Source organism: Parasedimentitalea denitrificans (genome assembly GCF_011813015.1).
Classification (GTDB): Bacteria; Pseudomonadota; Alphaproteobacteria; order Rhodobacterales; family Rhodobacteraceae; genus Parasedimentitalea; species Parasedimentitalea denitrificans.
In genome coordinates this window covers 1-111,811 of the sequence record NZ_QHLQ01000001.1, presented here as the reverse complement: position 1 = coordinate 111,811, position 111,811 = coordinate 1, and the positions used below count along the sequence as shown (strand labels likewise).

At 55.7% G+C, this 111,811-nt stretch carries 116 protein-coding genes and 1 tRNA gene (1 of these 117 cut by a window edge); 69 read left to right on the top strand and 48 right to left on the bottom strand.

Translation table 11 applies throughout. The features are described from left to right. From nuoF to DL239_RS00500, 17 genes are all read left to right on the top strand, one after another. A protein-coding gene (nuoF, locus tag DL239_RS00580; protein ID WP_167681182.1) for an NADH-quinone oxidoreductase subunit NuoF crosses the window boundary here: on the top strand, positions 1–770 show its 3' portion. 529 nt of this gene lie to the left of the window's left edge; the window shows 770 of its 1,299 coding nt (coding positions 530–1,299); its start codon lies off the left edge, out of view; it ends in the stop codon at positions 768–770. Continuing rightward, positions 767–1,144, top strand: a complete 378-nt coding sequence (locus DL239_RS00575) for a hypothetical protein (protein ID WP_369410517.1) — start codon at positions 767–769, stop codon at positions 1,142–1,144. Before nuoF ends, DL239_RS00575 begins: the two co-directional genes overlap by 4 nt. A gap of 98 nt (positions 1,145–1,242) precedes the next feature. Next, the gene (locus DL239_RS00570; RefSeq protein ID WP_167681180.1) at positions 1,243–1,650 is read left to right on the top strand and encodes a DUF5333 domain-containing protein; all 408 of its coding nucleotides are present in this window, start codon (positions 1,243–1,245) and stop codon (positions 1,648–1,650) included. A gap of 3 nt (positions 1,651–1,653) precedes the next feature. After that, positions 1,654–3,672, top strand: a complete 2,019-nt coding sequence (nuoG, locus tag DL239_RS00565) for an NADH-quinone oxidoreductase subunit NuoG (RefSeq protein WP_167681178.1) — start codon at positions 1,654–1,656, stop codon at positions 3,670–3,672. Further along, positions 3,669–4,055: a YNQ4 family lipoprotein gene (locus DL239_RS00560; protein WP_167681176.1), complete on the top strand. Its 387-nt coding sequence runs from the start codon at positions 3,669–3,671 to the stop codon at positions 4,053–4,055. The genes nuoG and DL239_RS00560 overlap by 4 nt, the downstream gene beginning before the upstream one ends. 6 nt (positions 4,056–4,061) lie before the next feature. Continuing rightward, positions 4,062–5,099 carry an NADH-quinone oxidoreductase subunit NuoH gene (nuoH, locus tag DL239_RS00555; RefSeq protein WP_167681174.1) on the top strand — a complete coding sequence of 346 codons (1,038 nt, stop codon included), beginning with the start codon at positions 4,062–4,064 and terminating at the stop codon, positions 5,097–5,099. 5 nt (positions 5,100–5,104) lie between these two features. Next, positions 5,105–5,629 carry a hypothetical protein gene (locus tag DL239_RS00550; protein ID WP_167681172.1) on the top strand — a complete coding sequence of 175 codons (525 nt, stop codon included), beginning with the start codon at positions 5,105–5,107 and terminating at the stop codon, positions 5,627–5,629. 1 nt (position 5,630) lies between these two features. Next, complete coding sequence (gene nuoI / locus DL239_RS00545; RefSeq protein WP_167681170.1) at positions 5,631–6,125, top strand: NADH-quinone oxidoreductase subunit NuoI; 495 nt, start codon at positions 5,631–5,633, stop codon at positions 6,123–6,125. Beyond that, on the top strand, positions 6,122–6,529 hold the full coding sequence (locus DL239_RS00540; RefSeq protein ID WP_167681168.1) for a carboxymuconolactone decarboxylase family protein: 408 nt from the start codon (positions 6,122–6,124) through the stop codon (positions 6,527–6,529). The genes nuoI and DL239_RS00540 overlap by 4 nt, the downstream gene beginning before the upstream one ends. Then, the gene (locus DL239_RS00535; RefSeq protein ID WP_167681166.1) at positions 6,526–7,128 is read left to right on the top strand and encodes an NADH-quinone oxidoreductase subunit J; all 603 of its coding nucleotides are present in this window, start codon (positions 6,526–6,528) and stop codon (positions 7,126–7,128) included. Before DL239_RS00540 ends, DL239_RS00535 begins: the two co-directional genes overlap by 4 nt. A gap of 2 nt (positions 7,129–7,130) precedes the next feature. Next, on the top strand, positions 7,131–7,436 hold the full coding sequence (gene nuoK, locus DL239_RS00530; protein WP_167681164.1) for an NADH-quinone oxidoreductase subunit NuoK: 306 nt from the start codon (positions 7,131–7,133) through the stop codon (positions 7,434–7,436). Between the two features lie 6 nt (positions 7,437–7,442). Next, positions 7,443–9,533 carry an NADH-quinone oxidoreductase subunit L gene (gene nuoL, locus DL239_RS00525; RefSeq protein WP_167681162.1) on the top strand — a complete coding sequence of 697 codons (2,091 nt, stop codon included), beginning with the start codon at positions 7,443–7,445 and terminating at the stop codon, positions 9,531–9,533. Next, positions 9,533–11,080, top strand: a complete 1,548-nt coding sequence (locus DL239_RS00520) for an NADH-quinone oxidoreductase subunit M (protein ID WP_167681160.1) — start codon at positions 9,533–9,535, stop codon at positions 11,078–11,080. Before nuoL ends, DL239_RS00520 begins: the two co-directional genes overlap by 1 nt. Before the next feature lie 14 nt (positions 11,081–11,094). Beyond that, on the top strand, positions 11,095–12,534 hold the full coding sequence (gene nuoN / locus DL239_RS00515; RefSeq protein WP_167681158.1) for an NADH-quinone oxidoreductase subunit NuoN: 1,440 nt from the start codon (positions 11,095–11,097) through the stop codon (positions 12,532–12,534). A 112-nt stretch (positions 12,535–12,646) separates the two neighbouring features. After that, positions 12,647–13,396, top strand: a complete 750-nt coding sequence (locus tag DL239_RS00510; protein WP_167681156.1) for a biotin--[acetyl-CoA-carboxylase] ligase — start codon at positions 12,647–12,649, stop codon at positions 13,394–13,396. Between the two features lie 15 nt (positions 13,397–13,411). Continuing rightward, positions 13,412–14,188: a type III pantothenate kinase gene (locus tag DL239_RS00505; protein WP_167681155.1), complete on the top strand. Its 777-nt coding sequence runs from the start codon at positions 13,412–13,414 to the stop codon at positions 14,186–14,188. A 1-nt stretch (position 14,189) separates the two neighbouring features. Next, on the top strand, positions 14,190–15,857 hold the full coding sequence (locus DL239_RS00500; protein ID WP_167681153.1) for a ribonuclease J: 1,668 nt from the start codon (positions 14,190–14,192) through the stop codon (positions 15,855–15,857). 94 nt (positions 15,858–15,951) lie between these two features. Here the strand turns inward: DL239_RS00500 and DL239_RS00495 are convergent, their stop codons facing one another. Continuing rightward, a complete protein-coding gene (locus DL239_RS00495; protein ID WP_167681151.1) occupies positions 15,952–16,125 on the bottom strand; it encodes an RSP_7527 family protein in 174 nt (57 codons plus the stop codon). A gap of 230 nt (positions 16,126–16,355) precedes the next feature. Here DL239_RS00495 and DL239_RS00490 point away from each other — a divergent pair, with 230 nt between their 5' ends. Beyond that, entirely contained in the window at positions 16,356–16,943 is a 588-nt protein-coding gene (locus tag DL239_RS00490; RefSeq protein ID WP_167681149.1) for a histidine phosphatase family protein, read from the top strand. Between the two features lie 250 nt (positions 16,944–17,193). On the opposite strand, the gene DL239_RS00485 is transcribed toward DL239_RS00490, so the two are convergent. From DL239_RS00485 to DL239_RS00475, 3 genes are all read right to left on the bottom strand, one after another. Beyond that, a complete protein-coding gene (locus tag DL239_RS00485; RefSeq protein WP_167681147.1) occupies positions 17,194–18,711 on the bottom strand; it encodes a DEAD/DEAH box helicase in 1,518 nt (505 codons plus the stop codon). Positions 18,712–18,895: 184 nt separating this feature from the next. Then, positions 18,896–19,831 carry a glycosyltransferase family 2 protein gene (locus tag DL239_RS00480; protein WP_167681921.1) on the bottom strand — a complete coding sequence of 312 codons (936 nt, stop codon included), beginning with the start codon at positions 19,829–19,831 and terminating at the stop codon, positions 18,896–18,898. 85 nt (positions 19,832–19,916) lie between these two features. Further along, entirely contained in the window at positions 19,917–21,524 is a 1,608-nt protein-coding gene (locus DL239_RS00475; RefSeq protein ID WP_167681145.1) for a peptide chain release factor 3, read from the bottom strand. Positions 21,525–21,604: 80 nt separating this feature from the next. On the opposite strand from DL239_RS00475, the gene DL239_RS00470 reads away from it, so the two are divergent. Further along, positions 21,605–22,045 carry a BrnA antitoxin family protein gene (locus DL239_RS00470; protein ID WP_206188293.1) on the top strand — a complete coding sequence of 147 codons (441 nt, stop codon included), beginning with the start codon at positions 21,605–21,607 and terminating at the stop codon, positions 22,043–22,045. A 360-nt stretch (positions 22,046–22,405) separates the two neighbouring features. Continuing rightward, a complete protein-coding gene (locus DL239_RS00465; RefSeq protein ID WP_167681141.1) occupies positions 22,406–22,873 on the top strand; it encodes a hypothetical protein in 468 nt (155 codons plus the stop codon). A 17-nt stretch (positions 22,874–22,890) separates the two neighbouring features. Here DL239_RS00465 and DL239_RS00460 read toward each other — a convergent pair whose 3' ends face one another. Further along, complete coding sequence (locus tag DL239_RS00460; RefSeq protein WP_369410516.1) at positions 22,891–23,931, bottom strand: Hint domain-containing protein; 1,041 nt, start codon at positions 23,929–23,931, stop codon at positions 22,891–22,893. Between the two features lie 165 nt (positions 23,932–24,096). Between DL239_RS00460 and DL239_RS00455 the strand changes: the two genes are divergently transcribed. The 5 genes from DL239_RS00455 (at position 24,097) to DL239_RS00435 (ending at position 29,334) form a co-directional block, all read left to right on the top strand. Further along, entirely contained in the window at positions 24,097–24,876 is a 780-nt protein-coding gene (locus tag DL239_RS00455) for an SDR family oxidoreductase (RefSeq protein ID WP_167681139.1), read from the top strand. Position 24,877: 1 nt separating this feature from the next. Next, positions 24,878–25,996: a YhaZ family DNA alkylation repair protein gene (locus DL239_RS00450; protein ID WP_167681137.1), complete on the top strand. Its 1,119-nt coding sequence runs from the start codon at positions 24,878–24,880 to the stop codon at positions 25,994–25,996. Positions 25,997–26,194: 198 nt separating this feature from the next. Then, positions 26,195–27,244 (top strand): methyltransferase domain-containing protein, encoded by a 1,050-nt coding sequence (locus DL239_RS00445; RefSeq protein ID WP_167681135.1) that lies wholly within the window; start codon positions 26,195–26,197, stop codon positions 27,242–27,244. A gap of 89 nt (positions 27,245–27,333) precedes the next feature. After that, positions 27,334–28,437: an ABC transporter ATP-binding protein gene (locus DL239_RS00440; protein ID WP_167681133.1), complete on the top strand. Its 1,104-nt coding sequence runs from the start codon at positions 27,334–27,336 to the stop codon at positions 28,435–28,437. Between the two features lie 42 nt (positions 28,438–28,479). Next, positions 28,480–29,334: a GNAT family N-acetyltransferase gene (locus DL239_RS00435; RefSeq protein WP_167681131.1), complete on the top strand. Its 855-nt coding sequence runs from the start codon at positions 28,480–28,482 to the stop codon at positions 29,332–29,334. Here DL239_RS00435 and DL239_RS00430 read toward each other — a convergent pair. Continuing rightward, positions 29,331–30,008 (bottom strand): helix-turn-helix transcriptional regulator, encoded by a 678-nt coding sequence (locus tag DL239_RS00430; protein WP_167681129.1) that lies wholly within the window; start codon positions 30,006–30,008, stop codon positions 29,331–29,333. The two genes, DL239_RS00435 and DL239_RS00430, sit on opposite strands and share 4 nt — an antisense overlap. Positions 30,009–30,041: 33 nt before the next feature. Beyond that, the gene (locus tag DL239_RS00425) at positions 30,042–30,350 is read right to left on the bottom strand and encodes a hypothetical protein (protein ID WP_167681127.1); all 309 of its coding nucleotides are present in this window, start codon (positions 30,348–30,350) and stop codon (positions 30,042–30,044) included. Between the two features lie 220 nt (positions 30,351–30,570). On the opposite strand from DL239_RS00425, the gene tatA reads away from it, so the two are divergent. The 4 genes from tatA to DL239_RS00405 all read left to right on the top strand — a co-directional run bounded on the left by tatA (position 30,571) and on the right by DL239_RS00405 (position 33,371). Next, on the top strand, positions 30,571–30,786 hold the full coding sequence (tatA, locus tag DL239_RS00420) for a twin-arginine translocase TatA/TatE family subunit (RefSeq protein WP_167681125.1): 216 nt from the start codon (positions 30,571–30,573) through the stop codon (positions 30,784–30,786). A 6-nt stretch (positions 30,787–30,792) separates the two neighbouring features. Further along, complete coding sequence (gene tatB, locus DL239_RS00415) at positions 30,793–31,278, top strand: Sec-independent protein translocase protein TatB (RefSeq protein ID WP_167681123.1); 486 nt, start codon at positions 30,793–30,795, stop codon at positions 31,276–31,278. After that, positions 31,275–32,171, top strand: coding sequence for a twin-arginine translocase subunit TatC (tatC, locus tag DL239_RS00410; protein ID WP_167681121.1), 897 nt, complete (start codon positions 31,275–31,277; stop codon positions 32,169–32,171). The genes tatB and tatC overlap by 4 nt, the downstream gene beginning before the upstream one ends. A gap of 228 nt (positions 32,172–32,399) precedes the next feature. Continuing rightward, the gene (locus tag DL239_RS00405) at positions 32,400–33,371 is read left to right on the top strand and encodes an adenylate/guanylate cyclase domain-containing protein (RefSeq protein WP_167681119.1); all 972 of its coding nucleotides are present in this window, start codon (positions 32,400–32,402) and stop codon (positions 33,369–33,371) included. On the opposite strand, the gene DL239_RS00400 is transcribed toward DL239_RS00405, so the two are convergent. Further along, complete coding sequence (locus DL239_RS00400; RefSeq protein ID WP_167681117.1) at positions 33,368–33,565, bottom strand: hypothetical protein; 198 nt, start codon at positions 33,563–33,565, stop codon at positions 33,368–33,370. The genes DL239_RS00405 and DL239_RS00400 overlap by 4 nt on opposite strands. A 155-nt stretch (positions 33,566–33,720) precedes the next feature. On the opposite strand from DL239_RS00400, the gene DL239_RS00395 reads away from it, so the two are divergent. Then, positions 33,721–34,563 carry an ATP-binding protein gene (locus DL239_RS00395; RefSeq protein ID WP_167681115.1) on the top strand — a complete coding sequence of 281 codons (843 nt, stop codon included), beginning with the start codon at positions 33,721–33,723 and terminating at the stop codon, positions 34,561–34,563. A gap of 74 nt (positions 34,564–34,637) precedes the next feature. On the opposite strand, the gene DL239_RS00390 is transcribed toward DL239_RS00395, so the two are convergent. The 3 genes from DL239_RS00390 to surE form a co-directional block, all read right to left on the bottom strand. After that, entirely contained in the window at positions 34,638–35,876 is a 1,239-nt protein-coding gene (locus DL239_RS00390) for a peptidoglycan DD-metalloendopeptidase family protein (RefSeq protein WP_167681113.1), read from the bottom strand. A gap of 116 nt (positions 35,877–35,992) precedes the next feature. After that, complete coding sequence (locus tag DL239_RS00385; RefSeq protein WP_167681111.1) at positions 35,993–36,640, bottom strand: protein-L-isoaspartate(D-aspartate) O-methyltransferase; 648 nt, start codon at positions 36,638–36,640, stop codon at positions 35,993–35,995. Further along, positions 36,637–37,419 carry a 5'/3'-nucleotidase SurE gene (surE, locus tag DL239_RS00380; RefSeq protein ID WP_167681109.1) on the bottom strand — a complete coding sequence of 261 codons (783 nt, stop codon included), beginning with the start codon at positions 37,417–37,419 and terminating at the stop codon, positions 36,637–36,639. Before surE ends, DL239_RS00385 begins: the two co-directional genes overlap by 4 nt. On the opposite strand from surE, the gene DL239_RS21775 reads away from it, so the two are divergent. Next, positions 37,418–37,543 (top strand): hypothetical protein, encoded by a 126-nt coding sequence (locus DL239_RS21775; RefSeq protein ID WP_255456207.1) that lies wholly within the window; start codon positions 37,418–37,420, stop codon positions 37,541–37,543. The genes surE and DL239_RS21775 overlap by 2 nt on opposite strands. A 124-nt stretch (positions 37,544–37,667) precedes the next feature. Here the strand turns inward: DL239_RS21775 and DL239_RS00375 are convergent, their stop codons facing one another. From DL239_RS00375 to radA, 7 genes are all read right to left on the bottom strand, one after another. Further along, complete coding sequence (locus DL239_RS00375; RefSeq protein ID WP_167681107.1) at positions 37,668–38,315, bottom strand: SDR family NAD(P)-dependent oxidoreductase; 648 nt, start codon at positions 38,313–38,315, stop codon at positions 37,668–37,670. A 54-nt stretch (positions 38,316–38,369) separates the two neighbouring features. Next, on the bottom strand, positions 38,370–38,618 hold the full coding sequence (locus DL239_RS00370; RefSeq protein ID WP_167681105.1) for a pilus assembly protein PilP: 249 nt from the start codon (positions 38,616–38,618) through the stop codon (positions 38,370–38,372). Positions 38,619–38,826: 208 nt separating this feature from the next. Continuing rightward, positions 38,827–39,369, bottom strand: a complete 543-nt coding sequence (locus DL239_RS00365; RefSeq protein WP_167681103.1) for a DUF2199 domain-containing protein — start codon at positions 39,367–39,369, stop codon at positions 38,827–38,829. 195 nt (positions 39,370–39,564) lie between these two features. Next, positions 39,565–41,091: an amidophosphoribosyltransferase gene (gene purF / locus DL239_RS00360; protein ID WP_167681101.1), complete on the bottom strand. Its 1,527-nt coding sequence runs from the start codon at positions 41,089–41,091 to the stop codon at positions 39,565–39,567. 405 nt (positions 41,092–41,496) lie between these two features. Beyond that, positions 41,497–42,171, bottom strand: coding sequence for a Hint domain-containing protein (locus DL239_RS00355; protein ID WP_167681099.1), 675 nt, complete (start codon positions 42,169–42,171; stop codon positions 41,497–41,499). 374 nt (positions 42,172–42,545) lie between these two features. Further along, complete coding sequence (locus DL239_RS00350) at positions 42,546–43,100, bottom strand: CvpA family protein (protein WP_167681097.1); 555 nt, start codon at positions 43,098–43,100, stop codon at positions 42,546–42,548. Between the two features lie 41 nt (positions 43,101–43,141). Then, the gene (gene radA, locus DL239_RS00345; protein WP_167681095.1) at positions 43,142–44,506 is read right to left on the bottom strand and encodes a DNA repair protein RadA; all 1,365 of its coding nucleotides are present in this window, start codon (positions 44,504–44,506) and stop codon (positions 43,142–43,144) included. Here radA and DL239_RS00340 point away from each other — a divergent pair, their 5' ends adjacent. Further along, the gene (locus DL239_RS00340; RefSeq protein WP_167681093.1) at positions 44,507–44,665 is read left to right on the top strand and encodes a hypothetical protein; all 159 of its coding nucleotides are present in this window, start codon (positions 44,507–44,509) and stop codon (positions 44,663–44,665) included. A gap of 48 nt (positions 44,666–44,713) precedes the next feature. Here DL239_RS00340 and DL239_RS00335 read toward each other — a convergent pair whose 3' ends face one another. The 12 genes from DL239_RS00335 to DL239_RS00280 all read right to left on the bottom strand — a co-directional run bounded on the left by DL239_RS00335 (position 44,714) and on the right by DL239_RS00280 (position 55,959). Then, positions 44,714–45,163 (bottom strand): paraquat-inducible protein A, encoded by a 450-nt coding sequence (locus DL239_RS00335; RefSeq protein WP_167681091.1) that lies wholly within the window; start codon positions 45,161–45,163, stop codon positions 44,714–44,716. Positions 45,164–45,252: 89 nt separating this feature from the next. Beyond that, a complete protein-coding gene (locus tag DL239_RS00330) occupies positions 45,253–45,636 on the bottom strand; it encodes a hypothetical protein (protein WP_167681089.1) in 384 nt (127 codons plus the stop codon). A gap of 262 nt (positions 45,637–45,898) precedes the next feature. Next, positions 45,899–46,267, bottom strand: a complete 369-nt coding sequence (locus tag DL239_RS00325) for a hypothetical protein (RefSeq protein ID WP_167681087.1) — start codon at positions 46,265–46,267, stop codon at positions 45,899–45,901. 2 nt (positions 46,268–46,269) lie between these two features. Next, complete coding sequence (locus DL239_RS00320) at positions 46,270–47,016, bottom strand: ABC transporter ATP-binding protein (RefSeq protein WP_167681085.1); 747 nt, start codon at positions 47,014–47,016, stop codon at positions 46,270–46,272. Beyond that, positions 47,013–47,795, bottom strand: a complete 783-nt coding sequence (locus DL239_RS00315) for an MlaE family ABC transporter permease (protein WP_167681083.1) — start codon at positions 47,793–47,795, stop codon at positions 47,013–47,015. The genes DL239_RS00320 and DL239_RS00315 overlap by 4 nt, the downstream gene beginning before the upstream one ends. Next, positions 47,792–48,826: an alanine racemase gene (alr, locus tag DL239_RS00310; RefSeq protein ID WP_167681081.1), complete on the bottom strand. Its 1,035-nt coding sequence runs from the start codon at positions 48,824–48,826 to the stop codon at positions 47,792–47,794. Before alr ends, DL239_RS00315 begins: the two co-directional genes overlap by 4 nt. A 170-nt stretch (positions 48,827–48,996) precedes the next feature. Beyond that, the gene (locus tag DL239_RS00305; protein WP_206188292.1) at positions 48,997–50,523 is read right to left on the bottom strand and encodes a replicative DNA helicase; all 1,527 of its coding nucleotides are present in this window, start codon (positions 50,521–50,523) and stop codon (positions 48,997–48,999) included. A gap of 255 nt (positions 50,524–50,778) precedes the next feature. Then, the gene (locus DL239_RS00300; RefSeq protein ID WP_167681079.1) at positions 50,779–51,459 is read right to left on the bottom strand and encodes an orotate phosphoribosyltransferase; all 681 of its coding nucleotides are present in this window, start codon (positions 51,457–51,459) and stop codon (positions 50,779–50,781) included. Positions 51,460–51,687: 228 nt separating this feature from the next. Beyond that, positions 51,688–52,728 (bottom strand): threonine aldolase family protein, encoded by a 1,041-nt coding sequence (locus DL239_RS00295; RefSeq protein WP_167681077.1) that lies wholly within the window; start codon positions 52,726–52,728, stop codon positions 51,688–51,690. Positions 52,729–52,735: 7 nt separating this feature from the next. Continuing rightward, positions 52,736–53,776 (bottom strand): dihydroorotase, encoded by a 1,041-nt coding sequence (pyrC, locus tag DL239_RS00290; protein WP_167681075.1) that lies wholly within the window; start codon positions 53,774–53,776, stop codon positions 52,736–52,738. Between the two features lie 66 nt (positions 53,777–53,842). Further along, positions 53,843–54,793 (bottom strand): phosphoadenosine phosphosulfate reductase, encoded by a 951-nt coding sequence (locus tag DL239_RS00285; protein WP_167681073.1) that lies wholly within the window; start codon positions 54,791–54,793, stop codon positions 53,843–53,845. Positions 54,794–54,915: 122 nt separating this feature from the next. Continuing rightward, positions 54,916–55,959 (bottom strand): glycosyltransferase family 2 protein, encoded by a 1,044-nt coding sequence (locus DL239_RS00280; protein WP_167681071.1) that lies wholly within the window; start codon positions 55,957–55,959, stop codon positions 54,916–54,918. Between the two features lie 134 nt (positions 55,960–56,093). On the opposite strand from DL239_RS00280, the gene DL239_RS00275 reads away from it, so the two are divergent. From DL239_RS00275 to DL239_RS00240, 8 genes are all read left to right on the top strand, one after another. After that, positions 56,094–57,002, top strand: a complete 909-nt coding sequence (locus tag DL239_RS00275) for an AAA family ATPase (RefSeq protein ID WP_167681069.1) — start codon at positions 56,094–56,096, stop codon at positions 57,000–57,002. A gap of 58 nt (positions 57,003–57,060) precedes the next feature. Further along, complete coding sequence (locus tag DL239_RS00270; protein WP_167681067.1) at positions 57,061–58,308, top strand: vWA domain-containing protein; 1,248 nt, start codon at positions 57,061–57,063, stop codon at positions 58,306–58,308. A 114-nt stretch (positions 58,309–58,422) separates the two neighbouring features. Next, on the top strand, positions 58,423–59,406 hold the full coding sequence (locus tag DL239_RS00265) for an XdhC family protein (protein WP_167681065.1): 984 nt from the start codon (positions 58,423–58,425) through the stop codon (positions 59,404–59,406). After that, the gene (locus tag DL239_RS00260) at positions 59,403–60,428 is read left to right on the top strand and encodes a molybdopterin-binding protein (protein ID WP_167681062.1); all 1,026 of its coding nucleotides are present in this window, start codon (positions 59,403–59,405) and stop codon (positions 60,426–60,428) included. The genes DL239_RS00265 and DL239_RS00260 overlap by 4 nt, the downstream gene beginning before the upstream one ends. Before the next feature lie 115 nt (positions 60,429–60,543). Continuing rightward, positions 60,544–61,029 carry a (2Fe-2S)-binding protein gene (locus tag DL239_RS00255; protein WP_167681060.1) on the top strand — a complete coding sequence of 162 codons (486 nt, stop codon included), beginning with the start codon at positions 60,544–60,546 and terminating at the stop codon, positions 61,027–61,029. Between the two features lie 4 nt (positions 61,030–61,033). Continuing rightward, the gene (locus DL239_RS00250; protein ID WP_167681058.1) at positions 61,034–61,234 is read left to right on the top strand and encodes a hypothetical protein; all 201 of its coding nucleotides are present in this window, start codon (positions 61,034–61,036) and stop codon (positions 61,232–61,234) included. Between the two features lie 50 nt (positions 61,235–61,284). Further along, complete coding sequence (locus DL239_RS00245; RefSeq protein WP_167681056.1) at positions 61,285–63,654, top strand: xanthine dehydrogenase family protein molybdopterin-binding subunit; 2,370 nt, start codon at positions 61,285–61,287, stop codon at positions 63,652–63,654. A 105-nt stretch (positions 63,655–63,759) separates the two neighbouring features. Continuing rightward, a complete protein-coding gene (locus tag DL239_RS00240; protein ID WP_167681055.1) occupies positions 63,760–64,545 on the top strand; it encodes an FAD binding domain-containing protein in 786 nt (261 codons plus the stop codon). 100 nt (positions 64,546–64,645) lie between these two features. Here the strand turns inward: DL239_RS00240 and DL239_RS00235 are convergent, their stop codons facing one another. The 9 genes from DL239_RS00235 to cobA form a co-directional block, all read right to left on the bottom strand. Then, positions 64,646–65,008: a hypothetical protein gene (locus DL239_RS00235; protein ID WP_167681053.1), complete on the bottom strand. Its 363-nt coding sequence runs from the start codon at positions 65,006–65,008 to the stop codon at positions 64,646–64,648. A 303-nt stretch (positions 65,009–65,311) separates the two neighbouring features. After that, positions 65,312–65,845 carry a hypothetical protein gene (locus DL239_RS00230; protein ID WP_167681051.1) on the bottom strand — a complete coding sequence of 178 codons (534 nt, stop codon included), beginning with the start codon at positions 65,843–65,845 and terminating at the stop codon, positions 65,312–65,314. A gap of 177 nt (positions 65,846–66,022) precedes the next feature. Then, positions 66,023–66,673 (bottom strand): translation initiation factor IF-3, encoded by a 651-nt coding sequence (gene infC / locus DL239_RS00225; RefSeq protein ID WP_240931638.1) that lies wholly within the window; start codon positions 66,671–66,673, stop codon positions 66,023–66,025. A 361-nt stretch (positions 66,674–67,034) separates the two neighbouring features. Beyond that, positions 67,035–67,898: a ferredoxin--NADP reductase gene (locus DL239_RS00220; RefSeq protein ID WP_167681049.1), complete on the bottom strand. Its 864-nt coding sequence runs from the start codon at positions 67,896–67,898 to the stop codon at positions 67,035–67,037. 139 nt (positions 67,899–68,037) lie between these two features. Next, on the bottom strand, positions 68,038–68,445 hold the full coding sequence (locus DL239_RS00215; protein WP_167681046.1) for a DUF934 domain-containing protein: 408 nt from the start codon (positions 68,443–68,445) through the stop codon (positions 68,038–68,040). Continuing rightward, positions 68,442–69,221 (bottom strand): phosphoadenylyl-sulfate reductase, encoded by a 780-nt coding sequence (locus DL239_RS00210; RefSeq protein ID WP_167681044.1) that lies wholly within the window; start codon positions 69,219–69,221, stop codon positions 68,442–68,444. Before DL239_RS00210 ends, DL239_RS00215 begins: the two co-directional genes overlap by 4 nt. A gap of 4 nt (positions 69,222–69,225) precedes the next feature. After that, positions 69,226–70,893, bottom strand: coding sequence for a nitrite/sulfite reductase (locus tag DL239_RS00205; RefSeq protein ID WP_167681042.1), 1,668 nt, complete (start codon positions 70,891–70,893; stop codon positions 69,226–69,228). Beyond that, entirely contained in the window at positions 70,886–71,194 is a 309-nt protein-coding gene (locus DL239_RS00200) for a DUF2849 domain-containing protein (RefSeq protein ID WP_167681040.1), read from the bottom strand. The genes DL239_RS00205 and DL239_RS00200 overlap by 8 nt, the downstream gene beginning before the upstream one ends. Then, positions 71,194–71,988 (bottom strand): uroporphyrinogen-III C-methyltransferase, encoded by a 795-nt coding sequence (gene cobA, locus DL239_RS00195; protein ID WP_240931636.1) that lies wholly within the window; start codon positions 71,986–71,988, stop codon positions 71,194–71,196. The genes DL239_RS00200 and cobA overlap by 1 nt, the downstream gene beginning before the upstream one ends. A 157-nt stretch (positions 71,989–72,145) precedes the next feature. Here cobA and DL239_RS00190 point away from each other — a divergent pair, with 157 nt between their 5' ends. Beyond that, positions 72,146–72,613, top strand: coding sequence for an Lrp/AsnC family transcriptional regulator (locus DL239_RS00190; protein ID WP_167681038.1), 468 nt, complete (start codon positions 72,146–72,148; stop codon positions 72,611–72,613). Positions 72,614–72,856: 243 nt separating this feature from the next. On the opposite strand, the gene DL239_RS00185 is transcribed toward DL239_RS00190, so the two are convergent. After that, on the bottom strand, positions 72,857–74,038 hold the full coding sequence (locus DL239_RS00185; protein WP_167681036.1) for a cytochrome P450: 1,182 nt from the start codon (positions 74,036–74,038) through the stop codon (positions 72,857–72,859). A 59-nt stretch (positions 74,039–74,097) separates the two neighbouring features. Between DL239_RS00185 and DL239_RS00180 the strand changes: the two genes are divergently transcribed. From DL239_RS00180 to DL239_RS00155, 6 genes are all read left to right on the top strand, one after another. Then, the gene (locus DL239_RS00180; RefSeq protein WP_167681034.1) at positions 74,098–75,852 is read left to right on the top strand and encodes a sensor histidine kinase; all 1,755 of its coding nucleotides are present in this window, start codon (positions 74,098–74,100) and stop codon (positions 75,850–75,852) included. Further along, positions 75,849–77,087, top strand: coding sequence for a sigma-54-dependent transcriptional regulator (locus DL239_RS00175; protein ID WP_167681032.1), 1,239 nt, complete (start codon positions 75,849–75,851; stop codon positions 77,085–77,087). Before DL239_RS00180 ends, DL239_RS00175 begins: the two co-directional genes overlap by 4 nt. A gap of 24 nt (positions 77,088–77,111) precedes the next feature. Further along, on the top strand, positions 77,112–77,648 hold the full coding sequence (locus DL239_RS00170) for a GNAT family N-acetyltransferase (RefSeq protein WP_167681030.1): 537 nt from the start codon (positions 77,112–77,114) through the stop codon (positions 77,646–77,648). Between the two features lie 280 nt (positions 77,649–77,928). Continuing rightward, entirely contained in the window at positions 77,929–78,930 is a 1,002-nt protein-coding gene (locus DL239_RS00165) for a DctP family TRAP transporter solute-binding subunit (RefSeq protein ID WP_167681028.1), read from the top strand. A gap of 99 nt (positions 78,931–79,029) precedes the next feature. Then, the gene (locus DL239_RS00160) at positions 79,030–79,710 is read left to right on the top strand and encodes a TRAP transporter small permease (RefSeq protein ID WP_167681026.1); all 681 of its coding nucleotides are present in this window, start codon (positions 79,030–79,032) and stop codon (positions 79,708–79,710) included. Next, positions 79,710–81,086 carry a TRAP transporter large permease gene (locus tag DL239_RS00155; protein WP_167681024.1) on the top strand — a complete coding sequence of 459 codons (1,377 nt, stop codon included), beginning with the start codon at positions 79,710–79,712 and terminating at the stop codon, positions 81,084–81,086. The genes DL239_RS00160 and DL239_RS00155 overlap by 1 nt, the downstream gene beginning before the upstream one ends. Before the next feature lie 65 nt (positions 81,087–81,151). Here DL239_RS00155 and DL239_RS00150 read toward each other — a convergent pair whose 3' ends face one another. Beyond that, positions 81,152–81,889, bottom strand: coding sequence for an outer membrane protein (locus tag DL239_RS00150; protein ID WP_167681022.1), 738 nt, complete (start codon positions 81,887–81,889; stop codon positions 81,152–81,154). Between the two features lie 408 nt (positions 81,890–82,297). On the opposite strand from DL239_RS00150, the gene DL239_RS00145 reads away from it, so the two are divergent. The 3 genes from DL239_RS00145 to tpiA all read left to right on the top strand — a co-directional run bounded on the left by DL239_RS00145 (position 82,298) and on the right by tpiA (position 84,053). After that, complete coding sequence (locus DL239_RS00145) at positions 82,298–82,660, top strand: SUF system Fe-S cluster assembly protein (protein WP_167681020.1); 363 nt, start codon at positions 82,298–82,300, stop codon at positions 82,658–82,660. A gap of 134 nt (positions 82,661–82,794) precedes the next feature. Next, the gene (locus tag DL239_RS00140) at positions 82,795–83,154 is read left to right on the top strand and encodes a HesB/IscA family protein (protein ID WP_167681018.1); all 360 of its coding nucleotides are present in this window, start codon (positions 82,795–82,797) and stop codon (positions 83,152–83,154) included. Positions 83,155–83,303: 149 nt separating this feature from the next. Further along, positions 83,304–84,053, top strand: coding sequence for a triose-phosphate isomerase (tpiA, locus tag DL239_RS00135; RefSeq protein WP_167681016.1), 750 nt, complete (start codon positions 83,304–83,306; stop codon positions 84,051–84,053). 80 nt (positions 84,054–84,133) lie between these two features. Here the strand turns inward: tpiA and DL239_RS00130 are convergent, their stop codons facing one another. Next, a complete protein-coding gene (locus DL239_RS00130) occupies positions 84,134–84,412 on the bottom strand; it encodes an NfeD family protein (protein WP_167681014.1) in 279 nt (92 codons plus the stop codon). Then, positions 84,412–85,302, bottom strand: coding sequence for an SPFH domain-containing protein (locus DL239_RS00125; RefSeq protein WP_167681012.1), 891 nt, complete (start codon positions 85,300–85,302; stop codon positions 84,412–84,414). The genes DL239_RS00130 and DL239_RS00125 overlap by 1 nt, the downstream gene beginning before the upstream one ends. Before the next feature lie 179 nt (positions 85,303–85,481). Between DL239_RS00125 and tgt the strand changes: the two genes are divergently transcribed. Both tgt and lon read left to right on the top strand, forming a co-directional pair. Further along, a complete protein-coding gene (tgt, locus tag DL239_RS00120; protein WP_167681010.1) occupies positions 85,482–86,612 on the top strand; it encodes a tRNA guanosine(34) transglycosylase Tgt in 1,131 nt (376 codons plus the stop codon). A gap of 297 nt (positions 86,613–86,909) precedes the next feature. Further along, positions 86,910–89,324 carry an endopeptidase La gene (gene lon / locus DL239_RS00115; protein ID WP_167681008.1) on the top strand — a complete coding sequence of 805 codons (2,415 nt, stop codon included), beginning with the start codon at positions 86,910–86,912 and terminating at the stop codon, positions 89,322–89,324. 54 nt (positions 89,325–89,378) lie between these two features. Here the strand turns inward: lon and DL239_RS00110 are convergent, their stop codons facing one another. Continuing rightward, positions 89,379–90,428, bottom strand: coding sequence for a Glu/Leu/Phe/Val family dehydrogenase (locus DL239_RS00110; protein WP_206188291.1), 1,050 nt, complete (start codon positions 90,426–90,428; stop codon positions 89,379–89,381). Between the two features lie 125 nt (positions 90,429–90,553). Between DL239_RS00110 and DL239_RS00105 the strand changes: the two genes are divergently transcribed. The 5 genes from DL239_RS00105 to preA all read left to right on the top strand — a co-directional run bounded on the left by DL239_RS00105 (position 90,554) and on the right by preA (position 94,987). Then, the gene (locus DL239_RS00105; RefSeq protein ID WP_167681006.1) at positions 90,554–91,009 is read left to right on the top strand and encodes an Lrp/AsnC family transcriptional regulator; all 456 of its coding nucleotides are present in this window, start codon (positions 90,554–90,556) and stop codon (positions 91,007–91,009) included. Between the two features lie 203 nt (positions 91,010–91,212). Continuing rightward, positions 91,213–91,707 carry an HU family DNA-binding protein gene (locus DL239_RS21580; protein ID WP_240931633.1) on the top strand — a complete coding sequence of 165 codons (495 nt, stop codon included), beginning with the start codon at positions 91,213–91,215 and terminating at the stop codon, positions 91,705–91,707. A gap of 19 nt (positions 91,708–91,726) precedes the next feature. Next, positions 91,727–91,802: transfer RNA gene (locus DL239_RS00095), tRNA-Val, on the top strand. Positions 91,803–92,292: 490 nt separating this feature from the next. After that, a complete protein-coding gene (locus tag DL239_RS00090; RefSeq protein WP_167681004.1) occupies positions 92,293–93,627 on the top strand; it encodes an NAD(P)-dependent oxidoreductase in 1,335 nt (444 codons plus the stop codon). A gap of 55 nt (positions 93,628–93,682) precedes the next feature. Beyond that, a complete protein-coding gene (preA, locus tag DL239_RS00085) occupies positions 93,683–94,987 on the top strand; it encodes an NAD-dependent dihydropyrimidine dehydrogenase subunit PreA (RefSeq protein ID WP_167681002.1) in 1,305 nt (434 codons plus the stop codon). A gap of 83 nt (positions 94,988–95,070) precedes the next feature. Here the strand turns inward: preA and DL239_RS00080 are convergent, their stop codons facing one another. Next, complete coding sequence (locus DL239_RS00080) at positions 95,071–95,685, bottom strand: TetR family transcriptional regulator C-terminal domain-containing protein (RefSeq protein WP_167681000.1); 615 nt, start codon at positions 95,683–95,685, stop codon at positions 95,071–95,073. Between the two features lie 228 nt (positions 95,686–95,913). On the opposite strand from DL239_RS00080, the gene DL239_RS00075 reads away from it, so the two are divergent. The 9 genes from DL239_RS00075 to DL239_RS21875 all read left to right on the top strand — a co-directional run bounded on the left by DL239_RS00075 (position 95,914) and on the right by DL239_RS21875 (position 104,599). Next, entirely contained in the window at positions 95,914–97,164 is a 1,251-nt protein-coding gene (locus DL239_RS00075; RefSeq protein ID WP_167680998.1) for a Zn-dependent hydrolase, read from the top strand. An 8-nt stretch (positions 97,165–97,172) separates the two neighbouring features. Then, a complete protein-coding gene (locus DL239_RS00070; RefSeq protein ID WP_167680996.1) occupies positions 97,173–97,574 on the top strand; it encodes a hypothetical protein in 402 nt (133 codons plus the stop codon). A gap of 19 nt (positions 97,575–97,593) precedes the next feature. Then, complete coding sequence (gene hydA / locus DL239_RS00065) at positions 97,594–99,048, top strand: dihydropyrimidinase (protein ID WP_167680994.1); 1,455 nt, start codon at positions 97,594–97,596, stop codon at positions 99,046–99,048. A 57-nt stretch (positions 99,049–99,105) separates the two neighbouring features. After that, positions 99,106–99,915 (top strand): ABC transporter ATP-binding protein, encoded by an 810-nt coding sequence (locus DL239_RS00060; protein ID WP_167680992.1) that lies wholly within the window; start codon positions 99,106–99,108, stop codon positions 99,913–99,915. Then, complete coding sequence (locus tag DL239_RS00055; protein ID WP_206188290.1) at positions 99,908–100,366, top strand: GNAT family N-acetyltransferase; 459 nt, start codon at positions 99,908–99,910, stop codon at positions 100,364–100,366. The genes DL239_RS00060 and DL239_RS00055 overlap by 8 nt, the downstream gene beginning before the upstream one ends. Beyond that, on the top strand, positions 100,363–101,292 hold the full coding sequence (locus tag DL239_RS00050; RefSeq protein ID WP_167680990.1) for an ABC transporter permease: 930 nt from the start codon (positions 100,363–100,365) through the stop codon (positions 101,290–101,292). Before DL239_RS00055 ends, DL239_RS00050 begins: the two co-directional genes overlap by 4 nt. Further along, positions 101,289–102,134 carry an ABC transporter permease gene (locus tag DL239_RS00045; protein WP_167680988.1) on the top strand — a complete coding sequence of 282 codons (846 nt, stop codon included), beginning with the start codon at positions 101,289–101,291 and terminating at the stop codon, positions 102,132–102,134. Before DL239_RS00050 ends, DL239_RS00045 begins: the two co-directional genes overlap by 4 nt. A gap of 192 nt (positions 102,135–102,326) precedes the next feature. After that, a complete protein-coding gene (locus tag DL239_RS00040) occupies positions 102,327–103,310 on the top strand; it encodes an ABC transporter substrate-binding protein (RefSeq protein WP_167680986.1) in 984 nt (327 codons plus the stop codon). A 188-nt stretch (positions 103,311–103,498) separates the two neighbouring features. Further along, the gene (locus tag DL239_RS21875) at positions 103,499–104,599 is read left to right on the top strand and encodes a 4Fe-4S binding protein (protein ID WP_369410513.1); all 1,101 of its coding nucleotides are present in this window, start codon (positions 103,499–103,501) and stop codon (positions 104,597–104,599) included. Positions 104,600–104,614: 15 nt separating this feature from the next. On the opposite strand, the gene DL239_RS00030 is transcribed toward DL239_RS21875, so the two are convergent. From DL239_RS00030 to acs, 3 genes are all read right to left on the bottom strand, one after another. Continuing rightward, complete coding sequence (locus tag DL239_RS00030; RefSeq protein ID WP_167680982.1) at positions 104,615–105,115, bottom strand: flavin reductase family protein; 501 nt, start codon at positions 105,113–105,115, stop codon at positions 104,615–104,617. A 112-nt stretch (positions 105,116–105,227) separates the two neighbouring features. Beyond that, positions 105,228–105,911: an adenylate kinase gene (locus DL239_RS00025; RefSeq protein WP_167680980.1), complete on the bottom strand. Its 684-nt coding sequence runs from the start codon at positions 105,909–105,911 to the stop codon at positions 105,228–105,230. Positions 105,912–105,921: 10 nt separating this feature from the next. After that, positions 105,922–107,880, bottom strand: coding sequence for an acetate--CoA ligase (gene acs / locus DL239_RS00020; RefSeq protein WP_167680978.1), 1,959 nt, complete (start codon positions 107,878–107,880; stop codon positions 105,922–105,924). A 497-nt stretch (positions 107,881–108,377) separates the two neighbouring features. On the opposite strand from acs, the gene DL239_RS00015 reads away from it, so the two are divergent. The 3 genes from DL239_RS00015 (at position 108,378) to DL239_RS00005 (ending at position 111,528) form a co-directional block, all read left to right on the top strand. Continuing rightward, entirely contained in the window at positions 108,378–109,388 is a 1,011-nt protein-coding gene (locus tag DL239_RS00015; protein ID WP_167680976.1) for a C4-dicarboxylate TRAP transporter substrate-binding protein, read from the top strand. A 77-nt stretch (positions 109,389–109,465) separates the two neighbouring features. Beyond that, positions 109,466–110,113, top strand: coding sequence for a TRAP transporter small permease subunit (locus DL239_RS00010; protein WP_167680974.1), 648 nt, complete (start codon positions 109,466–109,468; stop codon positions 110,111–110,113). 11 nt (positions 110,114–110,124) lie between these two features. Beyond that, entirely contained in the window at positions 110,125–111,528 is a 1,404-nt protein-coding gene (locus DL239_RS00005; protein ID WP_167680971.1) for a TRAP transporter large permease, read from the top strand. Positions 111,529–111,811: the final 283 nt, after the last annotated feature.

The following is a 111,811-nucleotide window of genomic DNA, read 5'->3' as shown; positions in this document are numbered from 1 at the left end:
CCGCACTGATCGAAAGCCTTGAAGGCAAAAAGGGCATGCCTCGGATGAAGCCGCCATTCCCGGCTGGCGCGGGTCTGTATGGCTGCCCATCGACGGTGAACAACGTTGAATCTATCGCTGTTGTGCCGACGATCCTGCGTCGCGGACCCGAATGGTTCAGCTCGTTTGGTCGCCCAAACAACGTCGGCACCAAGCTGTTTGGCATTTCCGGTCACGTCAACAATCCCTGTGTGGTTGAAGAGGCGATGAGCATCTCGTTCGAAGAGCTGATCGACAAACACTGTGGCGGCATCAAAGGCGGCTGGGATAACCTACTGGCTGTGATCCCCGGTGGTTCGTCGGTGCCTTGTGTGCGCGGTGAAAACATGCGCGACGCGATCATGGACTTTGACTACCTGCGCAACGATCTGGGCTCGGGTCTGGGAACGGCTGCGGTGATCGTCATGGACAAGCAGACCGACATTATCAAAGCGATTTGGCGTCTGGCGAAGTTCTACAAGCACGAAAGCTGTGGCCAGTGTACGCCGTGTCGCGAAGGCACTGGCTGGATGATGCGCGTGATGGATCGCCTGGTCAAAGGCGAGGCCGAGATCGAAGAGATCGATATGCTTTGGGATGTGACCAAGCAGGTTGAGGGCCACACCATCTGTGCACTGGGTGATGCGGCCGCTTGGCCTATCCAGGGCCTGATCCGCAACTTCCGCGAAGAAATCGAAGATCGTATCAAGGCCAATAAAACAGGCCGAATGGGCGCGATGGCGGCGGAGTGAGCAAGATCATGGGCGTGATGACATCTGGTAAAACACTGCTGTCGCTTGTCATGGTACTTGGTGCCGTGACTTTGACCGCGTGCGACAGTGCCAAAAAAAAGCGGCCGACCTATGATGGCGTCCCGTTTAAGATCAAAACCAAAGCTGTGGACAAGAAGAATTCGCGGGCGGACTTTATCGTTGAGATCAAGGATGCTGGCCAGTCGCTGGAAGGGGCACGCCTAGCTGCCGCGCATGCGGGTGTCACCTATTGCTTGAGCGAAGCCGGGTATGGCACTTCGGATATCATCTGGAACATCAACCCACGCGATCCCGAGGCACAGCTTCGTTTGGTCGATGGTGCAGCAGTTTTCCAAGGAACTTGTGAATCGTGATCGGATTTGCGCCATATCAACGTCTGCGCGCAGCACTGCTATTGAATAGCGGTGTTGACGTTGCGTGTGATGGGGGCTCCAATGTTCAGGAGACTACCATGACCCGTACTTTGATTGCCGCCGTTGCGTTGTGTGCCGTTGCTATGCCTGTTGCGGCTTTTGCGAAACCCAGTCTGCGGGATGTGCCGCAGATTGAAAACATTATTTTAGCCGCCGCAATTGCCCATGAGGTCAGCGAATATTGCCAATCCATCAAACCGCGCCGGATGAAGGCGCTGGGGATGGCCTGGCAGTTGCGGTCTCAGGCCAATGACCTGGGATATTCGGACTCCGAAATCCGCGCCTATGTGGAATCGGACAGTGAAAAGGCGCGGGTGCGCGCCAAGGGTGAGCGGTATCTCAAGGCCAATGGCGTTGATTACGGCACCCCTGAAACCTTCTGCGTGTTTGGGCATGCAGAAATTAAGAAATCCAGCGCGATTGGCGCGCTACTGAGGGCGAAATAGACCATGTCTGACCTGCGCAAGATCAACATTGACGGTACAGAGATCGAAGTGGATGGGGCAATGACCCTGATCCAGGCCTGTGAAGAGGCCGGGGTCGAGATCCCACGTTTCTGTTACCACGAACGTCTGACCATTGCTGGCAACTGCCGCATGTGTCTGGTTGAAGTTGTCGGTGGCCCGCCAAAGCCGGCCGCCTCTTGCGCGATGCAGGTGCGCGATCTGCGCCCCGGTCCAGAAGGCCAGGCGCCTGTTGTGAAAACCAACTCGCCTATGGTCAAAAAGGCCCGCGAAGGTGTGATGGAATTCATGCTGATCAACCACCCGCTGGATTGCCCGATTTGCGATCAGGGTGGCGAGTGCGATCTGCAGGATCAGGCGATGGCCTATGGTATTTCGGACAGCCGGTTCAAAGAGCCTAAGCGCATTGTCGACGATCTGGATCTTGGTCCGCTGGTGTCGACAACAATGACCCGCTGCATCAGCTGCACCCGTTGTGTTCGCTTCACATCCGAAGTCGCTGGTATCACCCAGATGGGGCAAACTGGCCGTGGTGAAGATGCTGAGATCGTCAGCTATCTGAACCAGACGCTGGACAGCAACATGCAGGGCAACATCATTGACCTGTGCCCAGTCGGCGCTCTGACATCCAAGCCTTACGCATTTACCGCCCGTCCATGGGAACTGACCAAGACAGAAACCATCGACGTGATGGACGCATTGGGCAGCAACATCCGTGTTGATACCAAGGGCCGCGAAGTCATGCGAATTATGCCGCGTAACAACGACGGCGTGAACGAAGAGTGGATTTCTGACAAGTCGCGCTTCATCTGGGATGGTCTGCGTCGTCAGCGTCTAGATCGCCCATATGTTCGTGAAAACGGCAAACTACGTCCTTCCACGTGGGGCGAAGCGCTAGGCAAAGCTGCCGAAGCAATGAAGGGCAAGAAAGTTGCAGGCCTGATCGGTGATCTGGTTCCTGTCGAAGCGGCTTTTGCGCTGAAACAGTTGGTAACTGGTCTGGGTGGCAAAGTTGAATGCCGTACCGACAACGTGCGTTTGCCGCTGGAGAACCGGGCTGCCTATGTTGGTACTGCAACAGTCGAAGATATCGACGATGCCAAGGCGATCATGCTGATCGGTACGGATCCTCGCAATGAGTCGCCTGTACTGAACGCCCGTATTCGCAAGGCTTGGACCAAGGGTGCTAACGTTGGTGTCATTGGCCAGCCGGTCGACCTGACATACGATTATGCTCATCTTGGAACTGACCGTGCCGCATTGGACGCCTTGCTGAAAGGCGAAACCGAAGGGGCATTGGGCAAGGACACACTGGTAATCGTAGGGCAGGGCGCTCTGCGCGAGGCAGATGGTCTGGCGGTTCTGGCACATGCTCAGAAGTTTGCTGAACTAACTGAATCCAAGCTGTTGGTTCTGCACACTGCCGCGTCGCGTGTTGGGGCAATGGACATCGGAGCAACCACTTTGGGTGGCATGGAAGCTGCGCTTGACGGTGCCGAAGTCATCTACAACTTGGGTGCAGACGAAGTCACAATCGACGACGGTGCCTTTGTAATCTACCAAGGTTCACATGGAGACCGTGGTGCGCACCGTGCTGACGTTGTTCTGCCGGGTGCTGCTTATACCGAAGAAAACGGTCTGTTCGTCAACACCGAAGGACGGCCTCAGTTGGCGATGCGCGCTGGGTTTGCACCCGGTGAAGCAAAGGAAAACTGGGCTATCTTGCGTGCACTGAGCGCCGAGCTGGATGCCACACTGGCGTTTGACTCGCTGGCGCAACTGCGCACGGCGCTGGTTGTCGAAGTTCCACATCTGGCCAAGATCGACCAGGTTCCTGTGAACGATGGTGAGGCGCTTGAACTAGGTAAGCTGGGCAAGGCTGATTTCCTGAACATGATCAGTGATTTCTATCTGACCAACCCAATTGCCCGCGCGTCCGAAGTGATGGCTGAACTATCAGCCAACGCCAAGGCACGCGGTAATGAAAAGATCGCGGCCGAGTGATCCGCGCTGCGCTCATATCTCCCTTTCTGCTGGCAGGCTGTACGCCGTCGTCAGCAGATCAGGCTGCTGGGGTTTCCCCAGACTATCAGGGTGTCAAAACCAGCCTGCTAGAGGGTGATCTGGTGCAGTTTCACGTCTCAATGACCGGTGCCCAACAGGGTGAGGACGTTGATAACTATGCTGAATGCGCAGCCGCGCAATACGCGCTTATCCGAGGATACGGGTTTGCACGGCATTTGCGCACAAATTTGAAACAAGAGGGTGGTGTTTGGGAAGCTGATGCTGTCTACACCATCTCGCCCTCCCTACCGCGCGGTTTGCGGACTATCGACGCTGAAGTCGTGGTCGCGAATTGTGAGGCAAACGGAATACCCACGGTGTGAGGACCAATGGCTGAATTCTTGACCACTCCATTCGGAACCTTTGTTCTGATATTGGCGCAGGTGCTGGCAGTTGTCGCATTTGTAATGATCTCTTTGTTGTTCCTTGTGTACGGCGACCGGAAAATCTGGGCTGCCGTTCAGATGCGGCGCGGTCCCAACGTTGTGGGTGTCTTTGGCATCCTGCAATCGGTGGCTGACGCGCTAAAGTATCTGGTAAAGGAAATCGTGATCCCGGCGGGTGCTGACCGCGCCGTGTTCATTCTGGCACCATTGACCAGCTTTGTTCTGTCGATGATCGCCTGGGCGGTGATCCCGTTCAACGACGGCTGGGTCCTTAGCGACCTGAACGTCGCTGTGCTCTATGTCTTCGCGGTGTCCTCGCTTGAGGTTTACGGCGTGATCATGGGCGGTTGGGCGTCGAACTCCAAATACCCATTCCTGGGCTCGCTGCGTTCTGCCGCGCAGATGATCTCTTACGAAGTTTCCATCGGTCTGATCATCATCGGTGTGATCATCTCGACCGGATCGCTGAACTTTGGTGACATCGTTCGTGCGCAAGACGGCGACTTTGGCTTCTTTAACTGGTACTGGCTGCCGCACTTCCCGATGGTGTTCCTGTTCTTTATCTCGGCGCTGGCTGAAACAAACCGTCCTCCATTCGATCTGCCCGAAGCGGAATCTGAACTGGTTGCCGGTTATCAGGTCGAATACTCGGCGACCATGTTCCTTCTGTTCATGGCTGGTGAATACATCGCGATCTTCCTGATGTGTGCGCTGATGTCGCTGCTGTTCTTTGGTGGCTGGCTGTCGCCAATCCCAGGTCTGCCAGACGGCGTGCTGTGGATGGTTGGCAAGATGGCGTTCTTCTTCTTCCTGATCGCCATGGTCAAGGCCATCACCCCGCGCTACCGCTATGACCAGCTGATGCGTCTGGGTTGGAAAGTGTTCCTGCCATTCTCGCTGGCATGGGTTGTCTTCGTGGCCTTTGCTACAAAATTCGCTTGGTTCGGTGGGCTGTTCGTCCGCTACACCGTAGGAGGCTGATGCGAATGCTCAAAATAGTTTTGACAACTTTGGCAATTGGCGTTCCCACCATAGCTTCTGCTGACAAGGCAGAACTATGGGAGAAGGCCGATGGCTGCTTCAAAGTTGGGGACTATGGCTGCGCCTACAATACTGGCATTGAGCTTTTCAAAGCAGGGCACATTGCAGTAGGTTTTGATCATCGAACCACTGACAGCATGACCTACCTTCAAATGGCTTTTGTCGAAAGGGCTGCAAGGTCGTCTGCTGGGGACGTCGCTAATATGACAGGTGAGACAGTACGAACACTAGGCAAAAACCCTAACCGCCTCCCGTTTCTTTTTGGCTTTGCATTGCTCTCGAACATGGATGTTTGTAATGCCTCAAATTGCGGGAGCGACGAAAAAATTGTGTCGCTGTATTGCCAAATACAGGGCGAGATTCCACCGCCTTCCTGGCGGAAGCTACATGACTTGCCACCACTAACAGATGTGGGGCGAAACTATTTCGAGCGAGTGATGAAGCACACGCCAGAATGCACGGGAGCCTAGAATGACTCAGATCGATTACACCCGCGCCGCCAAATACTTCCTGCTGCAGGATTTCTGGGTCGGCTTCAAACTGGGGTTCAAATATTTCTTTGCCCCCAAGGCGACGCTGAACTACCCGCACGAAAAGGGGCCACTTTCGCCTCGCTTCCGCGGTGAGCACGCGCTGCGTCGCTATCCCAACGGCGAAGAACGTTGCATTGCCTGTAAACTCTGCGAAGCGACTTGCCCGGCGCAGGCGATCACCATTGACGCGGAACCCCGCGAAGATGGCACTCGCCGCACCACGCGTTATGACATCGACATGACCAAGTGCATCTACTGCGGCTTCTGCCAAGAGGCCTGCCCGGTGGACGCAATTGTCGAAGGTCCGAACTTTGAATTCGCAACCGAAACCCGCGAAGAGCTGTTTTACGACAAAGCCAAACTGCTGGCGAACGGTGAACGTTGGGAAGCTGAGATTGCCCGCAATATCGAATTGGATGCGCCGTACCGATGAGCGATGCCAAGAACCCATTTGAGGCCATGCTGGCCCAAGCCCAAGAGATGGCCAAGTCGCTGAACCCAGCGCTTGGCGATGTTTCGGGCAAAGGGTTTGAAGCGCTCTGGCCCACCATGCCGAAAGAGGCGATGGAAATGATGTTCGGCAAATCCGCTAACCCGGATGGACTGGACGCCAAGACACGGCTGCTGCTGACGCTGGCCGGTCTGACATGTCAAGGGGCGCAGGCAGACACTGCTTTGCGTCAAACCGTGCGCCACGCCATCGAGGCAGGCGCCAAGAAACAAGAGATCGTGGAAACGATCGGACAGATGTCAGTATTCGCTGGCATCCCGGCCACGACCAAGGCGCTGGAAACCGCGCAAGAGGTCCTGGACGTACAAGGGGACGATGAGTCATGAGCGTGTTTGCCTTTTACCTCTTCGCCATAAGCGCCATCACCGGCGGGCTGTTCACTGTGATCAGCCGCCAACCGGTGCATTCGGTGCTGTGGTTGATCTTGGCATTTTTGTCATCGGCGGGGTTGTTTGTTCTGCTGGGCGCCGAGTTTGTCGCCATGTTGCTGGTGATCGTCTACGTGGGCGCAGTCATGGTGCTGTTCCTGTTTGTGGTGATGATGCTGGACGTTGATTTCGCCGAGCTAAAGGCCGAGATGGCCAAGTTCATGCCACTAGCATTGCTGATTGGTCTGGTCATTCTGATGCAGCTGGTTATGGCCTACGGTGCCTGGGACAGCGCGCACGCCGCTTCTGAACTGCTGGCCAATCCGATTACTGCGGAACACCACAACACCGAGGCCTTGGGCCTTATCCTTTATGATCAATACTTCCTTCTGTTCCAACTGGCGGGTTTGATCCTGCTGGTCGCTATGATCGGTGCAATCGTGCTGACCCTGCGCCATCGCAAGGACGTCAAGCGTCAGGATATCCTGTCCCAGATGTTCCGCGATCCGGCCGAGGCAATGGAGCTGAAAGACGTGAAACCGGGGCAGGGGCTGTAAGAATGATTGGTCTTGAACATTATCTAACCGTCGCGGCGACCATGTTCGTCATCGGCATCTTCGGGCTCTTCTTGAACCGTAAGAACGTGATCACTCTGTTGATGAGCATCGAATTGATGCTGCTGGCAGTGAACATCAACCTCGTGGCGTTCTCTAGCTTCCTGGGCGATCTGGTGGGGCAGGTGTTTACCCTGTTCGTGCTGACCGTTGCCGCCGCCGAGGCGTCTATTGGTCTGGCGATCCTGGTTTGCTTCTTCCGCAACCGTGGAACAATCGATGTCGAAGACATCAGCGTGATGAAGGGCTAAGGCATCATGGAAACCATTCTCCTCTTTGCCCCACTCGTTGGGTCTATCCTCTGCGGGTTCGGGTACAAATACATCGGCGAGAAAGCCGCTCTGTGGACAGCAACTGGCTTGCTGTTTCTGTCGGCATTCCTGTCGTGGATTTCATTCCTGACCTTTGATGGTGATACTCAGCACATCGAAGTGTTGCGCTGGATCGAAAGCGGCTCGCTGTCGACATCCTGGGGCATCCGTCTGGACCGTCTGACCACTATCATGCTGATCGTGATCACCACTGTGTCCTCGCTGGTTCACCTGTACTCGTTTGGCTACATGGACAAAGACCCTCAGTGGAAAGAAGGCGAAAGCTACAAGCCGCGCTTCTTTGCTTACCTGTCGTTCTTTACCTTCGCCATGCTGATGCTGGTAACATCCGACAACCTCGTTCAGATGTTCTTTGGCTGGGAAGGCGTGGGCGTTGCCTCGTACCTGTTGATCGGTTTCTACTACCGCAAGCCAACAGCCAACGCCGCCGCGATCAAGGCGTTTGTCGTCAACCGGGTTGGTGACTTTGGCTTCGCGCTGGGTATCTTTGGTCTGTTCTTCCTGACTGACAGCATCAACTTCAACGATGTGTTTGCCGCTGCGCCAAAACTGGCTGAAATGCAGCTGACCTTCCTGTGGACTGAATGGAACGCGGCAAACCTGCTGGCCTTCCTGCTGTTCGTAGGTGCGATGGGCAAATCTGCTCAACTGTTCCTGCACACCTGGCTGCCTGATGCGATGGAAGGTCCGACACCTGTGTCTGCTCTGATCCACGCGGCGACCATGGTTACTGCCGGTGTATTCCTGGTCTGCCGTATGTCGCCACTGATGGAGTTCGCTCCGGAAGCAATGGCCTTTGTAACTGTAGTTGGTGCTTCGACAGCCTTTTTCGCGGCGACTGTGGGGCTGGTTCAGACCGACATCAAACGCGTCATTGCGTATTCAACCTGTTCGCAGCTGGGCTATATGTTCGTTGCTGCCGGTGTTGGCATGTACTCTGCTGCGATGTTCCACCTGCTGACACACGCGTTCTTTAAGGCGTTGTTGTTCCTTGGTGCTGGTTCCGTCATCAACGCGATGCACCACGAGCAGGAAATGACCGAATACGGTGGCCTGCGCAAAAAGATCCCATTCACCTATTGGTCGATGATGATCGGTACTCTGGCGATCACTGGCGTTGGTATCCCGCTGACACACATCGGTTTCGCTGGCTTCTTGTCTAAGGATGCGATTATCGAGAGCGCCTATGCAGGTGGTTCCGGGTATGGTTTCTGGCTGCTGGTAATTGCGGCTGCGATGACCTCGTTCTACTCATGGCGCCTGATGTTCCTGACCTTCTTTGGTAAGGCACGTGGCGACAAGCACACCCATGATCATGCACATGAAAGCCCGATCACCATGCTGATCCCACTCGGCGTTCTGTCCGTTGGTGCGGTTCTGGCAGGCATGCTGTGGTACGGATCGTTCTTTGGACACGCTGATCAGGTCGGCAAGTTCTATGGTATCCCTGTTGCCGAAGCTTCGGCCCACGGCGAAACAGACGGACATGGCGAAGACACTGGTCACGGTGAAGTTGCTGCAGACGCCTCTGGCGAGCACCACTATGTGTTTGCTGGCAAGCCGGGCGAGGGCGGCATCTACTTTGGTAAAGACAACACCGTTCTGGATGACGCACATGCGGCTCCGAAATGGGTGAAGGTCTCTCCATTCATCGCGATGCTGGGCGGTCTGCTGATGGCGATTTGGTTCTACATCATCAACCCGTCGCTGCCAGGTCGCTTGGCCACAGCACAAAAGCCTCTGTATCTGTTCTTCAAGAACAAGTGGTACTTTGACGAACTGTACAACGCGATCTTTGTTAAGCCTGCGTTGGCACTTGGCCGGTTCCTGTGGAAACGTGGCGATGGTGATACCATCGACGGCTTCCTGAACGGCGTTGCCATGGGCATCGTTCCCTTCTTCACCCGTCTGGCCGGACGCGCACAAACGGGTTTCATCTTTACTTATGCCTTCTGGATGGTGCTGGGAATTGTCGCCCTAGTCACCTGGATGTCGATCGGCGGAGGAGCCCACTGATGGACAACATACTGTCTATTGTCACCTTTATCCCTGCATTGGCAGCGGCCATCATGGCGCTGTTCCTGCGGGGCGAGGATGAGGCGGCACAGCGCAACTCCAAATATGTTGCTTTGTTTGCCACCTCGATCACCTTCTTGGTTAGCTTGGGGATCTACTTTGAGTTTGATCCAGCCAACACAGGCTTTCAGTTCGTCGAAGAGACAGACTGGCTGCTGGGCTTGAAATACAAAATGGGCGTCGACGGAATTTCGGTTCTGTTTGTGATGCTGACCACATTTGTGATGCCGCTGACCATTCTGGCCAGCTGGGGTATCGACAAACGGGTCAAGGAATACATGATTGCATTCCTGCTGTTGGAAACCCTGATGCTGGGCGTCTTCATGGCGCTGGATCTGGTGCTGTTCTACCTGTTCTTCGAAGCAGGCCTGATCCCGATGTTCCTGATCATTGGTATCTGGGGCGGCAAGGAACGGATCTACGCATCCTTCAAGTTCTTCCTTTATACGCTGCTTGGCTCTGTGCTGATGCTGGTTGCGATGGTTGCGATGTTCTCTGATGCCGGAACCACCGATATCGAAGCATTGATGACCCACACATTTGCGTCGAACAGCTTTGATGTTCTGGGCATTCACGTCGTCGGCGGTATGCAGACCCTGATGTTCCTGGCCTTCTTTGCCTCGTTTGCAGTGAAGATGCCAATGTGGCCAGTACACACCTGGTTGCCTGACGCACACGTTCAGGCGCCAACTGCTGGTTCAGTTGTTCTGGCGGCAATCCTGTTGAAAATGGGCGGCTACGGCTTCCTGCGGTTCAGCTTGCCAATGTTCCCTGTCGGATCACACGTGATGGCTGATATGGTTCTGTGGATGTCGGCAATCGCCATCGTTTACACCTCGCTGGTGGCGCTGGTGCAGGACGACATGAAAAAGCTGATCGCCTATTCATCTGTCGCGCACATGGGTTTTGTGACCATGGGTATCTTTGCTGCAAACCAGCAGGGTATCGACGGTGCGATCTTTCAGATGCTTAGCCACGGCTTTATCTCGGCCGCGTTGTTCCTGATTGTCGGCGTGATCTACGACCGTATGCACACTCGCGAAATCAGCGCTTATGGCGGCTTGGTCGTACGGATGCCTGCCTACGCTCTGGTGTTCATGTTCTTCACCATGGGTAACGTTGGTCTGCCAGGTACATCTGGCTTTGTCGGAGAATTCCTGACGCTGATGGGTGCCTTCCAAGTGAACACTTGGGTTGCTGCAGTTGCGACATCCGGTGTCATCTTCTCGGCCTGTTATGCCCTGTGGCTGTACCGCCGCGTGGTGTTTGGCGACATGATCAAAGCAGGTCTGAAGACCATGTCTGACATGTCCATGCGCGAGCGTGTGATCTTTGCTCCGCTGGTGGTGATGACCATTCTGTTGGGGGTTTACCCAGCCGTTGTGACAGACATCATCGGGCCTTCAACTGCCGCACTGGTAGACAATTTCAATCATTCTCTGGCCGCTGCGGATCTGTCCGCAACGTCCCAGACTGCGTCGCACTAAGGGGGCCCAGGTAGATGATCCAAGCTGATCTCAACGTAATCCTGCCAGAAATGATCCTGGCTGTTTACGCCATGCTGGCACTGCTCCTTGCTGTGTACTCCACCAAGGACAAACTGGGGCCGCTGTTAATCTGGACCACCAGTGGCCTGATGGCTGTACTGGCGCTGTGGATTGCCGGTAGCGGTAGCGGCACCAATGTTGCCTTTGGCGGCATGTTCGTCGATGACGGTTTTGCCCGTTTTGCCAAAGTCACCATCCTGCTGTCAGCCGCAGCAGTGTTGGTGATGGGGCAGGACTACATGGCGCAACGCGGCATGCTGAAGTTTGAATACCCACTGCTGGTTTCGCTGAGCGTTGTTGGCATGATGATGATGGTCTCTGCTGGTGACCTGATGTCGCTGTACATGGGGCTAGAGCTGCAGTCGCTGGCGCTGTACGTCGTTGCATCCATGCGTCGCGACAGTGTGAAGTCTACCGAAGCTGGCCTGAAGTACTTTGTGCTGGGGGCGCTGTCGTCGGGCCTGCTGCTGTACGGCGCGTCGCTGGTCTACGGCTTTGCTGGCACCACCAAGTTCGAAGGCATCATTCAGGTTGCGCAACACGGCGAAGTGTCGATTGGTCTGTTGTTTGGTATCGTGTTCCTGATCTCGGGCATGGCGTTCAAGGTTTCTGCTGTACCGTTCCACATGTGGACACCAGATGTATATGAAGGCGCACCTACACCGGTGACCGCGTTCTTTGCTTCGGCCCCCAAGATGGCTGCGATGGGTCTGTTTGCCCGTGTCATGCACGACGCATTCGGCAACGCGGTTTCGGACTGGAGCCAGGTTGTCGCGATGTTGTCTGTTGCGTCGATGTTCCTGGGCGCGGTGGCGGCGATTGGCCAGACCAACATTAAACGTCTGATGGCTTACTCATCGATTGCGCACATGGGCTTTGCTCTGATGGGGCTGGCTTCGGGTACCGTGTTTGGCGTGCAGGCGATGCTGATTTACATGGCGATCTATGTCACCATGAACATCGGTACCTTTGCCTTTATCCTGATGATGGAAAAAGACGGTAAGCCGGTAACTGACATCAACGCCCTGAACCTGTACTCGCGCCGTGAGCCGGGCAAGGCGCTGGCGATGCTGGTGCTGCTGTTCTCGCTGGCAGGTGTGCCGCCGATGCTCGGCTTCTTTGGTAAGTTCTATGTTCTGCGTGCCGCCTATGACGCGGGACTGGCCTGGCTGGCGATTGCCGGTGTTGTAGCCTCGGTTATTGGTGCCTTCTATTATCTTCGTATCGTGTACTACATGTACTTTGGCGAGGAGGGTGAAGAGATGGATCGGAATTCATCGCCTGTTCTGTGGGGCTTCCTGATGGCATCTGCTGCGGTGATGGTTCTGGGGATCGTCAATATGTTTGGCGTCGAAGGTGCTGCGGCTGCTGCAGCGGCCATGCTGGTCAACTAGGCGACAGTTCGATACAGAGTATGACAAATGAGACGCGCCCCTTGGGGCGCGTCGCTGTTTTTGAGGATGCCTTCGGCGAAGGTATTTAAAACAAGAAGAAGATGAGGGTGACATGCGGCAGTGGCCAGATGGATATGGGCGACGGATCCTGACCGAGGTGGATAGCACCTTGAATGAGGCTGCGAGGATTGCACCCTCACTTGCCGGTCCTGAATGGATCCTTGCCCACCACCAGACCGCCGCACGCGGCCGCAGAGGGCGGTCCTGGGCCAATCCCAAAGGGAACTTGGCCTGCACCTTGGTACTGCGTCCTGAAGGACCTCCAGCGCAGGCGGCTTTGCGAAGCTTTGTTGCTTCGCTGGCTCTGTTTGATGCCTGTGTTGCAGTAACGGGGCGTGCTGCTGGCTTTTCCCTTAAGTGGCCCAACGATGTTTTGCTCAATGGTGGTAAATTGGCCGGAATTCTGCTCGAAAGTGCAGGCTCTGGTGGAGGTGTCACGCATCTGTTCATTGGTATCGGGGTGAACCTGAGCGAAGTGCCGCCGGTGGAGCAATTGGAAGAGCGCGCTGTTCGACCTGTATCATTGTTGTCTGAAGCTGGGGCTGCGGTAACGCCCGAAGAGTTTCTGGGAGAGCTGGCGGCGGCCTATGCCCATTATGAACAACAGTTTGTGACATATGGGTTTGAAGTGATCAGAACCGCTTGGCTAGACAAGGCTGCCAAGTTAGGAGAGGTCATCACCGCTCGCACTGGTTCCTCGGAAACCACAGGGACGTTTGAAACGGTGGACGGCGAGGGCAACCTTGTTCTAAACACCGCCAAAGGCCGCGTCAGCATCCCTGCAGCGGATATCTATTTCTAGGAAGGGCAAGGCACGATGCTTTTGGCAGTCGATTGCGGCAATACCAATACCGTGTTTTCCATCTGGGATGGTGAGCGCTTTATCGGCACGTGGCGCACCGCCACTGAATGGCAGCGAACTGCCGATCAGTATTACGTCTGGCTAAGCACACTGATGCGGTTGCAGGGGATCGAGGCGGACATCACTGATGTGATCATCTCGTCTACAGTGCCGCGTGTGGTGTTTAATCTGCGGGTTCTGTCTGACCGATACTTCAATACACGCCCGCTGGTGGTGGGTAAGCCGGACTGTTTGCTGCCCGTCGATGTGCGGGTGGATGAGGGCACAGCGGTTGGGCCGGATAGGCTGGTCAACACCGTTGCAGGGTTTGATCACTATGGCGGCAACCTGATCATGGTGGATTTTGGCACCGCGACGACTTTTGATGTCGTGGCTGATGATGGCGCCTATATCGGTGGAGTGATCGCTCCGGGTGTGAACCTGAGCCTTGAGGCCCTGCACCAAGCGGCGGCAGCATTGCCCCATGTGGACATTTCAAAGCCGCAAGCCGTTATCGGCACCAACACCGTAGCCTGCATGCAATCCGGCGTGTTCTGGGGCTATGTGGGACTGGTGCGCGAGATCTGCACGCGGATCAAAGCGGAACACGGCGTTCCGATGAAAATCATCTCGACAGGCGGGCTGGCGCCTTTGTTCCAGCAATCAGCACAACTTTTTGACGCTTTTGAGGATGATCTGACCATGCATGGTCTGCAGATCATTCACAAATACAACAAGGAAAACGGTCTCTAAAATGAGCACTGAACGATTGATCTATCTGCCCCTCGGTGGGGCAGGCGAAATTGGTATGAACGCCTATGTCTATGGCTATGGCAAACCTGGCAAAGAGCGCCTGATCCTGGTGGATCTGGGCGTGGCTTTCCCGGATATGGACAGTACCCCTGGTGTTGACCTGATCATGCCTGACATGACCTGGCTGCAAGAGCGCGCCGGTCAGCTCGAAGGCATCTTTATCACCCACGCCCACGAAGACCACATTGGCGGTGTAGCGCATATGTATGGCAAGCTGAACGTGCCAATCTATGCACGTGCCTTCACCGCCAATATTGCGCGCCGCAAGATGAAAGAGCACGGCCATCCGGAAGAGGCTGTGCGCACGGTTTCTGCATGGCCGGAAGTGACCAAATTGGGCCCTTTCAGCATTGGTGTCGTGCCTATCTCGCACTCGGTTCCCGAAAGCGGCGGTCTTGTCATCGATACGCCTGCGGGCCGTGTTCTGCACTCGGGTGACTTCAAAACCGATCCAACGCCGATTGTAGGCGAGCCTTTTGACCCAGCGGTCTGGACTGAGCTGAGCAAAGGCGGCGTACAGGCGTTGATGTGTGACAGTACCAACGTGTTCTCTCCGAACCCTGGCCGATCAGAGCTGGAACTGGGCCCCGAGATCACCAAGTTGGTTCAGGATGCCAAGGGCATGGTTGTTGCCACCACCTTTGCGTCGAACGTAGCACGTGTGAAGACACTGGCCGAAGCAGGCGAGCGGGCAGGTCGATCTGTTGTTCTGCTGGGCCGCGCGATGCAGCGGATGATCGAGGCTTCTGTTGAAACCGGTGTGCTGACGGATTTCCCATCGGTTGTCAGCCCCGAGGAAGCCACCCAGATGCCGCGTGAGAACGTGATGCTGCTGGTTACAGGCAGTCAGGGCGAACGCCGCGCTGCCTCGGCCCAGTTGGCGCGTGGCAAGTACCGTGGACTACAGTTGAAAGAGGGCGATCTGTTCCTGTTCTCCTCCAAGACCATTCCGGGCAATGAGAAGGGCGTGATTAGCATCATGAACCAGCTCTCGGAAAAGGGCGTGGATATCGTCGATGACAGCTCGGGCCTGTATCACGTATCGGGCCACGCCAACCGTCCGGACCTGGAAACTCTTCACGATCTAGTGAAGCCCAAGATGCTGATCCCGATGCATGGCGAACACCGCCACCTGCGGGAACACTCGCGCCTTGGTATCAGCAAAGGCATGGCTAGCGCAGTTGTCGTCAACGGCATGATGATGGACCTGACTGGCGACACGCCAGAAGTCGCTGAATACGTCGACACTGGCCGCACCTATCTGGATGGCTCGGTCAAGGTCGGCGCGATGGACGGTATCGTTCGGGACCGTATCCGTATGGCGTTGAACGGCCATGTGGTGGTCACTGTTATCCTGGACGAGGAAGACGAACCGCTGGGTGAACCTTGGTGTGATATCAAAGGTCTGGCAGAGACCGGTCGCTCCAAGGATGGTTTGGTCGAGACTTTGGAGAAGGACCTGAACCAGTTCCTGACACGGTCTAACAAAAAGACCCTGCGCGATGACGACAAACTGGAAGAAGGTCTGCGTCGGGTTGCCAGACAGTCTGCCAATAACGAGATCGGCAAAAAACCCGAAGTAACCGTGGTTGTCAGCCGGATGCGGTGACCCTTTGGGTCACCCTAAGCTAACAAAATGCAAAACGCCCCGGTTGTTCCGACCGGGGCGTTTTCTGTTCAAGTGAGTGGTAACTGGTTGTCTATTATGCAGGGTGCGAGCGGTGGAATAGGCTCACAACCTTGTGCGGAACCGCTGCGATGCCGCGGCCAAGGGCACGCATCATGTCGCGCATCGCTTCGCTGCGAAGCTGGTGGGCGCGGGCCTCGATGGCCCGGATATCAGCGGTAGTCAGGTTCGGTGTGTCAAACTGGGACATGTGTTCTTCTCGCGTCGGTGTATCTAGTGTCGTTGCTTGGAATAGCAGATAGGCGAGACTGGTTTGGATAACATCGGCCAAGTTAGCATTGCCGCCATGCAGCAATTGCAATCGTGCTTTAACAAAGTCCTAAGGCCTGGTCGTAGTCAGGTCTGTCTGACCTGTACCGATACTAACTACAGGCCGGCAGCCAACTTGCACAGACCTGAGCGCAGTGCAATACAAGGCAAATGAAACAAGATGCGAAAAATAAAAGAGAATTCCTGTTTGTCCGCCACGGGCAAACGGACTGGAATATACAAGGCCGCCTGCAAGGGCGATCTGACCAGCCGCTCAATTCAACCGGCATTGCCCAGGCGAAGGTCTCGGCTGAAAGCCTAGTGGGTCAATCTGTCGGGGCCATTGTCAGTAGTCCACTTCTTAGGGCGCATCGAACTGCAACAATAATTTCCGACCGTCTCGGCGTTCCGGTCATGACAGATGATGACTTGATAGAACGCAATTTTGGTGCCTTCGAGGGACAGCTGCTCAGCGAAATAGTTCCTGCCGGTATCTCCGTGCTAGATTTTGTAACGATGGAAAGCCTTTCGGCGGATAGTGAACCCTGGGGCGATGTTTGCCAGCGGGTCTCTACGAGCGTGGACAATTGGCAAAACGACTTTCCAGATAAACCTGTGCTGTTTGTTAGCCACTATGGCGTTATCAGCGCGCTGTGCCAGAACCTATTCGGGGAAAAGAAGCCTGCGAAGAATGCAGTGCCGTTTCACTTTTCACGTTGTGGGGAGTGGAGTATGGCCGAGGTGATGGCCAAGGATTGAAGGCCGATCAGTTAGGCCACATGCAAAATTGCGAAGACCTCTGAAAATTCGTACTGTGGGCCAAGATTGAACTGACCATAGTGCGTCCAATCGGGACAATTCCAATTCTCCCAGCAATTTGGGTCAAACAATGGTGAATGGAGCCGTTAGACCGCCAACCGCGCTTCAATATGCACATGAGCAGAACTCTAAAGTAAAAAGGCCGCACCCACTGGGTACGGCCTGAATTGCTCATGATCAGGTTGTCCAATCAGCCTGCGCGGCGCTCTTCAAAGCTGAGCGCGATAAAGCTGGGCAGGTGATCACCTAGGCCAACAACTGTCTTGCCGTTGTCGCGTCCCCCGCGTGAACGGTTGGATGACCGTGACGAAGACCGGTTGTCGCCTGACTTGCCGCGATTGTCGTTTGAGCCAGCGTTTGACCGGCGGTTATCCGACTTGCTCTGACGTTCAGCTGGCGCATCCTTAGCTGGTGCTTCGGTCTGTGCGTCAGCCTGTGCCGCTGGCGCTGCATCGGTGGCTTCGCTTGGCTTGCTGTCCGACTTGGACGAACGGCGAGTACGGCCAGTGAATTTCTTCTCTGTGTCGCCGTCCTTGGTCTTTTCAGACTTGGCGGATTTCAGTGGGTTTTCCAGACGCGGAATCTCGGTCTGGACCAGACGTTCGATGCCGGCAAGGTTCTTTTCGTCCTTGGGGACGCAGATCATCATAGCAGTGCCATCACGACCAGCGCGACCGGTACGGCCAATGCGGTGCACATAGTCTTCGGCATGACTTGGCACATCAAAGTTGAACACGTGGCTGACGTTTGGAACATCCAAACCACGGGCCGCAACATCGGAAGCAACCAGAAAACGCAGCGATCCATCGCGGAACGAATCCAGGGTTTTCATCCGGTGGCTCTGCTCTAGATCACCGTGGATCGGAGACGCGTTGTAGCCGTATTTTTTCAGTGACTTGGCAACGATATCCACGTCCATCTTGCGGTTGCAAAAGATAATCGCGTTGGTGCACTTATCGCATTCAAGGTCGATCAAAGTCCGCAGGAGCTTACGCTTTTCACTGCCTTCGCGGTCACGACGCGAGGCTTTGAACATAACGACGCCTTGCGTGATGTTCTCGGAGGTGGTTGCCTGACGGGCCACCTCGATACGGGCAGGGGCCGACAGGAAGGTGTTGGTGATACGCTCAATTTCAGGTGCCATTGTGGCCGAGAAGAACAGCGTCTGACGGGTCAGGGGATTGGTCAGGCCAAAAATACGTTCGATATCTGGGATGAATCCCATGTCGAGCATCCGGTCGGCTTCGTCCACAACCATGACTTTAACGTCAGAGAGAATCAGTTTACCGCGCTCAAAATGGTCCAGCAGACGACCAGGCGTTGCGATTAGAACGTCCACACCGCGGTCGATTGCAGCATCCTGTTCTTTGAACGAAACACCGCCGATCAGCAGTGCTTTGGTCAGTTTCAGGTGCTTGGTGTAGGTGTCAAAGTTTTCGGCAACCTGGGCAGCAAGTTCACGTGTCGGACACAGAACCAAGCTGCGCGGCATGCGCGCGCGGGCACGGCCACGGGCCAGCAAAGTGATCATAGGCAGGGTAAAAGAGGCTGTTTTGCCAGTCCCTGTCTGTGCAATGCCCAAAACATCGCGACCTTCCAGAGCAGGCGGAATGGCTTCGGCCTGGATCGGAGTAGGGGTTTCATAGCCCGCTTCGTTGATCGCTTTTAGAACTTTGGGGTTTAGATTCAGATCAGAAAATTTCGTCATGTGTTTCCGCGTTTCGCGGACGCTGACTTGGACCGCACGTACATTTAGATGGCCGGACCCGGTTGGTCGTTGTGCGTTCTGCACGATCGGCTCGCGGCGGGGAATACCAAAAACAGGGCCACGGGTCAAATGAAGTCGGCCATATGTCGCGCCAAAGTTTGGATTGGCGCAACTGGGAGACAAATCACTGGTATTCTGGGAAATGTGTCCGTCGTTTTTCAGCTAAATTCAGGTCGCGGAGCTTAAGAAGATTATGATTTTTCAATTGGGCGCGTCGTTCCGCCGTATCTGCACAGATTTCATCGTAGAAAGATCGCAAACCTGCTACACCGTCTTCTGCTTCCAGCATGCTAAGGACCTCATGAAGGGTCGCGCCGCCGTTCTCGCGAGAGCGATTTGGCTTTAGCTCGGATCGGTACGAACCCTTCTGAAGACGGTAGCGATATTGTGCGATCCAATCGTCCCAGTTCTTGCTGTGAAGATGGCACAGATCCACTGTCGGGAGCTCAACTTGATCAGGGTTTGATGCATCGTCCACAAAGACATTGTGGATGCGGAACTTAACGTCGTCGGAACCAGTGCGGGCGAACACCTTTCCCTGTTCATGACTAAGGAAGCCGCCCTTCAGGTAGTCTCCAAACTTGGGGTACAGGCTTTGAACAATAGCGTTACGCCGAGGGGTTCTGGGCATATGCGCCTTGAACGCGGTACCATTGCTGCCGAGTGACTCTATCGGTCTGGCCCGGGCGCAGAATACATCCTGCGGCAGGTTACCTAGAGTTTGGTCGATCGGGTCTTCGCTCCACAGAAACTCGTCCACATCCATATGAACTAGCCAGTCCAGTTCTCTGGCTTGCTGACGATAGGCACGGGTGGCGTTCAGGGTTTGGCGGACTTGGTGTTTGTTGGGGCGGGATTTGCGGCGCTTTAGCCAATAGGCCTCGTCACAGTGAATAACCCGAACCTTCGGATGCGCCTGCAGAAAGGGCATTGCTTTGGGGCAGGGGGCATCAAGATAGATGAACAGACGGTGGGCGCCTGCCTCGATATGATAGGCGGCAAAATTCAGAACATCGTCGGCCTCGGCCTTGATGGTGGAGACAAGGCCCCAGCGGGTCATCGGATCAGTATCCCAGCCCGACAGTTTTGCCGGGCTGGGCACCTATTTTGCGGGGTGAAAAGAACTGAGCAGTGTTCTTCTGTCCTCAAACCATCATCTCTTTCGTCGCTGTCAGTTTCAGGTCTGGATAGTCACGTACAACCCGATCGATATCCCACGCCATTCTGGTCAGGTAGACGATGTCGCCGTCATGGTCGTGAGCGATATGCTGGCCATTGGCGTTGATGAACTTGTCCATCGCCTGTTTGTCCCCGGCAACCCAACGCGCAGAGGTGAACTGACTTTGTTCAAACCGTACTGGCAGCCCGTATTCCATCTCAATCCGGCTGGCGAGAACTTCGAATTGAAGCTGGCCTACAACACCGACGATAAAGCCAGAACCGATCGAGGGCTTGAACACCTTGGCAGCACCTTCTTCGGCGAACTGCATCAGTGCCTTCTCCAAGTGCTTGGATTTCAAGGGGTCTCCGGCACGAACGGATTGCAGCAGTTCAGGCGCAAAGGATGGAATGCCGCTGACACGAAGGGCTTCACCCTCGGTCAGGGTGTCGCCAATGCGAAGTTGGCCGTGGTTCGGGATGCCGATGATATCACCGGCCCAAGCCTCTTCTGCCAGTTCCCGATCCGAGGCCAGGAACAGTACAGGGTTTGAAATCGCCATCGGCTTTTTGGTGCGCACGTGGGTCAGCTTCATGCCACGTTTGAAATGACCCGAGGCCATGCGGACAAAGGCGACGCGGTCGCGGTGTTTGGGGTCCATGTTGGCCTGAACCTTGAACACAAAACCGGCGACCTTTTTCTCTTCCGGGGCGATGTTGCGGGGCTGGGCGGTTTGCACCTGAGGCTCTGGGCCGTATTTGGCAATTCCGTCCATCAACTCTTTAACACCAAAGGAATTAATCGCCGAGCCAAACCAGATCGGTGTCATGGTTCCGTCGAGCAGCGCCTGAGGGTCCAGTGCTGGTAGCAGCTCGCGCGCCATCTCCAGCTCTTCCAGGAACTTTTCCAGCAGGTGCTCAGGCACATATTCAGCCAGCTTGGGGTCGTCCAAGCCATTGATTTCAACACTTTCCGCGACCTTGTTCCGGTTAGCGCGGTCCATCAGTTCCAACCGGTCGTGCAGGATGTCGTAGGTGCCGATGAAATCACGGCCAACCCCGATAGGCCAGCTGGCCGGGGTCACGTCGATGGCCAGATTTTCCTGAATTTCATCAATGATGTCAAAGATTTCCCGGCTCTCGCGGTCCATCTTGTTACAGAAGGTCAGGATCGGCAGATCGCGTAGGCGGCAGACCTCGAACAGTTTCTGGGTCTGGCTTTCCACACCCTTGGCACCATCGATCACCATAACAGCCGCATCCACTGCGGTCAGGGTGCGATAAGTATCTTCGGAGAAGTCCGAGTGGCCGGGGGTGTCAACAAGGTTAAACCGGAAGTTCCCGAAATCAAACGACATTGCCGAGGCGCTGACCGATATACCGCGGTCTTTTTCCATCTGCATAAAGTCGGAGCGGGTGCGGCGCGCCTCACCCTTGGCGCGGACCTGTCCAGCCATCTGGATCGCGCCACCATAGAGTAGAAACTTTTCCGTCAGAGTCGTCTTACCGGCATCCGGATGCGAGATGATCGCAAAGGTGCGGCGGCGGGCGATTTCGCTCGGCAATTCGGGGCGGTTTGAGGCAGTGTCCAACATGAGCGCGCGTATAGGTAAGAAACGCCCCAGAAGCAAGGAAAACGCGGGGGTGTTACGCGTGCACCATACGTGCACCACGCATGCACCGTTCGCTGTGCTTGGGACGGGTTAACGAATTGGGCGCAGGATGCCCGTTCCCGCAACAGGCAGAAAGCTGTGGTACTGTGACATACAATCGAAAATCAGCCAGCACGGAAATGCAACTGGAACTGGAGACCCATCAAGACGCGATGCGCCGCGAGTGGCTGGACAAGAGCCTGCCCGAGGATTGGAGTGGCATGGACAGTTGGGAGCGGTTGGACCGGGACAAGACCCGCGTGACCATCCGGCTGGACGCCGACATGGTGCGCTGGTTTCGTAAACTTGGGCTAGGATACGGGCGCCGAATAAATGCGGTGCTGCGGATTTACTGGATGGCGCTGCTAAGTGGACACATAGAGGCCTATGTCGGGGATAACGTGACGCCACGGTTGTTCCTGAATGCTCATGCCAAGGTGCGGGAAATGGAGAAGGGACGCTAGATTGGGCAAGAAAGCTTTTTTCGACGGGCATGAGCCGCATCTGTTTTAGGCGCAACCGGGCGGATCCTATCACACTAACAGAGCAATCCATAATACAGGGCTTGCAGGATTTCACATGGGACGTGAGGCGTAGCCGATCGGCCCGCGCCTGACCTTCCCCCCGGGAAGGCGCTTTGCACCTCCCCAAGGTCAGGCGCGGGCCTTTTGGGACTGCAACTTGCTACCCAAGCTGCAGTCTGATGCCAGAAACTGTCAGGAGAAACGCAGCTGGCTGTTGACCGTGAATTGCTGGATGTTCTATTTATGTTCTCTCGCTGGGCGCTGTGGTCTATTTGCGGTTTAGAAGAATTGGGTATCGATATGGAAAAGAGTGTTTTTGCTGATTGTGTTAACACGCAGGTGGCGTTGCTGCGCGCTGGAAAACCGTTGGAGGCTTTTGACCAGTTTTTTGCTGGTGATGGGCTCATGTTTGCAAATGACGTCCTATTTGCAACTGGCGCTGCCGAAGGACGGCGAAAGCAGGTGCCGTTTATTGCCTCTGCAGCATCCATTGACGGGGCGATTACCGATGTGAAGATCATTGATGATTTGCAGGTTTGTGTGTTCAGAAACAAAACCAGTTTTTGCACAGCCGAAGGCGTGCCGCATCGGATAGACGGGATGTGCTGGCAGCAGTGGAGCGACGGGAAAATCGTCGAGGAACGGTATTACGATGGCAACCGTATGAGGTTGTTGATCACTCAGGGGATCCTGGGGAACCCGGACATGATGATAAAGGACTACAAGCGAGATGAGCTAGACGAGCAAGGGGCACTTGCCCATGCCTAGACCATCGCAGTTGGGTGTTATCGAAGCGATGAACGTTTCAGGGCTGCGATTGCGTCAGGGCGATCCAGCAGCGCCTTTTGCACATCAAGCCCGTGGTCGTCTCGGCGGCCATGGGCGTTCATCTGCGACGACAGTTGTTCCTGCAGTTCAGGCGGCAATGTGTGCTTAGTGACCGAGTCGATCAACAGCGACTCGGCTGCGATGCCTTCGGCGTAGATGATGTGGTGTCGGTCGAACAGGATTTGAAAATAGTCGACAAAGCCGCCGTCCTGAACCACGACGGTTGTGCCGTTCACCAAGTGGCGTGCCTTGACCAGCAGTTCGGGTACGCCAGCGCCGATTTCGTCGCTGCGTTGATAGACAAACAGACGGTGGTCGGGGCTGACTACCAGGTTATTTTCGTTGTTCAGCGCACCGGCCCGAATAAGGATCGGGGCCATATTGCCAATGGCGCGGTGGGTGGTTTGGCCAACCCAGCGGACCATTTGGGGGCCGTCGTCGCGGGTAAGAACCCGGTCGCCGGCCTTGAGGTGCTCAATGGGTACCTGGGCGCCGGACGCCATGGTGATGTGGGTGCCACGACTAAAGGAAACGCTGGCAATCTGGGCCAGTCTCTTGCGCGCATCGTCGCGTTCACCGCGGACCAGCACATAGTCGGTCTGTGCCAGCATCGGGGACAGGGGCAAAATGAATATGGCTGCAATCATGCCATCGGCATCGACTTCGACCAGCAATAGGGCCTCGGTTATGCTGCCGTCCGGCGACATCAGGCTAAGGACGCAATCTAGGTGCAGATCGGCATTGGGCGTGCCCAATTCGGTCTGGTTGCCGATTTGCAGGTCACCGCCCGGATTTGCCAATATCGCCAGTCGCTGTGGCTTGGCACCTTGGTCCAGCTGGTAGGTGTCATCCAGCATCAGGTCATCCAGAACGCTGAGAGTATCGCCCATATTGGCACCGACGTGCACGCGAAAGCCCGAGGCGGGGTAGGCGAGGACAGACTGGATGTGACCGTATTCGATGTGCACTTGGAGACCTTGGGTTTGGGTGAGCCACACTTTGATATGGTGGCATTTCTGGGGCGCGTCCACCTGTTATTGCGCGCAAATGTGTCTGTAGCTGGACCGGATCACGCAGATTTGCGGGCAAGCGGGGGTGGTCAATTCAATGATGCCGGTGCAAGGGTGTCGTCAAAATGTTCGTATGTCTTAGGGGAGAATACTATGGAACTGGGAATTTCCGGTAAACGCGCGCTGGTCTGTGCCAGCAGCAAGGGTTTGGGTCTGGGCTGCGCCGAGGCCTTGGCTGAGGCTGGTGTCAATCTGGTGATGAATGCGCGTGGGGCGCAGGCGCTAGAGGACGCGGCGCAAGCGATCCGCGACCAGTATGGTGTGGATGTTGTTACGGTTGCCGCTGACATTGCCACTGCCGAGGGGCAGGCCAAGGTGCTGAAGGCCGCTGAAGGCGTTGATATCTTGGTAAATAACGCGGGTGGTCCGCCTCCGGGGATGTGGAGCGACTGGGACCGTGACGATTTCATCGCAGCACTTGATGCCAATATGCTGGCGCCGATTGCGCTGATGAAGGCACTGTTGCCGGGTATGATGGAGCGTGGCTGGGGCCGGGTGGTCAACATCACCAGTGTGTCGGTCAAAGCGCCAATTGCGGTGCTGGGTCTGTCGAACTCTGCGCGGGCTGGTTTGACTGGTTACGTGGCCGGAACGGCTCGGCAGGTGGCGGGGCACGGCGTGACCATCAACAACCTGCAGCCGGGTATTCATGCAACTGATCGGGCGGTGGCGCTGGATACAGGTGTGTCAGCGCAGCAGGGAATTTCCATGGAAGAGGCCAAGGCGCAGCGCAGTGCCACCATTCCGGCAGGGCGCTATGGCACGCGTGGTGAGTTTGGTGCGACCTGTGCGTTCCTGTGTTCGCAGCATGCCGGGTTTATTGTAGGCCAGAACATCCTGCTGGATGGCGGCGCAACGAATACGGTGATGTAAGATGGCTGAGGTGTTCTCTTTGAAGGACCAGTTGTTCAACCGTGAAAAGGTTCGCTATCTAGCGAGCCTTTTTGCCGGAGCTGATCCGCAGTTCAATGCGGATAGGTTCGAGGCGCAAGTGATGGAGCAACTGCTGGAGTTGGAGCTGAAGCAGCGGATATCCTGGATTGCTGAGGTTCTGGGGGACATGTTGCCGGGGGAATTGCCTGCGGTGGCGGATACCCTGCGGGCTGCGCTGCCCGCGCCGTTGGATCCGCGCAAGACGGATGACGACTTTGGTGATTTCATCTTTGCGCCGCTGGGCGAATTTGTGATTGCCAAGGGGCTAGAGGATCACCGTGATCTGGCTTTGGACATGATCGAGGAGATCACCAAGCGGTTTTCGATGGAATGGGCCATTCGTCCGTTTCTGAACCGTTGGCCGGATGAGGTGATGGAGCGGTTGCAGGGCTGGGCTGTGCACGAGAACTATCATGTTCGCCGACTGGCAACTGAAGGCACGCGGCCGCGTTTGCCTTGGGGAGAGGCGGTCGGGCTTGAGCTGCATGACCCGCTGCCGCTGCTGGATGTGCTGCATGGGGATAAGACTCGATATGTGACTCGATCGGTGGCCAATCATTTGAATGACATCACCAAAAAAGATCCGGATCTAGTGTTGGACCGGCTGGAGGCCTGGCAACAGATGGCACGCCAGGACCGCAAGGAACTGGACTGGATGACGTCACATGCGCTGCGAGGCCTGATCAAGGCTGGGCATCCAAGGGCGATGACGATGTTGGGGTATGATCCCGACGTTGAGCTGGATGTCGAAGTGGAGTTGAAAGCCGAAACGGTGCGCATTGGCGAGGCGTTGGAGTTCTCATGCCACCTGAAGGCAGCCAAGGAGTTACCGGTGTTGGTTGACTACCGGCTGCATTTTCAGCGCCCTAGCGGCAAGATCTCGGTCAAGGTGTTCAAGTTGAAGCAGGCGAAACTGGGGGGCAAGGGGCTGTCGCTGAGTAAACGCCACCCGATGAAGGGCAATGCAAGGACATTCACCTTGATGCCCGGCCCGCATAAGCTGGAGCTGATGGTGAACGGCCGCGTCCGCGATGAGGTTAGCTTTGAGATGGTGGCCTGAATGAAGGCTCGGCCCGCAAGTTTATAAAGTGGGGTTCTGCCACCGGAACCTTGTGGGCTCCTCCCTCGGGATAGTTGTGGCCAGATGAACAAGGGAGCGGTTTTTGGCTGTCACTCTTTTGTCAAAGGCTGTGGATTGGGTTGCAGTACCTGTCTGGCGGCGGTAGCCGGACGGGGATGGGGATTTGAAGGCGCGACTATGGAACATCAATCTGTACAGAAATATTATGGCGAAGTGCTGCAGGGGAGTGAGGATTTGCAGACCAATGCCTGTTGCACGCCTGACGCCATGCCGGATCATGTAAAAGCGGTGTTATCGCAGATCCATGATGAGGTGCTGACGCGGTATTATGGCTGTGGCCTGATCGCGCCGTTGGCGCTGGAGGGGATGCGAATTCTTGATCTGGGCTGTGGCGCGGGGCGGGATGTCTATGCACTGTCGGCCATGGTTGGTGAACGTGGCCGGGTTGTTGGCGTTGACATGACACCGGCGCAGTTGGATGTGGCGCGGGCGCATCAGGCCTATCATGCCGAGAAATTTGGTTATGCCGCGTCTAATGTCGAATTCCACCATGGTTTTATTGAAAAGCTGGATGAGTTGGAATTGGAGCCAGGATCGTTTGATATCATCGTCTCTAACTGTGTGATCAACCTAGCCACTGACAAGGCTGCAGTGCTGAGCGGTGTACATCACCTGCTGAAAGAGGGCGGCGAGATGTATTTCTCGGATGTTTATGCGGATCGGCGGGTGCCGGAGGCGATGGCCAAAGATGAGGTGTTGTATGGCGAGTGCCTGTCCGGTGCCTTGTATTGGAATGATTTTCTGACACTGGCGCGGGCGGCAGGTTTTGGCGACCCGCGCCGGGTAGAGGCGCGGCCGCTGACTATTGAAAACCCTAAGCTGGAAGAGCGGATTGCGCCGCTGAAGTTTCTGTCGGCAACCTATCGGCTGTTCAAGTTGGCCGGGCTGGAACCGGCCTGTGAGGATTTTGGCCAAGCGGTTATCTACAAGGGCAATATCCCACATGCGCCGCATGAGTTTGTTTTGGATGATCATCATGTGATTGAGACGGGCAAGGTCTTCCCGGTTTGCGGCAATACCTGGATGATGCTGAAAGAGACCCGGTTTACGGAGCATTTTGAGTTTATCGGCAATTTTGATACCCATTACGGTATTTTCGAAGGATGCGGTGGCGAGAGCCCGTTTGTGGAAGGGCAAGCGGAAGGCAGTGTCGCATCTTGTTGTTGAATGCTTGCGCCAAGGGGGGCGGGTTGATATCCGATCTTGGAAATCCGAGGGTTTCCCTTGTTCAACGTCAGTGAGGCTGCACTTCGATCATGAATACCGCTCCTGAGGTCAGCGCGATGCAGACCACTCCTCGTCTGGAAATTCGTAACCTCGTGCGCCATTTTAATGGCCGCGCCGTGGTGGACGATGTGTCGCTTCGTATTCAGGCCGGGCAGGTGACATGCCTGTTGGGGCCGTCGGGCTGCGGTAAGTCGACCACCTTGCGGATCATCGCTGGGGTTGAGATGCAGGACAGCGGCGAGATCTATGTTGATGGCAAGCTGATCTGTGACACCGATTACCGGGTGCCGCCTGAGCGCCGTGAAATCGGGCTGATGTTCCAAGATTTTGCGCTGTTTCCACATCTGAGTGTGGGTGACAACGTGGCCTTTGGCCTGAAAGGGACCAAGGAGGCGAAGCGCGCACGGGCAGAGGAACTGTTGGCGCGTGTGGATTTGCTGCGGTTCATTGACGGGTTTCCACATCAGCTGTCAGGGGGCGAGCAACAGCGGGTTGCGCTGGCGCGGTCACTGGCGCCACGGCCGCGGATCATGCTGATGGATGAGCCGTTTTCTGGGCTGGACAACCGGCTGCGCGACGGCATTCGCGATGAAACGCTAAGCCTGCTGAAAGAGGAAGACACGGCGGTTCTTCTGGTTACGCACGAGCCGGAAGAAGCCATGCGGATGGCAGATGAGATTGCGCTGATGCGCGGTGGTAAAATCGTGCAGCAGGGCGCGCCGTATAATGTCTATAACCGACCGGTCGACCATGCGGCGGTTGCGTTTTTTAGCGATACCAATGTGCTAAAGGCACATGTGCAGGGCGCACTGGCGGAAACTCCGTTTGGTGGGTTTCTGGCACCAGGTCTGCCTGATGGCACCGATGTGGACATTGTTTTCCGGCCTCAACACCTGAAAATTGACTTTGACCGTGCTGGTACGGGCCCGTTACCTACGCCAAGTGACGGTGTGGCGGCCCGTGGGACCGTTCAGAGAGCGCGTTTTTTGGGGCATGAGAGCCTGGTGGAATTCAAGATGGACCACGATGGTTCGATCCTGAAAGCGACAGTGCCCAATGTATTCCTGCCCGAGGCAGGCCGGGTGATGTGGCTGACGGTGAAACGCAACCGGTGTTTTGTGTTTCCACGCTGAGTGTGCCAGCCTGCCGCTGTGATTGGCGCGTTGGGGGCACAGATGAACTCTTCTTACACTATGCAGGTGATGTCGGCGGCAGATCGGGATCTGATGGTGGAATGGGCTGCGGCGGAAGGCTGGAACCCCGGCGCTCAGGATGCGGCGTGCTTTGTTCGGGTAGATCCACAAGGGTTCTGGGGCGGCTGGGTTGATGGCGAGATGATCGCGTCAATTTCAGTGGTCAATTACGATCCGGGGTTTGCCTTTCTTGGTTTTTACATTGTGGCACAGGGCTGGCGAGGGCGTGGTTTTGGGTTGCAGCTGTGGCAGCGCGCGTTAGAGCACGCAGGCGACCGCGTGGTTGGGTTGGATGGCGTGGTCGATCAGCAAGATAACTATCGCGCCTCAGGGTTTGAGCTGGCCTATCGCAATATTCGGTATGGCGGTGTGCCCGAGATATTGCCGGGGAAGACGGTTGCCGGGCTAGAGTTGCGTGAGGTCACAGTGCCGGACGCGCAGCTGGAGGCACTGGATCGCGGGGTGTTTCCTGCTGCGCGTCATGATTTCTGGCAGGGATGGGTACAAGCTGCAGGGCATTCGACGGTGCAGGCGGTTTTGGATGGGGATCTGGTCGGGTTTGGAACCATTCGACCCTGCCGCGAAGGGTACAAGGTTGGGCCGTTAGTGGCAGGCTCGTCGCAGGTGGCTGAGGCTGTTTTGGCACGGCTGCTGAAAGGCATCGAACCGGGAGCTGAGGTTTTTCTGGACGTGCCAGAGCCAAACGGCGCGGCGGTTGGCGTTGCGCAGTCGCTGGGATTGGCTCCGGTGTTTGAGACTGCGCGAATGTACCGTGGGCCTGCTTCGGATATTGACGTGGACAAGGTATTTGGTGTCACAACGTTTGAGCTTGGTTAGGCTGTCTTTTCCGGGTCGTAGTCAGACAGCCGCTTGCCGGGTTCATCCACGAACAGTTCTGGCAAAGCGGTGGCGGCCTCGACTAGGTCCACACGGAACACCCGGAAATCATCGCGGGTTTCGCACCAAGCAGTAAGGGTCCAGACGCGGCCCCAGTATTCCATGTTCAAGGGCCGGATGGTGCGAGAGGTTGAGACGCCGTCGATTCGGCGGTAGTCGAGATGCAGTTTCTGTCGCGACTTTATCGCTGCGCGCAGGGTGGGCATGTGAGTGAAACCACGGGTGGCATCGGCAAATGGGTAGACCGCGAATTTCCAGGCGTCGGCCTCGGCCACTGTGCTGGTCGGTAGTACGGCGTCGATCTTGTCGGCCAGCGATAGGGCTGCTCTTTTCAGATCATCATCGGCGGCCTCGGCAACAATGGCCATGCCAAGGTTCAGGGCCTCAAGTTCTTCGGTGGTTAGGGTAACGGGGGGCAGGGTGATTGCCTCGCGCACCATGTAACCGACGCCGCGCTCGCCCTCGACCGGGACACCTGAGGCAACCAGCGTGTCCATGTCGCGGTAAATGGTGCGGACCGACACCTCTAGCCGGTCCGCGATGTCTTGGGCGCGATGGAGTTTGCCATCGCGTAGGATCTGGATGATATCAAAGAGGCGGTCGGAGCGGCGCATGGTGTAACCCTTGTCCCGCTCTGACCTGTCTCGTCAAGCCGCCATCTGCCACAGGACGTTTTCGTGACGCATGGACGCGCTGTCAGGAGCAATGGCTGCCATTAGCTCGGCAGTGCAGCCTGCCTTCATGAACTCTGCGGCTGCGGACTTGGCGGCCTCCATGCTTTCCCAAATGACATAGTCGGTCCATTTTCCGTCTTCCCCTTCGCTGAGCTGGCGGTGCACAAAGCCGGGCAGGCCGCGCACAAAGGATTCGGTGCCTTTGCTGATTTCAACAAAATCAGCTGATTTTACGTTATCGGCCAGGGCGAAGGTCACGATTTCAGCGACTGCATTCTTCATTTGTCATCTCCTATGTGTGTTGACGCTCTGGACCTAGCAGGGGGCAACTGACATAAACCTGTCAGTTGGGTTCGGCCGGTGGCAGAAAAGTTGGGAAAAGGTCTTGGAACCCACTGTCAGGATAGTGTTGTTGCTTTCGATCAATTCGTGTCGGGCGTAGAACCACTAGTGAAACGAATATACGGCGTGGATGGACGCCGGGAATAAAGGAGACATTCTTATGTTGAACAATATTGGCCTTCCAGGTCTGCTGCTGATCGCTGTTGTGGTTCTGGTTCTGTTTGGACGCGGTAAAATCAGTTCCCTGATGGGTGAAGTCGGCAAAGGCATCACATCATTCAAAAAGGGCATCAACGAAGGCCAGAAAGAGCTGGAAGAAGAAGCTTCGGAAACCGCCAAAGACGTGACTCCGGAAACCGACACCGACAAGGTATAATCCACTATGTTTGATCTGGGTTGGACCGAAATGCTGGTGGTTGGCGTTGTCGCGCTGATCGTGGTGGGCCCCAAGGACCTGCCCGTGATGTTCCGCACCGTCGGACGCGCCGTCGGCAAGGCCAAGGGCATGGCGCGCGAATTTAGCAGCGCCATGAATGATGCCGCTGACCAGTCCGGCATCAAGGACGTCACCAAAGGCCTGAAGGCTGCGACCAACCCTGTTGGTACGGCGATGGATGGCGTGCGGGATGCGGCACAGGATATGGCCAAGAGCATGGACTTTACCGGCAAGGGGCCAGATCTGGGCAAGATCGACCCGAACAGTGAAACCGGGAAGCTGGCGGCTGAACGGGCTGAGGATGCCAAGAAGATTCAGGCATCCACTGCCCGCGTGGCGGCCGAGCGGAAAGCCCGTGAAGCGGCCGAGGCACTGGCCAAGGCAGAAGAAGCCGAGGCGGCGCTGAAGACTGATGATGAGAGTAAAACATGAGCCAGACTGAAGAGATCGAAGACAGCACTGCGCCGCTGATCGAGCATCTGGCCGAGTTGCGCAATCGGTTGATCCACATGGTGGTGGCGTTTTTGATCGGTATGATCATCTGCTTTACCGTGGCGACGCCGATTTTCAACTTTCTGACCAATCCATTGTGTCAGGTGCTGGCGGATCGGGGGCAGGACTGTGACCTGATCTTTATCTCACCCCAAGAAGGCTTTTTCGTTGCGATCAAAGTGTCGCTGCTGGGCGGTTTGATCCTGTCATTCCCCTATCTGGCGATGCAGGTTTGGCGGTTTGTGGCACCGGGGCTGTACAAAAACGAGAAGGGCGCGTTTTTGCCGTTCCTGTTGGCGTCACCTTTCATGTTCGCGCTGGGTGCCAGCTTTGCGTTCTACGTTGTGACGCCGCTGGCCTATGAGTTCTTTCTTGGATTCCAGCAGTTTGGATCGGGTGGAGAAGCCGTTCCGGACGCAACCGCAGCACCGCTGAGCGTGGTGTTTCAGGGGTCGGCGCAGGAATACCTGAACCTGACCATCAAGTTCATCGTGGCCTTTGGCATGTGTTTCCAGCTGCCTGTGTTGCTGACGCTGATGGGCAAGGTAGGTCTGGTCAGTGCCGAGGGACTGAAGTCGGTGCGCAAGTATGCGGTGGTTGCCATTCTGCTGCTTGCCGCGCTGGTGACACCGCCGGATGTGATCACGCAGGTGATCCTGTTTGTGGTGGTCTATGGGTTGTACGAAGTGTCGATCTTCCTGGTTGGCCGGGTTGAGGTGAAACGCGAAGCCAAGCTGCGGGCTGAAGGGTTCTATGACGACGACGAAGATGAGGATGACGACGTGGATTTTGAACCTCACTTTGACGAAGTGGATGACAGCAAGGACAAGTAAGTCTGAGGCTTAGAGAATTAGAGAGGCGCGCCAGAGATGGTGCGCCTTTTTTGTTGGACGTGCTAAGTTGGTTGTTTAAGCGACTGTCGTCGAAGAACGAGTTTGGAGTGGGAAGGCTCATTCAATTCAAATGCCGTGACTGAATTGTAGTTTAAAGCTGCGGTCTTCGGGTGTTTTCAGAGGAGGTACTGGAGAACAATCTCCTGAGCCGAAAGTGAGGCGAAAAAGATGATCCGGACATCACCAGAACTTCTTGCGGTTTCAAGGCGCTGGCATCAGGCGATTTTAACCGGGAATACTGAAATCCTGAGAGACTTCATGTCCGCTGCGGAAGAGTTGCGTTTTATCGGAACCGCGGACAACGAATACTGGAACGGGTCAGTGGTCGGTGATGGGGTGGCTGGTTTTTTTGCGGAGATTCCTGCATTGATCTCTGTTGAGGAAGAGGAGGCGGAAGCCTTTGAAAACGGTGAAACCGGCTGGTCCTCTTTTGTGCATCGCATCCATTTTGAAGGTTTGCCCGAGGCAAGCATCCAACGCACTACACTTGTTTTTGTACTGGAAGGCGCAGGGTGGAAAATCATGCAGCGCCATGGATCGGCTCCAGTCCCAAATATTGTCCATATGGGCAGGGAGCAAACAGAAATCCAACGTCTGGCGGACACTGCGCGTGATGAAGGCCCCGCATTGAACCAGACCGAAGGCCTAGCTTCGGTACTATTCACCGATCTAGAAGGTAGCACTAAGCTAGCAGCAACGTTAGGTGACCAGCGCTGGTCGACCCTGATCAATGATCATTTTCGCGTTGTCGAGGACATAGTGAAGGCGCATCATGGCCAGTTCGTTAAGTCGCTGGGGGATGGTACATTGTCCAGCTTCTCTTCCACGCATGAGGCCCTTGATGCTGCCATTAAAATGCAAAGGCGGGTTTTCGAAGCAAAAGAGGAACCACGCTTGGGGTTGCGGATTGGTATACACACTGGTGATGTTGTTCAAACTCGAGGTGATTTCTTTGGAACCGTCGTAAATATGGCCGCTCGGATAACAACTCACGCCAAAGCGGGTGAAATACTTATCTCAAACGTCACTAGGGAGATGGTCGGAGGGGTGGCGGGTTTGCGTCTTGCCACGCCAATCACAGTTTCCTTTAAGGGACTGGAGGGGCAGCACCTTGTACATCCGCTTGAATGGAGGGCCTAATTCGGCCGTACCGCAACCAATACGATCCCCAGTTCCTCTTCCAGCTCTTGCAACTTTTGCAACTGGTCTTCGGGCAGCTCGGCTGTCTTGGCCTCAACCCCGGCCAGCGCCACCACTGGGCCGCCAATAACTTTTTCAAGGTTCTGGATCGCGTTGAGCTTGTCAGATTCGAGCGAGGCGAGAGGGTAGAGCATGGTGGTCTCCTTTTATCTGGCTTGGGGGTAGTATAGCCAATTCTTGTGATTTTTGTGGGTTTGGTTTTCTATTGGCAGGGTCTCGCTGAATAGGACCACTTGCCGCCCCCGGTGGAACGTGGTTTGAAACCCTCCAAGGATGGACGGAGGCCCCCATGGACCAGATCACACTAACCCGCATTGCCGAAGCTTTGGAGCGGATGGCACCGGCACCGCTGGCGACACCGGATTTCGACGCGGCCTCGGCCTTTGTCTGGCATGTGGAGCCTGAACGGCTGGAGCCGGTGGCCGATATTAGTCGGGTGGATCTGGAACTGCTGGTTGGCATCAACCGCTCCCGCGACACGCTGATGGAAAACTCCCGTCGCTTTGCCCGTGGTCACGGCGCCAACAATGCCTTGCTGTGGGGCGCGCGGGGCATGGGTAAGTCGAGCCTGGTCAAGGCGGTGCATGGGGCGCTGCTGAAGGATCATTCGGATTTGAAACTGGTCGAGCTGCAACGCGAAGATCTGCCCTCGGTGGCGCGATTGCTGCATCACCTGCGCAATGCGAAACAGCGGTTTATCCTGTTCTGTGATGACCTGTCGTTCAGCCATGATGACCAGCACTACAAGAGCCTGAAGGCGGTGCTGGATGGTGGAATCGAAGGTCGGCCGGAAAATGTGGTGTTCTATGCCACCTCAAATCGGCGCCACCTGATGCCACGCGACATGATCGAAAACGAACGCTCCAGTGCCATAAACCCGTCCGAAGCAGTTGAGGAAAAGGTCTCGCTGTCGGATCGTTTTGGGCTGTGGCTGGGCTTTCATCCTTGTGATCAGGATGAGTATCTGGCGATGATAGATGGCTATTGCAGCGCCTATGGCGTGGAAACCGACGCTGCGCAGCTCCGGGCTGATGCGATTGAATGGCAGGCCACACGTGGTGCGCGTTCAGGGCGTGTCGCATGGCAGTTCTTTGTGGATCTGGCGGGGCGTCAAGGGATCGCGCTGCGCTAACGAACGCGCCCTTGTTTCTTTTTGCCAAAATACTCGCGCCGCAGGCATGGCGCCGTGGCGCCATTCCCGCTGTTCTATTGTAGATAGGGCAGTGGATCGACGGAATCGAACCCGTCGCGGACCTCAAAATGGACATAGGCGTCGTCACCACTGCGCAGGCTGGCGATAGTCTGGCCGCGCTTGACCCGGTCGCCCTTTTTGATCGAGATGTTGTCCACGTTGGCATAGACGGTCAGCAGTTTGCTATCATGGCGGATGACGATGATTGGTACTTTGTTGGAATCTTCGGTGATGGCAGCCACAGTGCCGCTACGGGCGGCCTTGACTGCTGTTCCTGCTGCTGCAGCAATGTCGATACCGTCGTTTTTACCCTTGGAGTAAGCCCGGATGATCTTGCCCTGCACTGGAAAGCTCATGGCAGCCTGACTGCTGCGGGTTGGCTGTGGCACTTCAACTTCTGGCACATCTTGCGCCGCGGCGGCGGGGGCTACAGTTTCCTGTGGCAAGGGTTTGGTCGAACTCGGTGGCGTCGGTGTGGTTGTGCCTTCACCCGGTACTGTCACGGATGTGACAGCGGCAGGCGCAGCCACGGCTGGTGCGGACTGATCCTTTAGCGGGATCAGAAGGTACTGACCTTCGCGAATGGCAAAATCGCTGCCTAGCCCATTCCACTCGGCGAGTGCTTTGACCGGGACCTGGTACAGGCGTGATACAGTATAGGCGGTTTCGCCTCGTGCCACCCGGTGACGTACTGGTTCGGGGCCAGGTTGTACTTCGGGTTTTTCTACCCTCGACGGCGCTGGCTGCAATTGCGTTGTTGTTACAGATCCGGGATTGGGCGAGGTCGTGGCGGCGCCATCGATAGCTGATCCGGCTAGCTGCTCAATATCAACCGATCCTGGGTTGGCCTGGCCACTGGATATCACCTGATCCGGCGCGCGGCGTGGCAAGGCCAGAACTTCACCGGGGCGCAATCCGTCTGTGGAGTTTACACCATTAAAACGTGCTACTTCGTCCACCGGCAGACCAACTCGTGTTGCAATGTCAGCAACAGTATCACCACGGCGGGCGACGGCGACTTGGTAGTTGGGGTAGGTGATCAAACCGCGGTCATCGGCGTCAGGTCGGCCGGTTGTGGCCGTCTGAGCAGCATTTGAGGTGTTGAAGGCGCCGATTTGTCCGCGCAGGTCGTAATCTAGCGGTCCTTCGCAGGCTGCAGTCAGAGCGACCAGTGACACGATGGCCGTGCCGCGTATCAGGCTGCGTGTCGGTTTACCTGTCAGGCGGCGGGTTCGCGTGGAAGTCACCGGCATTCTGCTCTCCTCGAAATGCGATCCCCCTTCTGCGCCGGGGGTATGCACTCAGTCAATCATGTGTTCAGCACTTCTGGCTGCTGATGAGGCCCCGATTGAGCCTCGGTTAGGGGTATTTATGTCTCTTTGCCCAGACCCTCAAGCAGGGGAACAAAGCGAACAGGGCGTAATTCATCGTATTCCAGCCCGTCTTCGGTCTTTACCACCCGGATCAGGGTTTGAACCGTATCGGACTGGCCCACAGGGACCACCATTATACCGCCGACCTTGAGCTGGGCCAAGAGCGGGCCCGGAGGGTCTTCGGCGGCGGCGGTGACAAGGATGCGGTCAAACGGCGCCTGATCGGGCAAGCCATGGCTGCCATCACCGACAAGCGAGGTGATATTGCTGAGCTGCAGGCTCTCAAAAAGTTGCCGCGCTTCGCGTACCAAACGGGCGTGACGGTCGATGGTATAGACGCGGCGTGCAAGTTTCGACAGGATTGCCGCCTGATAGCCAGAACCGGTGCCGACCTCGAGCACGGTATCGCGCGCGGACACCTGCAGGGCCTGTGTCATCAAGCCGACGACTGACGGCTGCGAAATGGTTTGGCCACAGGCAATTGGCAGGGGCATGTCCTCGTAGGCCCTTTGGGCAAACAACCCGCGAATGAATGGGCCGCGATCGATCTCTTCCATCGCGTTGAGTACCCGCGCCTCGGTAACCCCCTTAGAGCGGAGGGCAAACAGGAACTGCATCTTGGTTTCGGGATCGAGGCTGCTCATTGGATGACCTTCAGGGCCTCCATTGCGTCATGGGCCGTCAGGTCGGCGCGCATTGGCGTGACCGAGATGTAGCCGTCCAGATTGACCGCAGCATCCGTGCCGGGGGCTGTGGGGATATGCTGATCGCCGCCCTTGATCCACAGGTAGGGCCGCCCGGTTGGCGACAGCTGCGGTTCTGCGGTGAACGAGGTACCGGGGCGCAAGCCTTGGGCTGCCACCCGTGTTCCTTTGACCTCGGCTGCTGGAACCGGCGGAAAGTTGACGTTATAGAACAGTCCGTAGTCCTGATTTGACTGAACGCCGGCCTCTATTATGCGAGAGATAAGGGCAGTTCCATGTACTGAAGCGGCTTCAAACGGGTTGGGCAGCTCATAGTTTTTTGGGCCGAAGTACTGCGACAGGCCAATGGCGGGGACCCCCTGCAGGGCGGCCTCAATCGCGGCGCCCAAGGTGCCCGAGTAAAGTGTATTTTCAGCCGAATTGTTACCTCGGTTGACGCCGGACAGTACCAGATCGGGGGGGGCATCCTTCATCACAACATGCAGGCCAGCCAATATGCAGTCAGCTGGTGAGCCTTCGGCGGCGAAGCGGCGTTCAGCCAGTTTGGTTAGCATAGTTGGGTGGGTGTAGCTGATGCAGTGGCCAACGCCGGATTGTTCAAATGCGGGGGCTACGGTCCAGACTTCGCCCTGCGGACCGGCAAGGGCCTTAGCAATGTTTTCCAGCACCACAAGCCCCGGAGCACTGATGCCGTCGTCATTGGTGATGAGAATTCGCATGTCTCGCCCTTTGGTGGTGGTTTATATCTGCATAGGCGGTGGCAGCAAACGGGGCAAGTCCCTGCCGTCATTGAAGGACATCCGGTTGTCACTGTTGGCTAAGGTGTCACAGAAATGTCTGTAGCAGCGGCACGGCAAGGGTTTGAACGTCTGTGGATAAGACTAGCGTGATCTTCACAATAACAAACTTGCTGGCGTAAAGCGCGCACCGGTGGTCCGGTGCGCACTAGCTAAAGGTGTCGGCTGGATCAGCCCTGCGGCAGCTCTGCCAGCAGGCGTTTGGCTTCGTCTGCTGAATTGGCCAGACCGCTGCGTTCCTCGCCTGGGAAGAACCTTGACCGTAGGGCAGTAGGCATGGGCTGAGGTGTCAGAATTGATACCTTGGGGCCGGTTTTTTCAGTTTCGACCTGCCAAGAGCGGGCCAAGGCAATCTGTGCGGCCTTGGTCGCGCCATAGGTGCCAAAGAACTTTTCGCCGGCGCGGGTGTCGTCAAAGAAGACAGCCTGACCCTTTTGCCCCAAGAGCGGGGAAACATAGGATATCAGCAGGGCAGCGGCGGTGGTGTTGACGGCAAGGGACTTGTCCCAGTCCTTGCCCGCTACAAAGTTCGCCGGGCTCATCGGAACCGGGTGGATGGCGCAGTGCAGCCAAAGGTCCAGCTGGCCCCAGCGGTCATGGATGCCCCGGCACAGGGTCGCCATGGCGCCTGTGTCGGTGATGTCCATTGGCGCCAGAGTGGCACTGCCACCTGCCGCTTGGATGCGATCATCCAATTCTTCCAGACCGCCAGTGGTACGGGCCACCGCCATGATGTGATGGGTTGGCGCAAGCGCTTCGGCTAGGGCAGCGCCCAGACCGCGAGAGGCGCCGGTGATAAGAGCAAGTTTCTGTGTCATGGCAGTCTTTTGGTCCGAGTGTTGCAGCGGGTCAAGGGGGCTTACTGCGGCGGATTAGCTACCGGGCATGGCCAGACGGTGAGTGGTGCCGTTTTTTTCAAACAAAACGCCCTTGTCATCGATGCCGACAACCCGACCAGCCAGAAGGCGGGCACCACGGTTGACCCGGCGGACACGACCACCCGGCAGGCGCATCAGCGCGGTCAGGTCGTTGGTTGGGCCAAAAAGCCCCATCAGGGCGAGGGATTTCTGGTTCAGCACTTTATTCTGGGTGGCCAAGCGGGCCACGGTCTTGTTGGTCATCTTAGTCTCCTCGCGACCACAAACATGAGGCCGCATATGTCGTTTGCCCGCGGCGCTTAGCAGCCGGGGGGCAGGGGGAACAGTGCGAGGAAAAGGGCGGTGCGCGGGATGTTGCGGAGCGGAAAACAAACTGGCATTTTCCTGCGCAACCCTATGCAAATTGGGGGTGGATGGTGAAACCACCCTTGAATTCTAATTTTGGCCGAACCTAGGAATCATAGACTAGAGACGCCAAATCGTGGCCGTAGCTGTGAAGAAGTTCGAACATCTCTTCGAGTTCGGCACCGTTTCGCTGTAACGTATAGAGCGGGTGGCTGGCGTCTGAGATTTGCAATTCAGGATATTGACCGGGGGTTCGGATATCCAACATGCCTGCAACCGGTTCGCCAATGCCGGGTGGAATAGTGTTGGAGAGCCAAGCCGGGCGTTTCCCCAATCCCTCTGTCCCTGCCATGTCCAGCATATCTTGATAGTCGACAAAGTCCTCGGGGCTGACGCTGGCCCATGTGCCTAGGATGAATTCGTCGTCTGCGCTGCCAATCAACGGAACTGTCAGGATGCAACGGAGGAAATGCAGAGAGCCGATACGGCAGAAGTCATCAGTGAGAACATCACCTTCTTCGGCGTTGATGACTGAATTGTCCTGTTGCGGAGTGTCCTCGGGGCACAGGTCAGGGCGATCGCATGCCAGGCTAAGAAGCTGAGCAAAGGTTGCACCACAGCAGCGGCACTGGCGTGGTGAAGTCAACATGCGGGCGAGATGCGCGTCCAAGAGATGGGCCTTTCTGGGGGCAAAGGAAAAGCGCCGACCTATTGGTCAGCGCCTCCAATCGAGTTGATTCGAGCTATTACTCTGCTCTGAGCAAGATTTCAAACGTTCGCTAGGCGGCGAGTTTTGGTGGCAAGAATTGGCCTGCAGCCCTATGGAGCGCTCGAATGATCGGGGTCATCCAGACGTTGCAAGCTTTGACCCGTTCCAGGAATCCCCAGCAGTCGGCATATCCTTGATCTTGTTGCTGACGCGGCCCGTCGTTTCGAGCGTAGCCAGGTATTCGTCACTAACGCTGCCGGTCAGGTAGTCGCCGTCAAAGCAAGAACAATCAAATTGTTCGATGTCTTTGTTTCCTTCTTTGGCGGCCCAGATCAGATCTTCCAAACGTTGATAGATGAGTGCGTCCGCACCCAATTCAATCCGGATCTCTTCCAGCGAACGGCGGTCGGCGACCAGTTCGTGTTTGGTGGGCATGTCGATTCCATAGACGTTGGGGAATTTGACCGGCGGCGAGGCGCTGGCCACATAGACCTTGTTCGCACCAGCGGCGCGGCACATTTCGACGATCTTTTTGATGGTATTGCCGCGCACGATCGAATCGTCGATCAACAGAATGTTCAGCCCCTTCATCTCGAGCGGAATGGCATTCAGCTTGCGTCGTACCGATTTCTGCCGTTCTGCCTGACCGGGCATAATGAAGGTACGGCCTACATAGCGGTTCTTTACCAGGCCTTCGCGGTAGCGGATGCCTGTGGCGTTGGCCACTTCTAGTGCGACGGGGCGGGCAGAATCGGGAACAGGGATGATGCTGTCGATTTCTAGATCAGCGTCCTGAATTTGTTTGGCAAGTGTCTGTCCCATCCGCAGCTGGGTTTTATAGACTGAGATCCCGTCGAGCATGGAATCTGGTCGTGCAAGATAGACGTATTCGAAGATGCAGGGCGTGAGCTTGCCTTCGACAGCCTGGAACGTGTGCAGGTTGCCCTCCAGATCCACAAGTACCGCCTCGCCCGGGTTCACATCGCGCAGTTTTTCGAAACCGTTGATGCCAAAGGCCACATCTTCGGAGGCAAAGGCGTATTCGTTGCTGCCATCATCGTTGGTGCGTTGAGCGATGGACAGGGGGCGAATGCCGTGGGGGTCACGGAAGGCCATCATGCCGACGCCGGCGATCAGGGTGATAACCGAATAGGCACCCTGAATACGTTCCATTGTCATTTTGACGCCAGCAAACAGGTTGCGTTTGGGGTCGCCAGTGCCGTTGACCTTGATGCTGTCCGAGATTTTATCGGCCAGTACGTTCAACAGGATTTCAGAATCCGAAGTGGTGCGCAGGTGGCGGCTGTATTTACCGGTGATTTTTTCACGCTGTTCGGTGGTGTTGGTGATGTTGCCGTTGTGAACAAGGTAGATGCCATAGGGCGCGTTCACGAAAAATGGCTGAGCCTCGGCAGCGCTGAGCGAGCCTGCTGTTGGATAGCGGACATGTCCGATGCCAATTTTGCCAGTCAGGTTCTTTGCGACCTGAGCGTTGAACACATCCTTGACCAGACCATTGGCCTTGTGCTCGCGGAAGTTTTCACCGGTATAGGTGACAATGCCAGACGCGTCCTGACCTCGGTGCTGTAGCATCAGCAAACCATCATAGATCTCCGCAAAGACATCTTCGTTCCGGTTTGCGATCCCCAAAATCCCACACATTCAGTGGCTCCACTTTCACATTGAGTTTTGCGTCAGCCGAGTCTTCTCAGCCGAGTCTATACCTATGGCCAATGCCATATTCATCCTACCGGAGTTTCGTAGCCTTGGCCCTGTCTCTGGTTCGTGCCCAACACTAATGCTGATCCGGTGCGTGCAAAAGGTAGCGCAATTGCTGCGCAACATTTCCTTTTTTACGGTGGGAGCAAGTGTCATCTTCGGCATCGGCAAGGCAGTTGGCTTCGAATCCGTTAGGGACGTTCGCCTCGACATAGAGCCTTAGGTCGCAGTTGTCACCAATGTATCCATTTTAATGCCTGTCTGAATTGCCGCAGCACTGGATCAGAAGAGCGCGCAAAAAAATAGGCCCGCGCAAGGCGGGCCTGACAGTCAGGGAGCAATGGGTAATTAGGCGGCCATTGGGGCCAGAATTTGGTCAAGGTGGCTGGGTTCCTCGGTGGAAACCGGGTCCATGCCAGTCAGTGCTAGTGCGCGGCCATCTTCGCTTGCCAGGATTTGACGTGTTTCAGCCAGTGACAGTTTGCGGAATGCCGAGTCGATGCTGTCGCCGGCAACATGCAACAGCATGCCGCTTTCGGCCCAGACGATCTCTTCTTCCTGGAATTTCAGGTGGATGCGAGCCATGCGCTCGGGCAGGGCAGGGTTGATGCCTTTGTAGCCAGCCAGCGAAATCAGACGGGTCATGACCAGCGGCACATCGAACAGACGCTCGGCAGTTGCCAGTTCCAGTGCAACCATCTGGTCAGACGGCAGCATCAGGTCAACATCGTTGCCAAGAGCACCGGCTGGGACGTGAACAAGTGTTGTGAGGCGTGGAACGCTGTGGCTGATCGACTTCACTTCCTGGCAACCGCCATCGAAAGTGTAAACTTTGTCGCCGGCCTTTACGTCACGGACCTGAACAAAACCGCGGTCGGTTTCAACCAGTGTGTCTGGCAGGAAGCCACCTGCCTGGGGACGAGCCCGGCGAGCAGGACGAGCGGCAGGCTTGGCAACCGGGGTATTCATCAGCAGGTTCACCGACTGGAAGTCCGTGAAAGAGTTGAAGTGATCCAGTAGCATATTGTCGTTCCTTCTGGCCGAGAGTGCCTGACGTTCTGTCTTGGGACTACATGGCCAGCGAAATTGGCCCTAAATGAGGCACGGATCGGGCCAAATGCGGTTTTGGTTTCTTTTTTGGGGTAAAAAGGGCTTTTTTATCGCGGATTGTTAACGAATTGACCTACTCAAGGTAGAATTTGTTAACCAATAACTCGTGTCACCCATTTTCGGGGTGGAGCACGGAATCAGTTGATTCTCGTTGGTTAATAGAGGGTTAACGTGGTAAATTTATGCTAACCTTTGGTGGGAGGCGGCATGAGATTGAGGTATAAATAAGGAGTACCCAAAAAAAAAGGGCGCCCAGTGGGCGCCCCGTTGCGATCATACTCGAACGCTTATTTCTGGCAGTTGCCGATCAGGTTCTCATACTGCTGAGTAACCCAGCCCAGAGCTTGCTCTGGATCACGGTCTTCGATTTTACCAATCATGCTCTCAAACACGACGGCAGAGCGGCTTTCGTCAACCATTGTGAACGACTGGCCTGTCATCACCACATCGTAGAGGAAGAAAGCGATTGCGACCAAAAGAATGCCGCGCAACACGCCGAAGAAAAAGCCCGCGCCCTGATCTAGCCCGCCAATTGCCGAACGCTGCACCAGCGACGAGAACAATGGGGTGAAGAAAGAGACGATGATAAGCGCCAGCGCGAACACAGCTGCAAAGGCCGTGATGATCGACAATTCGCAACTGTCAGAGATGAACTCTCCCAGAACTGGGATCTCAGCCATTAGAGGCTCGACCTGAGGCGCGAACATGAAGGCCAGCACTGCTGCGGCAATCCAACCAGCGATGGCCATGGCTTCGCGGGCAAAGCCGCGCGCGTAAGCCAGCAATGCCGATACTACGATGATCAGGGCGACAACCCCGTCAATTATTGTGAAACCTTCCATGTCCCTCGCCCGTTAATTCTGCGATCGAAATTTGTGCGACCTTAGCCGGCCCCAAAGAAATCGCCAACAAAACCTGTCAAATCGGTTACTCGGCGTAAACCGATCCCTTTTATCGAGACAGACTTGCCGCCGCTTGGAGCTATAGCGGCGGTAAAACCAAGTTTCTGTGCCTCTTTCAACCGGTTTTCTGTCTGGGGGGCGGGTCTGAGGGCTCCTGAGAGGGATATTTCTCCGAAAATGACAGTATCAGCCGGTAAGGAAGTGTCTTCGCGGGCACTGAGCAAGGCGGCTGCGACCGCCAGATCGGCTGCGGGTTCTGAGATCTTCATGCCGCCTGCTACGTTCAAATAAACGTCAAGTCCGGCAAAGGGGATGCCGCAGCGGGCCTCGAGCACGGCGAGAATCATCGCAAGCCGAGACGAATCCCATCCCACCACGGCGCGGCGTGGCTGCGAATGGGGGGAGGGGGCAACCAGCGCCTGCATCTCAACCAGCACCGGACGTGTGCCTTCGATGCCGGCAAAAACCACCGAGCCGGGGCTGGGTTCGCCGCGTTCAGACAGGAACAGGGCAGAGGGGTTGAGGACCTCGGACAGGCCTCGGCCGGTCATTTCAAAGACACCGATCTCGTCCGCGGGGCCAAAGCGGTTTTTCACGGCGCGTAGAATACGGAACTGGTGGCCGCGCTCGCCTTCGAAATACAAAACGGTATCGACCATGTGTTCGACGACGCGCGGGCCGGCGATCTGGCCGTCTTTGGTGACATGGCCCACCATGATGATGGAAATGCCGTTGCGCTTGGCGAAATTTGTCAGCTCATGCGCGGCAGAGCGGACCTGACTGACAGAGCCGGGGGCAGAATCAACAGTGTCGACCCACATGGTTTGGATGGAATCGATGATCACCAGCTGCGGTCTTTCGGCCTCTAGCGTGGTGAGGATGTCGCGCAGGTTGGTTTCGGCTGCCAGTTTCACCGGTGCCTGAGCCAAGCCGAGCCGCTGGGCGCGCATTCGGACTTGGGCGGTGGCTTCCTCGCCACTGACGTAGATAGTTTTCACCCCTGTCCGGGCGAATTGTGCGGCAGCCTGAAGCAACAGGGTGGATTTGCCGATGCCGGGATCACCGCCGACCAATATGGCTGACCCCGCGACCAAGCCGCCACCAAGCACCCGGTCCAGCTCACCAACGCCACACAAGGTACGCGGTGGCGGGGTTTCCTTGGTCGCGAGATCGCTGAGTTCAATCGCGGTGCCACGGGTGTTGCCAAGTGACTTTTTACCCGGACCCGTCGACAGCGCAGCGGTTTGCGAGATGGAGTTCCATTCGCCACAGCCTTCGCAACGGCCTGACCATTTGGAAAAGCTGGCGTTGCAGGCGGAACATGAGAAAGATTTTGATTTAACCATATGAGCCTTGTGCCCGATGTTCAGGGTTTGTTCAAGGTGTTCTCCCGCGCCTTTGCAGGCTTGGGGGGCGCCGCTGCGCGGCGCAAGGGGTTTGCTGGGGAAGCGGTTCAGGAGCAGGTTTGCCCTGAACGCGCCATATCAAGTTTTAGGCAGGTCTGATCCGCGTCAATGATCTGCGACCTTGCTGCGCAAGGCGACCTGCGGTCGTCATTGACCCTGAGCAGACCTGCGGCGTTTTTCGGTGATCAAGCCAAGAGCGATCGAGGTGAGGATGCAGGCCGTGAACATGTAAAGGCCCCAGGCGACCTCGATTGTGACGTAGCCGATGCCTTTGGCCAGAGTGATGTAGAGCGCGATCAGGAAGACGTCGGCCATGGCGAGTTTGCCCAAAATGTGCAGTACCGGCTGGGCGCGGGGGTCCAGCAGGTTCCATTGGACCAGTGCCAGGCCGATGGTCTTGAGGTAGGGGGCGAAGATGGCGAAGGCGGTGACCACAAGGGCGAGGATGACGTCGCTGCCCCAGAGGCTTTGTAATCCGGTGATGACGCTGATCTCACTGAGGCCGAAGAGCGGCAGCAGGCCAGCGCGCATCAGTGGGGCGAACCAGGCCACTGGGTAAAGGACTAGCAGGGACAGGGTCAGGAGGCGGATGAGCATTCGGGCTGAATTCCTAAGTTTTTCGTTCTGACAGACTTGGGGGTTCTGTCTGGGAATGAAAGAGGGGAATGTTTTGGTGGGTTTCCCGGTTAATGGGCAAAGGCGCCGGGGCTGATCATGTAATGCGGCAGCGGGGCGAGGATCCAGAACAGGATGGCGAGGATCAGAAGGACGCCGCGGCCGTGGTCTCGGTTCCAGCGCAGGCGGGCTAGGGCGACCAGTGCGAATGTCGCGATGTAGAGCGCCATGAAGTAGCGCTGATAGTCGGCGCTGAGTTGGTCGTAGGTGAACATGTGCGAGATGATGGTGATGTCAAATCGCAGTTCCCACAGGATTGATGTGGCGGAGAGCAGGCTGGTTATCAGGATGGTGACGCCGAGAATGGTGTTTTGTTTCAGGACCGGGAAACTGGCGAGGAAAGAGAAGAATATTGCGAAGGGTAGACAGAGGAAGAGTAGGAGAATGAGGATCATTTGGAATGAAGTCCTTGTTTGATGTTTTTATCTAGAGGGGCGTGCCACGTAGTGGCCTGGCCCGCGCCTGACTTGGCTCCGCCTGTTCAAACCTGAAATGATCCCCCGGATCATTTGCAAGACGATTTAACTCCCTCCGGGAAGGCACTTTGCACCTCCCCAAGGTCAGGTGCGGGCCTGTGATGGGGGGTATCTAACTGGGGATTAGGGGAAGGGAAGAAGAGGGGAGCGGTCTGTGTGTTCATGTCGTTGCTAAAGAAATTTATTCCAGATCCTCGGGAAGGATGGAGAGCAAATAGAATTCAGCGCTAGAAAAAACAAGGAACAGCATCGACAGGCTTGCTCCGAGGCGGGCTGGTCCTTTTGCGATAAGGTAAACCAAACACATTGTGACAAGCGGAAGGGTTATGAAGAGAACCCCACGTAAAATCATCCGGCTAAGTGAAACTCCAAAGTATTCCGATGAAACCGGCAAAGTGAAGAATACTAAAGCAAACAGGACTGGTAATGAGATCAGAACTGTAGACACGGATTTCGGCGCTTTTAGGTCGGCTGAGCGGATGCCATTCAAAAAACAGCTGATTGGAAAAATAATGGGAGAGCCTAGTAGAAATATTAGGATCGTTTCCATGCTCACCTCACGGCTTCAATCGGCCCCTCAGCTCTACCATGAATAAACTGATCTAGATAGGGATCGCCCGAGGCATCCATATCCGCCACCGGGCCGGTCCATTGGATCACGCCGTCGTGCAGCATCGCGACGTTGTCGGCGATGGCGCGCACGGACGACATGTCGTGGGTGATGGTCATGGCAGTGGCGCCCATTTCGACCACGATCTCGCGAATGAGGTCATTGATGACGCCGGACATGATTGGGTCCAATCCGGTGGTGGGTTCATCAAAGAAGATGATCTCGGGCTCGGCGGCGATGGCGCGGGCGAGGCCGACGCGTTTTTGCATGCCACCGGACAGTTCAGCTGGGAAACGATCTGCGACCTCAGATTTCAGGCCGACGCGGCGGAGTTTTTCGATGGCAATCTCTCGGGCCTCTTCCACCGGGCGTTTCAGAGTGCCGCGTAGCAGGCGGAAGGCGACGTTTTGCCAGACGGGGAGCGAGTCAAACAGGGCGCCGCCTTGGAACAGCATGCCGAATTTGGCGAGAAAGGCATCACGGTCGCCTTTATCTGCGGGTTTGCCATCCACAAGGATAGTACCTGAATCCGGGGTGATCAGGCCCAGCACGGTTTTCAGCGCCACGGATTTTCCAGTGCCGGAGCCGCCGATGATGACCATCGAGGTGGCCTTGGGGATGTGCAGATCAAGCCCGCGCAATACGCGGTTGTCGCCAAAGGCCTTTTGGACGTTTTGCATGCGGATCATAGCGAGAAGAATATCCCTGTGAGCACGAAGTTGGCGGCGAGGATCAGGATCGCGGCTGCCTCGACCGAGGACTTGGTGGCGGCGCCAACACCCTGTGCTCCGCGGCCCGATTGTATACCGTAATAGCAGCCCATGGTCGCCGCAATGCCGCCAAAGGCGCAGCCTTTGACAAGGCTGGACACGACGTCTTTGAGTTCAAGGAAATCGACGGTGTTCTTGATATAAGCGGCGGCGTTGAAGCCGAGGTTTTGGGTGGCGACGGTATAGCCGCCTGCTATGCCGATGATGTCACCGACGGCCACTAGCAGGGGCACGGTGATCAGAGCTGCTGCAACACGGGGGGCGACGAGGTATTTCATCGGGTGGGTCGAAAGCGTAACAAGGGCGTCGATCTGTTCGGTCACTTTCATTGTCGCGATTTCGGCGGCGATGGAAGAGGTGACGCGGGCTGCGATCATCAGGCCGACCAGCACGGGGCCTAGTTCACGCACGATGCCAATCGCGACGATTTGGGGCACCACGGCCTCGGCATTGAACCGTGCGCCGCCGGAGTAGATTTGCAGCGCCAATGCGCCACCGGTGAAGATGGCGGTGAGGCCTACAACTGGCAGCGACAGCCAGCCGATATTTAGCAGCGATGCAAAGAATTCACGCGGGTAGAACGGCGGGCGCAGCATATGGCTGAGTGTGTCGGCGGCAAATAAAGACAAGCGGCCAAGGGCCGCGAGCGCAGTCAGGACTGCGCGGCCCAGTTGGGCCAGAAGGGCAATTGGGCTCATCCGGAATAGCTCCGGGCGTAGCGGTGGCCCAGGGATGTCAGGATTTCGTAGCCAATGGTTCCGGCTGCGTCTGCCACTTGATCAATAGTCTGATGATGGTTGATCAGGCTTAGGCTTTCGGGGTCTTCGCCCAGATCAGTGACGTCAACTGTGATCAGATCCATCGAGACACGGCCAACCACTGGGTAGATTTTATCACCGACATAGGTGTTGATGCCTGCACCCATGGCGCGGATCAGCCCGTCGGCATAGCCGGCAGCAACGGTGGCAATACGGCTGCGGCGTCGCGCGATCCAGGAATTGCCGTAGCCAACGCTTTCACCGGGTAGAACATCGCGGATCTGGATCACTGGCAGGTCCAGAGAGATCACTGGTACTGCGTCGCTGTAGGGAAGCCCGCCGTATAGGCCAATCCCTGGACGGCACAGATCAAAGTGATAATCCGGCCCAAGCAGGATGCCGCCGGTTGCTGAGAGCGAACGGGGCACCTCAACACCTTCGGTCATGTCACGAAAGACCTTGAGCTGCAGGGCGTTCATTGGGTGGTTCGGTTCATCCGCGCAGGCCAAGTGGGACATTACCAATACCGGGTTCTGACCCAAGGCGATTTCGCGCAGCGCGGCCCATTCGGCGGGCTCCATGCCGAGACGGTTCATGCCGCTGTCAAGTTGTACACCAAAGCTGTGGCCGGGGAGGTTTTCAAAGTGGCGCAACATCTGATCGACCGAGTTGAGCATCGGTGTCAGATTGAATTCCTTTAGTAGATGGGTGTCACCGTCCATGTGGCCGGAGAACACCGAGATCCCGATGTTTGGACCCAAGGCGCGGCGCAGGGCGACGCCTTCTTCGGCTGCGGCGACAAAAAAGTTGCGGGCACCGGCGGTTGCCAGGGCCTGACCGACACGGCCTGTATCCAGGCCATAGCCATTGGCTTTGACCACGGCTGCGGTTTCGCCCGCACTGAGGGCATCAAGGTTGCGCCAGTTGGTCGCCAGGGCTTCCAGATCGATTGATAGTTTTGCTGTGCTCATCCGCTGTTCATGACATGCGCGGGGCAGGGGTCAAGGGGGAATGAGGGAGAGTGTGCTATCCAAAGACCGGGCGTGGGGTTGTGGCCATAGTTCTGAGTAAGGTTAGTCACTACCCGGCATGCGGCGGGTAGGACATTCTAGTTAAAATGGCTGAGGCCTTAGGCGGTCTATCAGTACTCGTCTTCACGAGGGCCGTTCTGCCAGGCCTTGGCGAGGTTGCCAAAGCGGGTGAACTGAGCTTCGAACCCAAGCTCGACTGTGCCGATGGGACCGTGACGCTGTTTGCCGACGATGACTTCAGCTTTGGCGTGCAGGCGTTCCATCGCCTCTTTCCACTCTTCCATCTTGTCCAGCTCGTGATCGCCTGGTTTTTCACGCTCTTTATAGTATTCCTCGCGGTACACGAACATCACCACGTCGGCATCCTGCTCGATCGACCCCGATTCACGAAGGTCCGACAGCTGTGGGCGCTTATCGTCACGTTGTTCCACCTGACGTGACAGCTGGGACAGGGCGATCACTGGGATTTGCAATTCCTTGGCAATCGCCTTCATGCCCATCGAAATCTCGCCGATTTCGTTCACGCGGTTGTCGGCAGTACCACGACACAGCTGCAGGTAGTCGATCACCAAGAGATCCAACCCGTGGGTTCGTTTCAGGCGACGGGCACGAGCGGCGAGCTGGGAGATCGGCAGGGCGGGTGTGTCGTCGATGAACAGCGGGCAGCTTTCCAGCGTTTTGGCGGCCTCGACGAATTTGCGGAATTCAGCCTCGGTCATGTCACCTTGGCGGATTTTGTGAGATGAGATCTCTGACGCTTCGGCCAAAATACGGCCAGCCAGCTGTTCGGCGCTCATCTCGAGCGAGTAAAAGCCGACTACGCCGCCATCAATGGCGCCTTCGGTGCCGTCGTTTCTGGTGCCACGCTTATAGGCCTTGGCAACGTTATAGGCGATGTTGGTCGCCAGCGATGTTTTCCCCATCGACGGGCGACCCGCAAGGATCAGCAAATCCGACGGGTGCAAGCCACCAAGCTGTTTGTCGAGGTCGACTAGCCCAGTGGAAATCCCGGCCATGCCGCCGCCGCGCTGGTAGGCTTCGTTGGTGACGTTGACCGCTTCGGTCACCGCCTTGAGGAAGGATTTGAAACCGCTTTCGGTCTGGCCCTGCTCGGCCAGTTTATACAGCGACTGTTCTGCCTCGACGATCTGTTCTTTGGGTTCCGAGGCGACATCAACCCGGCGTGCCTTGTCTGCGATGTCTTGGCCCAGGCCGATTAGCTCGCGCCGGATCGCCAGATCATAGATCATCTGGGCATAGTCGCGCACAGCAAAGGCCGAGATCGAGGCGCCAGCCAGTTTGGCCAAATAGGCGGGACCGCCGAGTTCCTTCAGGCCCTCGTCGTCCTCCATGAATGCCTTGAGTGTGACCGGTGAAGCCAGAGCGTTCTTGGAAATTCGCGCGGCGGCGATTTCGTAGATGCGAGTGTGGACCGGATCATAGAAATGTTCGGCGCTAATGACCGAAGCAATACGGTCATAGACGTCATTGTTGGTTAGAATCGCCCCAAGCAACTGCTGCTCGGCCTCGACCGAGTGCGGCATCACGGGTTCAGGCGCAGCTTCGACGTTGGCTGGCATTTGTTCTGGCATCGGTGCTGGCGGCTGAGGGCCGTCAAAAGGGGTCAGTTCGTTCATTTCTGCTCTCATCGTCTGAGCGGCTATCATAGCGCTCAAGGCCCGCTTGAGGCCAGATGTATGTTTCTGTGGGCGGTTTGTGGAAAACTGCCCGGAACCACTGCAAAACCATCGGTCAGCGACCAATGGAGTCGGAGTGAAATTCTACATGAAGTAGGGAAAAACTCAACAACCGCGATATATTCGGCTGTCTTTGTGCTCATCTTACGAATCGGAGGGGGTTATCCACAGACACACCCTCCGACCAATAAGGGCTTAGGCGGATTTATGCGCGTCCTGCCAGGCGCGAGGGTCTTTGAGAAACTTTTCGACTTCGTCCAGAGTTTCGGCTGAGAAAGCTTCCTGTGCGCGGGCCTCGGCCAGAACGTCCCACCAAGTGCACAGGTAGTGCAGTTCGACACCGTGGTCGCCGAGTTTCTGGATGGTTTCAGGGAAGATGTCGTAATAGAAAATCAGGGCGGTGTGGCCGCAGGTAGCGCCGGTTTCGCGGATGGCATCGACAAAGCTGAGCTTGGAACCGCCATCGGTGGTCATGTCTTCGACCAACAGTACACGTTCGCCTTCTTTCATCACACCTTCGATGCGGGCGTTGCGACCGTAGCCCTTGGGCTTTTTGCGAACGTAAGTCATTGGCAGCGCCATGCGTTCTGCGACCAGTGCGCCAAAGGGAATGCCCGCTGTTTCGCCGCCAGCGATGTTGTCAAAAGCCTCAAAACCCGCGTTGCGCATGATGGTGATGGTCAGAAAGTCCATCAGGGTAGAACGGATGCGCGGGAAAGAGATCAGCTTGCGGCAGTCGACGTAAGACGGTGAAGGCAGACCTGATGCCAGAGTGAAGGGCTCTTTTGAGTTGAAATCTACCGCACCGATTTCCAGCAACATGCGTGCGGACAGGCGGGCGATTTCTTCTTTGCTTGGAAATGATGTGGGGATCATGGGGCAACCTCGGGCTCTGGCGTGACAAACGGTGCCCTGTTACTCCTGCTGGGGGGCAAAAGTCGAGAGTGAAAAGCGGTAAAGTGGGGCTGCAATTGACAGAGGGGCGAGCGTGAGGTCTGCTTCCGAGAGACACAACAAGGGGCAAGCGCTAGGCCGGGTGGGTGCAGCATGCGCCCGCCGTGGGGCGGGCTAGCGCATGCCCGGGCCGCAAGCGACCCGGAAGAGTCAAGGCGTCAGGGCTGCAATAATGGCTTTTGCTGCTTGTTGGATCTGAGCTTCGCTTAGATCAAGATGCGTCACAGCACGGAACAGGGTTTTGCCTTCGGCGTTCAAGCGAACTCCGTGAGTGGCGAGAGCCTCTGCCATCTGAGCGGTGTCTTGACCGCTGTCTGTGATATCCAGAAACAGGATGTTCGTTTCTGGGACTTCTGGGTAGACACGTACCCCCGGCGCCTCCACGAGTAGTCTTGCAAGCAAGTGGGCGTATTTATGATCTTGCGATAGACGGTCAATGTTGTGGTCCAGAGCATAAAGCCCGGCAGCTGCGATCACGCCAGACTGGCGCATAGCTCCGCCAAGGCGGTGCTTCCAGACCCAGGCGCGGGCGATGAAATCCTTAGATCCAGCCAGAACTGCTCCAACGGGGCAGCCCAGGCCCTTGGACAGGTCGACCCAAACACTGTCGAAGCCTTGACACATGTCTGTTGGCGCGATGCCGCTGGCTGTAGTGGCGTTGAACAGGCGGGCGCCGTCCATGTGCAGGATCAGGTCACGTTCTTTTTTCAGCGTCACCAATTTTTGCAGGGTTTTCAGTGGCCAGATGGCCCCGCCGCCGGAATTACTGGTTTGCTCAACCGAGATCAGCCGCGACACCGGGGCACGGTCGCGTTTGCGGTTCAGGTGGGCGGCTGCATCATCTGCAGTGAAGATACCCGAGGGCGTTGGAATGCCGCGGATCTGCGCGCCTGCGAGGGCTGAGGCTCCGGCCCCTTCGGAACGCACGATATGTGCGTTTTCGGCCGCCAAGATCTCGTCACCGGGGCGGCAGTGCACCAGAAAGGAGATCTGGTTGCACATGGTGCCCGAGGGTAGAAAGATTGCGGCCTCCATCCCCAGCATGTCAGCCATGCGTTCGCACAGAGCCAGCGTTGTGGGATCTTCGCCGCGTTGCTCGTCGCCGGTTTCCGCAGATGCCATGGCCTGCAGCATCCCGGCGCTGGGCCGGGTGCTGGTGTCGGAAATCAAGTCGATAGGAAAGCGGGGCATATTGGCGTCAGTCGACGGCCCAGTGCACTGGGAAGCCGGGATCGAACACGGTGACTGGGCCGTCTTCGGTGGCGATGCTTGCCGGGAAGTTGACCGGGCTGTCCTGTTTGGACAGGGTCAGAGTTTCCGCGTTCACCGGCAGGCCATAGAAGGCTGGACCATTTTTCGAAGCAAACCCTTCGAGCTTGTCCAATGCGCCGTCTTCCTCGAACACATGGGCGAGCAGCGACATTGTGTTGGTGGCGGTAAAGCAACCGGCGCAGCCACAGGCGCTTTCTTTGTTGTCGTCGGTATGCGGAGCCGAGTCGGTGCCCAGGAAGAAACGTGCATCACCCGAGGTGGCAGCCGCGCGCAGGGCCAGACGGTGCTCTTCGCGTTTGGCGACGGGCAGGCAGTAGTAGTGCGGTTTGATGCCGCCAACCAGGATGTGGTTGCGGTTGATGATCAGGTGATGGGTGGTGATGGTCGCGCCCAGATCCTTGTCGTTGGACTTCACATAGTCCACGCCGTTGGCTGTGGTGATGTGCTCCATCACAACACGAAGGCCCGGCGTGGCCTTGCGGATCGGGTCCAGCACACGGTCGATGAACACCGCTTCGCGGTCAAAGATGTCGATGTCAGCGTCGGTTACTTCGCCATGAACGCAGAGTGGCAGGCCGATCTCGGCCATTTTGTCGAGCACCGCGCGCACGTTCTCAAAGTTCGCGACTCCGCTTGCTGAATTGGTGGTGGCCCCGGCTGGATAGAGTTTGACTGCTTTTATCAAACCGCTGGCGTGGGCGGCTGCAACATCTGCTGGGTCTGAATCCTCGGTCAGGTACAGTGTCATCAGTGGATCAAAGGACATGCTATCGGGCAGGGCGGCCAGAATGCGATCGCGATAGGCCGCGGCATGGGCCGATGTCACAACCGGCGGCACCAGATTGGGCATGATGATGGCACGGGCAAAATGACGGGCTGTTTCAGGCAGGACGGCATTTAACATGGCACCGTCACGCAGGTGCAGGTGCCAGTCGTCGGGGCGGGCGATTGTAAGGCTCTGGGTCATGCTGAGGCCCTAGCATAGGCGCATGCTAAGGGGAAGTGGCCAAGGGTTCTGAGCTACAACACAGGCCTAGGTGGGCATGGTGAATTCACCAGCCTCGGCACGTTCCTTCAGTCTTTTATACATGCGCCTAAACTTTGGCGCACGCATGCGCTGTGACACATTGTGACTTAGAAGGGCAGCAAGGTATGGCCGATCAGGCTCGCTTACCAAAGCAGCCACCCGTCGCAGGTATGCCAGATTGTTACGCCGTGCCCGATATTGTTTCCAGAACCGCAGTGGGGTCAGTTTCCCTGCGCCAGCCAAAGAGATAATCTGATACAGGATTTCCATTTGGATAAGCCGATCTTGTATCGCTGTACCCATATTGGGCAACCGCAAGCGCGCCACATTCGGACGGCGGAACAGAGCCGCATGCATTGCATCCAACTGTTCGCGTGGATCGTAAAGGACATAGGCCTGATCGGCAGCGTCGAGCATGTCCGGCGCATAGCCGTATCTGTCGGTGAAAGAGGTGCGCCGCATTTCAATAAATCGGTCGTCCCACTCGGTCATTTGTGGATCCAGCGTGGCCTGAGGCTGGATGGCAATTACCGTGGCCCCGGGTGCTGCAACAGAAAAGGCGGCCGCAGCATAGCCGCAGGGGCCGGCGCCATAGAAAACAACCTTGTCGAATTCCTCAAAGAACCCATCATCAATCAACTGATCAAAGAACCCAAAGACCTTACTCTCGCGGAACCAAGTGTCGCCGTCAGAGATAAGGCACAGGTGTGACCAGCCTTGGTTTTTAACCAGATCAAATCCAAGGGGCTGAGCTTGCTCGGACAGGTTCTGGATACCCTGAATGGTCTCAAAGGTGACCAATAAGGTATTGTCTTGATCGATGAAGGTCGCAAAGTGCTGATCGCCAAGGGACTGGTACATGCCGTGTTGTTCGGCCAACTCAGTCATGCGTTTGCGCCACTGCAGTGGGTTCAACCCGGCCAGGCTTTCGTCCAGATTTTCCAGTCCGTCCTGCATCGTTCTAGTCCTCAGAGCCCGGCTACGTGATGAGCCAGTTACAAGTTTTTATCACTAGGCATAGAATGCGGCCAAATTGGGATGAACTCGTGCCAGTTTTTCGACTATTCGTGCTTTTAATCCTAGGTGATGCTGCGGTTATTCAAGGCAAAACCAGTCAGTGTTCGGGCGGTTGTGGCATTGATTAGCCGCGAAGGAGGCGTCATCAACAGGCGGCTAAACAGGCTTCTGTAGGCATCGTCATTCATCAGCAACAAAAAACGTTCCTGCCGCCATTTTACGGCGTCGTTGTGGCGCTTTGCCAGTTCACAGTCTGATTTCATTTCGTCCAGAATTTCTGAAGTTCGTTCTAGGTACTGTGCAACTGAGCTGTCCGTATCCGTATTGAAATTGCGTTCAACCCAATAGTCCATCCCAAGTGGAAGATCCGATCGGTTTACACGCCCGCGGTCTGCCTTGATCACATAACTCTCCATTGAGCCAAGCGGGTAATGGTTCAGTTGCGCAAGCTTGAAATTGGTGCGGCCAAAGGTCGAAAATAGCTTCTTAGTTTTGAACTCAGGTCCCAGTTCGCGGCCCTCAGAGTCAAACCAGCGATAGTTTTCCAATTGGTCGGGCTTAGGGCTTCGCGGCCTGTGGACACCGGTTTTCCGGTAGGTTCCGTTGTTACGGTAAAGTGTTTTGAACATCGCGGCCCGCCAAGGCCAGTGGATCACCACGGGTGCGCAGCGGGTGAACTGTGTGGTTACCGGCTGGTCCTGATAACGGACCTGACCCGCATTGCCGAACAACCGCCAAGTCAGGGTCACAGCGTCTGCTTGCGGCAAAGCCTCTAACAGGCAGGACAGGGTGCCGTCCCCTGTGTGAATGTTGACAAACTCATCAATGTCCAGGGTCAGGATCCAGTCGGCCTGTTGAACAAGAGGATGCTTGTCGGCCGTTTTCATCGCGGTGAATTGAATGCCGCGTTGGTCATAGGGACCATCGTTGCGGACATGTGTCAGATGCCCGAGATCCTGTAGATGATCCAGCATCGCATCGGTGCCATCTTGGCAGTCGTTTGAAAACACCAAGAAATCGGTAAACCCCACAGCTCGATGATGGGCCAGCCATTCCAACAAGAATGCGCCTTCGTTGCGCAGGGTGGTAATGGCAAGATAACGCATTGAATTCTCTTTTGGCGGCTAACCGAGGACGTGGGCCTCTGTGTCATCGCACCTTGTGGAGGCGGGCGTCAACACTCGGCACTTGACGCTTTCGCTGCGCCGTGGCCTGTTTGGCATGCAACCGGAGGGCACAGATGCAGCAGACCGAGACAATCGACCATGTGCAGGACTTGCTTGGCAATCAGGGCTACGTCTGTGGGCGGGCGCTGGCCACGGTGGTGTTTCTGGCGCTACGGCTAGGACGGCCACTGTTTCTGGAAGGCGAAGCTGGGGTCGGCAAGACCGAGATCGCCAAAGCGCTGGCTGCAGGGCTGAACCGACGACTGATCCGGCTACAGTGCTACGAAGGGCTTGATGCTTCGTCGGCTGTGTATGAGTGGAACTTTCCAGCTCAGATGATTGCAATCCGTACCGCCGAGGCGGCAGGTGGCGCAGATCGAGGTAAGCTGCAATCCGAACTGTTTTCGGATGAGTTTTTGATTGAACGGCCTTTGCTGCAGGCCATGCGCCCGGATGAACATGGCGCACCGGTGTTGTTGATCGACGAGCTGGACCGCACGGATGAACCGTTTGAGGCCTTCCTGCTTGAGGCATTGTCGGACTTTCAGGTCACAATCCCGGAACTTGGCACCATCAAGGCGCCGGAACCGCCCATTGTTATTCTTACCTCAAACCGCACACGTGAGGTGCATGATGCGCTAAAGCGACGGTGCTTGTACCACTGGGTGGACTATCCGAACTTCCAGCGCGAGATTGAAATCCTGCAGGCCCGCGCGCCAGAAGTCAGCGCCCAGCTTAGCCGCGAGGTGGTCGCTTTTGTGCAAGCCCTGCGCACCGAAGACCTGTTTAAAAAACCGGGGGTTGCTGAAACCATCGACTGGGCCAACTGCCTGCTGGCGCTGGATGTAATTGATCTCTCGCCTGAGGTGATTGCTGATACATTGGGTGCAGTTCTGAAGTATCAGGATGATATATCAAAACTACAAGGCTCCGAGGCGAAACGCATACTCGAAGACGCCAAAGCGAGCCTGGTCCCGGCATGATCCTTCATCTGGCCACAAATATCCCGGGGGTGCGGGGGCAGAGCCCCCGCGAGACCTGATGTCTGAAACCCTGCCGCCAGATCTACCTGACCAGCCCAAGCTGGCGCAAAACATCACCCATTTTGCCCGTGCTCTGCGCAAGGCTGGGTTGCTGATTGGGCCAGGGCGGGTGGTGGATGCGGTCGAAGCTGTGGCGGCAGCAGGGTTCACCAGCCGACAGGATTTCTATTGGGCGCTGCATGCCTGTTTCGTTAGCAAGCCGGAACATCGGGTGATCTTTGCGCAGGTTTTTCGCCTGTACTGGCGCGATCCGCGGTTTCTGGAGCACATGATGGCGATGCTGATGCCTTCGGTGCGCGGTGTGCAAGAGGAACAACCTGCCAAACCCGGTGAGAAGCGCGCGGCCGAGGCATTGCTGGATGGTACTCAGCCTGACCCGGAAGACATCAAAAGTGAGGACGGCACCGAGATCGAGTTTGACGCCAGCCTGACTATGTCTGGCGAAGAGCGGCTTCGCACACTCGACTTTGAACAGATGAGCACCACGGAGGTGGCTGCGGCCAAGCGGGTATTGTCGCAGATGTCTTTGCCGGTTCAGCCTTTGAAGTCGCGTCGCCTGATTGCTGCGCCACGAGGGCAGCGCCCGGATTGGCGGCGCACCTTGCGGGATGCGGCGCGGTATGGTGGTGAAATCCAGACAATAGCACGAGCCAAACGGCGTGTTCGTTGGCCTAATCTGGTGGTCATCTGCGATATCTCTGGTTCGATGAGCCAATACAGTCGGATCATTCTGCATTTTCTGCATGCGGTCTCTAATGCAAAAGGGGCGGGCTGGGCCAAGGTGCATGGGTTCACTTTTGGCACCCGTCTGACCAATATCACCCGGCATCTGGCACAGCGGGATGTGGACGCCGCACTGGCAGCGGCTGGGGCCGAGGCGCAGGATTGGGAAGGTGGAACGCGGATTGGCGAATGCCTGCATGAATTCAACCGCGACTGGTCTCGGCGGGTAATGGGGCATGGGGCTGTTGTGTTGTTGATTACCGATGGCTTGGACCGGGATGATCCTGTTGCATTGGCAAAGGAAATGCAGCGACTGCAGCTGTCGGCGCGTCGCTTGATCTGGATAAACCCTTTGCTGCGCTGGCAGGGATTTGCCCCCAAGGCGCAGGGGATCCGCGCCATGCTGCCCCATGTGGACAGCTTTCGCGCTGGGCATTCTATCAATTCGCTGGAAGATCTGGCGCGGGTGATCACCAGCCCTGATGATCATGGTGAAAAGCAACGATTGATGGCTCTGCTTTGATGCCTTCGATACTGGGGCAAAGACGATTGGGTTTGCACCGCATGTCGAATTGTGATTGCGTTTTGGACAAGTGTCATAAGGTGAAGACGCCCGAACGCCGGGGTGGAGGACATAATGAGCCAGCAAAACAAGCGATTTGAAAGCGCACCGGAAACTGCCCTTGATTGGTATCGTGCGGGCCGGGGGGTAGCCCTTGCAACCGTAGTTCAAACTTGGGGGTCCGCTCCGCGACGTACTGGATCAATGTTGGTGATTGATGATCAGGGGCGTTTTGAAGGCTCGGTCTCAGGGGGCTGTGTCGAGGGGGCGGTTGTGGTCGAGGCGTTAGATGCCATGAACGATGGCGAACACCGCCTATTAGAGTTTGGCGTCTCGGATGAGGATGCCTTTGCCGTTGGGCTGGCCTGTGGTGGGACGATCAAGGTTCTGGTGGAGCCGGTGGGATCTGCACTACCGATTGATCTGCTGGAACAGCTGGTTGCAGCACGCGCTGGGCGGCAGGCGCTGGCCTATGAAGTGAACCTAGAACTCGGCGTGAGACGGTTACTGCATGACGGTCATGCGGATCGGATGCGAATGGACCGCTCGGGGATGGAAGATGACGATGAGACCTTTGTGGCGGTGCATAATCCTCCGCTGCGATTAATCTGTGTGGGGGCGGTGCATATTGCGCAGGCGCTGGTGCCGATGGCCCGGATTGCGGGATATGACCCGGTGTTGATCGACCCGCGCGAGGCCTTTGCCAGTGCGGACCGCTTTCCCGGCGAGGTGATCGTGGATGACTGGCCTGACGAGGCCGTGGCCAAATTGGGGTTGGATGCGCGTACCGCATTGGTGCTGCTGACGCATGATCCGAAACTGGATGATCCGGCATTGCAGGCTGCACTGACTGCCGAGTGTTTCTATATCGGGGCGCTGGGCTCAAAACGGACCCATGCCAAGCGGCTGGACCGGATGACGGCTGCCGGGTTCGACGATGATCAGATTGGCCGTATCCATGGGCCCATTGGGCTGGATATTGGCGCGGCTAGTCCGGCGGAGATTGCGGTTTCAATACTTGCGGAAATGACAGCGGTTCTGCGTGGTAAAGCTGCGTGAAGTTTGGGTTGGTGGCATTGCCGAAGGCCGAAGGGGCAATCCTGGCTCATTCGATGGAGGCCGGACAACGGCCTTATAAGAGTGAACTGACCTATCGTATCGCAAAGGGTACGGCACTGTCCTCGAACCATCTAGAGGACCTTGCGGCGCTGCGCGTGTCTGAGGTCACAGTGGCCCAGCTTGAGCCGGGCGATGTCCATGAGGATGAAGCGGCGACACTGCTGGCGCAGTCTATCGTTGTGGATAGTGCAGGGCAGCACCTGCGGATTTCTGGAGCTGGCGCAGGACGGGTGAACCTATATGCCGCCGGGTGCGGTGTGCTGCGACTGGACAGGGCGCAGATCGAGGTGATCAACGCGGTGGACCCGATGGTTTCGATTGCCACGGTGCCGGATTACCATCGGGTGGATGACGGGGGGATGGTGGCGACGATCAAGATCATCTCTTATGCGGTGCCTCGGCGGGCATTAGATTTGGTCTGTGAGGGGGCTGCGCATGCGATGAATGTCGCGCCGCCTGTTTATTCAACAGCGACTCTGATCGAGACTCGCGTCACCGAGGAGACCCCGTCGGACAAAGGCAGGGCATCTATGGCTGGGCGTCTGGAGCGGATGGGTTTGGTTCTGACGGATCGTGTGGTTGTTCCCCATTGTGAGGCGGACATTGCCAAGGCGCTGTCGGCAGCGGAAGGAGATATCGTTCTGGTTCTGACAGGTTCGGCCACATCCGATCCAATGGATGTCGCACCCGAGGCGCTGCGACAGGCTGGGGGGCAGGTGACACGGTTTGGGATGCCAGTGGATCCGGGTAATCTTCTGTTTTTGGGTGATTTGAACGGCAAGCCGGTGATTGGCTTGCCGGGCTGCGCACGCTCGCCAGCTCTGAATGGCGCAGACTGGGTGCTGGAGCGGGTGATATGTGGGATCGAGGTCAGCAGCAGTGATATTGCGGCGATGGGCGTAGGTGGTTTGCTCAAGGAAATTCCAACCCGTCCAATGCCACGGCGCTCCACAAATGGATAATTCCATGATCGAATGTGCACATATTATTTTTCGATAACACGCGTAAAGTGTTTCGCAGATTGGCAAACCCGTGCTTAACTCCCCTTAGCCAACAAAATAGCTAAGGGAGGAGTTCATGACTAAGGTCTCGATGACCGTGAATGGGACGGCCGCCAGCGGAGAGGTTGAGGGGCGCACGTTGCTGTCCTCATTCCTGCGCGAGCAATTAGGCCTGACCGGAACACATGTGGGATGCGACACCAGCCAATGCGGTGCCTGTGTAGTGCATGTAGATGGCAAAGCGGTGAAAAGCTGCACGATGCTGGCCGCCGAAGCAGATGGTGCCGAGGTTGCCACGATTGAGGGGCAAGCCGCAGCAGATGGGTCGCTGAATGCAATTCAAGCCGCGTTTCAGGAACATCATGGGTTACAGTGCGGATTTTGCACTCCGGGCATGGTGATGTCGGCGGCAGCGCTGTTGAAGGATAACCCAAAGCCTTCGGAGCAAGATGTCCGGGAGTATCTGGAAGGCAACCTGTGCCGCTGTACCGGATACCACAACATCGTAAAATCCATCATGGCAGCCAGTGGGCAAGACGTTTCTGCCCTCGCGGTGGAGTAGTTACTTGGCGAAGACGATTATCAGCCTTCTACTGTGTTTCGTGCTTGGCCTGGGGATACTGGTTGGTGGAAATGTTTTGATCGACCAGATTGGCTATGCACCTGAAAACGAACAGATCTTGCGCCTGATACCCAAAGGATTGGCGTTTGTTGTCGTGATCGGGCTGAGTTGGTTTCTAAGTCGTCGTCGCAAGCGTGGAGAGTAAATAGTTTGGACCGGTAAATTAAGGCCGGCTCAGGGGAGGAGTATTTGAATATGCCTAAGGATAGTGGCATTGGCGCCAGCCCGAAGCGGCGCGAAGATGTAAGGTTCCTGACTGGGAACGGAAATTATACCGACGATATCAATCTACATGGACAGGCCTACGCGGCATTTGCACGTTCGAATGTTGCCAATGGTAAGATCAACAGCGTCGACACGTCCGCTGCTGAGGCCATGCCTGGTGTCTTGGCGGTGTTTACCGGCGAAGATTTTGTCGAGGTCGGCGGAAACCCTGCTGGCTGGTACATTGAAAGCCGTGATGGCACACCTATGAAAGAGCCAAAGCGCCCGGTGTTGGCGCATGGCAAGGTACGTCACGTCGGGGATGCCTATGCAGCCGTCATAGCGGAAACATATGAACAAGCGCGCGACGCCGTTGAAGCATTAGAGGTGGACATTGATGAGTTGCCCGCTGTTGCTAGCTCTGTCGCCGCGCTGGCCGAAGGTGCACCACTGGTGCATGATGAAATTGAAACCAACCTGTGTTTTGACTGGGGTTGGATAGAAGACAATCGTGCGGCAACAGATGAAGCGATTAAGAACGCGCCGCATGTGACAACCTTGGAGTTGGTGAACAACCGGCTTGTCCCCAATGCCATGGAGCCACGCGCGTCGACGGCGAATTACAATCCGGGCACTGGTGACTACACCCTGTACACCACATCGCAGAACCCGCACCTGACGCGGTTGCTGATTTGTGCGTTTGTTATGGGAATTCCTGAGAACAAATTGACGGTTATTGCGCCTGACGTTGGTGGTGGTTTTGGGTCGAAAATCTACCACTATGGTGAGGAAGCGCTGGTTCTGGCCGCTGCTAAGAAACTAGGTCGACCTGTTAAGTGGACCGCAGATCGTAGTGAAAGTTTCCTGACCGATGCGCATGGTCGTGATCACGTCACCACTATTGAGCTGGCGACGGAAACAGATGGAACATTTATCGCGATCCGTACGTCGACACTTGCCAATGTTGGCGCCTATCTGTCGAACTTCTCGACCTGTGTTCCAACTTTCTTGCATGGGACGCTGATGGCGGGGAACTACGCCGTTCCAAATGTTTATGTGAACCTGAAGGCTGTCATCACAAATACAGCCCCAGTTGACGCATATCGCGGTGCCGGTCGACCAGAGGCGACATATTCGATTGAACGTGTAATCGACAAATGTGCTCGAGAGCTGGGAATTGACCCGATAGCTATACGCCGCAAGAATTTTATCAAACCGGATCAGTTCCCATACACCACCCCGGTTGGTTTGCAATACGACACTGGCGACTACGATGCGGTCATGGATAAGCTGGAAGAAATCGGCGATTTGGCAGGTTTCCCTGCACGCCGTGCGGAAAGTGAAGCCAATGGGAAAATTCGTGGCCTTGGCATCAATAGCTATATTGAGGCCTGCGGAATTGCGCCGTCTAACCTAGTTGGTGTGCTTGGTGCGCGTGTGGGGCTGTATGATGCAGCCACAGTTCGTGTGAACGCGACGGGGACACTTGCTGTCATGGTTGGCGCCCATAGCCACGGGCAGGGCCATGAGACCGCGTTTCCACAGGTGGTTGCTGAGATGCTCGGCATCGACGAAGGCTTGATTGAAATTGTGCATGGTGACACCTCCAAAATTCCTTTTGGTATGGGAACTTATGGATCAAGATCATTGGCAGTTTGTGGGTCGGCTGTTGTGCGTGCGACCGAGAAGATCATCAAAAAGGCTACCAAGATTGCAGCTCATATGATGGAAGCTTCGGAGGCTGATATCGAGTTCAAGGACGGGCAGTTCAGCGTTACAGGCACTGACAAGTCGGTTGCCTTTGGCGAGGTTGCGTTCAAAGCTTATGTTCCGCATGACTTCCCGGCTGAAGAGCTTGAACCGGGGCTTGAGGAGACCGCGTTTTATGATCCGGCCAACTTTACTTATCCGGCAGGGGCCTATGCCTGCGAGGTTGAGGTAGATCCGGACACTGGCAAGGTCAGCATCGAACGGTTCTCGGCTGCGGATGACTTTGGCAATATCATCAATCCTATGATTGTGGATGGGCAGGTGCATGGTGGTATTGGCCAGGGCATTGGTCAGGCGCTGCTAGAGGGCTGTGTCTATGATGAGGACGGTCAGTTGCTGAGTGCGTCCTACATGGATTATGCGATGCCCCGGGCCGATGATCTGCCATTCTATGCGGTGGATCATTCCTGTCAGACTCCCTGCACCCATAACCCGCTTGGGGTTAAGGGGTGTGGTGAGGCCGGGGCCATTGGTTCCCCGCCTGCGGTGGTAAATGCGGTGGTGGATGCACTGCAATCTGCAGGTAAGGATGTGACCCATATTGATATGCCACTAAGCCCCGGTCGGGTTTGGGCCGCGATGAATGGGTGATTGGATGGGGAGCGCAGGGGGGGCAGCCCCCGGACCCCCGGGATATTTTTAGCCAGATGAAGCTGGGATCCGCTGGGGTCCGGGCTGTCTGAGGAAGGAAGCGAAATGTATAATTTCGAGTATGAGAAGCCTTCGTCTGTTGTGGATGCGGTCGCGGCATTGGCAAGTGACGAAGCGCAGGCGCTGGGTGGGGGGCAGACCCTGATCCCAACCATGAAACAGCGGTTGGCCAGCCCGGCCAAGTTGGTGAGTCTGAGTGGTGTCGCCGAGATGCAGGGCGTGTCGGCTGACGGTGGTTTGTTGACTGTTGGAGGGGCCGTTACCCATGCCGAAGTTGCGGCGCAGGCTAGTGCCTATCCGGCGCTGGCGAGGATGGCTGGGCGTATTGGTGATCCGGCAGTGCGCAATCGCGGCACCATTGGCGGGTCATTGGCCAATAATGATCCGTCAGCGGACTATCCGGCGGCGGCGCTGGCTTCGGCTGCGACGGTTGTTACCAACGCGCGAGAGATTGCGGCAGATGACTTTTTTCAGGGCATGTTCGATACTGCGCTAGACGAGGGTGAGATCATCACTAGTGTCAAGTTTGCGGTACCACAGGCAGCGAGCTATCAGAAGTTTGTGCAGCCAGCGTCGCGTTTTGCGCTGGTGGGGGTGTTTGTGGCCAAACATGCCGACGGGGTGAGGGTTGCAGTGACCGGTGCTTCTGAGGAGGGGGTATTCCGCTGGGGTGAGGCTGAGGCGGCGCTGAGCGCTGATTTCGCAGCTGATGCGATTGCGGGCCTGTCTTTGGATCCGTCAGGTATGATTGGTGACCTGCATGGGACCAAGGAATACCGTGCGCATCTGGTTGGCGTTATGACCAAGCGGGCGGTGGCTGCGGCCACCTGAGGCTTGCATAATAAGAGGGTGAGGCTCCGCCGATTGGCGGGGCTTTATAAGTTAAAGGGCCTGCCGACTATTGATTGTCAGAGTTTGCGGTTGTTAGCGGTTACGTGCAATCACGCCAGTCGCCGACGGATCCGTCTTGAATAAGATAAATCCCCTCGTCGTGTTGCATGATCATTACACGGGATGACGGGTAGGATTCGCCTTCTGCTGTGCATATTGAATCGTACAAGATAGCGTCCATACCGCGAACATTTGTTGGGTTTGTCAGCTCACATTCGCTTTCTAGGCCGTACAGAAAGTCGCCATCAATGCCAAGTGATCCGCCATCCATGCCAATGTCCAAGGGGTCGCAGGTCCATGAGCCGTGTTCGGATTTATACAAGCCATCAAATGGTGTTGCAGTGACGGTTGAAGCGAACACGACCGCGGTGACAACAGTAGGTACACTGTAAAATACGTTCATGAAATAACCTTTCTCAATCCTTAGAAACCATGACGAGCGATAGGGTGAGGCTAGGTTGTGTTCTAGATTGCAGCAACTTTTTCTTACGCGCAGGGAGACGCTGGGCTGAGTTTTGCGCAGATAAGGGGGCATGAACCCGTCAGGTATGATCTGTGACTTGCATGGCACCTAGGACCACTGCGCATCTGATTGGCATGATGGCCAAGCGGCCAGAATTTGCTGAGGAACAAAGGTCTATTGAATGAATAATCGATATTGGCCTCAGGTTGAACTGTAGCCAATATCCTTGGGACAAGTAGGTGCCTAGGACGTGGGTAGATTGTGCGGGTCAAAGGCGCACCATTCGCTGGCACGTTGCAGGCTTTCTGCAAACCCTGCAGTGGAGAATTTGCCGTACAGCCAGACTTCCCCCTTGGCGCTGCGATCCAGCATGACCTCGACCGAGGATGTGGAGTTCTGGATCGAGTTTATCATATCTGGAACCATGCCGTCGGTCATATAGGCGCCGTAGCCGCCATTACCCTGATGGGTAAACATCTCATCCCCCAGCCAGCTTTCCTCACCGTCAAAAGCCAGAATGACAAAATCCTCTTCGTCCCAGGGGGCGCCGGTTTCGCCGGGCCAGGGGTGATAGTCATAGCCAAAACTGGAGTTGTACCCCCCATTGTGGAAGGTGAACACAAGGGCGCCGGAGGTGTCGCGAGCAGCCCGCTGGGTAAAGACATGGCAGGCGTGGCCGACTTTGGCAGCCGCCCAATTCCCACTTTCGAATGTAAAGGCAGAAGCGGTGGAAGCCGCTAGAAGGATTGCAATGCAAGAGAAGGCAGTGAACTTCATCAATAAGATCCTGTAATAGTTGGATTTTGCGCGGACGAGAAATCGAGTTCGAATTACAGAGTACTAAAATGAAGTTGTTAATTTGGGGTTCTGAGGAGCATTATTAGTGCTGCAAATGAAAACGCCCTCGAGCTAAAATGGCTGCGAGGGCGTTTGAATGTCAGATAAAAGCAGTCGTTACTTTGGCAGGGGACCAATCAGCATAATCATCTGACGGCCTTCCATTTTTGGCATGTTTTCGACCTTGCCGTGTTCCTTGATGTCAGCGGCAACACGTTCCAGCAGCTCGCGGCCAAGGTTCTGGTGGGCCATTTCGCGGCCACGGAACCGAAGGGTCACTTTGACCTTGTCGCCGTTTTCCAGGAACTTATAGACGTTGCGCATTTTGACGCCGTAATCATGGATATCAGTGTTAGGCCGGAACTTGACCTCTTTGATCTCGATGATTTTTTGCTTCTTACGCGCTTCGCTTTCCCGCTTTTGCTGTTCATACTTGAACTTGCCAAAATCCATGATCTTACACACGGGCGGTTTAGCATTTGGCGAAATTTCAACCAGATCCAGTCCGGCCTCTTGCGCCATAATCATGGCCTTCGCCGGGTGAACCACACCAACGTTTTCGCCTTCGGCGCCGATCAGGCGGATTTCAGAGTCACGAATTTTCTCGTTGACGCGCGGGCCGGTGTCGCGTTGCGGCGGCGCATTATGGGGTCTGCGGGCTATGACGGTAATCCTTTTGTCATTGCGAAAATCACCTGAAAAATAGCGCCGTCGGGCACATGATTCAAGCTGTTTGCTTCGTATGACCGGGGAGAATGATGTTTTCAAGGCATCAATATGAGAATGTGGCGCTGAAGCGGGTTAGAATTGCTGCTTTTTGTTGGTTTTTACGGAATTTTGGTCGTCGGCCAAGTTTGGCCACTAAGGGTGAAACCGATTTCGCCCCCCTTTGAGGTGGTCGGGACGTAAAGCCATCTCTTTGCTTATTAGCGGGGAGTGAGGTTTTCGCCGTGGATATTGCTAACCCGATTTTTAGATTGAGTAGGGAAAACTGTATTGACTGCCTTAGGACTAGGGGCGCAGTTGTAGGCGGCCAAATTCATTATCGCGGATAAAAGCGCCTGTATATGTGTAAAAAGGGCAGCCTCCGGTCTGGAGAGTGCCCTTTCGCAGTTCTTACGTCTCAATTTTAGTCGAGGAAGGCTTTTTCCACCACGTATTGAGCAGGCTTGGAGTTTGCGCCTTCTTCCAAGCCGTAGCCTTCGAGCAAGTCCTTGATTTCAAGGTTGAAGGCCAGGTTACCGCAAACCATGGCGCGGTCGCTGTCCGGGTTGATTGGATCAACACCAAGATCAGTGAACGCCTCGCCCGAGCGCATCAGGTCGGTGATGCGGCCCATCTTGGGGCTCTCTTCGCGGGTGGTGGTTGGGTAATAGCGGATCTTGTCCAGGTTTTCCTGCCCCAGCAGTTCGATCATCATCTCGTCCTGCTTAAGGTTCTCGATCAGCTCGGCACCATAAGTCAACTCGCCTGCGGTGCGGCAGGTGTGAGTGATGATCACTTCGTCGTAGTCTTCGTAGGTTTGCGGGTCGCGCAGTAGCGAGGCAAAAGGTGCAAAGCCGGTGCCAGTGGCAAAGAACCAGATCCGTTTTCCGGGGATCAGGGCATCGTGCACCAAGGTGCCGACGGGTTTGGGGCGCAGGATGATTTCATCGCCGACCTGAATGTGCTGCAATTTTGATGTCAGCGGGCCGTCCTGAACCTTGATCGAGTAGAACTCCAGCTCGTCATCCCAAGAGGGAGAGGCGATGGAATAGGCGCGCAGCAGTGGTTTTTGCTTTCCGGTCTTTGGGTTCACATCGCCCATCAGGCCGATCATCACAAACTCACCCGAGCGGAAACGCATGGTGGAAGGGCGGGTCACGCGGAAGGAAAACAGCTTGTCTGTCCAGTGCTTAACCGCGGTGACGGTTTGGGCGTCAGGAAGGGTCGGAACGGCTTTTACAGGCTCGGCATTGGTGGCGGCATCGGTCACTGGGGTTATCTCGTTCATCGGTTACACTGCCGACTGTTTAGCCGACACCTCTGATTAATCATTGATATGGGTCAGGGAAAGGATTTGTTTTGCAAGTTTTCGGCACAAGAAGGATGTGATGTGCCGAAAACACAATCATTAGCATGCAAATGATATCCTAAGCGGCAGCGGGAGAGCCGCCGCGCATACGGGATTGATAGTTGTGCTGCTGCCAGTTGGCGCGCGCCAGCCATTGGGTCTCGGGCTGACGAGCAGCCAGGTCTTCGCTGATCTCGACATCGTCAAAACCCGAGCGACGCGCCATAGCGTATTGGTCAGCGATCACATGGCCATAGGCGCGGATATGGCCGGTGTAGCCGGATAGGCGCAACTGGCGGGCGATGGTAAAGCCGCGACCGTCAGCAAAGCTGGGGAAGTTGATGCGGATCATCTGCACATCAGCGTCCAGCTGTTCCACCAGTTCTACTGGATTGGTGTCGGACGGCAGGTCGAGCGCAGTGTTGCCCTCATAGCCAGCGGTCCAAGTGTCCGGGCCAAAGCCCGTGTCAGTTACGATCACAGTCATGAATCTGCTCCTGTGCGAATAAATTGCCCATCCACCACGTGGATGCCGCATTCTTCTTTGGTTTGGTCACGCCAGCGTCCGGCGCGGGGATCTTCGCCGTCTTTCACCGGCGAAGTGCAAGGGGCACAGCCGATCGAAGGGTAACCTTTGGCCACTAGTGGGTGACGGGGAAGGTTATTCTCATCCATATAGGTGCGCACATCTTCAGGCGCCCAGTGGGCCAGAGGGTTGATCTTGATGCGGCCTGTGAGGCCGTTAGTGGTTTCCTCGATCTCAAAAAAGTCCATCGCGGCGCGGCTGCCTGCCTGGAACCGTTTGCGGCCGGTGATCCAGCCGTCGTAGCCGATGAGCGCTTTTTGCAATGGCGCAGTTTTACGCAGGGCGCAGCAGGCATCGGTACTGGTAAAGCGCATAGCGCCGTAGGGATCTTTTTCGGCGATGTCGTCGGCGCGAATGATACTGAGATTGCGCAGCCCCAAACGCTCGGTCACCTCGGTCTGGTAGACGAGGGTTTCGGTGAACAGGAGCTCGGTGTCGACAAAGACGACCGGGGTCATCGGATCAATCACCGCTGCCATATGCAAGAGCACTACGGATTCAGCACCAAAGCTGGAAACCAGCGCGATATGGCCGGCATCCTCGAGCGCCCCCTGCATTACCGCAGTTGCCGAGTGGTGGCGGTAGCGTGCATTCAGCGCGTCGACCTTTTCGGCGAGTTCGCGTTCGCCGGGGGCCGGCCCCCGGGCCCCCGGGATATTTTTAGCCAGATGAAGCATGGGATCAGGCGACCTTTTTCTGCGCTTCAGGGTAGAGTGCGGCCTTGAAGGGGGCGAGGCCAACCCGGCGATATGTTTCCAGGAAGGTTTCATCGGGTGTGCTGCGGATGTCGAGATAGGCCGAAACGATGCGTTCTACTGCCGGGATAATTTCGTCATAGGCAAAGCCGGGGCCAGCGCGTTCACCGACTGCCGCTGACCAAGTGGCGTCGCCGCCCAGAGTGATCTGGTAGTTTTCTACGCCAGCGCGATCCAGCCCCAGGATGCCGATGTGACCCACGTGGTGGTGGCCACAGGCGTTGATGCAGCCCGAGATCTTGATTTGCAGGTGGCCGATGTCGTGCTCTAGCTTTAGCTCGTCGAAGCGGGTGGCCAGCTGCTCGGCAACCGGGATTGAGCGGGCGGTGGCCAGCGCGCAGTAGTCCATGCCAGGGCAGGCGATGATGTCCGAGATCAATCCGATATTGGCGGTGCCTAGACCGTGCTGTTTCAGCTTGGCATGGATCGCGGGTAGGTCCGACTTGTGGACATGGGGGAGGATCACGTTCTGCTCGTGACTGATGCGCAATTCGTCATAGCCGTATTTGGCCGCTAGATCTGCCATGACACGCATTTGTTCAGCGCTGGCATCGCCAGGAGTGGCGCCGTGCTTTTTGATGGAGATGGTGACGATGGCATGGTCGTCTTGGCGATGCTCAGCCAGGTTGGTGTCGACCCAAGAACGGAAAACAGGATCAGTTTTGTATGCAGTGCTGAACACGGCAGTTGAGTCGGTGCGGAAGTCAGGGGCTGCGAAATAAGCCTCGATTTCAGAAAATAGTTCTTGGTCAGCGCCTTGGAAGGTTGGCTTGATCAGTGCGAAACGAGCGTCGACGCGGGCGCGGATATCATCCATACCGTGCTCGTGCAGGGTGATCTTGATGCGGGCCTTATACTTGTTGTCGCGACGGCCAATTTGGTTCCAAACGGAAACTACGGCTTCGAGGTAAGGCAGTAGGTCGGCACGGGGCAGGAAGTCGTTGATCACTTTGCCTATCATCGGGGTGCGGCCCAAGCCGCCACCGATCAGGATCTGGTAGCCGATTTCGCCAGCATCATTTTGAACAACGCGAACTGCTAGGTCGTGGGCTTTGAGCACAGCACGATCTTTGGCACCACCGCCAACGGCGATCTTGAATTTGCGGCCCATGAACTGAAATTCAGGGTGGTCGGTGGACCACTGGCGGATCAGTTCGGCCACAGGGCGTGGGTCTTCAATTTCATCCGCAGCAGCACCGGCGAAGTGATCAGCCGTTACGTTGCGGATGGTGTTGCCGGAAGTCTGAATAGCGTGCATGCCAACCTCGGCCAGGGCATCGAGCATATCTGGCACGTCGCTTAGCTTGGGCCAGTTGAACTGGATGTTCTGGCGGGTGGTGAAGTGGCCATAGCCCTTGTCCCATTTCTCGGCTAGCAGCGCCAATTGGTTCATCTGGGCGGAATTCAGCGTGCCATAGGGGATGGCAACGCGCAGCATGTAGGCGTGCAACTGCAGGTACAGACCATTCATCAGGCGCAGGGGTTTGAACTCGTCCTCGGTAAGTGAGCCGTCAATGCGGCGCTCGACCTGGGCGCGGAACTGGGCGTTGCGCTCGGCCAGAAAAGCGGCGTCGAATTCGTTGTACTTATACATGGGCCAGGGCCTCCTGCTTGCCGTGGGCGTAGTTCGAAGGCCCGGTGCGGCGGAACTCCTCGCGGAAATGGGTGGGTTCGGGGCCAGCGTCGCCAGACACGGCGTCGGCCAGATAGGCGCCGACAACAGTGGCGGCTTGGCTTTGTGCGTCGAGTAGGCGCAGCTGAGCGTGGGCCTCGTCTGTGATCAGTTCGGCCTCGGCCAGATCGCGGCTCCAGGTGTCAGTGGCAGTGAGATAGATCACGTCGCCTTCGATTAGGTGGTTGGCGGTGATCACTTTAGGGGTAAAGGCTCGGGCCATTATGCTTGCTCCAGCTTGAGATCGGTAAGGGCGGCAAGGCTGGCGCGGGGCGCCAGGCCAAAGAGAGTGAGGGCAGGACTGTCAAATCCGGCGTCGGCCAGATCGTCGGGCAATTTGTCCAGGGTTGTTTCCAGAATGCGCTGGTTGGGGCGTGAGGCGTTTTCAACGATTGTCACGGGCGTGTTGCGCTCCGCACCGTGCATGATCAGGCGGCCCTGGATGAAGCGGGCGGATTTCTTGCCCATGTAGATCGCAGCAACTTCACCGGCGCGGGCCAGTGTGGCCCAGTCGTGGTCGGCAAAGCCTTTCATGTCGTGACCGGTCAGAAAGCGAACCGAGGCATTGCGGCCCCGTTGGGTCAGGCTTTGGCCAATGTTAGCCACGGCAGCTGAGGCCGAAGTGATGCCAGGGATGACGTTGTAGCCGATGCCAGCCAGATCGCAGGCAGTCAGTTCCTCGTCGAGGCGTGCAAAGATGGCCGGATCGCCAGCCTTGAGGCGCAGCACCCGAAGACCGGATTTTGCCAGTGCAACCATACGCCCACAGATCTCTTGCTGCGTGACCTGTGGGCCGAAGCCCTCTTTGCCAACGTCCTGTAGTGCTGCCGAAGGCCCGGCCAATTGCAGGATTTCGTCGCTGACGAGCCGGTCATGCAAAATTACATCAGCCTGTTGTAGAGCTTTGAGTGCTTTGACTGTCAACAGATCTGGATCGCCGGGGCCGGAGCCCGCAAAGGTCACTTGGCCCGGCTGCATGCAGACGGTGCCGCGTGAGGCATCGGAAGTTCTGGGCATGTTGTTCAGCATTGCGGCCTCGTGGGTTGCGTCTCGATTGATCTTAGATATAGGAAATAATCCCACTTCTTTGCTATATGCTGACGTGAATAAGAACGGGCATTCCAATCTGCGCGGCTAAGTGGTAGAAAAGTTGCCAAACACGAGGGAAGTGAAAATGTCGGTACGAATTGATGCCACGGATCGGAAAATTCTGGCAGAGCTGCAGCGCGATGCCAGTCAATCTCTGGATGAAATTGCCCGAAATGTGGGGAGTTCTAAGACGCCCGTGTGGAATCGCATTCGGAAATTGCGCGAAGCAGGGGTGATTGGACAGCAGACAGTGGTGCTGGATGCTGAAGCGCTGGGGTTTGAGGCGTGTTTCTTTGTGCTGATCCGAACATCCGCGCATGAGGCGGACTGGCAGGCGAAATTCTTGAAAGCCTTACGGGATCGCCCAGAAGTGCAGGAAGCGCATCGATTGGCGGGAGATATCGACTATATCCTGAAGGTACGGGTGCAGAACGCGCGGGCCTATGACACGTTTTATCAGGCGCTGATTTCTGAGGTGCGGGTGCATAACGTCACCGCGCTGTTGTCGATGGAAGAGATCAAGTCCACGACGATGTTGCCATTGGAAAGCTGAGGCGGAACCAAATTGAGCGCTTCCGCGCACTTTTATTCAGCAGGTGGAGAGGTGACGTGCTGTTGGTCGGCATGTCTTAGTTGGCATGCGAGGAGGTTTTGCTGAGAGGCGATTAAGGGCAGATTTGCCCTTAATCGCCATGTCGAGCTTTTGCTGAGTCGTGCCCGCGTCAAGGACGGGCCGCGCTAGGGCGCAGTGGCCTGTGGCCATCCTTGACCCAGACAGGACTCAACACGACAAGACTCAAGTTGTGACCATCAGTTTGGTTAGGCCGTGGAAATGGTAGGTGTTGCTGAACTGGGGTGGTTCGGCCAGTGCGAGGTTTGGGCAGCGGTCAAACAGGATCGGCAGCGCGAATTTCATTTCCAGACGGGCCAATGGTGCTCCGACGCAGAAATGCAGCCCGCCACCAAAGGCCGTGTTGGTCTTAATTTCGCGGGTTGGGTCAAACGTTTCGGCATCTGCAAACCCTAGTGGGTCGCGGTTGGCGGAGCCAAGCAGCAGGGCTACCTGATCGCCACGCTGGAAAGTGTGGCCAAACATCTCGATCTCTTCATAGGCGTAGCGAGTGAACATGTGCAGCGGCGGGTCGTAGCGAAGGATTTCTTCGACCGTGCGATCGATTCCTTCCGGTTTTAGCCATTCGGGGTCCAGGCCCTGTTCCAGCAGGCATTTCACTCCGTTGCCGATGCTATGAACCGTGGCTTCGTGACCAGCGTTAAGCAGTAGGATGCAGGTGGCGATCAGCTCATCTGTGCTGAGACTTTCGCCCTCTTCCTCGGCGGTGATCAGTCGGGTGATCAGGTCATCGCGGGGATCGTTGCGTCGTTGGTCGATGTAAGAGTGCAGGAAATCGATGAACTCAGCAGAGGCGGCGGCGGCGCGATGCTCGGTCTCGATTGTGCGGCTGGCCTGATACATCGCGACGATGTCGTGGGACCATTTTAGCAACTGCGGGGCCATGTCTTCGGGGACACCCAGTAGGCGGCAGATTACGATCACTGGGACTTGCGTACAGTAGGTATCTAGCAAATCGAACGGCGTGTCCGGGAATGTGTCAATCAGCTGGTGACAGAGGTTCTCGATATCGTCGCTAAGTGCAGTGATGGCGCGCGAGGTGAAGGCCCGCAACACCAGTCTGCGCAACCGGGTGTGGCGTGGCGGTTCGGCATCCAGCAGTGAATGCGCCTCGGTCATCAGGAACGGTGTGAGGTGGGCAGGGCCGTCAGTGGCCATTTCAGCTGGGATTTCGCGACCAAAGCGGCGGTCCTTTAGCAGGGCCTGGACAGCGTCGTAGCTAAAGGCGGCGGGCATGTTGTACTCGCTCCAGAACTGCAGCGGGCTGCTGGCCCGTGCCGTTGCATAGAACGGGTACGGATTTTGCACAAAATCGGGTTCGGTCGGGGATTGGGTCACACTTATCATGCGGCCACAGTTACGAACCCGACTGGTCAATGCAAGGGGGGCTTTGCTACTGTGCTGAAATGAGAAAACTATTGAGACATCGAGGTTGGATCGTGCTGGGCTTTGGTCTGGCCTTGGCGACTGTGACGACGGTGGTGTGGTCCTATGGCTATCGTCAGGCGCTGGATGCATTAGCGCGGCAGGGCGAGGCCGATCTGGAATTGGCCTCGGATCGGGTCAGTACCCAGTTGCAGGTCTACCAGGAGCTGGCGGTGTTAATGGCGCGGCATCCGGTGCTTGGGCAGCTGGAAGGCGAGGAGGATCGTCGCCTTGCTACAAAACTGCTGCGTGAGGTGGCAGATCACACTGCGGCCTTGGATGTGTTTTATGCAGACGCGACGGGCCGGGTTTTGGTTGCCGCTAGGGGGATTACTGGGCCGAATGTTTCGGAGGCCGAGTATTTCGCCCGTGCGACCTATGGGGCCTTGGGCAAGGGGCATGAGGTTTTGCAGCCTCAGAACCGTAGGGCTTTTTTCTATGCCGCTCCGGATTTTGGTGCAGATGGATTGGTGCGAGGGGCGTTGGTTGTTGTCGCAGATGTCGAGGATGTAGAGCAGACATGGCGTGGTTCGCTTCCGGCAGTGTTCTTTACTGGGCGTAGCGGAGAGGTGTTTATCTCAAACAGGTCTGAGTTGTTGTTCTGGTTGCGACGGCCAAATGAGCCGGGCTTGCGGCCCAAGAGTGGTGAAGCGGTTGAGTTTTCGGCGTACCAGGTTGGGGGGCATGAGATCTGGCAGTTGGGCTGGGGCAGATACCTGCCCAAGCAGGCCTTGCATCAAGCGGTTGAATTGCCCGTGATCGATATGGTTGGAGAGATCCTGCTTGATACCACTCCGGCGCGCCGCATTGCGACACTGCAGGCGGCGGCGCTGGCTGCAATTTTTCTGGCGTTTGGCGCACTTTTGTTTCTGGCGACAGAACGTCGGCGGACACTGGCGCTGGCCAACGCAGTGCTAGAAAGCCGGGTGGTAAAACGGACCCGGGCACTGTCGGCGACCAATGTGCAGTTGCGTCGTGAGGTTAAGGAGCGTCAAGAGGCTGAGGCAGCGCTGAAGTTGGCGCAGCAAGAACTGGTGCAGGCGGGGAAACTGTCAGCGCTGGGGCAAATGTCTGCGGGGATTAGTCACGAGCTGAACCAGCCGTTGATGGCCATTCAGCAATATGCCGACAATGGCAGTGCTTTTCTGAGCAAGGATAAAGCCGAGCGGGCTGGAGAGAACCTTGGCCGAATTTCTAATATGGCAACCCGCATGGCGCGGATTATCAAGAATCTGCGTGCCTTTGCTCGCAATGAGAGTGAACCGATTAGCCGGGTAGATTTGGTACAGGTGATCAATACAGCGACGGAATTGACTGAGGCACGGTTGAAGGCGGATCAGGTCACTTTGGAGTGGGACCCCGTTGAGCATAAGGATCCGGTTTATGCTTGGGGTGGAGAGGTGCGGTTAGCGCAGGTTTTTGTCAACCTGATCAATAATGCAGCCGATGCCATGCTGGACCAGGAGGATCGCCATGTTCGAGTGGAAATTAACGATGGCGAGCAGTTGACGGTGACGGTGAGTGACATTGGGCCGGGCATAAAAGAGCCTGAAAAAGTGTTTGAGCCATTTTATTCAACCAAGGCGGTGGGGAGTTCCGAAGGAATGGGGCTGGGGCTGTCAATCTCATACGGATTGGTGCAGAGCTTTGGTGGTAATATTCGTGGAACCAATGCGGAACGCGGAGCTATGTTTACAGTAGAACTGGAATACTGGACTGAGGAAGACGCTGCATGACCAGCAAAGTGTTACTTGTTGATGATGACGCCGCAGTGCGGGATGCGCTGGCGCAGACACTGGAGTTGAACGATCTGGACGCGGTCACGGCTGCGTCTTTTGTGGTGGCCAAGGATCACATCACTCCGCAGTTTGACGGGGTCATCGTGTCGGACATTCGGATGCCGGGGCGGGATGGCTTTCATTTGCTGGATTATGCACACGGGGTGGACGAAGAGCTGCCTGTGATCTTGCTGACTGGTGAGGGGGATATACCCATGGCTGTGAAGGCGATGGGGCACGGGGCGTTTGATTTCCTCGAAAAACCCTGTGCCGCGGCGGACCTGTTGGCGGTTTTGGAACGGGCTTTGAAAACGCGTGCTTTGGTGTTGGAGAACCGGCGGCTAAAGGTTCAGTTGGAGCGTGGCGATCCGGCGGCGCGGATGTTGTTTGGCACCTCACCACAGGCAGATGGGTTGCGCAAGAAGGTGCGGAGCGTGGCGCCGACCGGAGCTGAGGTCTTGGTCAGCGGCCCACCTGGAAGCGGCATTTCGAAAGTCGCTGAGGTGGTGCATCTCATGTCTAATTTGGCACAGGGACCGTTTGTCAAACGCCCCGGCGCTGGGCTGAGCGCTGCCGACTTTGATGAGCTGTGCACTGCGGGGGCAGGTGGGTCGATCTTTATTGATGAGGTTTCCGCCTTGCCCGATGCAACACAATATGCAGTGCTGGATCGTCTTGAACAGGGCGCGGGCACCCGTGTTATCGCCGGATCCACGGTCAATTTGGCGGATTTGGTTGAGGCGGGAACATTCAACGCCGGGCTGTTTTACAGGCTGGATGTCATGCGTGTGCGGGTTCCCTCGTTAAATGATCGGCCGGAGGATATCCCTGTGTTGTACCGCCACTATGTGGCACAGGCTGCGGAGCAGGCCGGGATTGCAGTACCGGAAATCAGCCCAGATCATTTGGCTGCTCTGATGGCGCAGGACTGGCCGGGCAATGCGCGCTCACTGATGTCGGCGGCGATGCGGTTTGTGCTGGGTATGCCGGAAGAAACCACCGAGACGGCGGGGTTGGGGCTGGTCGAGCAGCTGGCGCAGGTGGAGCGTTCGTTATTGATCGCGGCATTGGGGCGACAGAACGGGCGGGCAGCGGCGGCGGCGCAGGCGCTGAAATTGCCGCGCAAAACCTTCTATGATAAAATGGCACGTTATGGGATCCGGCCGGAGGATTATCGGAGGTCGGGTACGTAACAAGTGATTTTCAAGGATAGTATCATGAGTTTTGATATTCAGATTTCTGACGCCTTGCCACGTGATTTCGATAATGTTGAACCGCTTTATCAGGAAGCATTTCCAGATGAGGATTTGGTGCCGTTGGTTAAGGAATTGCTGGCAAGCAGGGAAGATGTTTTGTCATTGTCTGCTCTTGCCGATGGGAAATTGGTCGGGCATGCAATTTTTACCATGTGTAGTATTGATGGGGAAAAAGGCGGTTCGGGGAGTAACGTTGCGCTGTTGGGCCCAATTGCTGTCATGGGGGAGCTGCAAAAACTGGGGATTGGTAGCACTCTGATCCGGGAGGGGTTTCGGCGGTTGACAGCAGAGGGAATTGGCCAGGTCTTTGTGCTGGGTGATCCAAACTATTACAGCCGCTTCGAGTTCAGTCAGGACGATCTGGTTGCGCCACCATACCCGCTGCCTGAGAAATGGGGGCCGGCTTGGCGGTCTATTCGTCTGCAGCCGCAAGATCAGGTTGTATCCGGAACACTGTCTGTGCCGGGGCCTTGGCAGGATGCATCGCTCTGGGTCTGAGAAAGCGCGGTTGTGTGAATCAGGATTGTAAGTGTAATTCAAGGTTTGTGCGGAATTTCGCACAAACTGAACTTTCCGCTGTGTGGGAAACCGCACATCTTAGCCGTCAGAGAAAATTGGCAGGTCGATCTGACCGCCATAGTGTTTTGTAATCGTTCGAAATTATCATGTTTTTTGCAAATTTAAAAACAACGGTTGAGCGACTTTTCGCTTGGCGCGATGCTATCGCTCGGAGCTCTCTGTTGGGGAGAGACGGAGATTGACTACCTGGGAGGGTATAATGAAATTTTTGACAACAGCCGCAACGGCAATGGCCTTGACCGTAACCGCCGGCGCTGCAATCGCGGCCTGTGACACTGGCGAGATCGTGGTGAAATTTGCCCACGTGACCAACACTGACAAGCACCCAAAGGGCATCGCAGCCTCACTGCTGGAAGCACGTGTCAACGAAGAGATGAACGGCACCATGTGCATGGAGGTCTTCCCGAACTCCACGCTGTATAACGACAACAAGGTTCTGGAAGCCATGTTGCAGGGCGATGTTCAACTGGCGGCGCCTTCGCTGTCTAAGTTTGAAAAGTTCACCAAGCAGTTCCGCCTGTTCGATCTTCCGTTCATGTTCAAGAACATCGAAGCAGTTGACGCGTTCCAAGCCTCTGAAGATGGTCAGGCCCTGCTGGACAGCATGCAGCGCCGCGGTCTGCAAGGTCTGGCGTTTTGGCACAATGGCATGAAGCAGATGTCTGCGAACAAGCCACTGGTTGCACCTACCGACGCAAACGGTCTGAAATTCCGCGTTCAGTCCAGCGACGTTCTGGTTGCGCAAATGGAAGCTATCGGTGGTTCGCCACAGAAAATGGCGTTCTCGGAAGTTTACGGCGCGCTGCAGCAGGGTGTTGTGGACGGTCAGGAGAACACCTGGTCGAACATCTACGGCAAGAAGTTCTTTGAAGTTCAGGACGGCGTGACAGAAACCAACCACGGTATCATCGACTATCTGGTTGTGACCAATGTTGACTGGCTGGAAAGCCTGGACGCGCCTGTGCGCGAGCAGTTCCTGACAATTCTGGGTGAAGTCACAGAGACACGCAACAGTGAAGCCTTTGCGGTGAACGAAGCTGCAAAAGCATCCATCGTTGAAGCAGGTGGCACAATCCGTCAGTTGGACGCGACGCAGCGTCAGCAGTGGGTCGACACTATGATGCCAGTTTGGTCTCAGTTTGCTGGCGACGTAGGCCAGGACAAGATCGACGCCGCTCAGGCAATCAACGCAGGTCTGTAAGTCAGATCACCGTGGGGTGCGTGGTAACACGCGCCCCACATTTCCAGCGCCCAAGTGTGGTGCTGCACCGAACGACTTCCAAAAAATGGGGATAGCGATATGTCGGGGGCAAGGACCGGTCCGTCCGGGTTTATCAATTCAATAGAGGAAAACGTGATCGCCGGGCTTTTGGGTCTGATGACGATTATCACATTTGCCAATGTGGTGGCGCGTTTTGTCTTTAACTCAAACATTCTGTGGGCGTTGGAGCTGACTGTGTTCCTGTTTGCCTGGCTGGTACTGCTGGGCGCGTCCTATGCGGTGAAAACCCACGCACATCTGGGCGTAGACGCTATTCTGAACATGTTGGCCCCGGCACCACGACGGATGCTGGCGCTGATCTCGGTGGGCTGTTGTCTGGCGTTTTCCTTGCTGCTGCTGAAAGGCGCCTATGACTATTGGGCGGTGTTTGCCGATCTGCCGCCGACCTCGGGGCGTTGGTTCCCTACAGGGTTCGACATGAAGGCGCGCAGTCAGAGTTTTTACGAGGTGCAAGACGTGCCGATGGTAGCCTGGTTGAGTTGGCTGGAGGGGCTGATCAACTACGGCGAAGCCTATGAAAAGCTGCCCAAGGTGGTGCCCTATATTGTGTTGCCGCTGTCGATGTTGTTGCTGGTGCTGCGGTTTGGTCAGGCTGCATTGCAGATCTGGCGTGGAGAGTTGGACCGGCTGGTGGCCAGTCATGAAGTAGAAGACGAGCTGGAAGCCATGCGTGCTCAGCAGAACGAGGAGCGCGACTGATGGACGTTGTCCTATTATTTTCCCTAGTGATTGGCATGATGCTGATCGGGGTGCCGATCGCGGTGTCCCTAGGCCTGAGTTCCACTCTGTTCCTGCTGGTCTATTCCGACAGCTCGCTGGCTTCGGTTGCTGGCACATTGTTCGAGGCCTTTGAGGGGCATTTCACCCTGCTGGCGATCCCGTTCTTTATTCTGGCCTCGTCGTTCATGACCACAGGCGGTGTTGCGCGGCGGATCATCCGCTTCTCGATCGCCTGTGTGGGGCATTTGCCGGGTGGCCTGGCTATTGCGGGCGTGTTTGCCTGTATGTTGTTTGCGGCCCTTTCGGGGTCGTCGCCAGCAACCGTGGTTGCCATCGGGTCGATTGTGATCGCTGGTATGCGCCAGGTTGGTTACACCAAGGAATTCGCGGCGGGTGTGATCTGTAATGCCGGTACGCTGGGCATTCTGATCCCTCCGTCGATTGTTATGGTGGTATACGCTGCTGCGGTTGAAGTTTCGGTTGGCCGGATGTTCCTGGCCGGGGTCATTCCGGGCCTATTGGCTGGCATCATGCTGATGGTGACGATCTATATCATGGCCAAGGTCAAGAACCTGCCTAAAGGCGAATGGCAGGGGTGGGGAGAAATCTTTGCCTCGGCTCGTGAGGCCGGTTGGGGCTTGTTCCTGATCGTGATCATCCTGGGCGGTATCTATGGAGGTATCTTTACCCCGACCGAGGCTGCGGCGGTGGCGGCTGTCTATGCCTTCTTCATTGCCAGCTTTGTCTACAAGGACATGGGGCCGCTTTCGAATGGGGAAGGCGAGGCCAAGAATAGCCTGCTGAAAAAGCCGCTGGCGTTGGTCACCGCATTCTTCCACAAGGATACCAAGCATACGCTGTTTGAGGCGGGTAAGCTGACAGTCACGCTGCTGTTCGTTATCGCCAACGCATTGATCCTAAAGCACGTTCTGACAGATGAACAAGTGCCACAGACCATTGCAAATGCGATGCTGTCGGCAGGGTTTGGGCCGGTGATGTTCCTAATCGTGGTCAACGTGATCCTGTTGATCGGTGGTCAATTCATGGAGCCGTCGGGACTGCTAGTTATCGTGGCGCCACTGGTGTTCCCGATTGCAATCGAGCTGGGCATTGATCCGATCCACCTTGGCATCATCATGGTGGTGAACATGGAGATCGGTATGATTACTCCGCCGGTTGGTCTGAACTTGTTCGTGACCTCAGGTGTGGCGGGTATGCCGATGATGTCCGTGGTGCGAGCTGCTCTGCCGTTCCTGGCTGTGCTCTTCGTGTTCCTGATCATGATCACCTATATCCCGTGGCTATCGACCGTATTGCCAAATGCGGTGATGGGGCCTGAGATCATAACCAAGTAGGTGTTTTGTGACTGTGAAATGAAGGGGCGCTCCAGTAACTGGGGCGCCTATTTGTATGGTTAGACTTAGAAGCGGAACCCAACACCTGCCAGAATGCCTTGGGTTACCGTGTCATATTCAAAGTATGAAGAGGTGCCTTGGGTACCCTTTTCATAATCTACCCCAAGAGCGCGGTACATTATGAAAACTGAGGTGTTCTCCCAGCGATCATAGGCAAACCCGCCCATAGCATTCCATGTGAACTCAGATTCTCCGCTTCCCACATCCCCTTGCATCATCAGTCGCCATTCTGGTGAAAGTCGACGTTGCCAGCGCAGGCCGATAATTGGGTCAGTCCAGTTTGCCTTGTGATTTACTTGGCCGGTGGCGGGGCCTGTCAGAATATTGGCCTTGGCATCGATATCCCAATGGCGCAGACCGGCATAAAGGTCTACCTGATCGCCATTTCTGTCCATTTGGTAAGTCGCGACGGCTTCGAATACAGATTGGTTGTAATCAGCCCGGATGTCACCGATTGGACTGGATGCGCCGTTGCCAAGATCCATAAACGAGTAGTCCAGTGCGAACCCAAAGCCTGTTTCATGTCGCCCCTCAATGCGGAGCATGCCGCCGGACTCGAGGTTTTTCCAGACATCCCCAGGATCAATTGAAACATCACCGCCAATCCTGCCTAGGGTAGTGGTTCCGCCAATGGATGGGGCTAATACATATGGAGCAACTACAAAGTCCCACTTGTCCTGTGCCGCCATCGGTTGCGGTTGAAGCAAAAAACCGACGGTCAGAGCCAGAACAGTGCGTGGCAAAGGCTTTGCATGTGTCCGAATAATCTTAACCTCCAAATTGGAACGTCAGGTGATGTGGTCTGGGTGTTGGGCTATTTCCGTATCGGTTGACCTTTGACTTGATACTTGGCTTGGGCTCTCTCAATTTTGACGGTTAAGGAGCTATCTATATATGTAGTTCTGCGGAGTGAACTGGGCCAGAAATACTCCCAACTAATTTTAGCCAAGTGACAATTGCAGCCGTAGCCAAGGGAAAATCGGTGGCAAACTAGGCAACTATGAGCGTGCTTGGCTGCTAGCTACTTTCCTGCCAGCTGAGGCATTTTAATCGTAAGCGGGTAAAGCCAATCTTTGGCAACGCCACCTCTGGACGGCCCATTTTAAAATCCCTATATAATCAGTCAAGTTAACACGTGAGGCCCAGCCCTGATGACAAATTCGACACAACCCCTTGAAGGCGCTCCATTGATTGCGCCTTCCTCTGTTGGCCATCCTTTGTACGAGTCGGTGGTCGAAGCCATCCGCACGGTTTATGATCCGGAAATTCCGGTCAATATTTACGAACTTGGGCTAATCTACACCATCGACATTAATGATGAGAGTGACGTCAAGGTAACCATGACGCTGACTGCGCCGGGTTGTCCGGTGGCTGGCGAAATGCCAGGTTGGATTATGGACGCCATCGAACCCATTGGTGGAGTGAAATCCGTTGATGTCGAACTGACGTTTGAGCCGCCCTGGGGCATGGAAATGATGTCGGACGAAGCGCGGCTGGAACTGGGCTTCATGTAAACATGTTGGGCTGTAAGGCTAAGTCTTGCGGCTAAATTTGTACCTGAAGTTCATCTTTTCCCTCTAAGCATTTTGCTGGGCGGGGTTGAGCCGTGCGGCAAGCGTCCTTAGATTAAGGGCACAAGGAGACATCAATGTTTGGCATTCCCGGTAAGCAAGCCGTCACCATCACGCCCAAGGCGGCGGCTCAGATATCCAAGTTGATGCAGCAAGCTGGTCATGCAGGTCTGCGGATCGGCGTGAAGAAGGGTGGCTGTGCCGGCATGGAATACACCATGGAATATGTCGGCGAACCTGATCCAAATGATGAGGTGGTTGAACAAGACGGCGCCCGTGTGATGATCGCACCGATGGCGCAGATGTTTCTGTTCGGGACCGAAATTGACTACGAGGTTTCGCTGCTAGAGGCCGGGTTCAAGTTCAACAACCCTAATGTTTCTGATGCATGTGGCTGTGGCGAGTCGATCAGTTTCAAAGAAATGCCAAGCATCTGAGGGAACAGAGCTCGACAGAGAGTGATTGGCGGGCTTTGCCCGCCTTTTTTGTTTTTGCACCACTTGTAATTGCGTCCTAGCGTTTGGGGCAATTGTCTCGGTGCGTTGGCAGTGTTACCACAGCTTGAAAATCAATCAGGAGGCAGCAGATGCGGCGGAAGTTGGCAGCGGGTAATTGGAAAATGAACGGCACCAGTGCGGCATTGGCCGAACTGAAAGCTCTGGCCCAGGCCAATGCGACGGCTACGGTAGATATCCTGATCTGCCCACCGGCAACATTGCTACACCGCGCGGCAGAGGTGGCTGGTGACAGCGCCGTGTCTGTCGGTGGCCAGGATTGTCACGCAGCCACTTCGGGGGCTCATACTGGTGATTTGAGTGTGGACATGCTGAAGGACGCTGGTGCGAAATCGGTCATTCTTGGCCATTCGGAGCGTCGGACTGATCATGGCGAAGGTGATGCTATGGTTCGGACCAAGGCAGAAGTAGCAATTGCAGCAGGTTTGACTGCGGTCGTCTGTCTGGGAGAGAGCCTGGAGCAACGGGAAGCAGGTGAGACGCTGGACGTGATCGGTGCCCAGTTGCAGGGCTCGGTTCCTGATGGCTGTACCGGAGAGACGCTGGTTGTTGCTTATGAACCCATCTGGGCTATTGGCACAGGCAAGGTTCCAACATTGGGACAAATTGGTGAGGTCCATACCTTCTTGCGGGGGCGACTAGTAGAACGGTTCGGAGAAGAAACCGGCAGTGCAGTACGCTTGCTGTATGGCGGTTCGGTTAAGGCCGCCAATGCGAATGATATCTTTGCTGTCGAAGATGTTGATGGGGCACTTGTTGGCGGGGCCAGCCTCAAGGCGGCGGATTTCGCGCCTATTATCGCTGCATTGTCAGACAGCTAATCAGTCAAAAGGGGCTGCGCCTTGCGGCGCATGCCTTCAGCGGGAGTGTATTTCCTCAAAGAAGAAATACACTCTCGTCGCTAGTCATTAATATCGTGATCAAAGGTTTTTACCTGACCCTGCGGGCGGGCAAACACCCGGCGCATGATTAACCAGGCCACCAGCGATAGAGCAGCAAAGATCAGTAGCAGCATCGGCAATCCAAACGATATGCCGGTGTTAAGCAAGATCAGAGCAACCGCCGCCGCGCCGATGGCAAAGCCCAGGAAAACGAAGCCTGGTGCCAGAACCTCTATGATGGCGAGCACCAGCGATGCTGCTGCCCAGACCCACCACGTTGACCAGATCGGGTCGACCATTACTTGCCTCCTGTTAGCATCTTAAAGGCATTGCCAAAGGCCTGTACAGCATCAGCTGGAACAATGATTGTTTGCTTTCCCACGCCATTGCCAAGGATTGAAAGCGCCTCAACCTGTTTCAGAGCCACCTGATATTGTGCGGCTTCAATGCCGTTGTCCTTAATCGCCTTCGCAACAACTTCTGTGGCGTAGGCCTCGGCATCGGCCTGAATACGGCGGGCCTTGGCAATCTGCTCTGCGGCGTAAAGCTCGGCGTCCGCGGAAAGCTCAACAGAGCGACGAGCGCCTTCGGCTTCGGTTACTTGGGCGCGGCGGGCACGTTCTGCGTTCAACTGCTGCAGCATGGCGTCGCGTGTGGCTTGGTCAAGGTTTACATCAAGAATCTCGGTTCGGGTCACTTCGATGCCCCAGTCATCTACGGCATCCTCAACCGAGGTCTTGATGGTGCGGATGAGTTGGTCGCGATTTGATTGCACCTCGTCCAAGTCCATTTTGCCGATCTCGGCACGTACGATGCCTGCGACGGTTGTTGCAATGGCTGCGTCAACATCACGGATCCGGTAAACGGTCTTTTCTGGTTCAGTGATGCGATAGAATACCGAAGTTTCGACCTGCACCAAAACGTTGTCCTTGGTGATTGCATCCTGGCTGGCCGAAGGTAGCTGGCGTTCAAGGATTGAGATCTTGTGTGCTACTGCATCGAGAAAAGGGACAACAAAATTGATGCCTGGGCCAAGCACTGAGTGCAGTCGACCAAAGCGTTCAACGACATATTTCTCGGATTGGGGTACGATACGGATGCCTTTCAGGATCACAATGATCAAGAAAACCGCACCCAGCAGATAAATAACGTTCTGGGATATTAAACCAATAAGTTGTTCTTCGTTCATTTTGGTGCCTCAAAATTTGTGTACTATGGTATACATGTGGGGGCGTACCCCTTGATTTCAACCTATGTATGGGCCTTGGGAGCGGCTGTGGCAAGCAGGCACAAGGCTTGTCAATTCTATCTGAATAGGGCAAACGCGCCAAGCTGTGCCCACCCGTGCCCAAGGATGAGGAAATACCGATGTCGCCGAAAGTCACTTTTGATCTGCATGCCACCGATGGAAAAGCTCGCACCGGGGTGATTTCGACACCGCGCGGTGATATCCGCACTCCTGCGTTTATGCCAGTTGGGACAGCGGCAACAGTCAAGGCAATGATGCCAGAGAGCGTGCGCTCGACGGGTGCCGATATTCTGTTGGGCAATACGTATCATCTGATGTTGCGGCCGACGGCGGAGCGGATTGATCGCCTGGGTGGACTGCACAAGTTCATGAACTGGGAGCGTCCTATCCTGACGGACTCGGGTGGGTTTCAGGTGATGTCGCTGGCGGCTCTGCGGAAACTGACCGAGAAGGGCGTGACTTTCAAAAGTCATGTGGACGGTTCCAAGCACGAGATCACGCCTGAACGCTCGATGGAGATCCAGAAGCTATTGGGTAGCGATATCGTTATGTGTTTTGACGAGTGCCCGGCCTTGCCCGCGACTGACGAGAAAGTTGCTGAAAGTATGCGTATGTCGATGCGATGGGCCGCGCGGTCTCGCGATGCATTTGGGGACCGGCCTGGCCATGCGCTGTTTGGCATTCAGCAGGGCGGTGTGACGCAAGAGCTGAGGGCGGAGAGCGCTGAAAAGTTGCGGGAGATTGAGTTTGACGGCTATGCGGTTGGTGGTTTGGCCGTGGGAGAGGGGCAAGACGCAATGTTTGGAGTGCTGGACTATGCACCGGACATGCTGCCTGTAAACAAGCCTCGTTACCTGATGGGGGTTGGCAAGCCTGACGATATCGTTGGGGCGGTGGCTCGTGGCATCGACATGATGGATTGCGTGTTGCCATCTCGATCAGGACGTACCGGGCAGGCCTATACCCGCCACGGTGTAGTCAACATCAAGAATGCACGCCACATTGACGACCCGCGACCCTTGGATGAGAACTGTTCCTGTCCAGCTTGTCGCAACTATTCACGGGCCTATTTAAGCCATGTGTTCCGTAGCAATGAGATGATCAGCGGCATGCTGTTGACTTGGCATAACCTGCAATACTTTCAGGATATCATGGCGGGTATGAGGGAGGCTATTGCGGCGGGGACATTTACCTCCTGGCAGGCGGACTTCCACGCTGGACGTGAACAGGGTGATGTTGAGCCGCTTTGAGCCGCAATGGGCCTGAGTTGGTGTGAATGCGGGAGCCTCCGGCGGGAGTTTTTCTTGCAAAAAGAAACTCAGCCCCACGACTAGGGGCTGGCAAGAGTTATATTAGGGTTTTGATCACCCTGGCCCCATTTGATACCTTGTGATCATACGCGGCTGAGGGCAAACTGCGTTCCAAGCTGACGGCTAGATGGTTGTAATCCAACGGCTGCCGCACCAGATTAACAGATCCAATGAGGAGACGAACCAAGGTTGCCGTATTTCGGGACCGGATCGTCTTGCCAAAAGTAAGGACCGACTATGCAAGAGCCTCTTAATTCTTCCTATCCCGTACTGCCGTTGCGGGATATCGTGGTCTTCCCCCACATGATCGTACCGTTGTTTGTGGGCCGGGAAAAATCGGTGCGCGCCTTGGAAGAGGTGATGGCCGACGATAAGCAGATTTTGCTGAGTAGCCAGATCGATCCAGCCGAGGATGATCCTGAATCCGAAGGGATCTATTCCGTTGGTGTTCTGGCCAATGTTCTGCAATTGCTGAAGCTGCCAGATGGCACGGTGAAAGTGCTGGTTGAAGGGCACGCCCGGGTCACCATTACCGAATATCTGGAAAACGATAATTTCTTTGAAGCGCGTGCTGAATATCTGACCGAAATTCCGGGTGACGTCACTACAACCGAGGCGCTGTTGCGCACTGTTGGAGACGAGTTTGAGCGCTATGCCAAGGTGCGCAAGAATATCCCCGAAGAGGCCCTGTCGGCCGTCGGTGAATCTGCCGAACCTGCAAAACTGGCTGATCTGGTTGCCGGTCATCTGGGCATCGAGGTTGAGCAAAAGCAGGACCTTCTGGAAACGCTGTCCGTGTCCGAGCGGCTTGAGAAAGTCTATGGCCTGATGCAGGGCGAAATGTCTGTGTTGCAGGTCGAAAAGAAGATCAAAACCCGCGTTAAAACTCAAATGGAGAAGACCCAGCGCGAATACTATCTGAATGAGCAGATGAAGGCTATTCAGAAGGAGCTGGGTGACGGTGAAGAGGGCGAAGGTGAACTGGCTGAATTGGAAGCCAAGATTGCCGAAACTAAACTGAGCAAAGAAGCCCGTGAAAAGGTCGACGGCGAGCTGAAGAAGCTCAAGAATATGTCGCCGATGTCGGCCGAGGCCACAGTTGTGCGCAACTATCTTGACTGGATGCTGTCGATCCCATGGGGCACCAAGTCCCGTGTGAAAAAGGATCTGGGCAAAGCGCAGGATATTCTGGATGCAGATCACTATGGTTTGGAGAAGGTCAAAGAGCGCATTGTTGAATACCTTGCGGTGCAACAGCGTTCGGCTAAGCTGAAGGGCCCCATTCTGTGCCTCGTTGGCCCCCCGGGTGTTGGTAAGACATCGTTGGGCAAGTCTGTGGCACGTGCCACTGGGCGTGAGTTCATCCGTATTTCACTAGGTGGAGTGCGTGACGAGAGTGAGATCCGCGGCCACCGCCGGACTTATATCGGTTCGATGCCTGGCAAGATCATTCAGGCGCTGAAAAAGGCAAAAACTACCAACCCGCTGATCCTGCTCGATGAGATCGACAAGATGGGGCAGGACTTCCGTGGTGATCCGGCTTCTGCGATGCTCGAAGTGCTTGATCCGGAACAGAACTCGACTTTTGTCGACCACTATATGGAGGTCGAGTACGACCTCTCGAACGTGATGTTCCTGACCACATCGAACAGCTACAACATGCCTGGGCCGCTGCTGGACCGGATGGAGATCATCCCTCTGTCTGGCTATACCGAGGATGAAAAACGCGAGATCGCCAAGCAGCACCTGATTTCCAAGCAGGTCAAAAACCACGGTCTGAAGGCCAAGGAATTTGAACTGACAGACGAGGCGCTGACTGAGATTATCCGCACCTACACCCGCGAGGCCGGTGTGCGGAACCTTGAGCGTGAAATTGCCAAGGTGGCGCGTAAATCGCTGACCAAGATCATCAAGAAAGAAGCTGACAGAGTTTCTGTCACTGCCGACAATCTCGATGACTTCCTTGGTGTTGAAAAGTTCCGCTATGGTCTGGCTGAGAAAGAAGATCAGATCGGTGTTGTGACTGGTTTGGCCTACACGTCAGTTGGTGGTGAACTTTTGTCCATCGAGGCGCTACGTCTGCCTGGCCGGGGAAGGATGAAGACAACCGGTAAGCTGGGTGATGTGATGAAAGAGTCGATTGAGGCGGCTTCGTCTTATGTGCGCTCTATCTCGCCTCAGCTTGGTGTCAAACCGCCGCGGTTTGATCGTTGGGATATCCATGTTCACGTGCCAGAAGCCGCGACACCAAAGGATGGACCCAGTGCCGGTCTGGCTATGGTAACCTCCATCGTGTCTGTGCTGACGCAAATCCCGGTTCGCAAGGATATTGCGATGACGGGTGAGGTAACCTTGCGCGGGAATGCACTGGCAATCGGTGGACTAAAGGAGAAGCTGCTGGCAGCGCTGCGTGGTGGGGTCAAAACTGTGCTGATCCCGAAAGAGAATGAAAAGGATCTGCCGGAGATTCCTGATAATGTGAAAGAAGGACTGGAAATTATCCCGGTTTCACATGTCTCCGAAGTGCTGAAACATGCCCTGACCAAACTGCCAGAACCTATCGAATGGGATGAAGAAGCTGAGGAAGAAGCAGCGGCTGCCAGAGCTGCGCTGAGACATCCCGAAGGTGGGGCAGGGGCGGTTGCCCATTAATCCTGACCTAATGATGTGAAATAGGCGGCCTAGTTGGGCCGCCTATTTTTTGATTTAGGCAGCGCAGCTTGCCATTTTGGATTGCACCGTTGCCACGGCTACGGCATCGGGGCAGGTGTCCTCAGCTTGAGCTTGGGTGAGGATCGCCTGCATGGTCTGATCCAGAGCGACCAGTTTTTCTGAAACAAACGCGGGCCGGTCAGACACTTTCAGGATCTCTGTCGCGACGTTGATGATACCACCGCCGTTGGCGACAAAGTCAGGTGCGTATAGAATGCCGCGGGCGTGCAACGCGAGACCGTCCTGAGGAGAGGCAAGTTGATTGTTGGCCCCACCAGCAACAATGGCAACTTTGAGTTGGGGTATCGTTTCGGCATTCAGGATTCCGCCAATTGCGCATGGGGCAAAGATGTCAGCTTGTACTGAATATATCTGATTAGGTTCAACAGCTTCAGCGCCGAATACGGCCTTTGCTTTGGAAATTCGCGCGGCGTCAGTGTCGGTGACGACTAGGCTTGCTCCTGCCGTAGTGAGTAGGTCGCACAAATGCCATCCTACATTACCCAGTCCTTGGACCGCCACGGTTACGCCGTCCAGCTCTGCGCTGCCAGTGTGGTGTTTTTGCGCCGTGCGTATTGCGTTGAATATACCGCGTGCCGTGATGGGGGACGGGTCGCCGCTGGCAAATTCACCATCGGACAGCCCTGCAACATAGGGCGTTGCTTCGGCCAGATGCGCCATATCAGCGGGGGTCATGCCCATGTCCTCGGCGGTGTAGTAACGGCCCTGCAAAGTGTCGATGGCCCGACCAAAAGCGTGCAGTAATTCAGGTGTCTTGTCTTGCACTGGATCGCCGATAATGACGGCTTTGCCTCCGCCCAGAGGCAGGTCGGCTGCAGCGTTTTTGTACGTCATGCCCTGGCTTAACCGCTTAACGTCAGTCAGGGCCTCTTGCTGGGTGTCATAGGGGCGCATTCGTAGGCCACCTGCAGCTGGCCCTAGCCGGGTGGAGTGCACCGCAATATATCCAAGCAATCCGGTCGCGGAGTCCTCGACGTGATAAATTTCTTCGTGGCTGCTGGTGGGCACCGGTGTGATGATCATTCTAATTTCTCCTCCATTGCCACTTGATAAACTAGGGTGCGCGCTGGTATTCGCCAAAATCAGCCGGGCTTTTCCCAAAGTTTGAAGGTTTCCTCTAATTATGCTCCGAAAATTAGGAAATACCCATGGATCCTATCGACAAAAAGATCGTCAAAGAGCTTCAGCTCAATGCGCGACAGAAAATGGCTAGCCTAAGCGAGAAGGTTGGACTATCGCCAACGCCCTGCGCCCGCCGGGTCGCAATGTTGGAAGAGGCGGGGGTGATCACAGGGTATTCTGCGCAGGTTGATCAGGCCAAGATTGGATTTCCTGTGACGATCTTTGTGACAGTGGAATTGGAGCGGCAGGCTAGCGATGCAATCGGTGCCTTTGAGCGGGCCGTGCGTCAGTTCGATGAGGTGATGGAATGCCATTTGATGACTGGAAGCCGGGATATTTTACTTCGAGTGATCTCTCGTGATCTGGTCAGTTTTGATGATTTCTTGGAGCGCCGTTTAATGCGCGTGCCGGGTATTCGGTCGACGCGTTCTAGTTTCACGCTTCGTACAATGATCCAGCGTAATACCTTGCCGCTAGAGTAAGCCGATGCCGTAACTGACATCGGCGACGGACATGTAATGTTACCTCATTTTATGTCTAGGTGCACATATGTACGTATTTTGGCAACATTGTAGCGTTAATAAGTCTTAACGCGGCCGTTATTGGGCTGTTTTGAGCGTGGAACTGGAAACTTAGAGTCATCAGTCGTAGTTTTAGAAAACACATGCAAACCACGGGGTAAACCATGGCAACGAGCACCACAAAGCGCAGCAGTACAGGCAAAACATCCGCTGCCAAAACGACAACTCGAAAGGCGGCGACGTCTATCAAACCTAAGGTAAAGACGAAAGCCGCAGCTAAAGCGGCATCCGCCTCAAAGGTGGCGCCCGCAAAGGCCGCTAAGGCTCCGGAACCCGTTGTTGTTGTGCCTAACGAAGTGTCAGCAGAGCTACCAATGCGTAAGAAAGAACTTATTGATCTGGTTGTTGAGCGGTCCGGGATCAAAAAGAAGGACGCAAAGCCTGTTGTTGAAGCGATGCTGGCCGTGCTGGGGGAAACCATCGGAGGAGGCCGTGAGTTGAATATGCAGCCTCTGGGTAAGTTGCGTATCAACCGCAGTGTTGAGCGTAGCAATGGCCGGATTATTGTCTGCAAATTCCGACAGAGCACAGCAACTTCGGAAAACACAGACGTAGCGGAAAAAAATGCTATTCCCCCCCTTGCAGAGGGCGAGGTCTGAGGGTAATACCCGGCCTCACGGGTCGTTAGCTCAGTTGGTAGAGCGCTTCGTTTACACCGAAGATGTCGGGAGTTCGAGCCTCTCACGACCCACCATTTTTCCTACAAGTTCAGGTGCCTCAGGACCGTCGACGCAATGTTGATTTGGCGGGCTGTCCGACTGCGAACCGTTCACTTGCCGCAACTTGATAGGCGCATTGTGCCATGAGGCCGGATGGTGGATTCTTCATCCACTGTTGCTGAATGCGTCACCCCATTTTGATGCCAAGTCAGGAGCGGATTTCGACCTTCATGCTGCACATTTTGGCTGCACTGAGGGCAAAGCAGAGACCGTTTTGACGGCCTGTTGGGTAAGGTAATAGATCCACAATCTTCCCAGGAGTTGCCACGTCGCAGACCGAAAGCTAGTTGCTACCGATTTTTGGGAAAGGTCGATTTGAAGTTTAGTGTCATAAATACAAAGTCTTATGACGGATGCTTTTGAGTGGACTCCAAGAAAATAGACTTTTCAAAATTTTACCAGTTGATAAAAAAATGAAATGTGGCACTCTGGATGTAACAAGAACACATCTCAGGGAGACACCCAATGGCGAGTAGCCATCAGGCATCCGGTATCCAAGCTGGGCGATTGCCCAGCCAGGAGATTGCCGATAATTTCGGTGACTTGCATCCTGCGTATGATGCGCATGAGGCAGCTGTGGCAGCGGATCGTTGCTACTTCTGCTATGACGCGCCTTGCATGACAGCATGTCCAACCAGCATCGATATTCCACAGTTTATTCGGGAAATCCAAACGGGTAATCCGGAGGCCGCAGCACGCAGTATTCTGAAACAGAATATTCTGGGTGGAATGTGTGCCAGGGTGTGCCCGACTGAGACCCTGTGTGAAGAAGTCTGTGTGCGTGAGACCGCTGAAGGTAAGCCGGTCGAGATTGGCCGCCTTCAGCGCTATGCAACTGACACGCTGATGGCCAAGGAAGGGCATCCCTTTAGTCGGGCCGCCAGTACTGGCAAGCGAGTGGCGGTTGTTGGCGCTGGTCCCGCAGGGCTGTCGGCAGCGCATCGCTTGGCTATGCTGGGGAATGATGTGGTCATTCACGAGCGCAAGAGTAAGTCTGGTGGTTTGAATGAATTTGGCATCGCCAGTTACAAAAGCACTGATAACTTTGCCGCACGAGAAGTCGAATGGCTGATGCAGATCGGTGGAATTAGCGTATCCCATGGTCAAGGGTTGGGCAAAGGTCTGACGCTGGACAGCCTGAAAGCCGATTATGACGCGGTATTCCTGTCAATTGGTTTGGCCGGGGTTAATGCCCTGAGGGCCCCCGGTGAGGACAAGGATGGCTCGATTGATGCGGTGGATTTCATTGCCGAGCTACGGCAGGCAGATGATCTGTCTAAGATGGCCGTTGGACGCAATGTTGTAGTGATTGGTGGTGGTATGACTGCCGTTGACGCTGCGGTGCAGTCCAAGCTTCTGGGGGCGGAGAACGTCACCATTGCATACCGTCGTGGGCAAGATGCCATGGGCGCTAGCCGTTTTGAGCAGGATTTGGCGACCTCGAAAGGGGTCAAGCTGATGTTCAACGTGATGCCTGTTGCGGTTCACGGTGATGGGGCAGCCAGCGAAATTGAGCTGGAGTATACCGAGGTTGATGATGGCAAGGTGTCGGGGACGGGCGAAACCGTTAGACTGGCGGCGGAACAAGTGTTCAAGGCCATTGGTCAAACCCTCGAAGGTCAGCCAGAGGGGCTGACGCTGGAAGGTCGCAAGATCAAGGTTGATGATGCAGGCCGGACTTCGGTTGCCGGTGTTTGGGCTGGTGGCGACTGTGCTTCGGGTGGCGAAGACCTGACCGTGACAGCTGTGGCCGAAGGCCGAGACGCAGCAATCGACATTCATGCGAGCCTGGTGGGCTAAGCCAGTAGTGGGGCCGTCGCATCGGCCCCAAGCTAGCAATTCAAGGAGCAGACAGATGGCTGATCTGACAACAGAATTTTTAGGGATCAAATCCCCGAACCCGTTTTGGCTGGCTTCGGCGCCGCCGACGGACAAAGAATACAACGTACGCCGCGCCTTTGAGGCCGGATGGGGTGGTGTGGTTTGGAAAACCCTTGGTGAGGCCGGTCCGCCTGTAGTCAACGTCAATGGCCCGCGGTATGGCGCGATCTGGGGGGCTGACCGTCGCCTGTTGGGATTGAACAATATCGAGCTGATCACCGATCGCCCGCTTGAGGTGAACCTGGAAGAGATCACGCGGGTCAAAAAGGACTACCCGGATCACGCGATTATTGTATCCTTGATGGTGCCCTGTGAAGAGCAGGCTTGGAAAGATATCCTGCCAAAAGTTGAAGCCACAGGAGCGGATGGAATCGAGCTGAACTTTGGCTGCCCCCATGGCATGGCTGAGCGCGGAATGGGGTCGGCTGTAGGTCAGGTTCCTGAATATATTCAGATGGTTACGGAGTGGTGCAAAAAGTACTATTCTAAGCCGGTGATTGTGAAGCTGACGCCTAATATTACCGATATTCGCCAGCCTGCGCGTGCCGCCAAAAACGGTGGTGCCGATGCAGTCAGCCTGATCAACACGATCAACTCGATTGTTTCAGTAGATCTGGATATCATGGCGCCCAATCCGACCATTGGCGACAAGGGGACGCACGGTGGGTATTGTGGTCCGGCAGTGAAACCTATTGCCATGAACATGGTGGCTGAAATCGCCCGTGATCCTGAAACCCATGGTCTCCCCATTTCTGCCATCGGTGGAGTCACCACTTGGCGTGATGCGGCTGAGTTCATTTCGTTGGGTGCTGGCAACGTGCAGGTTTGCACTGCCGCGATGACCTATGGGTTCAAAGTTGTCGAAGAGATGATCTCTGGGCTGTCCCAGTGGATGGATGAAAAAGGACATGCTTCGATCGCGGATTTCATAGGCCAGGCGGTGCCGAACGTTACCGATTGGCAGTATTTGAACCTGAACTATGTCGCCAAAGCGGTAATCAATCAGGATGACTGCATAAGCTGTGGTCGTTGCTTTGCTGCCTGTGAAGATACTTCGCATCAGGCGATTGAGATGTCAGAAGACCGTGTGTTCACGGTCAAGAATGACGAATGTGTTGCCTGTAATCTCTGTGTGAATGTCTGTCCGGTTGAAAACTGTATCACCATGGAACAGGTGATGCCCGGTCAATTGGACGAGCGTACTGGCGAAGTGGTGTCGGAAGATTATGCCAATTGGACCACGCACCCTAACAATCCGTCGGCAACAGCAGCCGAGTAATAGGGCGTCTGCCTGCGGCGCGAGTATTTTAGGCAAAAAGAAGCAAGGGCGGCTCAATTGGGCCGCCCTTGTTGCATTCTGGATCAGGTGCGCGGTGTCAGCATTCGCCGGTAGAGCGTTTCAAGATAGTCGGGGGCTGCGTCATAGGGGTCTTCGTCGCCCATAAGGGTACGGACCTGAACGTCGAAATCGGCATAATGCTGGGTCAGAGACCAGATTGAAAATAGCAGGTGCTTTGGGTGGGTGCGGTTGATGCGGCCTGCTGTCATCCAGTTTTCCAGTAGGGCGGATTTTTCTTCGACTAGGGCCTTTAGATCAGTGGCGATTGTGTCACCCAAGCGCGGCGCGCCCTGGACAATTTCGTTGGCGTAGAGGCGGCTTTCGCGGGGAAAATCACGGCTCATCTGTAGCTTGCGCTGCACATAAGCCAGGATCTCGTCCAGCGGCTCACCATCTGGGTCAAGAGCGCGCAGCGGATCCAGCCAAGTGTCTAGCAGCGCTTCCATCAGCTCGGCGAAAATTGCCTCTTTCGAGGGGAAATAATACAGCAGGTTGGGTTTGCTGAGACCCGCTTGGGTGGCGATCTGGTCTACCGTGGTGCCGCGAAAACCATGGGTCGAGAACATCTCGAGCGCGGCCTCAAGGATGGCAGCGCGATTCTTTTTCTGAATTCGGGTCGGGCTTGGCGCTTTACTCATCGACGTGTCTTTGATCCTGACTTGGGGTGTGGCCTGTTGATGCCTGATATTTCAACATTTTCCCATATTTTTCGTGGTTTTTGAGCTTGTTGCTCTGCAATTTCTTGACTGGTGCCTGACCCGTGATAGCGTGAGTTTTACCAGTTGGTCAAATCATAGTCGTAACAGGCTTCGGGACCATCAAATGAATATCGCCCTAAGGCGGACAGACGGGGAAGGATCACAACCATGGCTGCGCTTGGTCAAAATCTAACAATCAACAGCGAGCGGCTGTGGGACAGCCTGATGGAGATGGCCAAAATCGGCCCCGGTGTGGCTGGCGGCAACAATCGCCAGACACTGACAGATGAAGACGGCGAGGGGCGGGCCCTGTTCCAAAGCTGGTGTGAAGCCGCAGGTTGTACCATGGGGCTGGATCAGATGGGCAATATGTTTGCCCGCCGAGAAGGCAGTGATCCGGACGCTCTGCCGGTCTATGTTGGGTCTCATCTGGATACCCAGCCGACGGGTGGAAAATATGACGGTGTTTTGGGCGTTCTGGGCGGTCTAGAGATTCTTCGATCGCTTAATGATATGAATATAAAGACAAAACACCCCATTGTGGTGACTAATTTCACCAACGAAGAAGGCACGCGATATGCGCCGGCGATGCTGTCGTCGGGGGTGTTTGCGGGTATTCACACGCAGGATTGGGCCTATGATCGCGAAGATGCCGAAGGCAAGAAGTTTGGCGATGAACTGAGCCGCATTGGCTGGCGTGGAGAAGAAGAGGTCGGCGCGCGCAAAATGCATGCATTCTTTGAGTTGCACATCGAGCAAGGGCCTATTCTGGAAGCAGATGAAAAGGACATTGGCGTTGTCACTCACGGCCAAGGCCTCAGCTGGACCCAAGTGACAGTGACCGGTAAGGATGCCCATACTGGATCGACTCCGATGCCAATGCGACGCAATGCTGGCCTAGCAATGGCGCGGATGCTGGAAGCGGTGGATGAGATCGCCTGGCGAAATGCACCTCATGCTGTGGGCGCTGCTGGTCACATAGATGTTTACCCCAACTCACGCAATGTGATCCCGGGAAGAGTTGTCTTTACCGTCGATTTCCGTAGTCCCGAGCTGGAGGTGATCGAGGATATGGAGTTGAACTTCCGTGAGCAGGCTCAGGATATTGCCGATGCAATGGGCGTAAGCGTCGAGTTCGAGAAAGTTGGCGGATTTGACCCGGTGGCCTTTGACGAGGGCTGTGTCACAGCGGTGCGCAATGCCGCGGATCGGTTGGGATATTCGCATATCGACCTGATATCTGGCGCCGGGCATGATGCCTGTTGGATCAATCGGGTAGCGCCAACTGCGATGGTGATGTGCCCTTGTGTTGACGGGCTGAGCCATAACGAAGCCGAAGAGATCAGCCCGGATTGGGCGGCTGCCGGGGCGAATGTGTTGTTCCACGCGGTGGTAGAGACGGCGGAAATAGTGGAGTGAACTTCGCGATGGCTGCTCATGAGGGGGCTAAACAAACTGTGAAATACTATTTGTCGTGGTGTGCGGCAGGTATTGCGTTTGTGCTGCCTTTCTTTGTTGCATGGGAGCATCTTGGAATAGTGGTTGTAGTCGCAATCATGTTGTATGCTGTATCGTCCATTCTGGGGCGGACATTGTTTTACTATGGATTACTAGCTGCTGTAATTCTTGCATTGATTGTTGGGCTGGGAGTTTTGCCTTTCGCGAACTATGTGCTGCCCAAAACTCTTATTCGCTATGCAGTTGAGTCTAATGCGAGTGTGATGTTGTGGACACCTTGGCTGGTTCTTGTGTCACTGGTTGGGGGCACTTTCGGATTTCAAGCCGGCCGGGAACATCAAATCCGACAAGGAAAATTCAAAGGGAAATAGTAAGTTGAGGAACGAACCTATGACTAAAGTCATCAAGAACGGCACTATCGTCACGGCTGACCTCACCTACAAGGCGGATGTCCTGATTGAGAACGGGGTGATTGCCCAGATCGGACCCAATCTGAAAGGTGACGAGGAGTTGGATGCCACCGGCTGTTATGTGATGCCGGGGGGGATTGACCCGCATACGCACCTTGAGATGCCGTTCATGGGCACCTACAGCTCGGATGATTTTGAAAGCGGCACGCGGGCTGGTCTGGCTGGCGGAACCACTATGGTGGTGGACTTTGCCCTGCCTAGCCCGGGCGAGAGCCTGTTGGATGCGCTGAAACGCTGGGACAATAAATCGACCCGCGCCAACTGTGACTATTCCTTCCACATGGCGGTGACCTGGTGGGGCGAGCAGGTGTTTGACGACATTAAAACCGTCATTCAGGAACGTGGCATCAACACCTTCAAGCATTTCATGGCCTACAAAGGCGCATTGATGGTGAATGATGATGAGTTGTATTCGTCATTCCAACGTTTGGCCGAGCTTGGTGGCATTGCCATGGTACACGCCGAGAACGGCGATGTGGTGGCAGAACTGTCTGCTAAGCTATTGGCAGCCGGTAATAATGGTCCTGAGGCCCATGCCTATTCCCGTCCACCGCAGGTGGAAGGTGAGGCCACCAATCGGGCGATCATGATTGCCGATATGGCTGGTGTACCGCTCTATGTGGTTCACACATCGTGCGAGGACAGCCATGAGGCCATTCGTCGTGCCCGGATGCAGGGCAAGCGGGTTTGGGGTGAGCCACTGATCCAGCACCTGACGCTGGATGAGAGCGAGTATTTCAATCCAGATTGGGACCATGCGGCACGTCGCGTGATGTCACCGCCATTCCGGAACAAGCAGCATCAGGATAGCCTGTGGGCAGGTCTGCAATCTGGGTCGTTGTCGGTGGTGGCAACCGATCACTGTGCCTTTACCACCGAGCAGAAACGAAATGGCATTGGCGACTTTACACAAATCCCCAATGGTACTGGCGGGCTGGAAGATCGGATGCCGATGCTGTGGACACATGGCGTGGCTACGGGTCGTCTGACGCCTAATGAGTTTGTCGCCGTGACCTCGACCAACATCGCCAAGATCCTGAATTGCTATCCCAAGAAGGGCGCGGTTCTGGTTGGGGCGGATGCTGATCTGGTGGTCTGGGATCCTGAGAAAAGCAAGACTATTCAGGCCTCTACCCAGCAAAGTGCAATCGACTATAATGTGTTTGAGGGGCATGAGGTCAAAGGCCTGCCACGCTTTACCCTGACACGTGGCCATGTGGCGGTTCATGATGGTGAGATCCGCTGCCAAGAAGGACACGGCAAGTTTGTATCGCGCGAGGCAAATACCACGGTCAACAAGGCGTTGAGCTCTTGGAAAGAGCTGACCGCGCCACGACCAGTGGAGCGGTCGGGTATTCCGGCAACCGGCGTTTAATCAGCGGAGGACCGCCGTTATAGGCGGTCCAGTACCCTGTGTTATCAAGGCAATAGAATGAATATTGAAACGACCACCCAGGCTGATGTTACCAAGGCCGTCGTCGAAGCCCGCAATTTGGATCTGGTGTTTCCAACAAGTGACGGCTCGGTGCAGGCGCTGAAAGATGTGAACCTGACCATCAACAAGGGTGACTTTGTCAGCTTTATCGGACCATCGGGCTGCGGCAAGACCACGTTCCTGCGGGTTATGGCTGCGCTAGAACAGCCCACAGGTGGTGAAATCACCGTCAATGGCATGACCCCGGACGAGGCCCGTCGACAGCGCGCATATGGCTATGTGTTTCAGGCTTCGGGTCTGTATCCTTGGCGTAACATTGCGCGTAACATCAAGCTGCCGCTTGAGATCATGGGCTATTCCAAGGCAGAGCAAGAAAAGCGCGTTAACGAAGTGTTAGAACTTGTTGAATTGTCAGGTTTTGGTGGGAAGTACCCTTGGCAGTTGTCAGGTGGGATGCAGCAGCGCGCTAGCATTGCGCGGGCGCTGGCCTTTGACGCCGACATTTTGCTGATGGATGAACCCTTTGGCGCGCTTGATGAAATTGTGCGCGATCACCTGAACGAACAGCTACTCAAGCTCTGGGCGCGTACTAACAAGACTATTGGCTTTGTTACCCACTCGATCCCAGAGGCGGTGTATCTGTCGACCAAGATTGTGGTGATGAGCCCGCGACCCGGACGGATTACCGACGTCATCGAAAGCCCGCTGCCAAGTGAGCGGCCGTTGGATATCCGCGACAGTCCTGAGTTTATCGAAGTGGCCCATCGGGTACGCGAAGGTCTGCGTGCGGGGCATTCAGATGACTGAGGTGCGTCGGGCGGAACCGCGTGATGTGCCGGGCATGGCAAGTATCGTGAACAGTTGGATTGATGATACCGAATGGATGAAGCGGGACCTGCCAGCTGAAGAGATCGGGAATTCGCTGAGAAATGGTTTGTCACAACGCGAGATCTGGGTGGCTGGTGATCCGGTCCAAGGCTACCTGTCGCTGGACGTGGAAAAGGCACATATCTGGGGCTTTTATTGTGCAGAGACGGGTGCTGGAATTGGCAAGAAACTGCTGGATCAGGCCAAGGCTGGTCGGGATTTCCTGTCGCTGAACACTCATGTGCCTAACAAGCGTGCCCAGCAGTTTTACCTGCGCGAAGGTTTTAAACCCGTGGGTGAATTGGATGAAGGGAAGCCGAGCACTTTAGTTTCGCTTGAGGGGCGCGAGGCAACGGGTATTCGTGAGCTTAGGATGGAGTGGCATTCATGAAAACCTTGATAGCCGTCCTTACCGTTTTGTCTGTTATTATCGCTTTCTGGTATGCGGCCTGTTTGCCAATGAATATCAAAGGTGTCCTGACTGAAGCCGAACGCGCTGGTGCTGAAGTCACCCCAGTCGGTGCAAAGGAGCGCCGTGATTTGGGGGAGATCGGACTAGTACTGGGCAACAGCTTTGCTGTTCCTGCCACATGGGCGCAGGACCGACCACGTTTGCCGGCCCCTCATCAGGTGGCGCAAGAGCTGTGGAAGACCACCGGCGCTATGGTTCTGAAGGGTAAGATGATGTCTAAACGCAGCCTGTTTTATCATGGCTGGGTGACATTGAGTGCTACCTTGCTAGGGTTTGCCATTGGCACCGGTTTGGGCATTCTGCTAGCGGTTGGCATCGTGCATTCCAAAGTTATGGAAATGTCGGTGATGCCCTGGGCCATTGTCAGTCAGACCATTCCAATCATCGCGCTGGCGCCGATGATCATCGTGGTGCTGTATTCAATTGGGGTGCAGGGGATTATCCCCAAGGCGGTGATCTCGGCCTATCTCAGCTTTTTTCCTGTTGTGGTTGGTATGGTAAAAGGTCTGCGCAGTCCGGATGGGATGCAGCTGGACCTGTTGCGGACCTATAATGCCAGCACCAATCAGGGTTTCTGGAAGTTGCGACTGCCAGCGTCTATGCCCTACCTGTTTGCCTCGCTGAAGATTGGTATCGCTGCATCGTTGGTGGGTGCCATCGTGGGTGAATTGCCAACGGGAGCGGTGGCCGGATTAGGGGCGCGTCTTTTGGGCGGCAGCTATTACGGTCAAACCGTGCAGATTTGGTCGGCGCTGTTTGCTGCTGCAATCCTGGCAGCCTGTTTGGTGGCTCTGCTGGGGCTGATCGAGCGGATGGTTCTAAGACGGATGGGGATGGGTGCATGATTATGGTTATCCTTGCTGTTCTCGTCTGGTGCGGTGGTTGGTGGTTAAACAGCCGCCTAGCCAATGGATCAAGATCCTCAACTCGTGAAGTGCAGCTGTTGGTCCCCACTATTTTTGGCCTGACACTGCTACTGGTTTGGCAATTGCTGGTGCGCGGGCTTGACGTTCCGCTCGTAATCCTGCCAGCGCCAACCGATATCGGTGCAGCCTTTGGCGCCAATCTGTCCAAACTGTGGGAGGACTTTCTGCAGACCTTCGTCAAAGGTGCGCTAAGTGGCTATGTGATTGGTTGCTCTGCTGCGTTCCTGATGGCGATCGTGATGGACCGCAGTGACTTTCTACGCCGAGGCTTGCTTCCCGTGGGCAATTTTGTCGCTGCCCTGCCAATTGTTGGCACTGCGCCAATCTTGGTAATGTGGTTTGGCTTTGATTGGCATTCAAAGGCGGCTGTTGTGGTTGTGATGGTGTTCTTTCCGGTTCTGGTGAACACGGTTGCTGGCCTGCGGGAAACCAGTGCCATGCAGCGAGATCTGATGCAGACCTATGCTGCCAGCTATTGGCAGAGCTTTTTCAAACTGCGTCTTCCTGCGGCGCTGCCGTTTATCTTCAACGGTTTGAAGATCTCGACCACACTCGCCTTGGTTGGTGCCATTGTGGCCGAATTCTTTGGCTCACCTACTGTTGGCATGGGGTTTCGGATTTCCACCAGTGTTGGGCAATTGGCGTTGGATATGGTCTGGGCTGAAATTGTGGTGGCGGCGCTGGCTGGGTCGATGTTCTACGGCGCTGTTGCGCTGATTGAGAAATCATTGACCTTCTGGCACCCGTCACAACGTCGTTGAAAATTGAGATACTGCAGCGCCTTGGAGGAGGGGCGTTGTAGAACCGGTTGAGCGCTCCGGGGTCGTTTTATGGCCGTAGGTGCTTAAAACTCGGGCAGGGCACTAGGCGCTTTGCTGAGGGGATAAGAAAAACTTTGAACGGATGGTCAAATTCTTGCAAGCTTTGACCATAACCACAGGGAGAGAATACCAATGAAACACATTTTGACAGCTGCTGCTGTAGCACTGGGTGCTGCTGGCACCGCTCAGGCCGCCGACGAGGTTCGCCTTCAGTTGCAATGGGTGACACAGGCACAATTCGCTGGCTATTACGTGGCGCTCGACAAGGGGTTTTATAGCGAAGAAGATCTGGACGTGACCATCCTGCCAGGTGGTCCGGACATCGCCCCACCACAGGTCTTGGCTGGCGGCGGTGCAGACGTGATGCTGAACTGGATGCCTTCGGCCCTAGCGGCGCGTGAAAAGGGCCTGCCAGTGGTTAACATCGCCCAGCCATTCAAAACCTCGGGCCTGATGCTGACCTGCTGGAAAGACACCGGCATCACCAGCCCGGCTGATTTCAAGGGCAAGACCATCGGCGTGTGGTTCTATGGCAATGAATACCCGTTCCTGAGTTGGATGAGCAAAGAGGGTATCAGCACCGATGGCGGTGACGATGGCGTGACTGTTCTAAAGCAGGGCTTTAACGTTGACCCACTGCTGCAGCGTCAGGCTGATTGTATTTCGACCATGACCTATAATGAATATGGTCAGGTTTTGGATGCGGGCGTCTCCGAGGACGAACTGGTGACCTTCAAGTACGAAGATCAGGGCGTTGCTACGCTGGAAGATGGTATTTACGCACTGGAAGCCAACCTTGAAGATCCTGCATTCCAGGCCAAGATGGTTCGCTTTGTTCGTGCGTCCATGAAGGGATGGAAATACGCTGAAGCCAATCCGGGTGAAGCTGCAGAAATTGTACTGGACAATGACGCATCAGGCGCACAGACCGAGGCACATCAGCAGCGGATGATGGCGGAAATTGCCAAGCTAACCGCCGGTAGCAATGGTACTTTGGATCCAGCTGATTTCGAACGCACTGTTTCTACTTTGCTGGGTGGTGGTTCCGATCCTGTAATTACCAAGATGCCCGAAGGTGCCTGGACACATGTGATTACGGATGCCGCGCTGAAGTAAGAACAGCCGACCCTGAAAGTTGAATGCAAAATACATGAATCGCCCATGGCTGTAATGGTCATGGGTTTTTTTTGAAAATCAATGCAGGTTTACGTGATGCGAACAGCCTTGAATTGAAACTATTGAGAACTAATTCCCGTAAAGGTGTAACTGGTTTGTTTGATTAATGTTCAACGAACCAGACACGCATGGAGGGGGTTAGGATGTCCAGTTGGCCCAGAACTTGTCTATGTTTATGCCGCAGTGATGAAGCGGTAGGTGGGTGTCTTCATTCGCGTTGTGAAACCCGTCAGAGGAGTGGCTTATCTGGGGCAAGCCACATGGCAGCTGTTGACGCTGAATTCCCAATTCTAGGGCTTTGCAAACGTGCACTACAGTGGCGATTGCGGGCAAGGAAAGCGCAGTTTCTTATTATACATGACCGAGCGGGATATCGAGAGGTTTGCAAAGCAAAAGAGCGCTTGGGAAATGTTTGGGCGCAGGCGGTGGATGTCTGTTCGTTAGACCGTTTTGGGCATGTGGACCTGCTTCTTGCTTTGTCGATGGGATTTGACCATGTGGTGATTCAGAGAGTAACCACCCCTAACACAGCTGCGACACAGGCTCAGGAAATTGAGTTGGCGCAGGCGATGGGGGCTAATGAACGCTTGGTACTCTATTCCTCTGCCAAGGATCTTTGCAAAGCTTTGGCTATGGCGCCGAAAACCCCTGGCCGTTGGCGAACGCCACCACCTGCCATTAGTTCGAGTCGGCAGGGCACAGCGCGGGCCTGTGCTTGCGTATTGTTGCCAGATGACAGTGAACCAATCCCATTGCCGTCGGATGCGCCATACGGAGCGGTGCAGTTGAATGCTTCGGCCTGTAGCATGTGTGAAAATTGTGTATGGTTGTGCCCCACAGATGCGCTGTCTGTTAGTGACCACACGAGCGAGCTGTTATTTGTAGAAAGCAACTGTATTCAATGTGGTATGTGCAAGTCGATATGCCCGGAAGACGCGCTGCGCCTTGAGCCCAGGATGATGCCGTCACCAATTTCTGATGGGCAGAGATCGCTGCACCAGACCGCACACGCGTACTGCATATCCTGTGGTGAACCGTTTACGACCAGCCCAGTTATGGATCGCCTTTTGTCGCGGCTATTGAGCAACGACACGGTTTTATCCGAGGAAGGAAGAAACCAGAAGGTCCAAAAATGTAGCACCTGCCGTGTTCGAGAAATTCGACGGCTTCGTGAAAAACGGCTGGTGGAAGTTGGGTTATCGCATCTGGAGCCACGGCGATGCCGATAGAAATTTGGATAGCTTTTAGGGCTGTTCCAGAAATCCGCCGTAAAGGCCGTGCTTAAAGATCAAACCTTTGCCAGGACGGGTGGTAACTTCCTGAACTGCGCCAATGACGATTGAGTGGTCACCACCGGGATGGCGGGCGAAGTGTTGGCAATCAAAGCGGGCGATGCAGCCGGGTAGGCTTGGGCTGCCTGTAGCGGTGAGTTGCCAATCTACGGTGTCAAATTCTTCGCCTTTAAGGGCGAAATGTCGGGCAAGTTCCAGCTGGTTCTCGGCAACAACATGTACTGAAAACGCGTCTGCATTGACAAAGGCATCATGGCGAAGTGAGCTTTTTGCCGGGCACCACAGCAGCAATGCAGGGTCGATCGAAACCGATGTAAAGCTATTGGCAGTAATTGCCAAAGGCCCCCGGCTGGTCATCGTGGTGACAATTGTCACCCCTGTACCAAAACATCCTAGTGCTTTGCGAAAGGCACGAGACGTTTCTGGTCCGGGAATAAAACTTTGTTCGGACATGTGTCGCGCCCTCTGGTGATCTCAGCCGTCGAACTGACACGAGGTCGAGGTTTTGTCCACAAGAATGCGCAGAATGCTTTGTGGGCCCCAGAAATACTGGGGCCTCACGTGTTTAGCTCGTCGCTTGATCAACCAAAGTTGCCATATTAGCGGCGATGGTATCGATTTCGCCCATTGCATCTATCGATTTCAATACGCCCTTGTCGCCGTAGTAGGCAATCAGTGGCGCAGTTTGCGCGTGATAGGCTTCAAGCCGAGCGCCTACTGTCTCGGCATTGTCATCCGCGCGGCGCTTCATATCGGTAGAGCCACATTTGTCGCAGACACCATCCTTGACTGGGGGCTTGAAACTGTCGTGAAAACCTTCACCACAACCGCCACAGGTGAAACGGCCTGAAATGCGTTTGACCATCGCAGCGTCGTCGACATCAAGGCTGATAGCTGTGTTTATCTGCTGTCTGGATTCGGCAAGTAAGTCGTCCAGTGCTTGCGCCTGTACCGTGGTTCGCGGGAAACCATCCAAAATGACCCCGTTGGCGCAATCCGCGGCAGATAGGCGATCCCTGAGAATGTCGATGACGATTTGATCGCTGACCAGTTCACCCGCTTCCATTACGGCCTTCGCGGCCTTACCAGCTTTGGTTCCGGCGGCGACCGCGGCGCGCAGCAGGTCACCAGTTGAAAGTTGGACAAGGCCGAACCGTTCTTCCAGCATTCGAGCCTGCGTGCCCTTGCCGGCCCCGGGTGGGCCCAGCAGTATCAAGACCGCTGGGCTGATCGTTGTTCCCATATCCATGCCCATCCTCCTAGCTTCCTGCCCGATTGGCGATCAGGTCATCTACAACCGAAGGATCGGCCAGTGTCGAGGTGTCGCCGAGGCTTCCAAAATCATTTTCGGCGATTTTACGCAGGATACGGCGCATGATTTTGCCAGAGCGGGTTTTGGGCAGGCCAGGGGCCCACTGGATTACATCAGGGCTGGCGATTGGGCCAATTTCGGTACGGACCCAAGTGCGCAGTTCTTTCAGCAGCTCGTCACTGGGTTCGGCATTGTTCATCAGGGTGACGTAGCAATAGATGCCCTGTCCCTTGATGTCATGCGGATAACCAACCACCGCAGCTTCGGCGACGGCAACATGGGCGACCAGCGCACTTTCGACTTCGGCAGTTCCCATACGGTGACCGGATACATTGATCACGTCATCAACACGGCCAGTGATCCAGTAGTCGCCATCTGCATCGCGTTTACAGCCATCACCGGTGAAGTAGTAGCCTTTGTAGTCAGCGAAATAGGTCTTCTGGAACCGCTCGTGATCGCCCCACACGGTGCGCATCTGACCGGGCCAGCTGTCTTTGATGCACAATACGCCCTCGACATCATTGCCTTCGATCTCGACACCTGAGGTGGGATCCAGAACAACCGGTTCGATGCCAAAGAAAGGTTTCATTGCAGATCCGGGCTTCATCGCGTGAGCACCCGGTAGGGGCGTCATCAGATGGCCGCCAGTTTCGGTCTGCCACCAGGTGTCAACGATCGGGCAGCGACCGCCGCCAACAACGTCGTTATACCAGCTCCAGGCCTCGGGGTTGATGGGCTCGCCCACGGTTCCCAGAGTGCGCAGGCTGGACAGGTCACATTTTTCGACCCACTCGTTGCCTTGGCCCATCAGCGCCCGCAGCGCAGTCGGGGCGGTATAGAATTGATTGACCTTGTGCTTTTCGCAAACTTGCCAGAACCGGCTGGCGTCGGGATAGGTAGGTACACCTTCGAACATCAGTGTGGTGGCACCATTGGCCAGCGGGCCATAGACGATATAGCTGTGACCTGTGACCCAACCTACATCAGCCGTGCACCAGTAGATGTCGCCATCGTGGTAATCAAAGGTGATCTCGTGCGTCATCGCCGCATAGACTAGGTAGCCACCAGTGGTGTGCACAACGCCTTTGGGCTGACCGGTCGAGCCAGAGGTGTAGAGAATGAACAGTGGGTCTTCGGCATTCATTTCTGCCGGTTCAAAGCTGTCTGAGGCTTCGGCTGCCAAGGCGTTGTAGTCGAAATCGCGGCCGTCAATCCAAGTGGTCTGACCACCGGTGCGTTTGACTACCAAACATTTCACGTCTTCCTTGCAATGCAACAGCGCCGCATCGGCATTGGATTTCAGCGGTGTCTGGCGGCCACCACGTGGGGCGTGGTCGGCAGTGATGACAACTTTGGCTTCACAGCCGTTGACACGGGCGGCCAGCGCATCGGGGCTGAAACCGGCAAAAACGATAGAATGGATGGCGCCGATGCGGGCACACGCCAGCATGGCATAGGCCGCCTCGGGAATCATTGGCATGTAGATGATCACGCGATCACCTTTGCTGACCCCCATAGAGGCCAGAACATTGGCCATCCGGCAAACCGAGCCATGAAGTTGGGAGTAGCTAATGTGCTGGGCAGCTTCCTCGGGGTTGTCCGGCTCAAAAATGATGGCGGCCTGATCGCCACGGGTTTGAAGGTGGCGGTCAATGCAGTTGGCGCTGACGTTCAATGAGCCGTCGGCGTACCAATTGATCGAAACCTCGCCGAAATTGTAATTGACGTCCTTTACCTGAGTAAAGGGTTTGATCCAATCGACGCGCTTGCCTTGCTCGGCCCAGAATGCATTTGGATCAGCGACAGACGCGGCATACATCTGATCGTATTTCGCGGCATCCACGTGCGCACGGGCAATGGTTTCAGCCGTCGGCGGATAGACGGGGTTTTCGTTATGCGTGGTCATCTTGGGTCCCTCCCTCAAAATGTTCTTAGCTTGTCACACCTCAGCCTAAGGGTGGGTCTGTCAAACCGTTTTTCTTCCTCGGCGACGATCATAGAGCAGGTTGAAAATATGTGAATAAGCTACGGGAAAATATCAACTTGCTTGTAAATGGTTTTCCGAGAATTTTAAAAATCTGTAAATTTAGATGGATGTAATGGTTGTATGGCGTTGAGTAACTTGTGTTTTTTTGTTTACGAGTCTTGTGAATGCCTGTGTGGGTCACGTTTTGCCAGACCAATATTGCCATCCGTTCAATTAGGTGTCGGGGCGGGTTTGGGTTGTGGGTGAAAGAAATGGGCAAGAACAACGCTTTGTTTGTATGCCAGCAAACCGATTTTCATCCGGACGTATATTGTCAAGGCTATGTTATGGTCAAGCAGGGCTTGGCAGGCGTAGATCTTATCGCTAGTTTGCCCGCTAAGTGCCTCGTTTCAAGGGTGCAAATAGGGAGAAGAATTATGACTAAGATGCTGAAAACGGCCCTTATGGCCACAGCGGGTTTTGCCATTGTTTCGGAAGCAGCAGCGACCGAATGGAACGTTTCTGTTTGGGGTAAGCGCCGCGCGTTCACCGAGCACGTCGAGCGACTGGCAGAGCTAGTCAGTGAAAAGACCAACGGCGAATTTACACTGAACATTTCTTATGGCGGTTTGTCGAAGAACAAAGAGAACCTGGATGGCATTTCCATCGGTGCGTTTGAAATGGCGCAGTTCTGTGCTGGTTATCACCGCGACAAAAACCCGACCATTACTGTTCTTGAACTGCCATTCCTGGGTGTGAATACACTGGCCGAGGAAGTTGCCGTCAGCCACGCTGTTTATGCGCACCCTGCTGTTCAGGCGGATCTGGCGCGCTGGAATGCCAAGCTGCTGATGACTTCGCCTATGCCACAGTACAACATCGTTGGCACCGGCGAGCCTCGTGATGAGCTGGCTGAGTTCAAAGACATGCGTGTTCGCGCGACTGGCGGTATCGGCAAAGCATTCTCGTCTGTTGGTGCTGTGCCAACTTCGGTAACTGCAACCGAAGCCTATAATGCAATGGAATCCGGTGTTGTTGACACTGTTGCCTTTGCTCAGCACGCGCACCTCGCCTTTGGCACCATCAACCGCGCTGAGTGGTGGACTGCCAACCTGAACCCAGGCACTGTGAACTGCCCAGTTGTTGTGAATACCGATGCCTATGACATGCTAAGCGACAGCGAGCGTGAAGCGCTGGACAGCTCGGTTGGTGAGGCAATTGATCACTATCTGGCAAACTACGGCGCTCTGCTGTCCAAGTGGGACGATGTGCTGGTTGAAAAGGGCGTGACCAAGGTTGAGATTTCCGAATCTGAATTGGCTGAGTTCCGCAAAGTTGCTGCCGATCCGATCCGTGAGGCCTGGATTGCTGATATGACGGCTCAGGGCATTCCGGCTCAAGAGCTGTATGACCTGGTGATGGACACCTTGGCTGATCAGCGCAAGTAAGCTGATCAAACCTGATCAGGGCCGGGCATCATTGCCCGGCCCTTTGACTTTTAAAGACAATAACAAGGATCAGATCCATGGCGAGTAGTGCTGCGGTTTTGGAAGACGGAAGTCTGCTCAGCCGACTAGACGGCCAGTTGCTTCGATTGGAGCAGCTATTGGCGCTGGTCAGCGGATTGGCGGTATTTTCACTGATGGTGTTGGCTGTTGTTTCGGTTGGCGGGCGTAACACCGTGAACGCGCCTCTGCCCGGCTACGTCGATTGGATTGAACAGGTGATGCCACTGATTGCATTTATGGGGATTTCCTATGTGCAACGCGATGGCGGCCATATCCGTATGGATATCTTGATCGGGTCCTTGCGAGGGCGGGCTTTGTGGCTGTTCGAGCTGATTTCTGTACTCATTATTTTGCTACTGATGATGGCGCTGGTTTATGGAAGCTGGTCACACTTTGACCGCTCCTTTGACTTTGCCGCCCCTTTGTGGAGCCGCGATAGCTCGATCGATATCAGCCTGCCAATCTGGCCTGCCAAATTGCTGGTACCTGTGGCGTTTTCTGTGCTGTGCCTACGACTGGTGTTGCAAGCCTGGGGCTATGGAAGGGCCATGATTTTAGGGCTGAAACACCCAGTTGCCGTGCCGCTTATCCAAAGTGCAGCAGCCCAAGCCGCTGCAGAAGCAGAACAACTAAGCGAAGCCGGTAACGGCGCGCAAAAAGACTAAAGGGCAAGATCATGGAACCTATTGATATTGGCCTTTGGGTCACTGGCTTTATGCTGGTTATGGTGGTGGCTGGAATGCGGGTTGCCTTTGCTGCCGCATCGGCTGGCCTGATCGGTCTAATTTGGATTTTCTGGGCAAAGTTCGGCTATGCGCCAGACAAATTCACCAAGGCGTTGACTGTTTCTATCAAAGTCGCGGGGCAGGTGCCTCACTCAAAGGTCTCGTCTCAGGCGCTCAGCCTAATTCCGACCTTCATCTTGATTGGGTACTTGGCCTATTACGCCGGTCTGACCAAGGCGCTGTTTGAGGCTGCCAAACGTTGGATCGCCTGGTTGCCAGGGGGGCTGGCCGTATCAACCGTTTTTGCCACTGCTGGTTTTGCGGCTGTGTCTGGCGCTTCGGTTGCGACGTCGGCTGTTTTTGCTCGCATTGCCATCCCGGAAATGCTGGCGATTGGTTATAACAAGCAGTTCGCGGCCGGGGTCGTTGCCGCTGCGGGAACACTGGCATCCTTGATCCCTCCGTCGGCCATTCTGGTAATCTACGCGATCATCGTAGAGCAGGACGTGGGCAAGCTGTTGCTAGCGGGGTTCATTCCCGGTGCTTTCAGTGCAATTGTCTATGTGACGTTGATTGTTGGCATTGCGGTGTTCTTCAAGAACGTCGGCCCGCCGGTGACTGGGTTCACTTGGCGCCAGCGTTTTGAAGCCCTGCCAGCCGCCTTGCCGATTATCTTTGTTGTCGTGATCATCATCTGCTTTGTCTACAACCCTTTCGGAGACGAGGCTTGGGGGACACCGACTGAGGGCGGCGCTCTGGGGGCCTTTGTGGTGTTCTGCATGGCCATCTATAACGGCATGAAGTGGGAGCAGTTAAAATCCGCGCTGCTGGAAACAGCCAAACTGACTGTGATGATCTTCACCATCATCTGGGGCGTGTTGATTTATGTGCGTTTCCTTGGTTTCGCTGATCTGCCGGGCGCGTTCTCCGACTGGATTACCTCGCTAGAGATGTCGCCGATGCTGATCCTGGTCTGCATCCTGCTGGCCTATGCGGTGCTGGGTATGTTCATGGATGCCATTGGCATGCTTCTATTGACCCTACCTGTGGTCTACCCGGCAGTGATGGCACTGAATGGCGGTGAAAGCGTTGCTGCAGCCGACAGTGCCTTTGGCATGAGTGGTACCATGTGCGCGATTTGGTTTGGTATCTTGGTGGTGAAAATGGCTGAGTTCTGTCTGATTACACCACCGATTGGCCTGAACTGCTTTGTGGTGGCTGGGGTGCGTGATGACCTTACGGTTCAGGATGTGTTCCGTGGTGTGATGCCCTTCTTCATTGCAGATGGTGTAACCATCGCCCTGCTGGTGGCATTTCCGAGTATTGTTTTGTACCTGCCGTCACTAGCGGGTTAAGAAACTTGGCGCCGGGGTGGAACCGCTATGTGGTTTTACCCCGGCTACAGTTGTGCTAAAAACGCACAGTTCACGGGATGTGAACACCGGTCGCAGCCTACCCGGTTCTAAAACATGGATCTAAAAATGAAGACACTCGTAATCTGCTCTGGTGAACTCGACTCTGTTTCAATTGGCCATAAGGCAGCCGAGCGGCTTTGTTGCACAAATCGGTTGATGGGATTCACTGTATGAATCCAGCGTGATAGTTGGGGTTCATGAGCAGGTGGACACCGACGACTTA

Excerpts from the sequence above, each read along its gene's own strand:
- DL239_RS00215 (WP_167681046.1), bottom strand. The coding sequence starts at position 68,445 with ATGACTGTGATCGTAACTGACACGGGCTTTGGCCCGGACACTTGGACC.
- DL239_RS00230 (WP_167681051.1), bottom strand. The coding sequence starts at position 65,845 with ATGAAGTTCACTGCCTTCTCTTGCATTGCAATCCTTCTAGCGGCTTCC.
- lon (WP_167681008.1), top strand. The coding sequence starts at position 86,910 with ATGCAAGAGCCTCTTAATTCTTCCTATCCCGTACTGCCGTTGCGGGAT.
- DL239_RS00385 (WP_167681111.1), bottom strand. The coding sequence starts at position 36,640 with ATGAGCAGCCTCGATCCCGAAACCAAGATGCAGTTCCTGTTTGCCCTC.
- tatC (WP_167681121.1), top strand. The coding sequence starts at position 31,275 with ATGAGCCAGACTGAAGAGATCGAAGACAGCACTGCGCCGCTGATCGAG.
- DL239_RS00140 (WP_167681018.1), top strand. The coding sequence starts at position 82,795 with ATGTTTGGCATTCCCGGTAAGCAAGCCGTCACCATCACGCCCAAGGCG.
- DL239_RS00440 (WP_167681133.1), top strand. The coding sequence starts at position 27,334 with ATGAATACCGCTCCTGAGGTCAGCGCGATGCAGACCACTCCTCGTCTG.
- DL239_RS00520 (WP_167681160.1), top strand. The coding sequence starts at position 9,533 with ATGGACAACATACTGTCTATTGTCACCTTTATCCCTGCATTGGCAGCG.
- DL239_RS00390 (WP_167681113.1), bottom strand. The coding sequence starts at position 35,876 with ATGCCGGTGACTTCCACGCGAACCCGCCGCCTGACAGGTAAACCGACA.
- DL239_RS00275 (WP_167681069.1), top strand. The coding sequence starts at position 56,094 with ATGCAGCAGACCGAGACAATCGACCATGTGCAGGACTTGCTTGGCAAT.
- DL239_RS21580 (WP_240931633.1), top strand. The coding sequence starts at position 91,213 with ATGGCAACGAGCACCACAAAGCGCAGCAGTACAGGCAAAACATCCGCT.
- DL239_RS00480 (WP_167681921.1), bottom strand. The coding sequence starts at position 19,831 with ATGACCCGCTGGGGCCTTGTCTCCACCATCAAGGCCGAGGCCGACGAT.
- DL239_RS00160 (WP_167681026.1), top strand. The coding sequence starts at position 79,030 with ATGTCGGGGGCAAGGACCGGTCCGTCCGGGTTTATCAATTCAATAGAG.
- DL239_RS21875 (WP_369410513.1), top strand. The coding sequence starts at position 103,499 with ATGGAGGGGGTTAGGATGTCCAGTTGGCCCAGAACTTGTCTATGTTTA.
- DL239_RS00105 (WP_167681006.1), top strand. The coding sequence starts at position 90,554 with ATGGATCCTATCGACAAAAAGATCGTCAAAGAGCTTCAGCTCAATGCG.
- DL239_RS00465 (WP_167681141.1), top strand. The coding sequence starts at position 22,406 with ATGGAAAAGAGTGTTTTTGCTGATTGTGTTAACACGCAGGTGGCGTTG.
- DL239_RS00320 (WP_167681085.1), bottom strand. The coding sequence starts at position 47,016 with ATGATCCGCATGCAAAACGTCCAAAAGGCCTTTGGCGACAACCGCGTA.
- DL239_RS00535 (WP_167681166.1), top strand. The coding sequence starts at position 6,526 with ATGAGCGTGTTTGCCTTTTACCTCTTCGCCATAAGCGCCATCACCGGC.
- nuoI (WP_167681170.1), top strand. The coding sequence starts at position 5,631 with ATGACTCAGATCGATTACACCCGCGCCGCCAAATACTTCCTGCTGCAG.
- nuoN (WP_167681158.1), top strand. The coding sequence starts at position 11,095 with ATGATCCAAGCTGATCTCAACGTAATCCTGCCAGAAATGATCCTGGCT.
- DL239_RS00240 (WP_167681055.1), top strand. The coding sequence starts at position 63,760 with ATGTATAATTTCGAGTATGAGAAGCCTTCGTCTGTTGTGGATGCGGTC.
- DL239_RS00060 (WP_167680992.1), top strand. The coding sequence starts at position 99,106 with ATGAATATTGAAACGACCACCCAGGCTGATGTTACCAAGGCCGTCGTC.
- DL239_RS00235 (WP_167681053.1), bottom strand. The coding sequence starts at position 65,008 with ATGAACGTATTTTACAGTGTACCTACTGTTGTCACCGCGGTCGTGTTC.
- DL239_RS00330 (WP_167681089.1), bottom strand. The coding sequence starts at position 45,636 with ATGATCCTCATTCTCCTACTCTTCCTCTGTCTACCCTTCGCAATATTC.
- DL239_RS00040 (WP_167680986.1), top strand. The coding sequence starts at position 102,327 with ATGAAACACATTTTGACAGCTGCTGCTGTAGCACTGGGTGCTGCTGGC.
- preA (WP_167681002.1), top strand. The coding sequence starts at position 93,683 with ATGGCTGATCTGACAACAGAATTTTTAGGGATCAAATCCCCGAACCCG.
- hydA (WP_167680994.1), top strand. The coding sequence starts at position 97,594 with ATGACTAAAGTCATCAAGAACGGCACTATCGTCACGGCTGACCTCACC.
- DL239_RS00490 (WP_167681149.1), top strand. The coding sequence starts at position 16,356 with ATGAAACAAGATGCGAAAAATAAAAGAGAATTCCTGTTTGTCCGCCAC.
- DL239_RS00245 (WP_167681056.1), top strand. The coding sequence starts at position 61,285 with ATGCCTAAGGATAGTGGCATTGGCGCCAGCCCGAAGCGGCGCGAAGAT.
- DL239_RS00045 (WP_167680988.1), top strand. The coding sequence starts at position 101,289 with ATGATTATGGTTATCCTTGCTGTTCTCGTCTGGTGCGGTGGTTGGTGG.
- DL239_RS00350 (WP_167681097.1), bottom strand. The coding sequence starts at position 43,100 with ATGGAAGGTTTCACAATAATTGACGGGGTTGTCGCCCTGATCATCGTA.
- DL239_RS00550 (WP_167681172.1), top strand. The coding sequence starts at position 5,105 with ATGCTCAAAATAGTTTTGACAACTTTGGCAATTGGCGTTCCCACCATA.
- DL239_RS00495 (WP_167681151.1), bottom strand. The coding sequence starts at position 16,125 with ATGTCCCAGTTTGACACACCGAACCTGACTACCGCTGATATCCGGGCC.
- DL239_RS00030 (WP_167680982.1), bottom strand. The coding sequence starts at position 105,115 with ATGTCCGAACAAAGTTTTATTCCCGGACCAGAAACGTCTCGTGCCTTT.
- DL239_RS00125 (WP_167681012.1), bottom strand. The coding sequence starts at position 85,302 with ATGAACGAAGAACAACTTATTGGTTTAATATCCCAGAACGTTATTTAT.
- DL239_RS00500 (WP_167681153.1), top strand. The coding sequence starts at position 14,190 with ATGAGCACTGAACGATTGATCTATCTGCCCCTCGGTGGGGCAGGCGAA.
- nuoK (WP_167681164.1), top strand. The coding sequence starts at position 7,131 with ATGATTGGTCTTGAACATTATCTAACCGTCGCGGCGACCATGTTCGTC.
- DL239_RS00285 (WP_167681073.1), bottom strand. The coding sequence starts at position 54,793 with ATGCAGGACGGACTGGAAAATCTGGACGAAAGCCTGGCCGGGTTGAAC.
- DL239_RS00165 (WP_167681028.1), top strand. The coding sequence starts at position 77,929 with ATGAAATTTTTGACAACAGCCGCAACGGCAATGGCCTTGACCGTAACC.
- DL239_RS00130 (WP_167681014.1), bottom strand. The coding sequence starts at position 84,412 with ATGGTCGACCCGATCTGGTCAACGTGGTGGGTCTGGGCAGCAGCATCG.
- DL239_RS00025 (WP_167680980.1), bottom strand. The coding sequence starts at position 105,911 with ATGGATATGGGAACAACGATCAGCCCAGCGGTCTTGATACTGCTGGGC.
- DL239_RS00340 (WP_167681093.1), top strand. The coding sequence starts at position 44,507 with ATGAGCCTTGTGCCCGATGTTCAGGGTTTGTTCAAGGTGTTCTCCCGC.
- DL239_RS00070 (WP_167680996.1), top strand. The coding sequence starts at position 97,173 with ATGGCTGCTCATGAGGGGGCTAAACAAACTGTGAAATACTATTTGTCG.
- DL239_RS00335 (WP_167681091.1), bottom strand. The coding sequence starts at position 45,163 with ATGCTCATCCGCCTCCTGACCCTGTCCCTGCTAGTCCTTTACCCAGTG.
- DL239_RS00470 (WP_206188293.1), top strand. The coding sequence starts at position 21,605 with ATGCACCGTTCGCTGTGCTTGGGACGGGTTAACGAATTGGGCGCAGGA.
- DL239_RS00395 (WP_167681115.1), top strand. The coding sequence starts at position 33,721 with ATGGACCAGATCACACTAACCCGCATTGCCGAAGCTTTGGAGCGGATG.
- DL239_RS00170 (WP_167681030.1), top strand. The coding sequence starts at position 77,112 with ATGAGTTTTGATATTCAGATTTCTGACGCCTTGCCACGTGATTTCGAT.
- DL239_RS00365 (WP_167681103.1), bottom strand. The coding sequence starts at position 39,369 with ATGTTGACTTCACCACGCCAGTGCCGCTGCTGTGGTGCAACCTTTGCT.
- DL239_RS00325 (WP_167681087.1), bottom strand. The coding sequence starts at position 46,267 with ATGGAAACGATCCTAATATTTCTACTAGGCTCTCCCATTATTTTTCCA.
- DL239_RS00400 (WP_167681117.1), bottom strand. The coding sequence starts at position 33,565 with ATGCTCTACCCTCTCGCCTCGCTCGAATCTGACAAGCTCAACGCGATC.
- acs (WP_167680978.1), bottom strand. The coding sequence starts at position 107,880 with ATGACCACGCATAACGAAAACCCCGTCTATCCGCCGACGGCTGAAACC.
- DL239_RS00450 (WP_167681137.1), top strand. The coding sequence starts at position 24,878 with ATGGCTGAGGTGTTCTCTTTGAAGGACCAGTTGTTCAACCGTGAAAAG.
- DL239_RS00570 (WP_167681180.1), top strand. The coding sequence starts at position 1,243 with ATGACCCGTACTTTGATTGCCGCCGTTGCGTTGTGTGCCGTTGCTATG.
- tatB (WP_167681123.1), top strand. The coding sequence starts at position 30,793 with ATGTTTGATCTGGGTTGGACCGAAATGCTGGTGGTTGGCGTTGTCGCG.
- nuoL (WP_167681162.1), top strand. The coding sequence starts at position 7,443 with ATGGAAACCATTCTCCTCTTTGCCCCACTCGTTGGGTCTATCCTCTGC.
- purF (WP_167681101.1), bottom strand. The coding sequence starts at position 41,091 with ATGTGTGGGATTTTGGGGATCGCAAACCGGAACGAAGATGTCTTTGCG.
- DL239_RS00510 (WP_167681156.1), top strand. The coding sequence starts at position 12,647 with ATGCGGCAGTGGCCAGATGGATATGGGCGACGGATCCTGACCGAGGTG.
- nuoG (WP_167681178.1), top strand. The coding sequence starts at position 1,654 with ATGTCTGACCTGCGCAAGATCAACATTGACGGTACAGAGATCGAAGTG.
- tpiA (WP_167681016.1), top strand. The coding sequence starts at position 83,304 with ATGCGGCGGAAGTTGGCAGCGGGTAATTGGAAAATGAACGGCACCAGT.
- pyrC (WP_167681075.1), bottom strand. The coding sequence starts at position 53,776 with ATGACCCAGAGCCTTACAATCGCCCGCCCCGACGACTGGCACCTGCAC.
- DL239_RS00485 (WP_167681147.1), bottom strand. The coding sequence starts at position 18,711 with ATGACGAAATTTTCTGATCTGAATCTAAACCCCAAAGTTCTAAAAGCG.
- DL239_RS00010 (WP_167680974.1), top strand. The coding sequence starts at position 109,466 with ATGGCGAGTAGTGCTGCGGTTTTGGAAGACGGAAGTCTGCTCAGCCGA.
- DL239_RS00180 (WP_167681034.1), top strand. The coding sequence starts at position 74,098 with ATGAGAAAACTATTGAGACATCGAGGTTGGATCGTGCTGGGCTTTGGT.
- DL239_RS00425 (WP_167681127.1), bottom strand. The coding sequence starts at position 30,350 with ATGAAGAATGCAGTCGCTGAAATCGTGACCTTCGCCCTGGCCGATAAC.
- DL239_RS00280 (WP_167681071.1), bottom strand. The coding sequence starts at position 55,959 with ATGCGTTATCTTGCCATTACCACCCTGCGCAACGAAGGCGCATTCTTG.
- DL239_RS00050 (WP_167680990.1), top strand. The coding sequence starts at position 100,363 with ATGAAAACCTTGATAGCCGTCCTTACCGTTTTGTCTGTTATTATCGCT.
- DL239_RS00455 (WP_167681139.1), top strand. The coding sequence starts at position 24,097 with ATGGAACTGGGAATTTCCGGTAAACGCGCGCTGGTCTGTGCCAGCAGC.
- alr (WP_167681081.1), bottom strand. The coding sequence starts at position 48,826 with ATGAGCACAGCAAAACTATCAATCGATCTGGAAGCCCTGGCGACCAAC.
- tatA (WP_167681125.1), top strand. The coding sequence starts at position 30,571 with ATGTTGAACAATATTGGCCTTCCAGGTCTGCTGCTGATCGCTGTTGTG.
- DL239_RS00445 (WP_167681135.1), top strand. The coding sequence starts at position 26,195 with ATGGAACATCAATCTGTACAGAAATATTATGGCGAAGTGCTGCAGGGG.
- DL239_RS00110 (WP_206188291.1), bottom strand. The coding sequence starts at position 90,428 with ATGATCATCACACCGGTGCCCACCAGCAGCCACGAAGAAATTTATCAC.
- DL239_RS00200 (WP_167681040.1), bottom strand. The coding sequence starts at position 71,194 with ATGGCCCGAGCCTTTACCCCTAAAGTGATCACCGCCAACCACCTAATC.
- DL239_RS00075 (WP_167680998.1), top strand. The coding sequence starts at position 95,914 with ATGGCTGCGCTTGGTCAAAATCTAACAATCAACAGCGAGCGGCTGTGG.
- DL239_RS00175 (WP_167681032.1), top strand. The coding sequence starts at position 75,849 with ATGACCAGCAAAGTGTTACTTGTTGATGATGACGCCGCAGTGCGGGAT.
- DL239_RS00015 (WP_167680976.1), top strand. The coding sequence starts at position 108,378 with ATGACTAAGATGCTGAAAACGGCCCTTATGGCCACAGCGGGTTTTGCC.
- DL239_RS00300 (WP_167681079.1), bottom strand. The coding sequence starts at position 51,459 with ATGATCCCCACATCATTTCCAAGCAAAGAAGAAATCGCCCGCCTGTCC.
- DL239_RS00270 (WP_167681067.1), top strand. The coding sequence starts at position 57,061 with ATGTCTGAAACCCTGCCGCCAGATCTACCTGACCAGCCCAAGCTGGCG.
- DL239_RS00435 (WP_167681131.1), top strand. The coding sequence starts at position 28,480 with ATGAACTCTTCTTACACTATGCAGGTGATGTCGGCGGCAGATCGGGAT.
- DL239_RS00475 (WP_167681145.1), bottom strand. The coding sequence starts at position 21,524 with ATGTTGGACACTGCCTCAAACCGCCCCGAATTGCCGAGCGAAATCGCC.
- DL239_RS00210 (WP_167681044.1), bottom strand. The coding sequence starts at position 69,221 with ATGCTTCATCTGGCTAAAAATATCCCGGGGGCCCGGGGGCCGGCCCCC.
- DL239_RS00355 (WP_167681099.1), bottom strand. The coding sequence starts at position 42,171 with ATGCTACTGGATCACTTCAACTCTTTCACGGACTTCCAGTCGGTGAAC.
- DL239_RS00405 (WP_167681119.1), top strand. The coding sequence starts at position 32,400 with ATGATCCGGACATCACCAGAACTTCTTGCGGTTTCAAGGCGCTGGCAT.
- DL239_RS00370 (WP_167681105.1), bottom strand. The coding sequence starts at position 38,618 with ATGACCAACAAGACCGTGGCCCGCTTGGCCACCCAGAATAAAGTGCTG.
- DL239_RS00305 (WP_206188292.1), bottom strand. The coding sequence starts at position 50,523 with ATGAACGAACTGACCCCTTTTGACGGCCCTCAGCCGCCAGCACCGATG.
- DL239_RS00540 (WP_167681168.1), top strand. The coding sequence starts at position 6,122 with ATGAGCGATGCCAAGAACCCATTTGAGGCCATGCTGGCCCAAGCCCAA.
- DL239_RS00005 (WP_167680971.1), top strand. The coding sequence starts at position 110,125 with ATGGAACCTATTGATATTGGCCTTTGGGTCACTGGCTTTATGCTGGTT.
- DL239_RS00430 (WP_167681129.1), bottom strand. The coding sequence starts at position 30,008 with ATGCGCCGCTCCGACCGCCTCTTTGATATCATCCAGATCCTACGCGAT.
- DL239_RS00055 (WP_206188290.1), top strand. The coding sequence starts at position 99,908 with ATGACTGAGGTGCGTCGGGCGGAACCGCGTGATGTGCCGGGCATGGCA.
- DL239_RS00220 (WP_167681049.1), bottom strand. The coding sequence starts at position 67,898 with ATGAACGAGATAACCCCAGTGACCGATGCCGCCACCAATGCCGAGCCT.
- DL239_RS00090 (WP_167681004.1), top strand. The coding sequence starts at position 92,293 with ATGGCGAGTAGCCATCAGGCATCCGGTATCCAAGCTGGGCGATTGCCC.
- DL239_RS00505 (WP_167681155.1), top strand. The coding sequence starts at position 13,412 with ATGCTTTTGGCAGTCGATTGCGGCAATACCAATACCGTGTTTTCCATC.
- DL239_RS00265 (WP_167681065.1), top strand. The coding sequence starts at position 58,423 with ATGAGCCAGCAAAACAAGCGATTTGAAAGCGCACCGGAAACTGCCCTT.
- tgt (WP_167681010.1), top strand. The coding sequence starts at position 85,482 with ATGTCGCCGAAAGTCACTTTTGATCTGCATGCCACCGATGGAAAAGCT.
- surE (WP_167681109.1), bottom strand. The coding sequence starts at position 37,419 with ATGCGAATTCTCATCACCAATGACGACGGCATCAGTGCTCCGGGGCTT.
- radA (WP_167681095.1), bottom strand. The coding sequence starts at position 44,506 with ATGGTTAAATCAAAATCTTTCTCATGTTCCGCCTGCAACGCCAGCTTT.
- DL239_RS00315 (WP_167681083.1), bottom strand. The coding sequence starts at position 47,795 with ATGAGCCCAATTGCCCTTCTGGCCCAACTGGGCCGCGCAGTCCTGACT.
- DL239_RS00185 (WP_167681036.1), bottom strand. The coding sequence starts at position 74,038 with ATGATAAGTGTGACCCAATCCCCGACCGAACCCGATTTTGTGCAAAAT.
- cobA (WP_240931636.1), bottom strand. The coding sequence starts at position 71,988 with ATGCCCAGAACTTCCGATGCCTCACGCGGCACCGTCTGCATGCAGCCG.
- DL239_RS00255 (WP_167681060.1), top strand. The coding sequence starts at position 60,544 with ATGACTAAGGTCTCGATGACCGTGAATGGGACGGCCGCCAGCGGAGAG.
- nuoH (WP_167681174.1), top strand. The coding sequence starts at position 4,062 with ATGGCTGAATTCTTGACCACTCCATTCGGAACCTTTGTTCTGATATTG.
- DL239_RS00205 (WP_167681042.1), bottom strand. The coding sequence starts at position 70,893 with ATGTATAAGTACAACGAATTCGACGCCGCTTTTCTGGCCGAGCGCAAC.
- DL239_RS00375 (WP_167681107.1), bottom strand. The coding sequence starts at position 38,315 with ATGACACAGAAACTTGCTCTTATCACCGGCGCCTCTCGCGGTCTGGGC.
- DL239_RS00295 (WP_167681077.1), bottom strand. The coding sequence starts at position 52,728 with ATGCCCCGCTTTCCTATCGACTTGATTTCCGACACCAGCACCCGGCCC.
- DL239_RS00190 (WP_167681038.1), top strand. The coding sequence starts at position 72,146 with ATGTCGGTACGAATTGATGCCACGGATCGGAAAATTCTGGCAGAGCTG.
- DL239_RS00155 (WP_167681024.1), top strand. The coding sequence starts at position 79,710 with ATGGACGTTGTCCTATTATTTTCCCTAGTGATTGGCATGATGCTGATC.
- DL239_RS21775 (WP_255456207.1), top strand. The coding sequence starts at position 37,418 with ATGTCTCGCCCTTTGGTGGTGGTTTATATCTGCATAGGCGGTGGCAGC.
- DL239_RS00145 (WP_167681020.1), top strand. The coding sequence starts at position 82,298 with ATGACAAATTCGACACAACCCCTTGAAGGCGCTCCATTGATTGCGCCT.
- DL239_RS00080 (WP_167681000.1), bottom strand. The coding sequence starts at position 95,685 with ATGAGTAAAGCGCCAAGCCCGACCCGAATTCAGAAAAAGAATCGCGCT.